Annotated in this window: 74 protein-coding genes and 4 pseudogenes (2 of these 78 only partly in view); 38 read left to right on the top strand and 40 right to left on the bottom strand. The window is 69.2% G+C overall.

What is annotated here, in order from left to right; genetic code table 11:
* From NRF20_RS04160 to NRF20_RS04105, 12 genes and pseudogenes are all read right to left on the bottom strand, one after another.
* A protein-coding gene (locus NRF20_RS04160; protein WP_413752028.1) for an amino acid adenylation domain-containing protein crosses the window boundary here: on the bottom strand, positions 1-2,315 show its 5' portion. The gene continues 1,036 nt to the left of window position 1, outside the view; the window shows 2,315 of its 3,351 coding nt (coding positions 1-2,315); its start codon is at positions 2,313-2,315; its stop codon lies beyond the left edge, outside the window.
* Positions 2,308-4,107, bottom strand: coding sequence for a carbamoyltransferase (locus NRF20_RS04155; protein ID WP_398631644.1), 1,800 nt, complete (start codon positions 4,105-4,107; stop codon positions 2,308-2,310). Before NRF20_RS04155 ends, NRF20_RS04160 begins: the two co-directional genes overlap by 8 nt.
* A gap of 50 nt (positions 4,108-4,157) precedes the next feature.
* Positions 4,158-21,311 (bottom strand): amino acid adenylation domain-containing protein, encoded by a 17,154-nt coding sequence (locus NRF20_RS04150; RefSeq protein WP_413752025.1) that lies wholly within the window; start codon positions 21,309-21,311, stop codon positions 4,158-4,160.
* Between the two features lie 503 nt (positions 21,312-21,814).
* Positions 21,815-24,007, bottom strand: coding sequence for a BTAD domain-containing putative transcriptional regulator (locus NRF20_RS04145; RefSeq protein ID WP_413752024.1), 2,193 nt, complete (start codon positions 24,005-24,007; stop codon positions 21,815-21,817).
* A gap of 605 nt (positions 24,008-24,612) precedes the next feature.
* Positions 24,613-25,305: a sensor histidine kinase gene (locus NRF20_RS04140; protein ID WP_413752023.1), complete on the bottom strand. Its 693-nt coding sequence runs from the start codon at positions 25,303-25,305 to the stop codon at positions 24,613-24,615.
* Positions 25,306-25,312: 7 nt separating this feature from the next.
* Positions 25,313-25,438, bottom strand: a complete 126-nt coding sequence (locus NRF20_RS04135; RefSeq protein WP_413754705.1) for a hypothetical protein — start codon at positions 25,436-25,438, stop codon at positions 25,313-25,315.
* Between the two features lie 422 nt (positions 25,439-25,860).
* Positions 25,861-26,547 carry an SDR family oxidoreductase gene (locus NRF20_RS04130; RefSeq protein ID WP_398632061.1) on the bottom strand — a complete coding sequence of 229 codons (687 nt, stop codon included), beginning with the start codon at positions 26,545-26,547 and terminating at the stop codon, positions 25,861-25,863.
* Between the two features lie 655 nt (positions 26,548-27,202).
* On the bottom strand, positions 27,203-27,502 hold the full coding sequence (locus tag NRF20_RS04125; RefSeq protein WP_398632060.1) for a molybdopterin-dependent oxidoreductase: 300 nt from the start codon (positions 27,500-27,502) through the stop codon (positions 27,203-27,205).
* A gap of 234 nt (positions 27,503-27,736) precedes the next feature.
* A complete protein-coding gene (locus tag NRF20_RS04120; protein WP_413754522.1) occupies positions 27,737-28,123 on the bottom strand; it encodes an NAD-binding protein in 387 nt (128 codons plus the stop codon).
* Positions 28,121-28,600, bottom strand: a pseudogene (locus tag NRF20_RS04115) (NAD(P)-binding domain-containing protein); the annotation flags it as partial. The pseudogene NRF20_RS04115 and the gene NRF20_RS04120, both read right to left, overlap by 3 nt.
* A gap of 181 nt (positions 28,601-28,781) precedes the next feature.
* Positions 28,782-29,828 carry a beta-propeller fold lactonase family protein gene (locus NRF20_RS04110; RefSeq protein ID WP_413752022.1) on the bottom strand — a complete coding sequence of 349 codons (1,047 nt, stop codon included), beginning with the start codon at positions 29,826-29,828 and terminating at the stop codon, positions 28,782-28,784.
* An 84-nt stretch (positions 29,829-29,912) separates the two neighbouring features.
* The gene (locus NRF20_RS04105; protein ID WP_398632058.1) at positions 29,913-31,214 is read right to left on the bottom strand and encodes a Dyp-type peroxidase; all 1,302 of its coding nucleotides are present in this window, start codon (positions 31,212-31,214) and stop codon (positions 29,913-29,915) included.
* 494 nt (positions 31,215-31,708) lie between these two features.
* Here NRF20_RS04105 and NRF20_RS04100 point away from each other — a divergent pair, with 494 nt between their 5' ends.
* From NRF20_RS04100 to NRF20_RS04090, 3 genes are all read left to right on the top strand, one after another.
* A complete protein-coding gene (locus tag NRF20_RS04100) occupies positions 31,709-32,143 on the top strand; it encodes an alpha-ketoglutarate-dependent dioxygenase AlkB (protein ID WP_413754521.1) in 435 nt (144 codons plus the stop codon).
* Positions 32,144-32,517: 374 nt separating this feature from the next.
* Entirely contained in the window at positions 32,518-33,285 is a 768-nt protein-coding gene (locus tag NRF20_RS04095) for an SDR family NAD(P)-dependent oxidoreductase (RefSeq protein ID WP_413752021.1), read from the top strand.
* Positions 33,286-33,562: 277 nt separating this feature from the next.
* Positions 33,563-34,510, top strand: a complete 948-nt coding sequence (locus NRF20_RS04090) for an NAD(P)-dependent oxidoreductase (protein ID WP_398632056.1) — start codon at positions 33,563-33,565, stop codon at positions 34,508-34,510.
* On the opposite strand, the gene NRF20_RS04085 is transcribed toward NRF20_RS04090, so the two are convergent.
* Together NRF20_RS04085 and NRF20_RS04080 are read right to left on the bottom strand one after the other, a co-directional pair.
* Positions 34,496-34,621: a hypothetical protein gene (locus NRF20_RS04085; RefSeq protein WP_413752020.1), complete on the bottom strand. Its 126-nt coding sequence runs from the start codon at positions 34,619-34,621 to the stop codon at positions 34,496-34,498. The two genes, NRF20_RS04090 and NRF20_RS04085, sit on opposite strands and share 15 nt — an antisense overlap.
* Positions 34,622-34,634: 13 nt before the next feature.
* Entirely contained in the window at positions 34,635-35,039 is a 405-nt protein-coding gene (locus tag NRF20_RS04080) for a hypothetical protein (protein WP_413752019.1), read from the bottom strand.
* Positions 35,040-35,511: 472 nt separating this feature from the next.
* Here NRF20_RS04080 and NRF20_RS04075 point away from each other — a divergent pair, with 472 nt between their 5' ends.
* From NRF20_RS04075 to NRF20_RS04065, 3 genes are all read left to right on the top strand, one after another.
* Entirely contained in the window at positions 35,512-36,075 is a 564-nt protein-coding gene (locus NRF20_RS04075) for a hypothetical protein (protein ID WP_398632053.1), read from the top strand.
* 95 nt (positions 36,076-36,170) lie between these two features.
* Complete coding sequence (locus NRF20_RS04070; RefSeq protein ID WP_413752018.1) at positions 36,171-40,763, top strand: HAD-IC family P-type ATPase; 4,593 nt, start codon at positions 36,171-36,173, stop codon at positions 40,761-40,763.
* A 262-nt stretch (positions 40,764-41,025) separates the two neighbouring features.
* Positions 41,026-42,807 carry an FUSC family protein gene (locus NRF20_RS04065; RefSeq protein WP_398632051.1) on the top strand — a complete coding sequence of 594 codons (1,782 nt, stop codon included), beginning with the start codon at positions 41,026-41,028 and terminating at the stop codon, positions 42,805-42,807.
* A 35-nt stretch (positions 42,808-42,842) separates the two neighbouring features.
* Here NRF20_RS04065 and NRF20_RS04060 read toward each other — a convergent pair whose 3' ends face one another.
* The gene (locus tag NRF20_RS04060; protein WP_413752017.1) at positions 42,843-44,444 is read right to left on the bottom strand and encodes a molybdopterin-dependent oxidoreductase; all 1,602 of its coding nucleotides are present in this window, start codon (positions 44,442-44,444) and stop codon (positions 42,843-42,845) included.
* A 507-nt stretch (positions 44,445-44,951) separates the two neighbouring features.
* On the opposite strand from NRF20_RS04060, the gene NRF20_RS04055 reads away from it, so the two are divergent.
* Positions 44,952-45,587, top strand: a complete 636-nt coding sequence (locus tag NRF20_RS04055) for a DUF1345 domain-containing protein (RefSeq protein WP_266355066.1) — start codon at positions 44,952-44,954, stop codon at positions 45,585-45,587.
* A gap of 531 nt (positions 45,588-46,118) precedes the next feature.
* Here NRF20_RS04055 and argG read toward each other — a convergent pair.
* Positions 46,119-47,564, bottom strand: coding sequence for an argininosuccinate synthase (argG, locus tag NRF20_RS04050; protein WP_398632049.1), 1,446 nt, complete (start codon positions 47,562-47,564; stop codon positions 46,119-46,121).
* Positions 47,565-47,833: 269 nt separating this feature from the next.
* On the opposite strand from argG, the gene NRF20_RS04045 reads away from it, so the two are divergent.
* The 4 genes from NRF20_RS04045 (at position 47,834) to NRF20_RS04030 (ending at position 50,551) form a co-directional block, all read left to right on the top strand.
* Entirely contained in the window at positions 47,834-49,072 is a 1,239-nt protein-coding gene (locus tag NRF20_RS04045) for a sensor histidine kinase (RefSeq protein WP_398632048.1), read from the top strand.
* Entirely contained in the window at positions 49,044-49,739 is a 696-nt protein-coding gene (locus NRF20_RS04040) for a response regulator (RefSeq protein ID WP_398632047.1), read from the top strand. The genes NRF20_RS04045 and NRF20_RS04040 overlap by 29 nt, the downstream gene beginning before the upstream one ends.
* Positions 49,740-50,069: 330 nt before the next feature.
* Positions 50,070-50,264: a hypothetical protein gene (locus tag NRF20_RS04035; protein WP_398632046.1), complete on the top strand. Its 195-nt coding sequence runs from the start codon at positions 50,070-50,072 to the stop codon at positions 50,262-50,264.
* A gap of 32 nt (positions 50,265-50,296) precedes the next feature.
* Positions 50,297-50,551: a hypothetical protein gene (locus NRF20_RS04030; protein ID WP_398632045.1), complete on the top strand. Its 255-nt coding sequence runs from the start codon at positions 50,297-50,299 to the stop codon at positions 50,549-50,551.
* Positions 50,552-50,694: 143 nt separating this feature from the next.
* Here the strand turns inward: NRF20_RS04030 and NRF20_RS04025 are convergent, their stop codons facing one another.
* The 4 genes from NRF20_RS04025 to NRF20_RS04010 form a co-directional block, all read right to left on the bottom strand.
* On the bottom strand, positions 50,695-50,844 hold the full coding sequence (locus tag NRF20_RS04025) for a hypothetical protein (RefSeq protein WP_398632044.1): 150 nt from the start codon (positions 50,842-50,844) through the stop codon (positions 50,695-50,697).
* Between the two features lie 4 nt (positions 50,845-50,848).
* Complete coding sequence (locus NRF20_RS04020) at positions 50,849-52,420, bottom strand: N,N-dimethylformamidase beta subunit family domain-containing protein (protein ID WP_398632043.1); 1,572 nt, start codon at positions 52,418-52,420, stop codon at positions 50,849-50,851.
* 239 nt (positions 52,421-52,659) lie between these two features.
* A complete protein-coding gene (locus NRF20_RS04015) occupies positions 52,660-53,091 on the bottom strand; it encodes a hypothetical protein (protein WP_398632042.1) in 432 nt (143 codons plus the stop codon).
* A gap of 634 nt (positions 53,092-53,725) precedes the next feature.
* A complete protein-coding gene (locus NRF20_RS04010) occupies positions 53,726-54,670 on the bottom strand; it encodes a helix-turn-helix domain-containing protein (protein ID WP_398632041.1) in 945 nt (314 codons plus the stop codon).
* Between the two features lie 145 nt (positions 54,671-54,815).
* On the opposite strand from NRF20_RS04010, the gene tkt reads away from it, so the two are divergent.
* The 9 genes and pseudogenes from tkt to NRF20_RS03965 all read left to right on the top strand — a co-directional run.
* Positions 54,816-56,903: a transketolase gene (gene tkt, locus NRF20_RS04005; RefSeq protein WP_398632040.1), complete on the top strand. Its 2,088-nt coding sequence runs from the start codon at positions 54,816-54,818 to the stop codon at positions 56,901-56,903.
* Between the two features lie 19 nt (positions 56,904-56,922).
* Complete coding sequence (gene tal, locus NRF20_RS04000; protein WP_413754520.1) at positions 56,923-58,059, top strand: transaldolase; 1,137 nt, start codon at positions 56,923-56,925, stop codon at positions 58,057-58,059.
* 89 nt (positions 58,060-58,148) lie between these two features.
* Entirely contained in the window at positions 58,149-59,726 is a 1,578-nt protein-coding gene (gene zwf / locus NRF20_RS03995) for a glucose-6-phosphate dehydrogenase (protein ID WP_413754519.1), read from the top strand.
* The gene (gene opcA, locus NRF20_RS03990) at positions 59,723-60,658 is read left to right on the top strand and encodes a glucose-6-phosphate dehydrogenase assembly protein OpcA (RefSeq protein ID WP_398632038.1); all 936 of its coding nucleotides are present in this window, start codon (positions 59,723-59,725) and stop codon (positions 60,656-60,658) included. The genes zwf and opcA overlap by 4 nt, the downstream gene beginning before the upstream one ends.
* Positions 60,651-62,336: a glucose-6-phosphate isomerase gene (pgi, locus tag NRF20_RS03985; RefSeq protein ID WP_398632037.1), complete on the top strand. Its 1,686-nt coding sequence runs from the start codon at positions 60,651-60,653 to the stop codon at positions 62,334-62,336. The genes opcA and pgi overlap by 8 nt, the downstream gene beginning before the upstream one ends.
* A 15-nt stretch (positions 62,337-62,351) precedes the next feature.
* Positions 62,352-63,230 carry a phosphogluconate dehydrogenase (NAD(+)-dependent, decarboxylating) gene (gene gnd, locus NRF20_RS03980; protein WP_266364991.1) on the top strand — a complete coding sequence of 293 codons (879 nt, stop codon included), beginning with the start codon at positions 62,352-62,354 and terminating at the stop codon, positions 63,228-63,230.
* Between the two features lie 5 nt (positions 63,231-63,235).
* Positions 63,236-63,841 (top strand): histidine phosphatase family protein, encoded by a 606-nt coding sequence (locus NRF20_RS03975; protein ID WP_413752016.1) that lies wholly within the window; start codon positions 63,236-63,238, stop codon positions 63,839-63,841.
* 560 nt (positions 63,842-64,401) lie between these two features.
* The gene (locus NRF20_RS03970) at positions 64,402-67,056 is read left to right on the top strand and encodes an amino acid permease (protein WP_398632035.1); all 2,655 of its coding nucleotides are present in this window, start codon (positions 64,402-64,404) and stop codon (positions 67,054-67,056) included.
* 122 nt (positions 67,057-67,178) lie between these two features.
* Positions 67,179-67,289 (top strand): annotated as a pseudogene (locus tag NRF20_RS03965) (IS5/IS1182 family transposase); the annotation flags it as partial.
* Positions 67,290-67,301: 12 nt separating this feature from the next.
* Here the strand turns inward: NRF20_RS03965 and NRF20_RS03960 are convergent.
* The 3 genes and pseudogenes from NRF20_RS03960 to NRF20_RS03950 all read right to left on the bottom strand — a co-directional run bounded on the left by NRF20_RS03960 (position 67,302) and on the right by NRF20_RS03950 (position 68,489).
* A complete protein-coding gene (locus NRF20_RS03960) occupies positions 67,302-67,688 on the bottom strand; it encodes a VOC family protein (RefSeq protein ID WP_398632071.1) in 387 nt (128 codons plus the stop codon).
* 8 nt (positions 67,689-67,696) lie between these two features.
* Positions 67,697-67,876 (bottom strand): annotated as a pseudogene (locus NRF20_RS03955) (ArsR/SmtB family transcription factor); the annotation flags it as partial.
* A gap of 109 nt (positions 67,877-67,985) precedes the next feature.
* The gene (locus NRF20_RS03950) at positions 67,986-68,489 is read right to left on the bottom strand and encodes an Lrp/AsnC family transcriptional regulator (protein WP_413752015.1); all 504 of its coding nucleotides are present in this window, start codon (positions 68,487-68,489) and stop codon (positions 67,986-67,988) included.
* Positions 68,490-68,565: 76 nt separating this feature from the next.
* Here NRF20_RS03950 and NRF20_RS03945 point away from each other — a divergent pair, with 76 nt between their 5' ends.
* Positions 68,566-69,474, top strand: a complete 909-nt coding sequence (locus tag NRF20_RS03945) for an SMP-30/gluconolactonase/LRE family protein (protein WP_398632034.1) — start codon at positions 68,566-68,568, stop codon at positions 69,472-69,474.
* A gap of 154 nt (positions 69,475-69,628) precedes the next feature.
* Entirely contained in the window at positions 69,629-71,029 is a 1,401-nt protein-coding gene (locus tag NRF20_RS03940) for an FG-GAP-like repeat-containing protein (protein WP_413752014.1), read from the top strand.
* A gap of 434 nt (positions 71,030-71,463) precedes the next feature.
* Here NRF20_RS03940 and NRF20_RS03935 read toward each other — a convergent pair whose 3' ends face one another.
* The 8 genes and pseudogenes from NRF20_RS03935 to NRF20_RS03900 form a co-directional block, all read right to left on the bottom strand.
* Complete coding sequence (locus NRF20_RS03935) at positions 71,464-75,210, bottom strand: S8 family serine peptidase (RefSeq protein ID WP_398632032.1); 3,747 nt, start codon at positions 75,208-75,210, stop codon at positions 71,464-71,466.
* Positions 75,211-75,690: 480 nt separating this feature from the next.
* Positions 75,691-78,639: a helix-turn-helix transcriptional regulator gene (locus NRF20_RS03930; protein WP_413752013.1), complete on the bottom strand. Its 2,949-nt coding sequence runs from the start codon at positions 78,637-78,639 to the stop codon at positions 75,691-75,693.
* Positions 78,640-78,787: 148 nt separating this feature from the next.
* Positions 78,788-79,148, bottom strand: a pseudogene (locus NRF20_RS03925) (transposase); the annotation flags it as partial.
* Between the two features lie 81 nt (positions 79,149-79,229).
* On the bottom strand, positions 79,230-80,033 hold the full coding sequence (locus NRF20_RS03920; RefSeq protein ID WP_413754518.1) for an ABC transporter ATP-binding protein: 804 nt from the start codon (positions 80,031-80,033) through the stop codon (positions 79,230-79,232).
* A 5-nt stretch (positions 80,034-80,038) separates the two neighbouring features.
* The gene (locus NRF20_RS03915; RefSeq protein ID WP_413752012.1) at positions 80,039-81,019 is read right to left on the bottom strand and encodes an ABC transporter ATP-binding protein; all 981 of its coding nucleotides are present in this window, start codon (positions 81,017-81,019) and stop codon (positions 80,039-80,041) included.
* A gap of 5 nt (positions 81,020-81,024) precedes the next feature.
* Positions 81,025-81,912, bottom strand: a complete 888-nt coding sequence (locus NRF20_RS03910) for an ABC transporter permease (protein ID WP_398632028.1) — start codon at positions 81,910-81,912, stop codon at positions 81,025-81,027.
* Positions 81,909-82,862 (bottom strand): ABC transporter permease, encoded by a 954-nt coding sequence (locus tag NRF20_RS03905; protein ID WP_398632027.1) that lies wholly within the window; start codon positions 82,860-82,862, stop codon positions 81,909-81,911. Before NRF20_RS03905 ends, NRF20_RS03910 begins: the two co-directional genes overlap by 4 nt.
* A complete protein-coding gene (locus NRF20_RS03900) occupies positions 82,862-84,490 on the bottom strand; it encodes an ABC transporter substrate-binding protein (protein ID WP_413754517.1) in 1,629 nt (542 codons plus the stop codon). Before NRF20_RS03900 ends, NRF20_RS03905 begins: the two co-directional genes overlap by 1 nt.
* Positions 84,491-84,626: 136 nt before the next feature.
* On the opposite strand from NRF20_RS03900, the gene NRF20_RS03895 reads away from it, so the two are divergent.
* The gene (locus NRF20_RS03895) at positions 84,627-85,676 is read left to right on the top strand and encodes a LacI family DNA-binding transcriptional regulator (protein WP_398632026.1); all 1,050 of its coding nucleotides are present in this window, start codon (positions 84,627-84,629) and stop codon (positions 85,674-85,676) included.
* A gap of 6 nt (positions 85,677-85,682) precedes the next feature.
* Here NRF20_RS03895 and NRF20_RS03890 read toward each other — a convergent pair whose 3' ends face one another.
* From NRF20_RS03890 to NRF20_RS03870, 5 genes are all read right to left on the bottom strand, one after another.
* Complete coding sequence (locus NRF20_RS03890; protein WP_398632025.1) at positions 85,683-87,317, bottom strand: amidohydrolase; 1,635 nt, start codon at positions 87,315-87,317, stop codon at positions 85,683-85,685.
* A gap of 358 nt (positions 87,318-87,675) precedes the next feature.
* Positions 87,676-88,131 (bottom strand): MaoC family dehydratase, encoded by a 456-nt coding sequence (locus NRF20_RS03885; RefSeq protein ID WP_398632024.1) that lies wholly within the window; start codon positions 88,129-88,131, stop codon positions 87,676-87,678.
* Positions 88,132-88,190: 59 nt separating this feature from the next.
* Positions 88,191-89,711: an acyl-CoA synthetase gene (locus NRF20_RS03880; RefSeq protein ID WP_413752011.1), complete on the bottom strand. Its 1,521-nt coding sequence runs from the start codon at positions 89,709-89,711 to the stop codon at positions 88,191-88,193.
* Positions 89,712-89,714: 3 nt separating this feature from the next.
* Positions 89,715-90,554: an amidohydrolase family protein gene (locus tag NRF20_RS03875; RefSeq protein WP_266364982.1), complete on the bottom strand. Its 840-nt coding sequence runs from the start codon at positions 90,552-90,554 to the stop codon at positions 89,715-89,717.
* Positions 90,555-90,616: 62 nt separating this feature from the next.
* Positions 90,617-91,519 (bottom strand): SDR family NAD(P)-dependent oxidoreductase, encoded by a 903-nt coding sequence (locus NRF20_RS03870; protein ID WP_413752010.1) that lies wholly within the window; start codon positions 91,517-91,519, stop codon positions 90,617-90,619.
* Positions 91,520-91,671: 152 nt separating this feature from the next.
* Between NRF20_RS03870 and NRF20_RS03865 the strand changes: the two genes are divergently transcribed.
* The 4 genes from NRF20_RS03865 to NRF20_RS03850 all read left to right on the top strand — a co-directional run bounded on the left by NRF20_RS03865 (position 91,672) and on the right by NRF20_RS03850 (position 99,563).
* Positions 91,672-92,574: a PaaX family transcriptional regulator C-terminal domain-containing protein gene (locus NRF20_RS03865; RefSeq protein WP_413752009.1), complete on the top strand. Its 903-nt coding sequence runs from the start codon at positions 91,672-91,674 to the stop codon at positions 92,572-92,574.
* A 95-nt stretch (positions 92,575-92,669) separates the two neighbouring features.
* The gene (locus NRF20_RS03860) at positions 92,670-94,064 is read left to right on the top strand and encodes an NAD(P)/FAD-dependent oxidoreductase (protein WP_413752008.1); all 1,395 of its coding nucleotides are present in this window, start codon (positions 92,670-92,672) and stop codon (positions 94,062-94,064) included.
* 388 nt (positions 94,065-94,452) lie between these two features.
* Positions 94,453-95,481, top strand: a complete 1,029-nt coding sequence (locus NRF20_RS03855) for a helix-turn-helix domain-containing protein (RefSeq protein WP_413752007.1) — start codon at positions 94,453-94,455, stop codon at positions 95,479-95,481.
* Positions 95,482-96,173: 692 nt separating this feature from the next.
* The gene (locus NRF20_RS03850) at positions 96,174-99,563 is read left to right on the top strand and encodes a S8 family serine peptidase (RefSeq protein ID WP_413752006.1); all 3,390 of its coding nucleotides are present in this window, start codon (positions 96,174-96,176) and stop codon (positions 99,561-99,563) included.
* A gap of 493 nt (positions 99,564-100,056) precedes the next feature.
* On the opposite strand, the gene NRF20_RS03845 is transcribed toward NRF20_RS03850, so the two are convergent.
* On the bottom strand, positions 100,057-101,217 hold the full coding sequence (locus tag NRF20_RS03845; protein ID WP_413752005.1) for an amino acid deaminase: 1,161 nt from the start codon (positions 101,215-101,217) through the stop codon (positions 100,057-100,059).
* A gap of 201 nt (positions 101,218-101,418) precedes the next feature.
* Between NRF20_RS03845 and NRF20_RS03840 the strand changes: the two genes are divergently transcribed.
* A complete protein-coding gene (locus tag NRF20_RS03840; RefSeq protein WP_398632016.1) occupies positions 101,419-102,012 on the top strand; it encodes a cupin domain-containing protein in 594 nt (197 codons plus the stop codon).
* Between the two features lie 141 nt (positions 102,013-102,153).
* On the opposite strand, the gene NRF20_RS03835 is transcribed toward NRF20_RS03840, so the two are convergent.
* Complete coding sequence (locus NRF20_RS03835) at positions 102,154-102,912, bottom strand: GntR family transcriptional regulator (RefSeq protein ID WP_329832747.1); 759 nt, start codon at positions 102,910-102,912, stop codon at positions 102,154-102,156.
* A 214-nt stretch (positions 102,913-103,126) separates the two neighbouring features.
* Between NRF20_RS03835 and NRF20_RS03830 the strand changes: the two genes are divergently transcribed.
* From NRF20_RS03830 to NRF20_RS03785, 10 genes are all read left to right on the top strand, one after another.
* Positions 103,127-104,287 carry an ABC transporter substrate-binding protein gene (locus tag NRF20_RS03830; protein ID WP_398632068.1) on the top strand — a complete coding sequence of 387 codons (1,161 nt, stop codon included), beginning with the start codon at positions 103,127-103,129 and terminating at the stop codon, positions 104,285-104,287.
* Positions 104,284-105,216, top strand: coding sequence for an ABC transporter permease (locus NRF20_RS03825; protein ID WP_398632015.1), 933 nt, complete (start codon positions 104,284-104,286; stop codon positions 105,214-105,216). The genes NRF20_RS03830 and NRF20_RS03825 overlap by 4 nt, the downstream gene beginning before the upstream one ends.
* Positions 105,204-106,031 (top strand): ABC transporter permease, encoded by an 828-nt coding sequence (locus NRF20_RS03820; protein ID WP_398632014.1) that lies wholly within the window; start codon positions 105,204-105,206, stop codon positions 106,029-106,031. Before NRF20_RS03825 ends, NRF20_RS03820 begins: the two co-directional genes overlap by 13 nt.
* On the top strand, positions 106,028-107,164 hold the full coding sequence (locus NRF20_RS03815; RefSeq protein ID WP_398632013.1) for an ABC transporter ATP-binding protein: 1,137 nt from the start codon (positions 106,028-106,030) through the stop codon (positions 107,162-107,164). Before NRF20_RS03820 ends, NRF20_RS03815 begins: the two co-directional genes overlap by 4 nt.
* A 133-nt stretch (positions 107,165-107,297) precedes the next feature.
* Entirely contained in the window at positions 107,298-107,987 is a 690-nt protein-coding gene (locus tag NRF20_RS03810; RefSeq protein WP_398632012.1) for an HAD family hydrolase, read from the top strand.
* 4 nt (positions 107,988-107,991) lie between these two features.
* On the top strand, positions 107,992-109,881 hold the full coding sequence (locus NRF20_RS03805; RefSeq protein ID WP_398632011.1) for a phosphocholine-specific phospholipase C: 1,890 nt from the start codon (positions 107,992-107,994) through the stop codon (positions 109,879-109,881).
* Between the two features lie 15 nt (positions 109,882-109,896).
* On the top strand, positions 109,897-110,043 hold the full coding sequence (locus NRF20_RS03800) for an integrase core domain-containing protein (protein WP_413752004.1): 147 nt from the start codon (positions 109,897-109,899) through the stop codon (positions 110,041-110,043).
* 243 nt (positions 110,044-110,286) lie between these two features.
* Positions 110,287-110,817: a hypothetical protein gene (locus NRF20_RS03795; RefSeq protein WP_413752003.1), complete on the top strand. Its 531-nt coding sequence runs from the start codon at positions 110,287-110,289 to the stop codon at positions 110,815-110,817.
* A 45-nt stretch (positions 110,818-110,862) separates the two neighbouring features.
* Complete coding sequence (locus tag NRF20_RS03790) at positions 110,863-111,876, top strand: hypothetical protein (RefSeq protein ID WP_413752002.1); 1,014 nt, start codon at positions 110,863-110,865, stop codon at positions 111,874-111,876.
* A gap of 19 nt (positions 111,877-111,895) precedes the next feature.
* Positions 111,896-113,230: a Dyp-type peroxidase gene (locus NRF20_RS03785; RefSeq protein WP_413752001.1), complete on the top strand. Its 1,335-nt coding sequence runs from the start codon at positions 111,896-111,898 to the stop codon at positions 113,228-113,230.
* A 212-nt stretch (positions 113,231-113,442) separates the two neighbouring features.
* Here the strand turns inward: NRF20_RS03785 and NRF20_RS03780 are convergent, their stop codons facing one another.
* Positions 113,443-114,948 carry a long-chain-fatty-acid--CoA ligase gene (locus tag NRF20_RS03780; protein ID WP_413752000.1) on the bottom strand — a complete coding sequence of 502 codons (1,506 nt, stop codon included), beginning with the start codon at positions 114,946-114,948 and terminating at the stop codon, positions 113,443-113,445.
* Between the two features lie 32 nt (positions 114,949-114,980).
* On the bottom strand, positions 114,981-115,343 hold the final stretch of the coding sequence (locus NRF20_RS03775; protein ID WP_413751999.1) for a TauD/TfdA family dioxygenase. Its footprint extends 723 nt past the window's final position; only the last 363 of its 1,086 coding nucleotides appear in the window; its start codon lies off the right edge, out of view; its stop codon occupies positions 114,981-114,983.

The raw sequence follows: 115,343 nt of genomic DNA, 5'->3' as shown, positions 1-115,343 counted from the left end.
AAGGCGTCGGGCGCGAAGTCCACCATCTGGTTGAGGAGCGTCACGGTGAGGAACATGACGGAGATGCGCTCGTCGGTGAGGAAGGAACGCATCCGCCGCGGCGACAGCAGGACGTCCCGGTCCGCGACGACGAGGGTGCCGCCGCCGGCCAGCGCTCCCCAGATCTCCAGCGTCGCCGCGTCGAAGGCGGGATTGGACACATGCGCGACCCGGTCGGCGGGGCCGAACGTCACGAAGTCCGCATCTGGCACCAGCCGTACGACGGCACGGTGCGGCACCACCACCGCCTTGGGACGGCCCGTCGAGCCCGAGGTGCAGATCACGTAGGCCACATCGGCGCCGGTCACCGCCGCCGGGGCCACCGGGGCCTCGTCGGTGACGAGCAGCTTCTCCAGCAGGTGGGCGGGCACCACCTCTGCGAGCAGTTCGGCCGCGGCGTCGTCCGTGACGACGGCCGCCGTCGCCGCGGTCCGCACGATGTGCCGGGTGCGCTCGGCCGGCTGAGCGATGTCCACCGGCAGATAGGCGGCGCCCGCGTAGAGGATGCCGAGGCACGTGGTGACCGACGCGATGCCACGCTCCATGGGCACGGCCACCACCGCGCCGCGGGCGATCCCGGCCGTCCGGAGCCCGGCGGCCACAACGCTCGCCCGCCGGTCCAGCTCCCCGTACGTCAGCGTCGTGCGCCCGTGTCGCACCGCCACCGCGCCGGGGTGCTCCACGGCCCGGCGGTGCACCCTTTCGTGGATCGGTACGAACACGTCGAGCGCGTCCGTACGGTACTCCGGCAGAGGGGCGTCCGGCCGTGCGAAGGCCTCGCCGACGGCCGCCACCATGCGTCGGTGCAGGGCGGCCGCCGCCTCGTCGGTGAACAGGTCCGTGGAGTACTCCAGTTCGCAGACCGTTCCGCGACCGGTCCGCGTGACCAGCCACAGCACCTCGTACTTCGCGGTGCCCGTGCCGATCTGCTCACGCTCGGCGCTGTGACCGTCCCACCGCAGCCCGCACCGTGTGGTGTCCATGTAGGTGAGGGCGGTCTGAGTCAGCGGGGCCCGCGAACGGTCGGAGCCGGACCGCACCTCCTCGACGAGCCTCTGGAACGGCACCTGCTGATGGGCCAGGGCACCGGTCACGACACGACGCACCAACCGGACCACGTCACGGGCCGTGGCCCCGGGCCGGACGGTGAACCGCAGCGGCAGCGTATCGACGAACATGCCGACCTCGCCCGCCTGGGCGGGACCCCGCGACGAGGCCGGCACGGCGAGCATCAGATCCCGGTCGCCCGTCACCGCGATCAGGCCGGTCACATAGGCGGCCACCCACGCCATGAACGGACTGAGCCGTTCCTCCTCGGCCGACGACAGGATCGTCGACACCTGCTCGTCCGTGAGCAGGATGCGATGGGCGGCGCCTGCGACCCCGGGCCGCGCCGGACGGGCCAGATCGTGCGGCAGGGACAGCGCCCCCGGGCAGCCGGCGAGCATCGTCCGCCAGTGGTCCAGCGCCGCCCCGGCATCCCGCGGCCGTACGGACACGGCCTGCCCGCCGGTGGACGCCCGCTCCCACTCCGTGCCCTCTGCGCCAGAGCCGTCCTCGTAGAGCTGCTGGAGCTGTGTTTCGAGGAGGTCCAGCGAGACCCCGTCACACACCAAGTGGTGCACGGTCAGGACCAGTTCACTGCCCGCGTCACCCCGGTCCACGACAAGGGCCCGCAACAGCGGAGGCCGGCCCAGGTCGAACGGTGTGCGCACCTCGGTGTCGACGAGTTCGCGCACACTCTCGTCCGACACGCCCCGCGCGTCCACCCACCGGCAGGCCACGGAGGCCTTCCGCGCGGTCAGTGAGAGCGAGGGCTTCACGAAGCCGCGCCGCAGCGCCTCGTGCCGGGCCGCCAGCGTGTCGAGCGCGGCGCGCAGCCTGATGACGTCGAGACCGCCGGGAAAGCGGTAACGGACGGCGAGATGGTAGACGGCGCTCCCCGGGTGGAGCTGTTCGGCGGTCCACAGCCGTTCCTCGGCGGCGGTCAGCTCCCTCGTTTCCGGCCCTCCCCCATCGGGGCCTGCGGTCAACGCCGCCGACAGTGCGCCGAACTCCGGGTACTCGTAGAGGATGTCCAGTTCGAGCTCCTGGCCGGTGAGTTCGCGCAGCGAGATCGCCACTTCCACGGAGAGGACGGAGTCGCCGCCCTCGTCGAAGAAGTTGCAGTCGTCGCGGACGTCGTCCAGGCCGAGGGCGTTGCGCCAGATCGCGGCGACGGCCTCACGGAGCTCCGCCACGGAACGTGCCCCGGCGGGGGCGGGCCGCTCACTCATCGGTCGCACCTGCGGTCCCGGCGGCCGACGGCTGGTCGCGGGTCACCAGCCAGTCGCCGATCGCCAGCGCGTCCAGCGTCGAGCGGGCGAACGTGGCGACCGCGACGTCCGGCGTCCGCACGATCGGCTGGCCGCGCAGATTGAACGAGGTGTTGACCACCATCGGGATGCCCCGGTCGTCACCGACCCGGCGGATCAGGCGCCAGAACCTCGGCGCGCTCTCCCGGTCGACGGTCTGCACCCGCGCCGAGCCGTCGACATGTGTGATCGACGGCAGCTTGTCGCGGTACTCGGGCCGCACCGGCGCCACGAACAGCATGTGACGGTACATCGACTCCTGCCCCGGCTCGATCTCGAAGTAGGTGGTCGCCTCCTCCGCCAGGACGGCCGGCGCGAACGGCCGGAACTCCTCACGCTGCTTCACCACGGTGTTCAGATGGGCACGCATGCCGGGCGACGCCGGGTCCGCGAGGATGCTCCGGTTGCCCAGCGCACGCGGGCCGAACTCCATCCGCCCCTGGAACCAGGCGACGACCTTCCCCGCGCCGATCAACGACGACACCTCGGCCAGCAGCTCGTCCTCGGCCGGCTTCCGTACGGTGAATCCGGCACCCAGTCCACGCAGCTGCGCCTCGATGTCCGCGTCGTCGAACTCCTCGCCCCAGTACGGCATCGTCATCGGGGCCGGCGGCGCCGGTACGTGCTGCTGGAGCTGCCACAGAGCCGCGCCGAGGGCCGTACCGTCGTCCCCCGACGCCGGTTGCACGAACACCCGGTCGAACAGACCGCTGCGGGCGATCACTCCGTTGGCCGTGCAGTTCAGCGCGACACCACCCGCCATGCACAGATTGCGGGAGCCGCCCGCACTATCGGCCGTCTCACGCAGGACGTACAGGAGGCTCTCCTCCAGCTTGCGCTGGACGGTCGCCGCGACATCCATGTGCCGCTGGTCGAGCGACGCCTCCGGATGCCGGGCCGGACCGAACAGCTCCTCCAGCCGCCGGATGGCCCCCCGGTGCGTCTCGCGCTCCGTCGGCGACTTGTCGTGCGCCAGGACGGGGGCCAGCAGCCGTCCGCCCGGAGCCCTGCGCACCAGCTCGTCCGCCACATTCGCGTACCGGCTCGCGTCCCCGTAGGGCGCCAGGCCCATCACCTTGTACTCGTCCATCCCCGGCAGGAAACCCAGGTACTGGGTGACGACGCTGTAGAGGATGCCCAGCGACGCGGATATGGAGTAGCTGCGCACACCGTGCAACGCGTCACCGCTGCCCCGCAGGACCGACGTGGACTCGGCCTCGCCCATACCGTCGGCCACCAGTACCGTCGCGTCGGGGAACCCGCTCAGGTAGTAGCTGCTGGCGGCATGGGCGACATGGTGGCCCACCCGGACGAGCTTGCGCTCCCAGTCCTGGTCCGGATAGTGCGTGCGCAACACCTCGTACTGCACGTCCTCGCTGTACACCTCGCGGTACCAGCGCCGGGCGAACTCGTCGCGCTCGAACGCGACGGACGGCTCGTACCGGAAGCCGTGCGCGACGAAGTCGACGTCGTCCAGGGTCACTCCTGCCATCCGCAGGCACGCCTCGACCGCGTCGACGGGGAACGCGCCCGTGCCCTTCACCCCGTCGTGCCGCTCCTGCGCCGAGGCGGCGATCACACCCTGCTCCCCGACCAGGGCCGCGGCCGAGTCGAGGCCCTGCACCACACGCTGTTCCCGCCAGTCCAGACCGGGCAGCATGTTCTTCTTGACGGACAACGATCGGTCGAGTCCGCTGACACCGAGCACCAGCACGTCGAATTCCTTTCGAAAGGGTCCAGCCGGATTCGGATGTGTACGGCGCATCAGGACCGGCCGGACACGCCCCCGTCGGTCTGATCTGTCGGATCGTCCGGGCCGGCGAATACCGCGGCCACGTCCCCGATCCAGGGCTCCCGCATGAGCTGGTAGTGGTCGCCGTCGGCGTACGAGACACGCAGCGTCCCGGCGAACCGCTCCCACCCGCTGATCGCGGCACGGACGGCCGCCTCCTCACCCCGGCGGGACACCACGAGGTGCACGGGGCCCGGGTAGGGGGAGGGCCGGTGCCCGGCCAGGCCGGACAGCATCCCCTGCCAGAACTCCATGAGTGACGCGGTGACGGGCCCGTTCAGCTCGGCCAGCGCCTCCGCGTCCACGCCGAGCAGCCGCAGCACGTCGTCGACGGCGTGCTCCGCCAGGAGCCGGCGCGGTCCCAGCCGTGCCACATCGCTACGCAGCCGCTCCAGCGCCGCCGCGTCCGCCGCCGTGTCCGGCCCCTGTCGGGGAGCGGCGTCGATGATGACGACACGATCGGCCACGATGCCCCGGTCCGCCAGCCGTGAGGCGACCTCGTGTGCCAGCACACCGCCCGCCGACCAGCCCGCGATCACGGGCCGCCGCCCCCGGAGCAGGGGCGCCAGTTCGCGGGCGTAACCCGATGCCAGCGAGGCGAAGTCCGCCGTGTCCCCGCCGCCCATCAGGTCCCCTTGGACCCCCAGGACCTCGAAGGACCCCGAGACCCGGGCCGTCAGATCCCGGTAACAGAAGAGCGTGCCGCCGAGCGGATGCACCAGCACCAGCGGCTGGAGCCCGGGAGAGCCGCCGAGGCCGATGACGCTGCGCGGGCCGCTGCTTCGGCCCCTGCCCTCCCGCTCGTGCCGGGCGTCGTCGAGGTACGCCGCCTGGCCCGCCAGTGTGGGAGTGCTGTACAGCTGCGGCAGGGGAACCGTGGTGCCGAACGCGGCGCCCAGCTCACCCGCGAGCCGTACGGCCAGCAGACTGTGCCCGCCGATCGCGAAGAAGTCGTCCTGCCGGTCGGCACGAAGGCCGAGGAGCTTGTGCCACACCTCGGCGACGCGCCGCTCCGTCCGGGAGAACGCCGACTCCGCCGCGCCACGGCCCGGTTCGCCCGGACCCCCGATTCCTTCAGAAGTTTCGGTTCCGTCGGGACCCGAGCCGGGGCCGCCGGTCAGCAGGGCGCCACGGTCCAGCTTTCCGGCCGGGGTGAGCGGCAACGCGTCGACCACGACGAAGTGCGCCGGAACCGCTGCCGACGAAAGCCGGGAGGCGGCATGCCGTCGCAGTTCCCGCTGGTCCGGGGCACCGCCCTGGGCCGCTACGACGTTCGCCAGCAGCCCCTCGTGGTCCGGATGGCGGCCGACGATCGCGCCGGCCACGCCCGGATGGGCGCGCAGCACCGCCTCGACCTCCTCCGGCTCGACACGCTCGCCGAGCACCTTCAGCTGGTGATCCACCCGCCCTAGGAACTCCAGATCGCCGGAGCCCGTGAGACGGCCGACGTCACCCGTACGGTAGAGACGGCTCCCCGCCGGGCCCCAGGGGTCCGGCACGAAACGCTCGGCCGTGACCCCGGGCCGGCCGAGGTAGCCCCGGCCCACCCCGGCGCCGCCGACGCAGATCTCACCCGCGGTGCCGGGCGGCACTTCACGCCCTGCGGCGTCCAGGAGATGGATCCGGGTGTTGGCGCAGGGCCGGCCGATGACTGGCCCGCCGTCACCCGTCACCCGTGCGATGGTCGCCTCGACCGTCGCCTCCGCCGGCCCGTAACTGTTGAACGCCCGCACGCCGGACCTCCTGCCCAGCGCCGCCCACAGATCGGGCGGGCACGCCTCGCCGCCGAAGACGAGCAGCTCGGGCGGCCACGGTGCGTCCAACAGCCCTTGCTCAACCAGGAGTTGAAGCTGGGCAGTGGTCGTGTCGATGACATCCACGGCCCGCTCGCGATCGTGTGCGCGGGCGACGAGGTGCCCGGGGTCCCGCCGCTGCTCCTCGCTCAGCACACACAGCGTGTGACCGTCGAGCACCAGGAGAACCTGCGCCAGCAGGAAGTCGGAGATGTACGCCGACGTGCCGGTCACCACCCGCAGCGGCCTCTCAGCACCCAGCGAGCGAGTGCGCCCCAGCGGCGTCCCCACCGCATAGGCGGCGAGGCTGCCGTGCTCGATCATGACGCCCTTGGGGCCACCGGTGGTGCCGGACGTGAACATCACGTAGGCCAGGTCGCGGGAGCTCACGGACGGCAGCGCGGCACTGTCCGGGCCGTCCCCGGACCGCTTACCGGTCTCCTCCTGCCCTGCCTCGTGCGTGACGGCCGAAAGATCGAACAGCCGGTGACCGTTCGGGGCGGCCTGCGGGTCGTCGGTGATCAGCACGACGGGCCGGGCCTGATCCAGCATCGAGCGCAGGCGGTGTTGCGGCAGCCCGGGATCGAGCGGGACGAACGCGGCCCCTGCCTTCCACACTGCCCAGAAGGTGGTCAGCGCGGCCGATCCGGGCCGCAGGAAGATGCCGACGAGATCGCCGTGACGTACCCCGTCCCGACGCAGCCGCCGGGCGAGGCGATCGCTGTCCGCATCCAGCCGGGCGAAGCTGATCCGTGTCTCGCCGTCCTCGATCGCGAGCGAGTCCGGGGTACGGGCGGCCTGCCGCCGCAGCAGCTCGTGCACCGGAACCCTGCCGGCCGCCCGGGCGTCCGTCGTGTAGTTCAGCATGTCGAGCAGCGCCTGCTCGGCCTCGCTCAGCAACGGCGCCCCGTGCGCGTCCGCTCCGATGTCCGCCGCCACCGCTTCCAGTGCCCGCAGATGGTAGTCGCGCAGCCGGGCGACCTGGCCGTCCGACAGCTCCGCCGTGTCGTACTCCAGCTCCAGCCACATCCCGCCGAGCACCGATTCCCGGCTGAGCGTGACGCTGAACGGGAAGCTCGTCGGGGCAGCGCCCGGGACGTCACTGCCCGGTCCCTCCTTGGCCAGCGCACCCGCCTCGGCGAGCGCACCGAACTGCGGAAAGTTGTTGTAGGTGAAGTTGACCTCGAAGAGCGGTGCACCACCCAGTTCGCGCCGGAGCGCGGCCATCGGATACCTGCGGTGCGGCAGCATCTCGCGCTCGGCGTCGAACACGGCGCGCGCCAGATCGGCCCAACTGCCCTCCGGCAGAAGGAGCCTGAACGGCACGGTGTTGAGGAAGAGCCCCCGCACCTCGGCCCCGTCGGTCTCCTCCAGCCGCCCGTTGGCCGTCAGCCCGGTGATGACATCCGGGCTCCCCGTCGCCAGGCTCAACGCACGCAGATGGGCGGCCAGCAGCACTGCCTTGAGTGGAACACCGGTTTGCGCGGCACCGTGCTCCAGCGCGGTGAGGAGCTGCGGGGGCAGATGCGTGGTGACGCTGCGGTAGCCCGGCTCGTCGGACAGCTCGGCCGAATCGCGCGGGAGGCGGGTGTCGGGGCGGTCGGTGAGGAGGTTGTGCCAGTAGGTGGTGTGTTCGGGGGTGGTGAGTGCGTTTTGTTCGGCTGCGATGTAGTCGCGGTAGGTGGAGCGGAGGGGCGGGAGCGATGCAGTGCTGCCGTCGAGGAGGGTGTGGTAGGTGTCGATGATTTCGGCGAGGGTGGAGGCGAGGCTCCAGCCGTCGAGGATGGCGTGGTGGTCGGTGACGGTCCACTGGAAGGCGTCGTCGGACAGCACATGGACCGTCATCCGGAACAACGGCGCCGCGCCGATGTCGAACACCTTCGCGCGCTCGGTACGGACGCACTCCCGCAGAGCCGTGCGCTGCGCGTCGTCCCCGAGACCCCGCAGATCCAGCACCGTCAGCTGCACATCGACGTCCGTGTGCACCAGTTGGAGCGGCTTGCTGTACCCGGTCAGCGCCAATGACGTACGCAGAATGGGATGCCGCTTCACCACCAGCGCGAGAGCCCGCCGGAAGACCGGAGCGTCGAACGGACCGGCGACCGGAAGGTTCTCGACGTTCAGATAGGGGTTGCGGTCGGGGTCGCGTTGCATTTCGTAGACCATGCCGATTTGGAGTTCGGCCATGGGGTAGGCGTCGTCGAGGTGGTGGGGGAGGTGGTTGCGGTCGTGGGGTGTGATGAGGGAGAAGGGCTGGGTGGTGGGTGGTGTGGTGGTGGGTTGTGTGGTGGTTGTGGTGGTGGCGAGGTCGGCGAGTGTGGGGTGGTGGAAGAGGTCTTGGAGGTGGAAGGTGAGTCCGTTGTCGCGGGCTCGGCCGAGTATCTGGATGCTGCGGATGGAGTCGCCGCCGAGTTCGAAGAAGTTGTCGTGGCGGCCGATGCGGTCGACGCCGAGAACGTTGCTCCAGATCGCTGCGAGCAGTTCCTCCGTCCCGGGCAGCGGAGCGATGAACTCGGCTGCCAGTTCGGGGCGTTCGTTCGTCGGAGCGGGCAATGCCCGGTGGTTTAGCTTGCCCTGCGGAGTGAGCGGGAGGGTATCGAGGAGGACGAAGTTCCTCGGGATCATGTAGTCGGGGAGGTGGCCGGCGAGGGTATCGCGGAGTTCGCTGGTGGTGGGCCGGTCGGTGCCCGGTTCCGGTACGAGATAGGCGACCAGATCCGCACGGCCCTCGAGATCGTCCCGGACGACGACAACGGCCTGCAGGACCGCATCGAGCCGGGCCAACTGGTCCTCGATCTCTCCCAGTTCGATGCGGTATCCGCGGATCTTGACCTGGGCGTCGGCCCGGCCCAGGTACTCCAGTTCGCCGTCGGCCGTCCAGCGGGCGAGGTCGCCACTGCGGTAGAGGCGGGCACCGGGGGCCGGCGTCAGGTGATCCGGTACGAATCGTTGTGCGGTGAGAGCGGGTTGACCGGTGTAGCCACGCGCCAGGCCCGCGCCGCCGATGTGGAGTTCCCCGACCACTCCGATCGGGGTGGGGTTCCCGTACAGGTCGAGGACATGGAGTCGGAGGTCCGGGAGGGCGCGTCCGATTCTGGTGGCGTTGTTGTTCAGTTGGTTTTCGTCGATTTCGTTGGTGGTGACGTGGACGGTGGTTTCGGTGATGCCGTACATGTTGATGAGGCGGGGTGTGGTGCAGCCGTGGCGGTTTGTCCAGCGGCGTACGGAGGGTGTGTCGAGTGTTTCGCCGCCGAAGACGATGGCGCGTAGGGCGAGGTCGTGGTTGTGGGTGCGGTCGGTTGCTTCGAATTGGCGGAAGGCTGATGGTGTTTGGCTGAGGAGGGTGATGGCGTGGTCGTGGACAAGGGTGTAGAAGGCGTCTGCGTCGCGGCTGGTGAGGTAGGGGACGACGACGAGGCGTCCGCCGGTGGTGAGGGCGCCCCACATTTCCCAGACGGAGAAGTCGAAGGCGTAGCTGTGGAAGAGGGTCCAGGTGTCGTCGGGGCCGAACGGGAGGCGTTGTCGGACGGCGTTGAAGAGGCGGGTGACGTTGGCGTGGGTGACGGTGGTGCCTTTGGGGCGTCCGGTGGATCCCGAGGTGAAGATGATGTAGCAGGCGTGGTCGGGGTCGAGGTGCTGGGGGAGGTGGGCGAGGGTGTCGAGGTCCGGCGTGGTGGTGGCGGTCTGGAGGGTGTGGATGTTCAGGGTGTGCCAGGGGCCGTGGGGGATGGTGTCGTGGGTGGGTTGGTGGGTCAGGACGAGGGTGGCGCCGACTTCGGTGAGCATGTGGTGCATGCGGTCGGTGGGGAAGGCGGTGTCGAGGGGGACGTAGATGCCGTGGGCCATGAGGATGGCGAGTGTGGTGATCACGGTGTCGAGGGATCGTTCGACGCAGACGCCGACGCAGACCTCGGGTCCCACGCCGTGTTTGATCAGCAGTGTGGCGATCCGGGCGGCGCGGGTGACGAGTTCGGCGTAGGTGAGGGTGTTGTCGTCGCAGACGACGGCCACGGCGTCGGGGGTCTCCAGCGCCCGGCGTGTCACCAGTTCGTGGATCGCGCCGACCGGGAGTTCTTCGCCGTCACCCGCCCACGACTCCAGCAGCTCCCGCTCGGTGTCTCCCAGCAGGACGACGTCCCCGGACGCGGTGTCCGGTTCGGAGACCATCGAATCCAGCACCCGCACATACGAGTCGCGCATCAACGACACCTGGACGGGAGTAAGTTCGCCGCTGTCGTACTCCATCTCCAGGCTCAGCCCCGGGTGCCCGGGCTCTTGGCTGACGGCCACCAGCAACGGGAAGTGGGTCCGCCCGCCTCCGGTCGCACGGGCTCGATCGTCGTTCGTGTCCGCCCCACCGGCGAGTGCGTCGATCTGGCGGAAATGGTTGTACACGAAGCCGGTCTCGAAGAGCGGTTCCCCGCCCAGTTCGCGCTGGATCGCGGACATCGGGTACCTGCGATGGCGCAGCATGTCCTGCTCGGCCTCGAACACCGCGCGCGCGAGGTCCCGCCAACTGCCGTCCGGCAGCTCCAGCCGGAACGGCAGCGTGTTGAGGAAGAGCCCTCGCACCTCGGTGCCGTCGGTCTCCTCCAGCCGTCCGTTGGACGACAGCCCCGTGACGACGTCCCGGCTGCCGGTGGCGAGGCTCATCACCCGCAGATGCGCTGCCAGCAGCACGGACTTCAGCGGCACCCCACAACGCCGGGCGAACCGGTCGAGACCATCGCCCAGACCGACCGGCAAGGGCGTGATCAGTTCCCCGTGCCGGCGCTCCGCGTCGTTGCGGTGCACCTCGCCCGCGCTGCACAGCCCCGCGAGCCCGTCGGGAAGAGCAGTGGTGTGGCGGGGGAGGCGGGTGTCGGGGCGGTCGGTGAGGAGGTTGTGCCAGTAGGTGGTGTGTTCGGGGGTGGTGAGTGCGTTTTGTTCGGCTGCGATGTAGTCGCGGTAGGTGGAGCGGAGGGGCGGGAGTGATGGAGTGCTGCCGTCGAGGAGGGTGTGGTAGGTGTCGGTGATTTCGGCGAGGGTGGAGGCGAGGCTCCAGCCGTCGAGGATGGCGTGGTGGTCGGTGACGGTCCACTGGAAGGCGTCGTCGGACAGCACATGGACCGTCATCCGGAACAACGGCGCCGCCGCCACCGAGAAGCCCTCGTCCTGTTCGCTACGGACGCACTCCGCCACCGCCGCCCGTTGCGCACCATCGTCCTGACCCCGCAGATCGACGACGGTCAGCGGCGACTCGACCCGCTCGTGCACGAGTTGCACCGGCTCGCTGTATCCGCTCAGGTCGAACGAGGTACGCAGGACATCGTGGCGGCCCACCGTCAGCTCGACGGCCCGCCGGAAGGCGTCCTCCTCGAACCGCTCGCCGAGCCGCACCGTGCTGACGTTGTGGTACGGGTTGCGGTTTGGGTCGATCTCCATCTCGTAGACCATGCCGACCTGGAGTGCCGCCATCGGATAGGCGTCCACCAGCCCCTCCGGCAGCGCCTGCCGGTCCTTCGCCGACAGCAGGGCGAACGGCTCCGCCGTCGGCGGGGGGAGCAGGTCCGCCGTCACCGAAGTCACCTCGGTGCCCAGCGCGGAGAGTGTCGGGGACCGGAACAGTACGGGCAGCGTGAGCAGCAGACCCTCCTCCCGGGCCCGTCCGATCACCTGAATGCTGCGGATCGAGTCGCCGCCCAGGTCGAAGAAGTTGTCGTGCCGGCCGATCCTGTCCACCCCGAGGACCTGACGCCAGATCACCGCCAGCCGTTCCTCCACCCCGGGCAGCGGCGCCACGTACTGGGACGACAGCTCCGGGCGGTCCCCGGACGGTGCGGGGAGTCTGCCCCGGTCCACCTTGCCCTGGGCCGTCAGCGGGAACGCGTCGAGGAACACGAAGGCCTTCGGCAGCATGTACTCGGGCAGCGTATCCCGCAGCGCCGAACGCAGTTCGGACACAAGGGGCGCCGGGGCGTCGCACACCACGTACGCCACCAGATCGGCCCGGCCCGACGCGTCCCGCGGCGCTGTCACGACACACTGGCGAACGCGCGGATGAGCGCCGATCGCCGCGCTCACCTCGCCGGGCTCCACCCGGTAGCCGCGAATCTTGACCATGTGGTCGACCCGGCCGAGGAACTCCACCCGGCCCTCGGCCGACCAGCGCCCCCGGTCACCCGTGCGGTACAGCCGAGCACCCGGCACGGAGGGATGCGGCAGGAAGCGCTCGGCGGTCAGCGCGGGTCTGCCGAGATAGCCGCGTGCGAGGCACGGCCCGGCCACGTACAGCTCCCCCGGGCTGCCCACGGGCACGGGATGGCCGGCCTCGTCCAGCACCCGGACCTCGGTGTTGGCCAGCGGTGTGCCGAGCGGCAGAGGGCCGGCCGGGAGCGAGTCCGCAGTGAAGATGCCGCAGACGGAGAACGTGGTGGTCTCCGTCGGCCCCCAGCAGTTGATCAGCTCAAGTTCAGGGCAACGGGCGAGGATCCGGCCTGCGTGCGGTGCGGAAACCGTCTCACTGCCGGTGAGCAGTCGGCGCAGTCCGTCGAACGTCTGTGGCTGCTCGTCCGCGAGCAGGGTGAACAGCGAGGCGGTGGCGTGGAGGACCGTCACGTCGTGATCCGTCACCCAGCCCGCCACATCGGCCGGGGCGTACCGTCCCGGTGGAGCGAGCACGAGCCGGGCCCCCGCCGCCAGCGGCGCCCATATCTCGAAGGTGGAGACATCGAAGGCGACCGTCGCGATCTGGAGAACGGTGTCGTCCTCCCTCAGCTCCATCGCGGGGCCGCCGTGCAGCAGCTCGGTCACGTTGCGGTGCCGGGTCACCACGCCCTTCGGCCGCCCTGTGGAACCGGAGGTGAAGATGGCGTAGCAGGCGTTGTCCGGCCCGGCGCCGGCCTCCGGGACCCGGCCGCACCGCGCCTCCTCGGGCAGAACGACGGTGTCCACGTCGACCGTCTCCCACGGCCCCTGCGGAACCAGCTCCGTAGTACTCGCCCCGGCCAGAACCACCCGCACGTCCGCCTCCCGGAGCATGTGCGCGAGCCGGGCCGCAGGGAAGGAGACATCCAGCGGTACGTAGGCACCTCCGGCCTTGAGCACGGCCAGGAGCCCGACGACCAGTTCGGGCGAACGGTCCAGGCCGACCCCGACGAAGACCTCGGGGCCGACGCCCAGCCGGCGCAGATGATGGGCCAGCCGGTCGGCACGCGCATCGAGCTCGCCGTACGTCAGGGACCGCTCCCCGGTGACCACGGCGACGCGGTGGGGATGCGCCGCCGCCCGCGCCTCGACCAGCTCGTGGACGGGTGTGGACGGGACAGCGGCGGCATTGTCGTTCCAGCGCTCCAGCAGGGCCCGCTCGGCCTCGCCGAGCAGGACGGCCGCTCGGTGGGCGGCGTCCGGATTCTCGGCGATCGCCCGCAGCGCCCGCAGGTGGTAGTCGCGGATCAGACGCATCTGCTCCGCGGGGAACTCCCTGGCGTCGTACTCCAGCTCCATCCGCATTCCGGCCAGGCCGGGTTCGCGGCTCATGGCCACATGCAGGGGGAAGCTGGTCCGGGCGACACCGGCGGCCGTCTCGTCGTGCGGTCCGGAGACCGAGGCCCGGCCCCCCTCGGCCAGCTCGTCCACATGGCGGAAGTGGTTGTAGACGAAGCCGGTCTCGAACAGGGGGTCGCCGCCCAGTGCACGTTGCAGCGCCGGCATGGGGTACCTGCGGTGCGGCAGCATCTCCCGTTCGGCATCGAACACGGCGCGCGCCAGATCCGCCCAGCTGCCGTCCGGCAGCCGCAGCCGGAAAGGCAGCGAATTGAGGAAGAGCCCCCGCACCTCGGTGCCGTCGGTCTCCTCCAGCCGCCCGTTGGACGACAGCCCTGTGACGACATCCGCGCTGCCCGTGACCAGGCTCAGAACCCGCACGTGGGCGGCCAGGACGACGGCCTTGAACGGCACGCCGATCCGGGCGGCACTGTCCTCCAGCGCCGACAGGAGATCCGGCGGCACGACGGTGACCAGCGCTCCGTACCCGCCGGTGCCGTCGTGCTCATGCACCTCGTCGTCGAGCCGTTCCCCGATGAGCAGGGAGTCGCCGTTGCCGCCGTGGCGGGGGAGGCGGGTGTCGGGGCGGTCGGTGAGGAGGTTGTGCCAGTAGGTGGTGTGTTCGGGGGTGGTGAGTGCGTTTTGTTCGGCTGCGATGTAGTCGCGGTAGGTGGAGCGGAGGGGCGGGAGTGATGGAGTGCTGCCGTCGAGGAGGGTGTGGTAGGTGTCGATGATTTCGGCGAGGGTGGAGGCGAGGCTCCAGCCGTCGAGGATGGCGTGGTGGTCGGTGACGGTCCACTGGAAGGCGTCGTCGGACAGCACATGGACCGTCATCCGGAACAACGGCGCCGCCGCCGGATCGAACCCCGTCGTCCGCTCCCCCCGGACATAATCGGCCAGCTCGCACCGCTGCCGGGCGTCGCTCAGCCCGCGCAGATCCACCAGGCCGAGAGGCATCTCGACTTCCGCGTGTACCAATTGCATCGGTACGGACAGACCACTGAGGTCGAAAGAGGTACGCAGCACAGGATGCCGCTCCACCACCCTGGACACTGCCGCACGGAAGGCTTCCTGCTCGAACCGGCCCGGAAGATGCAGCGACGTCACATTCAGATAGGGGTTGCGGTCGGGGTCGCGTTGCATTTCGTAGACCATGCCGATTTGGAGTTCGGCCATGGGGTAGGCGTCGTCGAGGTGGTGGGGGAGGTGGTTGCGGTCGTGGGGTGTGATGAGGGAGAAGGGCTGGGTGGTGGGTGGTGTGGTGGTGGGTTGTGTTGTGGTGGTGGCGAGGTCGGCGAGTGTGGGGTGGTGGAAGAGGTCTTGGAGGTGGAAGGTGAGTCCGTTGTCGCGGGCTCGGCCGAGTATCTGGATGCTGCGGATGGAGTCGCCGCCGAGTTCGAAGAAGTTGTCGTGGCGCCCGATGCGGTCGACGCCGAGGATGTCGGCCCAGATGGTGGCGAGGGCTTCTTCGGTTCCGGGGAGGGGCGGGGTGAACTCTGTTTCGAGGGCGGGGCGTTCGGTGGTGGGGGCGGGCAGGGAGCGTCGGTCGAGCTTTCCCTGCGGGGTGAGGGGGAGGGCGTCGAGGAGGACGAAGTTCCGCGGGATCATGTAGTCGGGGAGGTGGCCGGCGAGGGTGTCGCGGAGTTCGCTGGTGGTGGGCCGGTCGGTGCCCGGTTCCGGCACGAGATAGGCGACCAGATCCGTACGGCCGTTCGCCTCCTGATACGGAAGGACAACGGCCTCACGCAGATGGGCCACCCGGGCCAACTGGGCCTCGATCTCACCGAGTTCGATGCGGTATCCGCGGATCTTGACCTGGGCGTCGGCCCGGCCCAGGTATTCCAGGTCGCCGGAGGGTGTCCAGCGGGCGAGGTCCCCACTGCGGTAGAGCCGGGCTCCCGGCGTCCGTCCCAGGTGATCGGGGACAAAACGCTCAGCCGTGAGGGCCGGCCGTGCGTCGTACCCGCGCGCCAGCCCCGCCCCTGATACGTACAGTTCGCCGATGACACCGATCGGCGCGGGATGGCCGTGCTGATCCATGATCCGGAGTCGGAGGTCCGGGAGGGCGCGTCCGATTCTGGTGGCGTTGTTGTTCAGTTGGTTTTCGTCGATTTCGTTGGTGGTGACGTGGACGGTGGTTTCGGTGATGCCGTACATGTTGATGAGGCGGGGTGTGGTGCAGCCGTGGCGGTTTGTCCAGCGGCGTACGGAGGGTGTGTCGAGTGTTTCGCCGCCGAAGACGATGGCGCGTAGGGCGAGGTCGTGGTTGTGGGTGTGGTCGGTTGCTTCGAATTGGCGGAAGGCTGATGGTGTTTGGCTGAGGAGGGTGATGGCGTGGTCGTGGACGAGGGTGTAGAAGGCGTCTGCGTCGCGGCTGGTGAGGTAGGGGACGACGACGAGGCGTCCGCCGGTGGTGAGGGCGCCCCACATTTCCCAGACGGAGAAGTCGAAGGCGTAGCTGTGGAAGAGGGTCCAGGTGTCGTCGGGGCCGAACGGGAGGCGTTGTTGGACGGCGTTGAAGAGGCGGGTGACGTTGGCGTGGGTGACGGTGGTGCCTTTGGGGTGTCCGGTGGATCCCGAGGTGAAGATGATGTAGCAGGCGTGGTCGGGGTCGAGGTGTTGGGGGAGGTGGGCGAGGGTGTCGAGGTCCGGCGTGGTGGTGGCGGTCTGGAGGGTGTGGATGTTCAGGGTGTGCCAGGGGCCGTGGGGGATGGTGTCGTGGGTGGGTTGGTGGGTCAGGACGAGGGTGGCGCCGACTTCGGTGAGCATGTGGTGCATGCGGTCGGTGGGGAAGGCGGTGTCGAGGGGGACGTAGATGCCGTGGGCCATGAGGATGGCGAGTGTGGTGATCACGGTGTCGAGGGATCGTTCGACGCAGACTCCGACGCAGACCTCGGGTCCCACGCCGTGTTTGATCAGCAGTGTGGCGATCCGGGCGGCGCGGGTGACGAGTTCGGCGTAGGTGAGGGTGTTGTCGTCGCAGACGACGGCCACGGCGTCGGGGGTCTCCAGCGCCCGGCGTGTCACCAGTTCGTGGATCGCGCCGACCGGGAGTTCTTCGCCGTCACCCGCCCACGACTCCAGCAGCTCCCGCTCGGTGTCTCCCAGCAGGACGACGTCCCCGGACGCGGTGTCCGGTTCGGAGACCATCGACTCCAGCACCCGCACGTAGTAGTCCCGCATCAACGCCACCTGGTCCTCGACCAGAACACCGAGGTGGTAGTCGAGACTCAGGAGCAGCCGTGTGGAGTACGGATTGCGGATCACGCCGACACTCAGCGGGAAGTTGGTCGGCTCGGCACGCAGCGTGCTGAAGCTGTCGATCTTCCCGTCCACGATCGTCAGACGACCCTCACCGAACTCGTCGGTGAGCACGTGGAAGTGGTTGTAGACGAAGCTGGTCTCGAACAGGGCCTCGCCACCCGTACGACGCTGCAACGCCCCCAGCGGGTATCTGCGGTGGGGCAGCATGTCCTGCTCGGCCTCGAACACCGCGCGTACGAGGTCCAGCCAACTGCCGTCGGGCAGGTCCAGCCGGAACGGGACGGTGTTCAGGAAGAGTCCCCGCACCTCGGTCGCCCCGGCCTCCTCCAGCCGTCCGTTGGACGACAGCCCGGCCAGCACGTCCGTGCTTCCGGTGACCAGACTCATGACCCGCAAATGTGCTGCCAGCAGCACGGACTTCAGCGGCACCCCACAACGCTTGGCCAGCGCCAGCAGTTCGTCGCACAGCTCCGCCGGTAACAGCGTCTCGATCGAGCCGTGCTTCTCGGCCGTGTGCAGCACCCGCCACTCGTTCTCGCGCTCGGGCGTGGCCAGCCGGGCGTCGTGCCGGTCCGGCCAGCGTGGGAGCCGGCCCGTGGGCCGGTCGGTGAGCCGCTCCAGCCAGAACGCCTCGCTCTCCTTCGAGCGCAGCACCTCCCGTTCCGCCGCGATGAAGTCGCGGTACGCGGACTCGGGCGGGTCCAGGGCGACGACCGTGCCCGCACCGGCCGCGAGCCGGTGGTAGAGGCCAGTGATCTCGGCGAGCGTGGAGTGAAGGCTCCAGCCGTCGAAAATGGCGTGGTGCTCGGTCACCGTCCACTGGAACGCATCGTCGGAGAGCCGGTGGATGCCGAACCGCAGCAACGGTGGCCGGGAGTGGTCGAACACATGGGAGCGTTCGAAGGTCACGTATGCGGCGATCTCCGATTGTTGCGCCTCGTCGTCGAGTGCGCGCAGATCGGACACCACGCACGGCATCTCCGCCGTGGCATGCACCAGCTGGAGCGGCTCGCTGTAGCCGCTCAGCTCCAGGGACGTGCGGAGAATCGGGTGGCGTTCCACGACCAGGCGGAGCGCCTCCTTGAAGCTGCGCTCGTCGAACCGGCCGTTGATGCGCATGCTGTCCACGTTGTGGTACGGCAGCCGTTCACGGTCCAGCTCCATCTCGTAGATCATGCCGACCTGGAGTTCCGCCATCGGATAGGCGTCCACGAGGCCCTGCGGCAGCCGCGCCCTGTCCTCGGCGCTCACCATGGAGAACGGCTCACGGTCGCGCTGCGGAGCTTCGGATGGCGAATGGGCGCAGGCGGCCTCGGCCAGCCCCGCCGGGGTGGGCGTGCGGAAGAGGTCCTGCAGCTCGAAACCGACCCCTTGGGTACGAGCCAGTCCCAGCACCTGGATGCTGCGGATGGAGTCGCCGCCGAGGTCGAAGAAGTTGTCGTGGCGGCCGATGCGGTCGACGCCGAGAACGTTGCTCCAGATCCCCGCGAGCAGCTCCTCCATCCCCGGCAGCGGAGCGATGAACTCGGCTGCCAGTTCCGGGCGTTCGGTCGTCGGAGCGGGCAAAGCCCGGTGGTTGAGCTTGCCCTGCGGAGTGAGCGGGAGGGCATCGAGGAAGACGAAGTTCCTCGGGATCATGTAGTCGGGGAGGTGGCCGGCGAGGGCGCCGCGGAGTTCACTGGTGGTGGGCCGGTCGGCGTCCGGCTCCGGCACGAGGTAGGCGACGAGGTCGGTGTGGCCGCCGAGATCGTCCCGGACGACCACGACGGCCTGCCGGATCTCGGGCTGCCGGCCCAGTCGGGCCTCGATCTCCGGCAGCTCGATGCGGTATCCGCGCACCTTCACCTGGGCGTCGGCCCGGCCCAGGTACTCCAGGTCGCCGGAGGGTTTCCAGCGCGCCAGGTCCCCGCTGCGGTAGAGCCGGGCTCCCGGCGTACGACCGAGATGGTCCGGCACGAAACGCTGTGCGGTGAGGGCCGGTTGACCTGTGTAGCAACGTGTCACGCCGGGCCCACCGACGTAGAGCTCCCCGACGACACCGATCGGACTCGGATCGCCCGACGGATCCAGGACGTAGAGACGGAGATCGGGCAGCGCCCTGCCGATCCGGCTGAACGTACCGTCGAGCTGCCCCTCGTCCACCTCGGTGTACGTCACGTGCACGGTGGTCTCGGTGATGCCGTACAGGTTGACGAGGAGCGGCGAGGCGTAACCGTGACGGGCGCCCCAGCGTCGCACCGACGCCCGGTTCAGCGCCTCGCCTGCGAACAGCACAGCCCGCAGAGCCAGTTCCCCACCCTCCACCGCATCGACCGTCTCGAACTGGCGGAAGGCGGAAGGGGTTTGGCTGAGCATTGTGACCGACCGGTCGCGTACGAGTGCGTAGAACGCCTCCGAGTCCCGGCTGGTGAGGTAGGGGACGACGACGAGGCGTCCGCCGGTGGTGAGGGCGCCCCACATCTCCATGACCGACACATCGAAGGCGTAGCTGTGGAAGAGGCTCCAGGTGTCGTCGGGGCCGAACGGGAGGCGTTGTCGGACGGCGTTGAAGAGGCGGGTGACGTTGGCGTGGGTGACGGTGGTGCCTTTGGGGCGTCCGGTGGATCCCGAGGTGAAGATGATGTAGCAGGCGTGGTCGGGGTCGAGGTGCTGGGGGAGGTGGGCGAGGGTGTGGTCGAGGTCCGGCGTGGTGGTGGCGGCCTGGAGGGTGTCGATGTTCAGGGTGTGCCAGGGGCCGTGGGGGATGGTGTCGTGGGTGGGTTGGTGGGTCAGGACGAGGGTGGCGCCGACTTCGGTGAGCATGTGGTGCATGCGGTCGGTGGGGAAGGCGGTGTCCAGGGGGACGTAGATGCCGTGGGCCATGAGGACGGCGAGTGTGGTGATCACGGTGTCGAGGGATCGTTCGACGCAGACGCCGACGCAGACCTCGGGTCCCACGCCGTGTTTGATCAGCAGTGTGGCGATCCGGGCGGCGCGGGTGACGAGTTCGGCGTAGGTGAGGGTGTTGTCGTCGCAGACGACGGCCACGGCGTCGGGGGTCTCCAGCGCCCGGCGTGTCACCAGTTCGTGGATCGCGCCGACCGGGAGTTCTCCGCCGTCACCCGCCCACGACTCCACCGACTGCCGCTCGGCAGGCGCCATGAGCGGCAGCCGGCTCACCGGAAGATCGGGCGTGGCGAGGATCTGACCGAGCAGGATCTGCCAGTGGTCCACCAGAGTGCGGATGGTGTCGGCGTCGAACAGGTCCGTCGCGTACTCGACCTGGAGACGGAGCCCGCCCGGGCGCCGGTACACCGACCAGGTGAGGTCGAACTTCGCGGTCCCCGTGGCCACCATGGAACGTTCGACGCTCAGCCCCTCACCGAAGGGCTCCAGCGGCTCCTCCTCATGGAAGGCGAAAAGCGTCTGCACAATCGGGTTGTGACTCAGTGACCGTTCGGGGTGCAGTTGCTTCACGGCGAGATCGAACGGGGCCCTGCTGCGGGAGAGCGCGCTCAGCAGCGACGCGCGGGAGCGGGCCACGAGCTCCCGGAAGCCGGGGTCGTCCCCCAGGTCCACTCGGAGGACGAGCGTGTCGACGAAGAAGCCGACCAGATCGTTGAGCTTGGCGTTGTCCCGGCCCGCCACCGGCGAACCGACAACGACATCGCTGCTCCCCGAGTGGCGCGCGGCGAGCACCTGGAAGGCGGCGAGCATCACCGTGTACAGACTGACGTTCTCCTCGGCGGCGAACGCCTCCAGCGCCGCCGAGGACACTCCGGTGAGCGGGAAGTCCGTCGTCTCGCCCCGATAACTCATCTCAGCCGGACGGGGGCGGTCCGTGCCGAGGTCCAGCACGGCCGGAGCATCGGCCAGCGCGTCCGTCCAGGCCGCCAGGGCCTTCTCCGTTCGAGGACCACGCAGCGTCTCGCGCTGCCACAACGCGTAGTCGGCGTACTGGACCGGCAGGGGCTCGACCGACCCGCCGCCGGCACGATACGCCTCGTTCAGCCGGCGCTGGAACACATCGAGGGACCAGCCGTCGCAGGCGATGTGGTGGAAGGTCAGCTGCAACCAGTGTTCGTCTTCGGACAGCCGGTACAGCGACGCACGCAGCATTGGATCCCGGGCCAGGTCGAACGGCCTGCGGGCATCCGCCTCGACGGCCTCCCGTGCGCTGTGGACGCGGTCGGCGGGGGCGAGGCCGGTGAGGTCGACGAGCGGGCAGTCCGTCTCACGGGTGTCCAGCAGCCGCTGGCGCGGCTCCCCGTTCCCGTCCGCCTCGAAGACGGTGTACAGGGCGTCATGACCGGCCGCGGCCGTAGTGAGGGCGACCGTCAGGCGGGCGGCGTCCAAGGGGCCGGTGAAGCGAAGAACGACCGGAATGTTGTAGACGGCGTTGTCCCCGAGCCAGCGGTCGAGGAACCAGAGCCGCTGCTGGCCGAAAGAGAGCGGACCGCGCTCATCCGGCCTGGCGCGGAGCCGGCCGGCCGAGGACGGTCTTGTTCCGCCTTCCGCACGCCCGTCTTCTCCCGCGTTCTCGTCGGTCGTGGGGATGCCGTCCATGATGACGCCCTTCTCACCGGTCCACTAAAGGTCCAATAAAAACGAAACGCGGCCGCGGTTTCTTGAAGAGCACACAGAGCAGTGCGTACGTGCATCGCCGAAGAGAACCTGTGAACGCTGCGAAGAACTGCGGGATTATTTGCATGGGACATGGAGGAGCGCTGTCACATTAGAGAAGCGCATCAGGGCCGGTCAACCCTCGTGTTTAGCATCTGACCTGCGCCTTTTAGTGATCGGGAGGGTTTTGAATCACATCCTTAGCGCAAATTTAGGGAAGCCATAGAGCCAAATAAGCGCACGTCCGCCTTGTATTTGAACGGTAGATTGAATCGCGTCCGGGCGCGGCGTTCCTGCGGAGCCCGTCGAGGTTCGCGGGGGAGTTTTACGGGACCGCCCCAGAGGCTGTCAGCAGGACAGGCGTGACGTGATGCGCGCCGATATCGGGCGGGCAAAAGGGAATCGGTGCCCACGGCCGAACCGCCGCGCTGCCACCCGAGGAGGAATCACTTCCGGGCCAGCACCGTCGAACTGCTCGCCAGGCGACAGGAAATGGTCCGCAGGCCGATTTCGGCCGCCTGCCGGCCCGCCGCCTCCACCTGGGCGCGCTCCTGCTGATACCAGGCGAACGGGTCCGCCAGCAGACGGTCGATCAGGCTTCGCGGCATCGCATGGCATCGGATGGGCTCATCCGATACGGGCGGGTCCCCGTTGCCGCTGCGGCGCTGCGCTTCTCCAATGAGATACGCCAAGGTGTCGAGAACGCGCCGTAACGCCGCCCGCTGCTCCTCCGGCGGCTCCTCCGCCGCCAGGCGCTCCAGAGCGAAGGCCCGTACGAAGGCGGGGAAGCGGTACCGGACGGCTCTGGACGCCTGGTCCACCACTGCGTCGAGCAGGTAGGACTCGGTGAGCTCGTCCAGCAGGTCCTGGGCGCGGTGCGGTTCGCATTCGAGGAGGGGGGCGCCGACCCAGGGGGCGAAGTCGGGTATCTCCAACTGGGCGAGGCGGCGCAGAGCCCGCCGGGCCTCCGGACTGAGCGCCCCGTAAGCCGGGGTCATGCACGTGCGGACCGTCTGTTCCACGTGGCGCAGTTCGTCCGGGCGGCGGGCCACGTCGGCGCATCCGTCCACCGCCTCGGCCTGGGCGACGGCGTCCGCCACGGCCCGGTGCGGCCGGGCGGCCAGGCGTGCGGCGGCCGCGCGCAGCACGAGCGGCAGATCGTCGCAGGCACGGCAGAGCTCCTCGACGGCCAGCGGTTCGGCGGCGACCCGCCGCCGTCCGATGATCTTCATCAGCATTTCCACGGAGCTTTCCCGCCGGAATCTGGAGAGCTCGATACGGGTGTCCGCGGACAGCCCGGTGAAGCGCCGCCACGAGGTGATCAGCACCCGCGATCCGGACGACCCGGGGAGCAGCGGGGTGACCTGGCACTCGGACGCCGCGCCGTCCAGCACGACGAGGACCCGGCGCTCCGCCAGCAGGTCACGGTACATCTCGGCGCGTTCCTCGACGCTGCTCGGGACGGCTTCGTCGCTCACCCCGAGCGCGCGCAGGAAGCGCCGGAGCACCTCGGCGGCGCTCGTCGGGTGGTTCGGGGCGCCGGACAGTTTCGCGAAGAGCTGCCCGTCGGGGTAGTCCGGAGCGAGCCGATGGGCGACATGTACGGCCAGGGTCGTCTTGCCGGAGCCACCGCGTCCGGTGATCACGGTGACGGGGACGACGGTTCGGGGTGCGTCGGTGTGGGTGGGGGTGGCCAGAATGCGCTGGATCGCTCGCGTGCGGCCGGTGAAGTCGGCGATATCGGCGGGCAGCAGCCGCGGAATCTTGTGCGCCGGAAACGCAGCAGGCGCCGGCACCGCCGGAAGGGCCGGGACCGCAGGGCCGCTGCAGGGTCCGCCCGGCGCGGCGGCGGGCGCCGTCACCTTGATGAAGGGCTGGACCCGGGGCGGCGTGCCCCACTCCTCTTCCCCCGCCAGGATCATGCGGTGAAGTCGCTGCAGTTCTGCGCCGGGCTCGATGCCGAGCCTCTCGACGAGGGCCGCACGCGCCTGGCGGTAGGCGTCCAGGGCCTCGGCCTGGCGTCCCGCGCGGTGGAGCGCGGTCATCAGGAGCACCCTCAGGCGTTCCCGGAGGGGGTGGGCGGCGACCAGAGCGCCGAGTTCACTTACGGCGCGGTGGTGATTGCCCAGCCGTAGTTCGAGTTCAAGACATTGTTCCTGTACGGCGAGGCGCCGCTCGTCGAGTTGGACGGCGTTCGCCCGCACCGGCTTGCTGCTGATATCGGTCAGGGCGTGACCCTGCCACAGCCCTAACGCCGCCCGTAACTCCTTTACTGCTTGTTGGGGTTGATGGGCGGTAGCGGCCCTTCGGCCTGCGGCAACCCGTTCCTCGAAGGCGTGGAGGTCGAGTTGCCCCTCGGTCATCCGTAAGAGGTAGCCGGGCGAGCGGGTCACGATGGGGCCGGGGTGGGGCCCCGCGGGGAGCATGCGCCGCAGCGCGCAGATGCCGATCTGCACCTGGGTGCGGCTCGTCGCCGGTGGCTTCCGTTCCCATATGGCCTCCACCAGGCGGTCATTGGAGACGACACGTCCCGATTCGAGGAGCAGCATCGCCAGAACCGTGCGCTGACGCTGCCCGCTGACATCTATGTGCCTGCCGTCGTCCACGACTTCGAGCGGCCCAAGAATCCTGAACTGCATGGGCCCCCTTCGAGGCAGTGACGGCTCGTAGAGGGCGATGGTGACCGGCCTGAGGCACAGGCCCGCCGACCTCCACCGCGCCTGGCGTGTTCGAATACTGGTGCAGGGTGTACGAAAAGCGGATACAGGATGTGCATTCGAATGATTGCATGATCGAAAGGGGCCAGTCAACGACTCACTGCCCTGGCCGCGTCCGTCAACTTCTTTTCTACTCAGGTGCGTTGTGAGGCACCCGCTATCCATGAGTTCTGGAAAAAGAACGTCTGAAATTCCATGTTTGAAGTGCGGGTGCCCCAGTTTTCTCCGGGCGTGATTCCCCGGGAGTGCTCTCGCTGTCAGCAGGCGATATGTTCCGTATGTCTGCTGAGTCGCCACTCCGGGGCGCCGCCCCGGTGAGTCGTTCGGTAATCTGCCTGGCTCCCTTGACATACGGCTGGTGCGTCGGCGGGCCACGGCGGTCGTCGTCGTAGTGGATGGTCAGTGGCATCGGCCTCCGCCGTGGAGGAGGTAGTTGTGCCCGGTCGTGAGGAGGTAACGGATCGCACCCGCGGACAGGGCAGGGCCGAGCCCAGCGCTGCCCCCGCTGTTGGGTGCCGCGAAAGACCTCAGGAGTCCTCGGGCTCCGGGGCGATCGGCAGACACACCTGGAAGCGGGTGTCGCCGGGGCGCGAAGAGACGCGGATGTCCCCATGATGCTTGTTGACGACGATGCGGTAGGAGATGTCAAGCCCCAGCCCAGTGCCCTCACCGACCGGCTTGGTGGTGAAGAACGGCTCGAAGATCCGGGGCCTGATCTCAGCCGGAATGCCTGTGCCCGTGTCGGCCACCTCCACGAGCAGCCGCGCGTCCTCCCGCCACGTCCGAATCGTCAGCGTGCCACCGTCAGGCATGGCATCGACGGCGTTGACGATCAGGTTGGTCCACACCTGGTTGAGTTCGGCTCCGAAAGCCGGAATCGGCGGCAGCCCAGGGGCGTACTCCTTGACCACCCGGACACCGGAGGGGATCTTCGCCTGCAGCATCGTCAGCGTGGCGTCGAGCAATGTGTGCACATCCACGGTCTGCTGCGGCGCCCGGTCCAGCTGCGCGTACTGCTTGGCGGCACCGACCAGCCCGGAGATGCGGGTCACGGCATCTTCGATCTCGCCCATCAGAAGTTCCGCATCGATGGTGTACGCCAGCCAGCGCACCGTGGGGCCGAGGTTGTCCACACCGATGGTGTCGGCGGCCGAGGTCAGCCACGGTACGTCGATATCCGCGGCGACCAGTGTCGGCGCCAGTTCCCATGCTTCTGTCACCCCGTGTTCATCGAGCCAGTCGCCGACGGCATCCTCGGCGTCCGCGGTCGCCGTACTGGCGCCGGATGTCGCGGGCGACCGCCCGGGAGACCGCCGGGTCGTCGTCGACAGCCAGGATCGTCGGGTTCGCCATGGCTCCATCATTCCCGCAAAGATGCGGAAACGACGGGTGAAGATACGGTCGGGGGCTCCGGCAGCGCGGAGAGCAGCTCCACGGCCGCTGCCCCGGCCGAGGCCTTCCTCCGGGGTTGATCACCGTGGTTGCCGGGCGGACAGGGGCTACCAAGGTGCCGACGGCACGGCGTGAGTCGTCCACCGTGGCCGTCGCCAGCACCTCTCGGTCCGCCGGCGGGCGGTGAACGTCGCGCAAGCGCGGCTTCGCGCGCTCGGAGAACAGGCCTCAACCCGAGGTTGGAAAGGGCTCGGTGTTCTCACCCCCGGTCGGCCTGACAGCCCACGACCGGTCGAGGCCGGATGCGCCGGGGCGCGGTGGGTGCTGTCGTCGAGCGGTCGGACTTGTGGTGCCCGTACGGCCGGTGCGGGTACCCCGATGCGTCAGGTCACGCGCAGTCCGCCGTCGACGAACAGGTCGATGGCGTTGACGCCGGTGTTGCGGAGGACGAATTCGGTGGCATCGACGACCTCCGCAGTTGTCACGAGGCGTCCGATAGGGGTACGCGCCAGGTGGGGGTGCTCGGGTGCGTCGCGCCACTTCGGGCTGTCTCCCACCACGCCCGGGTGGATCGCATTGATGCGGTGGGGTGCGATTTCCACGGCCAGGGTTTTCACCAGACCGGTGATGCCACCGTTGAAGGCGGTCACCATGGTGGAACCGGGGTACGGGCGTTCCTTGGCCAGGCCACCGAAGAGCACGACCGACGCTCCGGGGGTGAACCGGTCACGCAGGGCTCGTACGGTCTCGGTGTAGCCCACCAGTTTGGTGGTCACGCTCTCGATGGCTGCGGCGATATCGAAGTCAGCGAGAGAGTTGACGCCCTGTTTGATGGCGGTGATCACCAGGTTGTCGACCTCGCGCACTTCGCCGAGCGCGGCGGCGATCGTCTCCGGCCGCGACAGGTCGACGGCCAGGCCTCGGGTGACGCCGCCGATTTCGCCGGCCACGGTGTCGGCGTGAGCCTTGGTGCGGCTGGTGATGATGACAGTGTCGCCGCGGTCGGCGAATCGCTGGGCTACAGCGCGGCCCAGTCCGCTGCTTCCTCCGACGGTGATCGAAGTGGTCACGATCCAGTGGTCCTTTCTGGCTGACAGGTAGCTGACAAGGAAATCCGTAGAAGCGGGACTCAGCGGTGGCGCACTTGGACCGGTGCACTCCGGTGGCATACGGACTCAGAACCCCCAGCCGCGTCGCCCACCGATTCGTAGCCGGTCGAGTCATTCTGCCGCGCTGCGGCGGACGGGCGGATCACGCTCGCCGTAGCCGTCCGCGAATGGCCGCAGCCGGAGGCTGCCAACAGCGCAGACAGCACCCTGACGGAGGCTTACCCAGGTCCCGGTTGTGCCCGCCCGCCCAGGTCCACCTGCCGCTCCTCCATGCCGAGTTGCACCTCAGTCCCCCGTCGTGGCACACCATCTGCGCCGGTTTCTGCAGAGGGGAACCCTTTCGCAGGCGACGGCGACGGTGAGGGGGGAGGACGACTGCCGGGGCGGGACCGTTCGTGCGACGAGACCCACCTTGCCGCCCACCGGCAGGCGGCCGGAGCGGCGGCCTGTCACGGGATCTTCAGGCACGTCCCCCATGGTGGGCCATCGGCGTCCGTGCTGATCGGACGCGTGGCTGCGCCGATCGGTCTCGGCCCGGGCCGTGTACAGGCCGGGCTCGGCATGTGGCCTTGTGCTGCTCGACGGTCTTCAGCTTCTCGGACACCGGAGCGTCCAGTCAGGGGTGGCATGTGCCGAGATGGAGGCACCGAAGGGCTGAAGTAAGTCGGCGTCCTGTGACACGTCGGAGCCGGTAAAGGCGATGTGGGCTGCTTCCGCCTGCAGTCCGGCCTCGGCCCACATCTGCCAGACGCACCCCGTCCCAGGACGCGGTGGAGGTGGCTCGGGGGCCCTTGGGGACCTGGCCCGGTATGTCGCGGAACTCCATGAGGCCGGCGCGGCGGTTGCCTGCACACTGCAGCGTCGCCACCAAATGGCGCTCGGGCCGGCCGTGGCCAAGCTCATCGAGTACGGCCATACCCGGTCATTGGCCGCAGGAGCCCTGCTGATGGCTGCAGGAGCGGCCAGGCCGGCCTGTCCGTAGTGCGCTGCAGGAACGCTGCAGCCGACATCCGACAGGAACGGCTGTGCGTCGCTGGCCGGACCGGTGGACCACTGGCAGCAGGCGTCGTACTGACCGTCGCGCTCACTGCCGCCCTGCTGCTCTGGTGACCCTGGGCGGCCGGGACCGGAATGACGGCCCGCATACGGACTACGACGGCGGCTTCCTCAAGTAGTCGACGGCGGCGAGGTCGTCGTTGTCGTGGCCGGCTGCGACGGTCGCTTCCAGGCGGTCTCGGACGGCCTGCAGCAGAGGGCTGGGGGTGGCGGCTGCCGCGGCCAGTTCGATGTCCTTCAGGGCGAGTTGCACCGCGAATCCGGGCGCGTACGAGGCGTCGTCCATGGCGCCTACCTTCTGCAACTCGTACGGCATGGCGAGCGGGCCCGCCTCAAGCACCCGGACGAACGTCGTGTGGTCGACGCCGAGTGCGTCGCACAGCGCAAGGACGTCGCTCATGGCGACCGTCGAGGCAGCCATCCACGCGTTGACCACAAGCTTGACAGCGCTGCCCTCGCCCCCCGTTCCGACGTGGAGCACGGTCGAGCCGAGATCGTCGAGCAGGGGACGCGCCCGCGCAAGGACGCCCTCGGGGCCGGCTGCCAACCAGACAATTTTGCCCTGCCGAGCGGGAGCGGTGCTTCCCGAGACCGGTGCGTCGAGGTACGCAACACCGTGATCACGGGCCAGACCGGCCAGCACGCCGGCGTACCGTGGCCCTACCGTGCTCGCCTGCACCCAGACGGCATCGTTGTCGAGCCGACCGATGGCATCCGACATGACCTCCGCGACCGCATCGCCGTCACGGAGCACAGTGATGACGACGGACGCGCCGGAGACCGCATCGCCCACCGCCCTCACTGCCGTGACCCCGCCTGCGTGCTCCGCCACCGCACGGGCCCTCTACTTTGTACGGTTCCAGAGCCGTACCTCGTGGCCGGTATCTCCGAGACGCATCGCCATCGCGGCGCCGAGTGCGCCTGCTCCCAGAACAGCGACGGTGGAAGTGTGAGACATGGAAGACCCCTCTTCTGTTCCCCTTGTCCATGTTCCGCCGGCAACCCGATTCCTTCCTGGCAAGGAAACCTCCGGCGGTGTGCAGCGCAGCGCGCCCATCGCCTGCTCCAGCCAGGCATTCCGGTCCCAGGCGCCGGCATCCTGGACACCGACGCGCATGGTCCGGTGGCGTGTCGCGGGCTCAGCTCACCGCCACGCCGTAGGGGCCGGCGCCGAGGGTGACAGTCGCGACGACCTTGTGGGAATTCGGGTCGATGACCTCGAGGGTGCCCGCTCCCTGGTTCGTGACGTAGATCGCCTCGCTGGTGACCTCCAGGTTGAACGGGTCGGTGCCGGGAGGGCCCAGGGCAATGGTCGCCGAGACACGGTGGCTGCCGGTGTCGATCACGGATACGTTGCCCGGGCCGAGATCGGCGGAGTAGGCGAAGCGGCCGTCGGGCCCGACGGCCACGTCAAAGGGGCCCTCGCCGACGGACACGGTGCTCACCTTGCCGGTACGGGTTCCGACGGCAAGGACGTGCGCTGCCACCTCGTCGGCGACGTAGGCCGACTTGCCGTCCGGGGTGATGGCGACGCCCACCGGGGAGCGCCCTGCGGGGAGGTTCCGGTCGACCCGGCGTGTGCGGGTGTTGATGACCGACAGACTGCCGGACCCGGAATTCGCCACGTAGGCCGAAGCGCCGTCAGGACTGAACGCCACGTTCACCGGAGACTTGCCGACCGGGATGGTCGCGGCCACCCGGTTGGTTCGGGTGTCGATCAACGAGACGGTGTTCGAACTGCCGTTGGTGACGTAGAGGGAGTTGCCATCGGGGCTGAGGCCGACACCGGTGGGGCTCTTTCCGACCGGCACGGCTGCGACGATTTTGTTGTTCCGGGTGTCGAGGACCGAGACCCGGGCCGAGCCGCTGTTGGCGATGTACACGTGCTTGCCGTCCTTGGCGACCGCGACGCCTTCGGGCGCCACGCCGGCCGGCACGGTCGCGATGACCTTGTAGGTGCCGGCGTCGATCACCGAGAGCGTGTCGTCCTGCTGGTTCGTGACATACACGCGGCCACTGGTACCGGCGTGGACGGGCGCGACCGGCACGGCGGAGTCCTTGCGGACCGAGGTGGCGGGCGTGCAGGAGATCAACAGGATCCCGATGCCGGCCGCGAGTGCCGGCCGGAGCGTCCTGCCGGGTCGCCGGCGGCCGTTGCCGACTCGGGGCCGCAGGGCAGAGAACATCTCGCCTCCTGTGCGCATTGCGATGATTCGGTCCGGGGCCGAGCGGGGCGGCGTCTGGCCGACGCCGTCCGGGGCGGAGAAGGATCAGGTCAGGAGCCCGCGGGCGTAGTAGTCCTTCTCGTCCCGAACTCCGGGAAGTGCGAAGAAGTAACCCCCGCCCCGTGGGCTGATGAACGGCACCAGTGCTTCGTCTTCCAGCCGGGTCTGCATGGCGACATAGGTGTTCAGCTCTTGCTGGAAGCAGACGAATGCGTGCCCCATGTCGAGTTCCGGTGGGTTGGGGCTGCGGTCGTAGTCGTAACTGCGACGCAGGATGGTGCTGGTCGCCGCCGTCTGCGGAGTCTGGGGATTGGCGAGGCGGATGTGAGAATTCAGCGGGGTGATCAGACCTTGAGGGTCGTTGGTATAGATGGGGTCGAGGAGATCCGTGGCGTTCTCATCCACGGCGTACATGGGGGCGCCACTCGCCTTGCGGCGGCCGAAGATCCGCTCCTGTTGCGCAACGGGCACCTTCTGCCAGGCCTCGATAAAGAAGTGCACGATACGCACCACGTGGTACGTGCCACCCGCGGCCCAGGCCGGTTCGGCGCTCTTCGGCTGGACCCAGACCACCTGATTCATCTGGGCGTCGTCGGTGACGGTCGGGTTGGAGATGCCGTCCTTGAAGCCGAACCAGTCACGCCGGACACCGACGGGACGCTCCGGATTACGCTGGCCGTCGATGCGCCAGCGCAGCTTCATCGCGGACTTGGTGTGGGTCAGGATGTCGAGCAGCGCGTGCACGGTTGTGTCGCGGTGATCAGCGCAGATCTGGATCAGCAGGTCGCCCTGGCTCAGCGCGGGGTCCAGGTCGTCGTGGCGGAAGGCCGTCATCGTGACGAGCTGGACCGGCTTGCGCGTGCTCAATCCATAGCGGTCGTCGAAGAGGGACGCGCCCACTCCGACCGTGAGGGTGAGACCATCCGCCACGAACGCGGGTCCCATGATGCCGTTGTCCGATGGCGTTGCGGTCGGGGGGACCTCCGGTGGCCTGCCGCCCGCCGTGAGGAAGCGGGCCCGCGCGGTCAGCGTGCGGAACAGATCGGTGAGCTCCGCGCGGTTGGAAGCGGTCACGTCGAACGAGACGAAAATCCCGTCCTGTTGAGGCGCAGTGGCAATGCCTGCCTGGTAATGGCCGTGAAAGGGAACCGTGCGGGATTTCGGTTGCGCCTTGCTGTCGACCATCGTGTCGGCGAGCGCCTCACCGCTGCCCAAGGCTGTGCCGCCCGCCGCTCCGGCCACGCCCGCGGCGGCGCCGTACAGAAACGACCGCCGGGCAAACGCACTCGCCGGGCACCCTTCGCCGCTCCACCCGTCCTTCAGGTTCGCGGATGTCTCGTCAGTCATGGTTCCTCTCAGGCAAGGAGCCAGGTGGAAAACCGTACGGCGCTGCCGCCATCGGATTCCGTGAACCGGCCCCGGCTCAAACGGCGCGCGACCGCATGCGGCAGCCCGACCGGCGTCTGGAATGCCGCCAGTTACACGACTGTTTCGCAAAACGTAATATATTGGATGCTCGGACTCGCGCCACTTGGGTGCGCAGTGCTGACCGGACTTCGGCGATGGCTGTCTTTCGGGGTGGGTGCACCGGGCGGCTGCGGCGCCGCAGGCCCGGCCTCCGGCGAAGGCGGTGCCTATGACTCGTAGCGACGCGTCGGTGTATTGGTCGCCGTCGGCAGTGCGGTCGCGGCGAACAGGTTGCGGATGCCGGCACTGGCGAACATCCACCATCGCCACGCCACCGTGCGGGTGGACGGCGACCGGGCGACGTCCGCAGATCGGGGGTGGCTCTGTCGCGCGAACGGGCCAAGGACGTTCCCTGGAAGGCCGAGCGACGGCAGATGTACGAGCGGGTCGTGGACGTCCCGCGCCTGCTTGCCTTCTATCGCACCGGCGAACCGCTGCCGCACCCCGTCCTGGACGAGGCGCGGCAGGCGCTCTCCGCGCACTACGCCGCCGAGCTCGGCGAACCCTTCACGACGGCGGGACTGTGCCACTACCGCGACGGGCGCGACAGCGTGGCCTGGCACGGCGACCGCATCGGCCGGGGGGCCCGTGAGGACACGAGGGTCGCCATCCTCTCCGTGGGAACGCCCCGCGACCTGCTGCTGTGCCCGCGCCGCGGCGGCGATGTCGTCCGGCGGCCACTCGGGCACGGCGACCTGATCGTGATGGGCGGTTCCTGCCGGCGGACCTGGGAGCACGCCATCCCCAAGACCGCTCGGGCTGCGGGAGGACGCATCAGTATCCAGTTCCGGCCCCACGGGGTGCAGTGACTCCTCACCTCGCAGGATGGACGCCTCTGCGCGCTTGGACACAGCCAGCAAAACCCAGCGCTCTGCCTGGCGAGGCCCACACCTGGCTGCGGCAGTAGGACCTGTCCGTCGTCGCCGACCTGGTAGCCGCGGCGGGCGCGCCACGCGGGCCGGACTTTGCTCCGAGTGGCGCCGGTGCCCAGGCCGGGGCGATTCTGGTGCTGACGGCCCGGTGGTCAACGAGCACGCCCTCACCGTGACGAGGACGGTCATGGCAGTCCTCCACTGCGTATGCACGGTGAAGAAGTCATCTGCCGCCGTGAGTTCCGGGACTCATACGCCGTGTTACCCGCATTCGGTATGACTGCGGGATTCCCGTGGAGGGGAGAAGATCGATGAGCGGAAAGCTGACAGGCAGGAAGGCACTGGTCACCGGCGGCGCACGAGGGATCGGTGCGGCTGTGGCCCGCAGGCTGGCCGCTGACGGAGCCGACGTGGCGATCAACTACCGGAGCAGCGGCGACGCGGCCGAGGCGCTCGCCGCCGAAATCACCGCCGACGGCCGCCGCGTGGTGGCGATCAAGGCGGACATCAGCGATCCGGACGAGATCCGTCGGCTGGTCGATCAGACCGCCGAAGCTCTGGGTGGAATCGACATTCTCGTCAGCAACGCCGGAATTGAGTACTTCGGCAAGCTGGACGATGTCACCCCCGCCGACTTCGACTGTGTCTTTGCCATCAACACACGAGCCCAGTTCTTCGCCGTACAGAACGCGGTACGGCATATGGGCGAAGGAGGGCGGATCGTACTGACGTCATCGCAGAGTGCCCACAAGGCGGTTTTCTACCACGCCCTTTATGCGTCGAGTAAGGCCGCCGTCGAATGCATCGCGCTCAACCTCAGCCCCGAACTCGGCCGGCGTGGCATCACGATCAATGCCATCGCGCCGGGTGGAACCGTCACCGACATGTCCGCTCACGCGGCTTCCTACTACGTCCATCCCGATGTCGACACCGATTTCGACACCCTCATTCGCACTGCCAGTTCGCTCGGGCGGATGGCCCAGCCCTCCGAAATCGCTGCGGTGGTCTCGTTCCTGGTGTCGGACGACGCCTCGTTCATCACCGGCCGGACCATCCAGGCCGACGGCGGCTGGCTCTGACCCAAGAAGGGCAGGGGCGCGCGATGGAGCATCAGGTGGTTGGGGGCCGTCACGGCGTCCTGCCGGGCCTTCTCGCACCACCCCGGCCGTCACCCGCACATGAACGAGGCGCTGAGCGCAGTAGTTGGCCGGAGAAGCATTGGATCGTCACCGTGTCCGGCAGGGCGGGGGCGCTCGTGCAAGCGCATGCTGAGGCCGTCGCCTGTCGGTTGTAGCCGCCGTCCGGCCGGGGCCCGCAGGGCCCACTTGAGCCGACTTCCAGGATTGAGACAGAGAAATGACGTATGTCGCCCGGGACCACCCGCGTATCGGCTGGATCGGTGCAGGCCGTATGGGCTTCCAACTCGCCGCCCGGCTGCTGGACGCGGGGCACGACGTAGCCGTCTGCAACAGGACCCGATCCAAGGCCGAACCGCTGGCGGAACAGGGAGCGACGATCGTGGACCGGCCGGTCGATCTGGCCGACCGGGATGTCGTCTTCACCATGGTCTCCGCCTCGTCTGACCTGGAGGCGGTCACCACGGGCCCCGGCGGCGTGCTGACCTCGCCGGACACCGCGCCCGGAGTGCTGATCGACAGCTCGACGGTCTCGACCCGGACGTCCGCGCTGATCCGGGGCGAATCCGCCAACCGTGGGACCGAATTCCTGGCCGCCCCGGTGAGTGGGAGCCCGAAGGCGGTCGCCGCAGGGAAGCTGACGGTCGCGGTCTCCGGATCGCGCGAGGTGTTCGGCCGGGTCGAGCCGTTGCTGGCACTCCTCGGGCGCGGGGTGACCTACGTCGGCAAGGACGAAGTCGCCCGTCTCGTCAAGATCGCGCACAACGTCTTTCTGGGTGTCGTCACCCAGTCGCTCGCCGAGATCACCGTCCTCGCAGAGAAGGGCGGTGTCAGTCGTGCCGCCTTCCTGGAATTCCTCAACGACTCCGTGATGGGTTCGGACTACACCCGCTACAAGTCGCCCGCGCTGGTCAACCTGGACTTCACGCCGACGTTCACCATGCCGCTGCTGCGAAAGGACCTCGACCTGGGATTGTCCGAGGCCCGCGAGCTGGAGGTCCCGATGCCGCTCGCCGCCGCCACCGCTCAGCTTGTCGCGGCTGCCATAGGCGCGGGGCACGTCGAGGAGGATTTCGCCACCTTGATTCTCGAACAGGCCAGGAACTCCGGCATTACGCTGTACCCCCAGAACGTGGCCGTGGACGACGGTCTGTCACCGCAGGCATGACCTGCCGACCGACACCACCGGTGCGGCCCGTCGGCCCCGGCCGACGGGCCGCTGCGCGACGGCGATGACGACGAGAAGTGCGGTGTTCGGCTGATTCTCGAGTCTGGTCATGGTCTCCCCATACTCACGCTGGGTTCCTGTGTCCGAGCACGGTGGACCCGCCCGCTGACAGTGGGCCGGGACGAGCCTCACACCGCCCCGGGCCGGCCTCCGTGTCACCACACAGCGGCTCTCGCGCAGCCTGGCTCGGGATGGCGGCGGGTGTGCCGCTGAGGAGTGCTTGCCGGGTGAACCGGACGGCGTACGGCAGGGCGGCCCGGGTGAGTGCGTTCGCGCCGGAGGCGTGGGCCGCGGCTCCGATGACGGGCTCCACGCATGCTGCGGCGCGCCGGAGGGCAGCAGGAGTCCACAACCGGCTCGTGTACCGCAGGGCTGGGCGGAGCAGGCCGGTGGCGGGCAGGTCCGGGAGGGCCAGGGTCAGGGTCCGGTCTTCGGTGCCGGAGCGCGGCCAGGTCAGTTCGATGCGCATGAAGCGGCCTCCACTGGAGGTAGGGCGCCTGATGTCGGCCGGCCGGTCAGGCAGAGTGCAGTGTTTTGGCGGGTCATTCAACGAGCGCAGGGGCCGCGGTCAGGCGGCGACGTAGTCGGTGGGCGAACGTTCGGGAAGCAGGCTCTGGCCTGGGACGGGCGCTCATGCCCTCATCGCCTCGCGGCCCAGGGCACACGCGGGTGTCGGTCGGCGATCCGCTGTCCGGACCGGGCAGTTGGTTCTTCTCGGAATTGCCGCAGCCGGGAAAGCCCTTGGCGCTGAGGCGTCCACCGCCTGTTACCTCATATGGCGGTAAGCGGATATGTCCAGGCTTGCCGGAGTTGCGCGATCTTGTCAAGGTTACTGAAACGTGAGTGGCGTCACGGTCACGTGCCGTCCGTCACCCCTGCCCCATGGAGAGAGAGCGACCATGACTGACAGTTCCCATGCGTCTGACTCAGGGGACACAAAGGTGCAGCATCGCGTCCAGGAGACACTGGCGCACCCCGTGCAGAGGGTGACGACAGCAGTGGAGAGGGTCCCCGGGGCGGATCGGGTCAAAGGGATCGTCAACGGTGTTCTGGACTCCGTCGGGATCGTCTCGCCGCATGCACGGCGTGTCGCGGCGTACACCGGTGCCGGACTGCTCGGCGTAGCCGGTGTGGTCGAGTGGCCCGTGGCCATGGCGGGCGCCGCGGTGGTGTGGCTCACACAGCCGCGTCCGACGGACGTCGCGGCGGCCCCCGCCGCCGGCGAGGCCCGCACCGAAGGGTTGCCGGCGAAGCAGGGCGCCAGGTCGGCCAAGGCGCGGACCACCGCGAGGCCGGCGAAGACCCGCTCGGCCAAAGCATCGACCACCTCGAAAACGGCAAAGAAACGTCCGGCCAAGTCATCGACCGCCTCCGGTGCGGCGAAGACCCGCCCGGCAAAGGCGTCGACCGCCTCCGGGGCGGCGAAGGCCCGCGCGTCCAAGCGCGCAGCCAAGAGCGCCACGGGCACCTCGCGTGCCAAGGCACGTGGGCGGAAGAAGCCCTGAGGTCGCCTCCCATCCGCCGTTACGACCGTTCCGTGCCCGGCACCTGCTACGACCGTTCCGCCCGGCCGCGTGCGGCAAGCCCGCGAAGGTGAGACATGCTGCTCCGCTTCCTGACCGGGCTGCCCGCCGTGGCCCTCCAGAACGCCTTGGCCGTGCCGGTCGAGGCCACCCGCCGGATCGCCCCGCCGACCGTAGATGCGGCGCGGTTGGCCGCTGAGCTTGTGAACGCCGGCGCACGCGGCGCGGTGGACGGGGCGGCGGCGGTGTCGGCGACCGCGCTGCGGGTCGGCAGGGTCGCCCGCAACGCCATGACTCCTCAGGTCGGTTACTGGCGCGCCGGAACCCGGATGCACCTCGCACTGGAGCACCACCCGGACGCACCCGTTCGAACCGTTGAACGACTCGAGGCCGCCGCCCGAAAGGTGGCCGTCGAGCTGGCCGAGCACCCTGACGTGCTGATCGCCTACTGGGACGGCGGCCTGGGGCGGCTGGTCGTGCAGACCACCGACGACGCGGTCAGCGAGCGGGTGGTGGACCAGGTGTCCGAACTGGCCGCCGAACACGGGCTGGTGCACGTCGGCGATCAGACGCTGGAACACGTGCACCCGGGCGCCGCCGGGGGCGTACGCGCCAACGCTGTCGCCCTGGCGTGCGACGCAGCGGGCATCGGCGTCGCATTCGCCGCACGGGCAGCCTTTGTGAAGCGCGCACCGGAGGCCATGGTGGCCGCGGTCGTCATGATGCGTGAGGACTCGCGGGTACGCGTGGTGCTGAGCCGTGCACTGGGCCCGGACGCAGCCGATCTGGTGCTGGCCGCGGCCCACGCGGCCATCTGCGGGATCGGGCAGTCGCCGAGTCCGCTGCTGCTCGACGCGGCACTGCGGGCCGCCCAGTTGGTGGAGTCGCTGGCTCAGCTCGCGACGTTCGACGCCGTACACGACACGCTGTGCGCCCCGGACCGGCTGACGGTAGCCAACACCGACGTCCTACGTCCGCCGCTGCGTCCGTGCCCGGGCGAGGAATATGCCGCCGCCGCGGTCAACGGGATGCTGGGCGGCGCCGCCACCACGCTCCTGTTCACCCGCAGCCTGGACGAGGCGGCCGAGACCGTACTGGCCGGTTCGCCCAAGGCCGCACGCTACGGCCCGGCGGCCTTCACCGCGGCTCTCGGCAGTGCCCTGGCGCGCGAGGACGTGCTGGTCCGCGACCCCGAGCGGTTGCGTCAACTGGAGCTCGTGGACACCGTGGTCCTGCATCCCGAAGCACTGCGCAGCACTCGGCGCACGGTGCTCGAGGTCCACCCCAGCGCGACCGACTGGGATCACCACCGGTTGTGGCAGGAAGCCACCGCGGCCCTGAGCGCGCCCGAGGACGAGGCAACGCCGTCCGAGGAGTCGTGCATCGGCCTTCGCTCAGTGCCCGATGAGACGGCGCCGGACGCGGGACTGTTGATCGCGTCGGATCGCGGAATGGACGTCGGCACCGTCCTGGTCGGCTGGGAGGTCGACCCCATGGCCGAAGCCGCGCTGAACGCAGCGCGCCGAGCCGGTCTGCACGTCGTGGTGGTGGACGACTACTCGCTCGGCGAGTTCGGGACCCTGGCCGACCAACTCGTCCCTGCCGAGATCCCGTTGGCCGAGGTGGTGGCTGCCCTGCAGAACGAGGGCCGAACGGTCCTCACGGTGGCGCGCGTCCCGCACGACCGGGCGGCTACCGAACGGGAGTTGACTGCCGCCGCCCACGACGTACTCGACGGACTGCTCCGCAGCGACATCGCCGTCGCAGTCACCGACGAGCGCAGCGCCATTGTCTGGGGCGCCGATCTGCTGCCCCTGCGCGGATTGGAGGGCGTGTGGCGGCTGCTGTCCGCCGTACCCGCAGCGCGGGCGGTCAGCAGGAGTGCCAAGTTCTGCGCCGAGGCGGGCGCCACGCTCTCCGAGCTCCTGGTACTCACCCAGGGGGCTCGGTCGCAGCGGGTACCCTTCCCCCTCGAAGTGCGGCTCAGCCCCGTCACTGTCGCCACTGCCGCGGCCCTGGTGATGGGCTGGTGCGCCGCACTCGGTGTAGCCGCAGGTACGACCCCCCATCCCAGGCCGCGGGTGCCCTGGCACGCCCTGCAGCCCGAGCAGGTCATGGTCCGGCTGGCGAAGGCGTCACGCGCCGCGCCCACCGCCCTGACGGTGGTACGGACCCGGGTCGGCCACATCGCGGGCACCGCTGCCACGCACCCGGCCTTCGCGCCTGCACGGGTGAGCGCACGTCTGGCCGGCGCCGTGTGGGCCGAACTGGACGACCCGTTCACCCCGGTCCTGGTGGTCGGTGCCACGGCGCAGGCACTGCTGGGGTCCGCGGTGGACGCATTCCTGGTCATCGCCGCCGTGGCGGTGAACGCCCTGGTCGGCGGGGTACAGCGATTGCGCGCGGAGCAGGCGCTGTCCGCACTGGTGACCGGGCAGCGGCGAACCGCCCGGCGACTCGCTCACCCGTCAGCAGAGGAGGCATCCGTCGTCGAGGCCGTGCGCCTGAAGCCCGGCGAGGTGATCGAGCTGCGCACCAACGATGTGGTGCCGGCCGACGCGCGGCTGCTGGAGGTCAGTGGCTTCGAGGTGGACGAGTCCTCGCTGACGGGCGAGTCACTGCCCACCCGCAAACAAGTGGCCGCCGTACCGCAGGCGTCCGTCGCCGACCGCAGTTGCATGGTGTTCGAAGGCACCACGGTGGTGGCCGGCCACGCCCGGGCAGTGGTGGTGGGCACGGGTGACCAGACCGAAGCCGGCCGCGCGGCGTCCCTCGCCGCCCGGGTCCCCACCTCGGCGGGGGTTCAGGCACGACTGCACCGGCTGACCCGCCGGGTGCTGCCCCTCACCCTCGTCGGGGGCGCCGCGGTGGCCGGCCTGTCCATGCTGCGCGGCCGCCCGGTGCGCACAGCCCTCCGGGGCGGACTGGCAGTCGCAGTGGCCGCCGTGCCCGAGGGCATGCCTCTCGTGGCGACCGTCGCGCAGATGGCCGCGGCACGGCGGCTGAGCAAGCTCGGCGTCCTGGTACGCACGCCACGCAGCCTGGAAGCGCTCGGACGCGTGGACACCATCTGCTTCGACAAGACCGGGACCCTCACCGAGAACCGGTTGCGGGTCGTCCGCCTGATCGCCGGCACAGGCGTCGAGCACCCGGCCGACGCCGTCGAGGCGGAACACATCCTGCGCATTGCCGCCAGGGCCTGCCCCCGCGTTGCCGAGCAGCCGGGCGTCCACGCCCATGCCACCGACGAGGCGGTCCTGGCAGTAGCCCCGCCCGAGGCAGGGTGGACCACCGTGCGGGCCCAGCCCTTCGAGGCGAGCCGGGGCTACGCCGCCGCCGCCGGAAGGGACGCCGACGGCGCGAACATGCTGGTCGTCAAGGGCGCGCCGGAAGTCGTGCTGCCCTGCTGCCCGGAAACGGATCCGGCAGCCGTCGAAGAGGCACACTCCCTCGCCGGCCAGGGCCTGCGGCTCCTGGCCGTCGCCCAGCGCCGTCTCGCGACGGACGACCAGGCGACGGAGGCACTGGACAAGCCCCTCGAACTGCTGGAGCTCATCGGGTTCGTGGCACTCGCCGACACCCCCCGCGCCAGCTCCGCACCGCTCGTGGCCGGTCTCGGAGAGGTCGGCGTACGACCCGTCATGCTCACCGGCGACCACCCACAGACCGCCCGCTCCGTGGCAGTCGCCCTGGGCTGGCCCCCTGATGTCACGGTCGTCACCGGTAACGAGTTGGCTTCACTGGACAGGGCGGGACGGGCCCGCCTGCTCCGGGACTGCGGCGTCGTGGCCCGCGTCGCACCCGAGCAGAAGCTCCAGGTCGTCGAGGCACTCCGGGAGGCGGGTTGCGTCGTCGGCATGGTCGGCGACGGCGCCAACGACGCCGCCGCCATCCGCGCTGCCGATGTCGGGGTCGGTATCGCCGCGCGCGGATCGGCAGCCGCACGCAATGCCGCGGACCTCGTGATCACCAACGACGAACTGTCGGTTCTCATCGACGCCATCGGCGAAGGCCGAGCCCTTTGGCGCAGCGTGGCCGACGCGATCAGCATCCTGCTCGGTGGGAACGCCGGCGAGGTCGGCTTCTCCGTACTGGGCACACTGCTGTCCGGCACGTCGCCGCTGTCGACACGTCAGCTGCTGCTGGTCAACCTGCTCACCGACATGTTCCCGGCGATGGCGGTCGCGGTTACCCCTCAAGACCCGGAACCCGCCGGTGAGCCCACCGCAACCGATACCGTACCCGTGGGCCTCGCCGTCCTCGGGCTACCGCTGACACGCCAGATCCGCCATCGTGGCCTGATCACCGGTATCGGTGCGGCCATCGCATGGCTCATCGGCACCCTCACTCCTGGCTCGGCACGACGCACCAGCACCATGGCCCTGTGCGGTGTGGTCGGAGCCCAGCTCACGCAGACCGTCGTCGGACGCCGCCACAGCACGCTGGTCCTGACCACAGTCCTCGGCACCGCCGCCGTTCTCATCGCCCTGGTCCAGACACCCGTCGTCAGCCACTTCTTCGGGTGCACACCGCTGGGCCCACTGGCCTGGACCGGAGTGGCAGTCGCCGTCGGCACCGCCTCCCTCGGACCCCACGTACTGCCACAGGCCGAACAGCTGCTGGCCGACCTCACGTCACGACTGCGTCCCATGGTCCGGCTCGTCCGTTGACACCCTGTACGACCGGTAGCTGTTGCCGTTGATCGAGACGAGTTCGCAGTGGTGCCGGAGTTGGTTGAGGACCTCGTCGCCGAAGACCTGGCTGCCGGCCGTCGGGGGACTGCGGTCGGCACCGGTCTCAACGCCCCCGAGGGCTCCAGGGTCTGTTGCCGGTGTGCCCTGGCTCGGCCACCAGCGTGCCACCGGTGCAGAACCTTCGGCACACCAGTGGATTCAGTCATCGATGACTCGCCGGACAGCAGAAGCAGGTGATATGTACCGTTTGCATATTTCGCTCCCTGCGGTGATCGGGAGCGGTCGGCGGCGTACGGCAGCCCATGTGCGGCGGGCGCTCTCCCCGCGTGGCGCGCTCGCCCTGCAGAGCGTGGACGGTGCCCTGTCCTTCGCTCTGCGTGCCGCGCTTGCCATGGCGCTGCCTGCGCTGCCAATGGCATTGGCCGGGCGGGCCGATCAGGCTGTCTACGCCATGCTGGGCTCCTTCACCACCACGTTCGGTCGCAACCTGCCCTACGCGCGTCGTGCCCGCGTCCTCGCGTTGGTCGCGGCGGCCATGACAGCGTGTGTGGGCTGTGGTTCGGCTCTCGCCGCGTGGGCCCATCCACGGGACGGGGGAGCAGGCGCCGCCGTGGTGGTCGCGGCCATGGCCATGGTGGCCGGTGTTGCGAAGCTCGCCTGTGACGCGGCACGTCTGAGCGGGCTGGGCGCGGTGCTGCTGCTCTTCTCCTTCGCCGTGGCGGCCAACGGTTCGCCGGCCCCCGCCGACATGCTCCCCCAGACCGCCCTGGCCGCATCGGGTGCGGCCGTTGCCTGGGTCCTGGCCGTGTCGGGCTGGTTCGTGCACCCGGATCGCCCGCAGCGTCTCGCCGTGGCCGCAGCGCTGCGCGAGCTCGCAGAGCTGTTGGAGGCAACCGGCGCAGGGGACGGAAGCGGTCTCGTTCGCCACCGGGCGACCGCTGCTGTTCTACAGGCGTATCGGACTCTCGGCGTCATGCCTCCGACAGCCGCGGAGTGGGGCGGCCGGGGCGGCACGTGCGTGCGCCTGACCGACCTCTCCTGGTCGCTGTTGATCGGTTCCGCCCGCCGGCCACCGGATGAACCCACCGGCCTGGCACGGCACCTGCGCCGCCAGGCTCGCCTGCTCCTGAGCCGGCGCCAGCGGGTTCCGCAGTTGCTGCCCGAGCTGTCGCTCCTGTCCGTGGTCGCCCAGGCCGGCACGGTCTCCGTGGCCGGCCCCGAACCGTTTCCGGCCGATCCCGCCACCCGGCGCGCTGCCGAACTGCGCGCCTCGGAACTGGTGACGGGGCAGGGCCACGGCGGCCCCGGTCACGCGTCGGTCCTGCTCGTTCCCGCCCTGCGGATGGTCCTCGGCACCGGGCTGGCGGGAGGGACGGCCCTCCTGCTGGGCCTCGGACACAACTACTGGGCAGCGATCTCCGCCGCCGCGGTGCTGCACTCGATCAACGTCCGTACGGCGGCACAGCGGGCCGTGCAGCGCACCTTGGGCACGGTCGCCGGACTGATGCTCGCTCTCGGCGTGCTGGCCGCGCGCCCCGAACCCGTGGTGCTCGTCCTCGTGATCGTTCTTCTGGAGTTCCTGCTGGAGTACGTCGTGGCCCGCAACTACGGTCTCGGCGTCGTCTTCCTCACGCCGCTGGCGCTGCTGCTGACAGACCTGGCCGCTCCCTCACCCGCCGGAGCCCTCGTTCAGGACCGGGCGCTGAGCAGCGTTCTCGGGATCGCCATCGCGTTGGGCCGTGCGGTTGTGGTGGTCCATGACCATGCCGCGGTCCGAGCGGAGCGCGCACTTGCCGCGTGCACGGAGGCGTCCGACCGTGCGGAGCATGCGCTGGACGACTGCTCGGTGCCGTCGTTCCCGATCGTCCAGACGAACCTGGCGGCAGCCGTGGTGGAGTTGCGTGAGGCCGACGACGCCGCGGCGGGCGAGCTCTGGCCGGCGGAGATCGACCCCACCGAACTTGCCGCCGCGGAGCAGCGTGCCTACCTTCTCCTGGAACGGCTCGTCCGGTGGCGGTGATGCTGCGCGGAACTCCGCCTGTGAGCGCTCCTTGCTCAGGCGGCGGGCCCGATGGTGACCTTGACGTGCTTCATGATCGGCTGGTCGCTCTGGGCGCTGTAGTCGCTGAGCGCACACAGCACGTTCATCTCGGGCATGTAGCCGGCTGCGCAGCCGCGGGGGATGTCGTAGGGGATGGCGAGGTAGCCGTTGAGGGACCGCTGACTGCCGTCCTTCGCGGTGCTCGTGATGTCGACGGGGCCGAGGTCTGCGATAGCGCGTTCGCGCATGTCGGCCCGGTTGGCGAGGCGGTCCAGGAACTCGTCCGTGGGGCGGTGATCGATGCCGCAGGTGCGATTGCCCTGGACGTTGCTGTGCCCTCGCACGGGGGAGGGGCCTGCCCCTTCCCGCCCCAGATTGCCGCGGAGCAGAAGCAGGTTGACGATCTCCCGGACGGTGTCGACGCCGTGTTCGTGCTGGGTGAGGCCCAGGCACCAGCTGACGATGCTGCGGTCGGCCTCGCCGTACACGCGCGCCGCTTTGAGAATCTCGGCGCGGCTCAATCCGGACTGGTTCTCGATCTCCTCCCACGGCGTGGCCTCGCACAGTGCGCGGTATTCCTCGAAGCCGGCGGTATGGCGGTCGATGAACTCCCGGTCCAGAGCCTTGGGGTCGGTTGCGGACTGCTCCAGGATCGCCTTGGCCATGCCCCGCAGAAGAGCCATGTCGCCGCCGATGCGCGGCTGCAGGTTCAGGGTGCTGGTCCGGGTCGTCTTGAAGAGGGCCATGTCCATGAAGTCGTGGGGGACGATGGTGCGTGTGGCGGCCGCTTCGACCAGCGGATTGATGTGCACGATCTGGGCGCCGCGGTGGTAAGCCTCGGCGAGGGCGGTGAGCATCCGGGGCGCGTTGGAGGCGGCATTGACTCCCAGGATGAACAGCGCGTCGGCGGTCTCCCAGTCCTTGAGGTCGACGGTCCCCTTGCTGGTGCCCAGGGACGCCTGGAGAGCGCGACCGCTGGCCTCGTGACACATGTTGGAGCAGTCCGGCAGGTTGTTCGTGCCCAGTTCACGGGCCATCAACTGGTAGAGGAAGGTGGCCTCGTTGCCGAGACGGCCGGAGGTGTAGAACGATGCCTGATTTGGGTTGTCCAGTCCGCGCAGGGCACGGCCGGTCACCTCGAACGCGTCCTTCCAGCTGATCGGCACGTAGTGGTCCGAATCGGCGTCGTAGACCATCGGTTCGGTCAACCGGCCCTGGTTCTCGAGGTCGTAGTCGCTCCACCCGGACAGCTCGGTCACCGAGTGGGCGGCGAAGAACTCGCGTCCGACCCGCTTGCGGGTCATCTCCCAGGTGACGTGCTTGATTCCGTTCTCGCAGATGTCCAGGTGCAGCCCCTTGGTGTCGTCCGGCCACGCGCATCCGGGGCAGTCGAACCCGGTGTTCTCATGGTTCATCCGCATGATTGCCCGAGGGCCGTTCACCAGCGCGCCCTCGCGCACCAGGAAACGGCTCACGCTCTTGGCTGCGCCCCAGCCTGCAGCAGGGTGGTGGTAGGGGTGAAACTCCGGATCCCCCTCGGGGGCGGACCCCACTCCGGGCTCCAGGGGTTCCTGCTCGTCATTATGGGCGATCAAGACTCTCAACCCTTCCACCATTCGGGCTGCAACGTGACAAAGTGGCACTTCCGGGCAGACTATGCCTGTTGATCAATGCACGCCATCCGGCTCTCGCGGCCGCTGCCGCACCTGTGGCGGAGCGCGTTGTTCCGCACGCCTGAATCCCGGTCCGGTGAGGCGTGGTGCGGCCTGGGGGGATCCTCCGCAGAGATGCGTCGCCGTGCTGTCGGGCTGCACCCTGGTTCACACGCGGATACTCTGACGCTGTCCTATTTATTTGCTTTGCGCCTCATTGTTCGACGGGAGTCGCATGGTTGTGGCCCAGCCCGTCGTCACAGCCGCCCTCGACGACGGCTGTGTTCCTGGTGGCCATGGTCGCCCCCGGCGGTGAGGCCACCGTGTGGGAGGGGCTCCAGGGACTGGCTCCGACCTCGCTCGGTGGCGTTCCGTTCCCCCGACGACTGCCGGTGCTGAGTCTGCCCGCCGAGTCGCGCGACCGGCCTGAGACCCTTCACCGAGCTATCGAGGCGGTCGCACTTGAGGCCCATGAACCACTGGTTGGCGCTTTCCGCCGTTCCTCGACTGGCCGGCTCGGCGGTCGTCGGAGCGGTGACCGGCGCGGTCGTCGGTGTACTGACCAACACACCGCTTGGAATTCTCGCCGGAATCGCCGCGGCGGAGACGATCTTCGTCGTGGCAGGGTGGATGGTCCTGTGGCCCATGGACGCCGCCACCACCCATCGCAACGTCCGACGCGAGGAGTTCCGGCCCGTCACCGAGGAACTCGTCGTCGTTGCGGCCGCCCTGTGCGGACTGGTTGGCATCGTGGCGCTGCTTCTGGTCGGCGACTCGGAGCTGAGCCACGCCGCGGCCGCGACGGCACTCTGTGGCGTGTTCATGGCCTGGGCGGCACTCCACCTGATGTACGCCGCCCGCTACGCGTTCCTTTACTACCTGACACCCGAAGGCGGGATCGACTTCAATTCCAACGACCCGCCGCGGTACAGCGACTTCCTCTACTTCAGTTACAACCTCGGAATGACCTATCAGGTATCCGACACCGACGTCTCCAGTTCCACGATTCGCGCGGTCGCCCTCCGGCACTGCCTGCTGTCCTATGTCTTCGGCGCCAGCATCCTGGCCACCACCATCAACCTTGTCGCCGGAATCGTCACGCACTGATGTGAGGGCGGTCCCGTACGGTCATGCCGGGACCTCGTCCCCGATCCGATGCGCGGCGAGAGACACAGCACGGACATCGAAGTCGGCGTCGAGGCTGTGAGCGCCGTGTCGCAGCAGGGCGATTGCTTGTTGTGCCCGGTACCGGATGGAATTGTGATGCAGATTCGCCGCCCGCGCCGCATGTAGTGACAGCGGCGCGGGCAGTGCGTCGATACGGTCCGTGGCACGTTTTCCCCTGACGCAGAGGAGGGCGGCGCGCATGGACCTCGACCCCGGGCGCCTGCTGGTCCTGAGCGCGATCGCGCAGAGCGGCGGCCTCGCTCCCGGGGCATGCTCGGCCATACGCGTTGGGCGGTTTCACGGCAACTGGCAAGTCCGGAACGAGAAATGGTGCGACGGCACCTCCGACTCCTCCTGACCACCGGCCCCGGGTGACGGAAAAGGCCGGCTCGGCGCCGTTGGCGCCGAGCCGGCCTTTTCCGGTGGTGCATCCCCCTCGGGGGTGCCGAGCCCTCCGCTCGACGGGGCTGGTCAGTCCGTGCCGAACTCCATCGCGGCGCGGTCCAGCATCTCGTCGTCACCGGAGACCTCGCCGCGGGAGGCGATGGCCTCGGCGCCGCCCTCCGGCATGGTGCCGATCAGGCCGGTCGCGGCCGCCTGGGCGGCACCGATGGCGGGATTGGCGGTGCCGATCAGGCCAAGCCCGGCGTACTGCTCCAGCTTGGCGCGCGAGTCGGCGATGTCGAGGTTGCGCATGGTCAGCTGGCCGATCCGGTCCACCGGGCCGAACGCCGAGTCCTCGGTGCGCTCCATGGACAGCTTGTCCGGGTGGTAGCTGAACGCCGGGCCTGTGGTGTCGAGGACCGAGTAGTCCTCGCCGCGCCGCAGCCGCAACGTCACCTCGCCGGTGACGGCCGCGCCGACCCAGCGCTGCAGCGACTCGCGCACCATCAGCGCCTGCGGGTCCAGCCAGCGGCCCTCGTACATCAGCCGGCCGAGGCGCCGTCCCTCGTTGTGGTACTGGGCGAGGGTGTCCTCGTTGTGGATCGCGTTGACCAGACGCTCGTACGCCGCGTGCAGCAGGGCCATGCCGGGCGCCTCGTAGATGCCGCGGCTCTTGGCCTCGATGATCCGGTTCTCGATCTGGTCGGACATGCCCATGCCGTGGCGGCCGCCGATGGCATTCGCCTCCATCACCAGGTCGACGGGGGAGCCGAACTCCTTGCCGTCGATCGTCACCGGGCGGCCCTGGTCGAAGCCGATCGTCACGTCCTCGGTGGCGATCTCGACCGAGGGGTCCCAGAACCGCACACCCATGATCGGCTCCACGGTCTCGACGCCGGTGTCGAGGTGCTCCAGGGTCTTGGCCTCGTGCGTGGCGCCCCAGATGTTGGCGTCGGTGGAGTAGGCCTTCTCGGTGCTGTCGCGGTACGGGAGGTCGTGGGCGAGCAGCCACTCCGACATTTCCTTGCGGCCGCCGAGCTCGGTCACGAAGTCCGCGTCGAGCCACGGCTTGTAGATGCGCAGGTGCGGGTTGGCGAGCAGGCCGTACCGGTAGAACCGCTCGATGTCGTTGCCCTTGAAGGTCGAGCCGTCGCCCCAGATCTGTACGTTGTCCTCGAGCATCGCCCGGACCAGGAGGGTGCCCGTGACGGCGCGGCCGAGCGGCGTGGTGTTGAAGTAGGCACGCCCGCCCGAGCGGATGTGGAACGCCCCGCAGGTGAGCGCGGCCAGACCCTCTTCGACCAGCGCCGCGCGGCAGTCGACCAGGCGCGCGATCTCGGCACCGTAGGTCTTCGCGCGGCCGGGCACCGAGGCGATGTCGGGCTCGTCGTACTGGCCGATGTCGGCGGTGTAGGTGCATGGGATGGCGCCCTTGTCGCGCATCCACGCGACCGCGACCGAGGTGTCGAGGCCGCCCGAGAAGGCGATGCCGACGCGCTCGCCGGCGGGAAGGGAGGTGAGGACCTTAGACATAGGAAGAGTATGCATAATCTCGCATGATCATGCAAAGTCGCACTGGAAGGGCGGGGCACGGCACCGCTGGAGCGAAGCGCCCCGCCGCTCTGGCGGCGGAACCGACGCGGGCCGGTTCATTCTTGACGCAATGGAGCCACAGGTCGTACAGCACACCGTGGATTTGCGGTTCGCCGCCCAAAGCTCCGCGAACGGGCGGACGCGACGGTCGAGGCACCCCTGTCACGCCAGACGATGCCCGATCAAGCCGTCGACCCTACCGTGGTGACATGGCGGTGATCAGCGGTTTGAAACGGGGGGCGCGGCCCCGCATCGGTGTGGTGGAGGCACTGGGCGTGGCGCTGCTGTTCGTGCTGTCGGTCGCGGCTGCCTCGGTCGTACGGCACGGGCACCAGTTCTCCCTGCGGTGGCCTGTCGTGGTGCTGGCGGGTGTCAGTTGCGCTGCGTTGGTGTGGCGGCGTCGTTACCCTTTCGGCGTACTGGCCGTCGCAGTTGCCTGCGGGGTGGCCTTTCAGGTAATCGGGATTCGGGAGAGCCCGGTGGTGATCAGCCCGGTCCTGGTGTCGGTCTACAACGTGGCCGCGCTGACCGACCGGCGTGCGACCTGGGCCGCAGCATCATTTTCGGCCGTCGTACTGGTGGGCGCCGCCGTGCTGTGCGACCCGCACTCATGGTTGGCCCCCGACAACGCGGCGATGCTGGCGTGGACGGCGCTGCCGGCTGCTGTCGGGGACGGGGTGCGCTCACGTCGCGCCTATGTGGCGGCCGTGGAGGAGCGCGCGGAACACGCGGAGCGCACGCGTGAGCAGGAGGCGCAGCAGCGGGTGGCGGCCGAGCGGGTGCGGATCGCGCGCGAGCTGCACGACATCGTCGCGCACCACATCGCCTTGATCAACGCTCAGGCAGGCGTGGCCGTCCATCTGGTGGAACGGCGGCCGGAACAGATCCTGGCCGCTTTGGAGGACATCCGGGACACCAGCCGGTCCGCGCTGGACGAACTACGGGTGACCGTAGGGCTGCTGCGGCAGTCCGGCGATCCGGTGGCGCCGCGTGATCCCATGCCGGGCCTTGCGCGCGTACCGGCGCTTCTGGCGTCGTTCGAACGCGCCGGCCTGACCGTGAGCCACACCCGGCGGGGCATCGCCGAACCGCTGGCGCCGACGGTCGACCTGGCCGCGTACCGCATCGTGCAGGAGGCTCTGACCAACGTGCACAAGCATGCCGGCGCCGACCATGCCCGGTTGTTCCTGCACTACCGCCCTGAGCGGCTGACGATCACCGTTGAGGACGACGGACGGGCCGGAGGGAACCATGCCCCTCCGGGGACGGGCCACGGGCTGATCGGAATGCGTGAGCGCGCTTCCACGGTCGGGGGTTGGCTGTACGCGGGAGAGCGTCCGGAGGGCGGCTTCACCGTGACGGCTGAACTGCCGCTGCGTCCCGGCCTGGCAATGGGCAAACCACCGAGGAGAGACGGGCATGACGATTCGCGTACTGCTTGCGGATGACCAGGCCCTGCTGCGGGGTACCTTCAGGATGCTGTTCGACTCCACGGACGACATGGAGACGGTGGGGGAGGCGTCCAATGGGCAGGAAGCACTGGAACTGGCGCGTGCAGAGCGTCCGCATGTGGTCCTGATGGATATCCGCATGCCGGAGATGGACGGCCTCGACGCCACACGGCTCATCAGTGAGTCCGAGGACCTCTCGGCGGTGAAGGTGCTCATCCTGACCACCTTCGAGGACGACGAGCACGTCGCCGAGGCTCTGCGCGCCGGTGCGAGCGGCTTTCTCGGCAAGGGGGCCCGGCCCGAGGAGCTTCTCGACGCCGTCCGCACGATCGCCGCCGGCGAGGCACTGCTGTCCCCGTCAGCGACGCGTGCACTGATCAAGCGCTTTCTTGCGCAGCCGGACCCGTGCCCGGCGGGCGTGCACGAGCGGCTGGAGTGCCTGACACGGCGGGAACGCGATGTCGTGGGGCTGGCGGCACTGGGGCTGTCGAACGACGAGATTGCAGAACATTTGTTCGTCAGTCCACTGACTGCCAAGACCCACGTCAACCGGGCCATGACCAAGCTGGCGGCTCGTGACCGGGCCCAGCTCGTCGTCATCGCCTATCAGTGCGGCCTGGTCAGTCCAGCAACGGAATCTGGGCCTTCACAGGCGTCCGAGTAATCGTCGGCGCGGTATGTGCATGTCGTCCCAGTCGTAGGCAGGTGTGGCGGATACCGCAGCCGTGGTAGCCGGGAATCGCTGCGGGGGGACGACGCGCGAGGGGCCGTTCCTGGGCGAAGGTGAGAAGGCGAACGGAGGTTTCGCCATGATCGAAGCCCACTGCCCGACCAAGCGATACAACGCCGAACCGATCAAGCCGCACACCGCGCGCCGATCACACTGCGTGCTCGCATCCTTGACCGCGGCCTGCGTCGCCGCTCTCTTCGGTGGCCGGGCGGTCCCGTCCTCACATCACCTGATCACACACTCTCCAGTCCCAGCATCACCCGTGTGATCTTCGGTACCGTCCTCCACCTCACCACCGCCGGACTGCTCAGCGTCGCACTCGACGCCATCATCCGCAGTTCCGCCGGAACCATTGCAGCCCCGGTGGGCATCCATCTCGTCCCGCCCGGTCCGGCAGCTCTGCTGCCGACCGACTGGGCCCGGCTCACCACGCCCTACGCGGCCGCGACGACCGTGTAGGGCGACACCCCAGCACAGGAAGGACCCCTCCCATGCTCACGGCATCCGAGAAGCACCGCACGATCAGTGAACGACCGGCAACCTGCCCTCCGTGCCGGGACGGGGACGACTTCCGTGCAGCCCTGCCCGTGCACCTGTCCCTGCTCCGCGACGCCCTGGCTGACAGGACCGGCCGATACCAGGGGACGTCCCGAGAGGGCAAGGCCGAACGCCGCCATGTGGCACCCACACAGCTCACCCTGTCCCAGTGGGTCAGCAGGACCGCGAGGATCGGAGACCAGAGCTGACGCGACAGCAACGACGAGCCCGGGGCGGCCTGGCACAACGGCCGCCGGGGCTGAGCGGTCCCACCGCATGTCGGGGCAGCGCGCAGAGCCCAGTAGTGGCTTGGAACGATTGGCCGCCCGGCATCCCGCGACGACTCGACCACTCACGGGATGCGCGCGACAGGATCGCTCGGTGAGGACATGCCGGCGAAGCTGTCGTAGCGGGTGGCCAACGACGAGGCCGCACTGTTCAATCCGATGGTGACGTCCTCGCACTGAGCCAGGGCGAGCCGGTGACCTGGGAGATCGATCATGACGTCAGCGTGGTGCGGACGCGTATACGTCCCTCACATTGTCCCTGGGCTTCGGCCTGCTCCGGCCGCACGGGCCCGCCGCGAACGCGTGGAGCAGATTCTCCGTCGCGCGGGTGACGAAAGCTCCCGTACGGGCGTCCATGCCGTGGTTGCGTCCGTTCTCACGGGTCCCCGCCATCAGAGCCTCGACCCACCGCATCGTCCCGGAGGCGAAGACGCCCGCTCCGCTCGGCACGGTGTAGTAGGCGGAGTCGGAGTGACTGTGTCTGCCCTCGCAAACGAGAGGGGAATGGGCGATGATCTCGAGCGGCGCCGGGGTGGGCATGTCCGGAGTGACCCGGTCGTACTCCACCCCGACCAAGTGGTCGAAGGAGTCTCCTGGCTTCACGCCCGTCCCCTCGAAGAGCCAGTGGTCGCTCCGGTGGACGACATACGGGGCGTCCACCGGGTAGCCCTCGTAGAGGACGCCGGTCAGGGACGACTCGGGGGAGGCGCCGGGCGGCAGGCGGAAGTCGTTGGTCGGCATGTCCGGGTGGTCGGCGAGGTACGGGTCGTTCCGGTAGTCGGTCTTGTAACAGACGACAGCGCGGTCGGCGCCGGTGGCGTCCGGCTCCAGCCTGACCCTGCGGAAGCAGGCGTTGGCGCCGAGGAAGGCCACGTTGGTGCCCGCGTCGCGCGCCCGGGTCACGTGAGCCCGTTGCTGCGGTGTCCAGTACTCGTCATGTCCCAGTGAGAGAGCTCCGGCGGCGTTTTCGAGAATGCCGGGGTCGCGATGGATGTCCGCGCCCGTGGTGTAGGCGAGCGGGATGCCCAGCCTCTCCGCCAGGACCACCGCCGCCCGTTCGTAAATCATGAACTTCTCGGCGCCATTGCCGTCGTAGGGACGGTCGAAACTGACAGCGAGCGACCGCGTGCTGTATGCACCGTTCTCGCCCTGGTAGAGGCTGTAGCCGCCCCACGTGTTGTACGCCTGCCATGTTGCTACGGCGTGCATCAGCACGATTCTGCCCGCCGCGCTCGCCGAGCGGACGATCAGTGGCACATAGCGCTGGTGGCCGTTGTCCGAGTCCAGCCGGAGCAGATACGCGCCCTCCGGCCAGCCGCTGGTACGGACACGGAGAGTGCGTCGCCAGTCTGCCCGTACGGTCCGGGTGACCCGGAGCAGCCGGGGGCGGGCCTGGACCGACCCGGAAACACGGTGCGAACGCCAGACCAGTCGCGCCTGCGCCCCGTCGTACCAGCCGACGCGGTAGGCCGAGACTCGGAACGCGGGGGCGGTGGTGGAGACGTACATGCCGAACTCCTCACCCGGCACCACGCTCACCTTGTCGGCATAGCCTTCGACGGCCCCGGGCGGTCCCACCGAACGGATACGCCAGTCGGAGTCTGCGGCCCGAGCCCTGTCCCGTTCCTCGGTGGGGCGGGTGGAGCCGGTGCCGGTCCCCCCGGCGGCGGACGAGTGGCAACCGGTCACTGCCACGCCGCCGGCCACCGCCCCGCCCGCTGCGGCAGCGAGGAAGAGCCTGCGGTCCAGCCGGCCGGCGATCCCGGCGTCCTGCCCCTCACCATGCTTCATGTCGCCCGCCGAACCCGTCCCGCAGCGCTGTCACCGGCCATCGTCACCCGCCACCTGCTCGGGCACGACCCGGGAAGGGCCGAATCGGGGACGGGTCGCGTCGTGCGCGACCAGCCGGGTCTGATCTCCTCTCGCCACCCCGCCCTGCCGTCGGGCGAAGAGGTGCCAGCTCCGCTGTGACGAGACGGCGGCCAGTCGCGTCGCAGGCGGGCGCGTCGGGCGATGCGCCGGGTGCTTGGTCAGCGCCGGGGACCGTCCTTGTCGCCTCGCCGGATCCAGTGTGCCCGGCGCTGGTAGCGGGCGACCGGCGGGGTGGCCGCAGGACCGGGCGACGGTGCAGTTTCGCCGGTCGGGGGCGCGGTCGGTGCGGGCGTGTCGCTGGGCGGGCGGAGCCCTTCCGCCGAGTACTGCGTCGTCGCGATGCTCTCCACGAGCTGCTCTTCGGTGAAGCTCTCTGAACCGGACACATGAGGTACGAAGCCGATGAGTACTCCGTCGCTGACGATCTCCGCGTCGAGCCCCGAGGCCCCGTCGACGTCCCACAGCGCCTCGATCCCCTCGTCGAGGACGACCCGGATCCCGAACTCGTAGACGCCCGCCTCTACGAGATGGGCCATCACGCCACGGGCACGAAGCGCCGACACCAAACGGTCGGCACGTTCTGAATCCATACCGGACGCACCTCCTTCGAGTACGGACGCGTGAAGTGGACAACCGGGGCTCGTCCCGAGTGCCTCGGAAGCGTCCTGGCGAACGGCGGCCCTGCCGGTCGTGGCCGCCAGTCCGGCCGGCCCCCGGTGTGCAGCACGTGGGCGGCATGGTGCCGATGACGGTCGCGCAGTGCAGCGCCCCTTTCTGGGGCCGCTGGTTTCACGGGGTTCGGCCGCGGCGGAGCCGGGAGACGGGGCGGCGCATGGAGCCCCTTGCAGAGCGGACCGGCAAGGAGCCCCACCGTACGGTCGCCGCCTCTGTCAGCTCCCGGTTATGTTCCGCCAGGCGCTCACCTTCCGCCTGGGACGGCTGGGTGCGTTACGTGGCGGGGTACTTGGCCTCAGCCGGATCCATGTTCCCTCGCAGCCTCTCGCCCTTGGCCCGCGACGGCGTCGGGTACTCGACGTTCTGGCTCCTGGCCGCCTCCGTAGGCCGCAACGCGTGTCTACAAAATGAGCCTAACGCCTCGCCCGGTTGGCGGCTTGGGCTGCGCGCATCGCCGCGCAGGTCGGGCCCGGACAGCAGCTGCTGGGCGAGTTCGAGCCCGTCGCCGGCCCGGCCGGGGTCGGTGGAGGCGGCCGGCGTACAGGGTTATCAGGCCGGTGAATCGGCCGCCGACGCCCTGGCTTTCCGCGACGGCGTGACGCCTGCACAGCGAAGTTCTGCCCGGAACGCCACTGGAGTCGTCCCGGTGTGCTGATGGAAGAACTTCGAGAAGTTGGCTGCGTCGGGGAAGCCCACCGAGGCGCCGATGCGGCCGATCGGCATGTCCGTGTGGGCCAGTAGGCGTCTGGCCTCGAGGACGACGCGTTTGTCGATGAAGCCCTTGGGGGTCTTGCCGGTGGCCGCGCGCACCGCGCGGACCAGGGTGCGGCGGGAGTAGCCGAGGGCGTCCGCGTACGCGCTGACGCTGTGGTTGGTGGCGAAGCCCTTCTCGACCGCGTCCCGGAAGCGGGTGAAGGTGGTGTCGGTCTGCTCGCGTGCCGTCTCGGCGGAGCTCACCGCGAGGTGGGCCAGGCGGAGCAGGAACGCGGTCAGGGAGTGCCGGAGCACCGCGGTGTGGAGGCTCAGCGGCAGTGTGGTCGTGTCGATGTACTCGCGCTCCAGCTGGGCGAGGGAGTGTTCGAGGGCGGCCAGCTGATCCGCGTCGGGGCGCAGCAGCGGGGGCTGGTCATAGCGGTAGAGGCCCGTCGCCTCGACGGTCGCTCGGGGCAGGAAGCCGGGCTGCATGGTCAGGACGGTCCCGCGGTACCCGGCCGTGGGGGAGAAGCGGTGCACCTGGCCCGGGCGGATCCACAGGAGATCGCCGGCGGAGGCCTCGTACTCGGCGAAGTCGATCATGTGTCTGACGGGGCCGCCGTGGAACAGCATCACCACGTGGAAGTCGACGCGGTGCACGCGCTCCAGAGGCGCGTCCGCGTGCCAGGTCCGGCCGGGTTCCATGGGTCCGACCTGCATACCTACGCCGCAGACGCTCAGGTTCGTGGGGAAGGGAAAGGTCTTGATCCCTCCGCCCTCTTGGTCTGTTCTGTCTGCCATGTCCCTCTCGCGTCGGCTCGGTGCGGCACTCGCTGTCCCACTTTCACCGAAGGCTGACACAGGGACACCTTCCCCGGCAAAAGTCATACTTTTAAGTTTGAACGCATCAGAGCAGTTTCCCGGCCCTATCGAGGACTTCTTGAAGATGAGCACGCAGATACCCGACAGCTTCCCTGACGGATTCGAGTGGACCGAACTCGACCGGCGTGCCGTCGACACCGCCCGCCTTCTGGCGGCCGATGCCGTACAGCAGGTCGGAAACGGCCATCCGGGCACCGCGATGAGCCTGGCGCCGGCCGCGTACACCCTCTTTCAGAAGGTGATGCGGCACGACCCGGCAGACCCGGAGTGGACCGGCCGCGACCGCTTCGTCCTCTCCCCGGGCCACACCTCGCTGACCCTGTACACCCAGCTGTTCCTCTCCGGGTACGAGCTGGAGCTGGACGATCTGAAGGCGTTCCGTACGCACGGTTCGAAGACGCCCGGTCACCCTGAGTACGGGCACACCGCGGGCGTCGAGACGACCACCGGTCCGCTCGGCCAGGGTGTCGCGAACGCCGTGGGCATGGCGATGGCCGCCCGCTACGAGCGCGGCCTGTTCGACCCCGAGGCGCAGGAGGGCGAGTCCCCCTTCGACCACACCATCTGGGCGATCGTTTCGGACGGCGACCTGGAGGAGGGCATCTCCGCCGAGGCCTCGTCCCTTGCGGGTCACCAGAAGCTCGGCAACCTCGTCTTCGTCTACGACGACAACCACATCTCCATCGAGGGCGACACGGCAACCGCCTTCTCCGAGGACGTCCTGAAGCGGTACGAGGCGTACGGCTGGCACGTCCAGCGGATCGAGCCCTCGGCCGACGGCGACATCGACGTCCGAGCGCTGTACGGGGCGCTGACCGCCGCCCGCGCCGAGACCGGGCGCCCCTCGATCATCGCGATGCGCACGATCATTGCCTGGCCCGCCCCCAACGCGCAGAACACCGAGGCTTCGCACGGTTCGGCGCTCGGCGCCGAGGAGATCGCGGCCACCAAGCGGGTCCTGGGCTTCGACCCGGAGCAGACCTTCCAGGTGGAGCCCGAGGTACTGGCCCATGCTCGCGAGGCCCTCGACCGCGGCGCCGAGGCGCATGCTGCCTGGGACAAGCAGATCGCCGAGTGGCGCACCGCCGGCCCCGAGTACGCCAAGCTGTTGGACCGCGTCGTCGCCGGTCAGCTGCCCGAGGGCTGGGAGGCCGCTCTGCCGCAGTTCGAGGCGGGCACATCCGTCGCGACCCGTGCCGCGTCCGGCAAGGTGCTGCAGGCGCTCGGCGGTGTGATCCCCGAGCTGTGGGGCGGCTCCGCCGACCTCGCCGGTTCGAACAACACGACGATCGACAAGACCAGCTCCTTCCTGCCGAAGGGCAACCCGTTGCCGGAGGCCGACCCGTACGGCCGCACGGTCCACTTCGGTATCCGCGAGCACTCGATGGCCGCCGAGATGAACGGCATCGCGCTGCACGGCAACACCCGCATCTACGGCGGCACCTTCCTGGTCTTCTCCGACTACATGCGCAACGCCGTGCGCCTGTCCGCGCTGATGCAGCTCCCGGTCACGTACGTCTGGACCCACGACTCCATCGGCCTCGGCGAGGACGGCCCGACCCACCAGCCGGTCGAGCACCTGGCCTCGCTGCGCGCCATCCCCGGCCTGAACATCGTCCGCCCGGCCGACGCCAACGAGACCGCGCTCGCCTGGGCCGAGATCCTCAAGCGGCACGCCACGAACCCGGCTCCGCACGGCCTCGCGCTCACGCGCCAGGGTGTACCGACGTACGAGGCGAACCCCGAGGCGGTGAAGGGCGGTTACGTCCTGCGTGACTCCTCCGCCGAGACCCCTGACGTCATCCTCATCGCCACCGGCTCCGAGGTGCAGCTCGCCGTCGCGGCGCGTGAACTGCTCGAGGCCGAGGGGGTCGGTACGCGTGTCGTGTCGATGCCGTCCGTCGAGTGGTTCGAGGAGCAGTCCGCGGAGTACCGCGCGAGCGTGCTTCCGGCGTCCGTGAAGGCCCGCGTGGCCGTCGAGGCGGGGATCGGCCTGACCTGGTACCGGTACGTCGGTGACGCCGGACGCATCGTCTCCATCGAGCACTTCGGCGCCTCCGCCGACGCCAGGACCCTGTTCGCCGAGTACGGCTTCACCGCCGAGAACGTCGCCTCCGCCGCGCGGGAATCTCTCGCCGCAGCGCGTGGTTGATCAGACCGCCAGAAAGAAGATGATCACTATGAGCAATACTGCCGAACCCCTCAAGGCCCTTTCCGAGGAAGGCGTTTCCATCTGGCTGGACGATCTGTCCCGCGAGCGGATCGCATCCGGCAACCTCGCCGAACTCATCGAGCGGAAGCACGTGGTGGGCGTCACCACCAACCCCTCGATCTTCCAGGCAGCCATCGGCTCCGGAGAGGGTTACGAGGAGCAGCTGGCCGACCTCGCCGTGCGCGGCGTCACGGTCGACGAGGCCGTCCGCATGATGACCACCGCCGACGTCCGCGCCGCAGCCGACATCCTGCGGCCCGTGTACGACGCGACCGGCGGCCGCGACGGCCGGGTCTCCATCGAGGTCGACCCGCGCCTCGCCCACGACACCGCGGCGACAGTTGCCGAGGCCAAGCAGCTCGGATGGCTGGTCGACCGCCCGAACGTGATGATCAAGATCCCGGCGACGCAGGCCGGACTCCCGGCGATCACCGAGGTCATCGGCCTCGGCATCAGCGTCAACGTCACGCTGATCTTCTCGCTGGAGCGCTACCGCGAGGTCATGGACGCGTACCTGGCGGGCCTGGAGAAGGCGCAGGCAGCGGGCATCGACCTGTCCACCATCCACTCGGTCGCCTCGTTCTTCGTCTCCCGCGTCGACAGCGAGATCGACAAGCGCCTCGCGAAGGTCGGCACGGACGAGGCGCTCGCGCTCAAGGGCAAGGCCGCACTCGCCAACGCCCGTCTCGCGTACGAGGCGTACGAGGACGTCTTCGCCGCCGGCCGCTGGACGGCCCTCGCCACCGCGAGTGCCAACAAGCAGCGCCCCCTGTGGGCGTCGACGGGCGTCAAGGACCCCGCGTACAAGGACACCCTGTACGTCGACGAGCTGGTCGCGCCCGGCACGGTCAACACCATGCCGCAGGCGACCCTCGACGCCACAGCCGACCACGGCGACGTCCACGGCGACGCGGTGACCGGCGGCTACGCCCAGGACCGCGCCGATCTTGCAGCCGTCGAGCGGCTCGGGATCTCGTACGACGAGGTCGTGAAGCAGTTGGAGGAGGAGGGCGTGTCGAAGTTCGAGGCAGCCTGGGAAGACCTGTTGGGCGTGGTTGCAATCTCGCTGAGCAGCAAGGGAGTTGAGGGGGAGTGAACGAGCGCGAGACGCTTCCCGACGGTGCCGCGCAGGATGCGCACACCGCGGCGGAGGGATCTGGTGACGCGGCCGTGGAAGCGGGCGGCATGACCGCCGGATCCGGCGACGCGACGGCCGACAGGAGCGCCACCGTCCCGGCCCTCGACTGGAGTAACCCGCTCCGCGACCCCCGCGACCGCCGCCTCCCTCGAATCGCGGGCCCCTCCGGCCTCGTCATCTTCGGCGTCACCGGCGACCTCTCCCGCAAGAAGCTGATGCCCGCCGTCTACGACCTCGCCAACCGGGGCCTGCTCCCGCCGGGTTTCTCGCTCCTCGGATTCGCCCGGCGCGAGTGGGAGGACCAGGACTTCGCGCAGGTGGTGCACGACTCGGTGCGCGAGCACTCCCGCACGGAGTTCCGCGAGGAGGTCTGGCAGCAGTTGGCCGAGGGCATGCGGTTCATCCCGGGTGACTTCGACGACGACACGGCGTTCAAGCAACTTCGCGCCGAAGTCGATGAGTTGGACGCGTCTCGGGGCACCAGTGGCAACTACGCCTTCTACCTCTCCGTACCGCCGAAGTTCTTCCCGAAGGTCGTCCAGCAGCTCAAGAAGCACGGTCTCGCGGACGCGCCGGAGGGTTCCTGGCGGCGTGCGGTCATCGAGAAGCCGTTCGGCCACGACCTGGCCAGCGCGCGCGAGCTGAACGCGATCGTGCACGAGGTGTTCGACCCGGACCAGGTGTTCCGTATCGACCACTACCTCGGCAAGGAGACGGTCCAGAACATCCTGGCGCTTCGCTTCGCCAACCAGATGTACGAGCCCGTCTGGAACCGCAGTTACGTCGACCACGTGCAGATCACGATGGCCGAGGACATCGGCATCGGCGGCCGCGCCGGATATTACGACGGCATCGGCTCGGCCCGTGACGTCATCCAGAACCACCTCCTCCAGCTCATGGCGCTGACCGCCATGGAGGAGCCGGCTGCCTTCGACGCGGAGTCGCTGCTCACCGAGAAGCTGAAGGTCCTCAAGGCCGTGAAGCTGCCGGAGAACCTGGGCGAGCACACCGTGCGCGGGCAGTACGCGGCGAGCTGGCAGGGCGGCGAGAAGGTGCGCGGCTATCTGCAGGAGGACGGCATCGACCCCAGGTCGACGACCGATACCTACGCGGCCGTCAAGCTGGAGGTCGACAACCGCCGCTGGGCGGGCGTCCCCTTCTATCTGCGTACCGGAAAGCGCCTCGGCCGCCGCGTCACCGAGATCGCGGTCGTCTTCCAGCGCGCGCCCCATTCCCCCTTCGACTCGACCGCCACCGAGGAGCTCGGCGCGAACGCGATCGTCATCCGTGTCCAGCCCGACGAGGGCATGACGGTGCGCTTCGGATCGAAGGTGCCGGGTACGTCGATGGAGATCCGGGACGTCACGATGGACTTCGCGTACGGCGAATCCTTCACCGAGTCCAGCCCGGAGGCGTACGAACGCCTCATCCTGGACGTCCTGCTCGGCGACGCCAATCTCTTTCCCCGTCACCAGGAGGTGGAAGAGTCCTGGAAGATCCTCGACCCGATCGAGGGGTACTGGGACGCGCACGGCAAGCCCGCGCCGTATGCCTCGGGCAGCTGGGGTCCCGAAGAAGCCCACGAGATGCTCGCACGAGACGGACGGAGCTGGCGCAGGCCATGAAGATCGATCTGACCGACACCACGGCAAGCAAGATCAACAAGGCGCTCGTGCAGGGGCGTCGTGCCATCGGCACTCCCGCCGTGGGCATGGTCCTCACGATGGTCATCGTGACCGACGAGGAGAACGCGTACGACTCGATCAAGGCAGCCGAGGAGGCCTCGCGTGAGCACCCCTCGCGCACCCTGGTCGTCATCAAACGCGTCGCACGCAGCCCGCGCGACCGCACGAACTCCCGCCTGGACGCGGAGGTGCGGGTCGGCTCGGACGCGGGCACCGGCGAGACGGTCGTCCTGCGGACCTACGGTGAGGTCTCCGACCACGCCGACTCGGTGGTCCTGCCGCTGCTGCTGCCGGACGCGCCGGTCGTCGTCTGGTGGCCGGTGGACGCGCCCGACGTCCCGGCCAAGGACTCGTTGGGTGCCCTGGCACAGCGGCGGATCACCGACATGTACGCCGTCGAGGCTCCACTCGTCGCCCTGCAGGCCCGCGTCTCCTCGTACGCGCCCGGCGACACCGACCTGGCGTGGACCCGGCTGACGCCGTGGCGCTCGATGCTGGCCGCGGCGCTGGACCAGGCCCGCAAGAAGGTCGTGTCGGCCGCCGTGGAGAGCGAGGCCGAGAACCCGAGTGCCGAGTTGCTGGCCCGCTGGCTGGAGGCCCGGCTCGAGGTCCCGGTCGAGCGCATCGTGACCGCCGGGCCGGTCGTGACAGCCGTACGGCTCGGCACCGAGAGCGGCGACATCGTGATCGACCGCCCCGACGGTCCACTGGCCACCCTGTCCCTGCCGGGCCAGCCCTCGCGCACCCTGGCCCTGAAGGTGCGCAGCACCTCCGAGTTGATCGCAGAGGAGCTGCGCCGCCTCGACGCGGACGAGATGTACGCCGTCGCCCTGCGCGGGGACGGCACCAAGGAGAACCCCCGTCATGTCTGACTCGCCCAAGCTCACGCACCGCCCGGAGTGGACGGCCCTTGAGCACCACCGTGCAGGGGAGCTGCAGTACTCGCAGCTGCGTGACCTGTTCGCCGCCGACCCCGGTCGCGCGGAGCGTTACACCGTGCGGGCCGGCGATCTGCGCATCGACTACTCCAAGCACCTGATCACGGACGAGACCCTCGCCCTGCTCCAGGAACTCGCCACCGTGACCGACGTGTTCGGGCTGCGGGACGCCATGTTCCGCGGCGAGAAGATCAACGTCACCGAGCAGCGTGCCGTACTGCACACCGCGCTGCGCGCCCCGCGCGACGCCGTCATCGAGGTCGACGGCGAGAACGTCGTCCCGGCCGTGCATGCCGTGCTCGACAAGATGGCCGACTTCTCCGAGCGCGTCCGCTCGGGCGAGTGGACCGGGCACACCGGAAAGAGGATCCGCAATGTCGTCAACATCGGCATCGGCGGGTCGGACCTCGGCCCCGCGATGGCGTACGAGGCGCTGCGGGCCTTCACCGACCGCTCGCTGACCGTACGCTTCGTCTCGAACGTGGACGGCGCCGATCTGCACGAGGCCGTACGGGACCTGGACCCGGCGGAGACACTGTTCATCGTCGCGTCCAAGACCTTCACGACCATCGAGACGATCACCAACGCCACGTCGGCGCGGTCCTGGCTCCTTGCCGGGCTCCACGACGGGGGCACCTCCCGCTCGAGCGAAGCCGGGAGTGAGGGAGAGAAGGCGGTTGCGAAGCACTTCGTGGCGCTGTCGACGAACGCCGAGAAGGTAGCGGACTTCGGCATCGACACGACCAACATGTTCGAGTTCTGGGACTGGGTCGGCGGGCGCTACTCGTACGACTCGGCGATCGGTCTGTCGCTGATGATCGCCATCGGCCCGGACCGGTTCCGCGAGATGCTCGACGGCTTCCACCTCGTCGACGAGCACTTCCGAACCGCACCCGCCGCGTCCAACGCGCCTTTGCTGCTCGGCCTGTTGGGCGTCTGGTACGGCTCGTTCCTCGGCGCCCAGTCGCACGCGGTGCTGCCGTACTCGCACTACCTGTCGAAGTTCACCGCGTACTTGCAGCAGCTGGACATGGAGTCCAACGGCAAGTCGGTGGACCGCGACGGCAATCCGGTGGCGTGGCAGACCGGTCCGGTGGTGTGGGGTACACCCGGCACCAACGGGCAGCACGCGTACTACCAGTTGCTCCACCAGGGCACCCAGGTCATCCCGGCCGACCTGATCGGCTTCGTCAACCCGGTCGACGAGCTGAGCCCCGAACTCAAGTCCCAGCACGACCTGTTGATGGCCAACCTGTTCGCACAGGGCCAGGCGCTCGCCTTCGGCAGGACGAGCGACGAGGTGCGCGCCGAGGGCGTTCCCGAGGAGCAGGTGCCGCACCGTACGTTCCGCGGCAACCACCCCACCACGACCATCCTGGCAAGCGAGTTGACCCCCTCGGTCCTTGGCCAGCTGATCGCGCTGTACGAGCACAAGGTGTTCGTACAGGGCGCGATCTGGAACATCGACTCCTTCGACCAGTGGGGCGTCGAGCTGGGCAAGGTCCTCGCCGGGCGCGTGGAACCCGCGCTCACCGAAGGAGCGGACGTCCCCGGCCTCGATCCCTCCACCGCCGCCCTCGTGGCCGTGTACCGCACTCTCCGGAAGAAGTGAAATAGCATGACAACGATGCAATTGGGCCTCATCGGCCTCGGCAAGATGGGCGGCAACATGCGCGAGCGGATCCGCCGCGCCGGCCACACCGTCATCGGCTACGACCGCAACCCGGACCTCGCCGACGTGAGCAGTCTGGCCGAACTGGTCGAGAAGGTCGAAGGCCCGCGTGTGGTGTGGGTGATGGTGCCCGCGGGTGGCCCGACCCAGTCCGTCATCGACGAGCTCGGCGATCTCCTGGAAGCCGGCGACACCGTCGTCGACGGCGGCAACTCCCGCTGGACGGACGATGAGAAGCACGCCGAGGAGCTGGCGGCCAAGGGCATAGGCTTCGTCGACGCGGGCGTCTCGGGTGGTGTCTGGGGCCTGGAGAACGGCTACGCGCTGATGGTGGGCGGCGACGCCGAGAACGTCGCGAAGGTCCAGCCGGTCTTCGACGCGCTCAAGCCCGAGGGCGACGGCGGCTTCGTCCATGCGGGCAGGGTCGGCGCCGGCCACTTCGCGAAGATGGTCCACAACGGCATCGAGTACGCCATGATGCAGGCCTACGCCGAGGGCTGGGAGCTGCTGGAGAAGGTCGATTCCGTCACCGATGTGCGCGAGGTCTTCCGCTCCTGGCAGGAGGGCACGGTCATCCGTTCCTGGCTGCTCGACCTGGCGGTCAACGCGCTGGACGACGACGAGCACCTCGACAAGCTCCGTGGCTTCGCCGCCGACTCCGGCGAGGGCCGCTGGACGGTGGAGGCCGCGATCGACAACGCGGTGCCGCTGCCCGCGATCACCGCGTCGCTCTTCGCACGTTTCGCCTCGCGGCAGGACGACTCCCCGCAGATGAAGATGATCGCCGCGCTGCGCAACCAGTTCGGCGGCCACGCCGTCGAGTCGGCGAAGTAACCGCCATGGGCGACCTCCTGCTGGTCCGCCACGGCGAAACCGAGTGGAGCGTGTCGGGCCGGCACACCAGCTGGACCGACCTGCCCCTCACCCAGCGCGGCGAGGAGCAGGCCAAGTCCCTCGCCCCGCTGCTCGCCGGGCGGACCTTCGCCCTCGCGCTCACCAGCCCGCTGGGCCGCGCAGTGCGGACAGCGGAACTCGCGGGCCTGTACGACGTCGTGCCCGAGCCCGATCTGCACGAGTGGGACTACGGTGCGTACGAAGGCGTGACGACCCTCGAGATACATCGCACCCGGCCCGACTGGTACCTGTGGAACGACGGGGTGCCGCCCGGTGCGGCCGGTCATCCGGGCGAGTCCCCGATCGAGGTGGGACAGCGCGCCGACCGCGTGCTGAACCGCATCGGGACGGCACTCGACAGCGGTGACGTGGTGCTGGTGGCCCACGCCCACTTCCTGCGGGTGCTCACGGCGCGTCGCCTCGGACTGCCCGCCGCGGACGGGCGGCTGTTCCAGCTGGCGACGGGGACGGTCAGCCGCCTCTCCACCGAGCACGGACGACCTGTGATCGCCGCGTGGAACGCCACAGGAACTTCTGCGGCCGTCCACTGATTTCTACGGTGCCGTAGAAACCGAAGAGGTTCCGGTCAGCCCTCCGCGGGCCGGCCGGGCGGCGTTCTCGCCGAATGGGTTCTGCGGGCCGGTCCGGGTCCCGTCATCACGTCCGTGTCTGCCCTGACCGTTCTCGGCGGGCTGATTCTCCGGCTGCCGCGATGCTCGTACCGTCCTCGGTCGCTGGGAAGATCGCCGAAGCCGTCAAGAGCCGCTGAAGACGTCCTGAAGGTTTCCTGTGACCTGGGAGCCGACCAGACCCGACTTTGCCATCTGCGCCAACCGCGCGGCGATCACCATGCCCGGTCGCACTCCGGTCGCGGCGATCAAGTGCTCAGGTGCTTCGGAAGTGGCGGATGAACAGGTACGTCTCGCAACCGAGGCAGTAGCCGAAGGCCGTGGTGAGGTGCCGAAAAGCCGCTCGGGCACCCCCATTTTCCCCCGCCCCGCCGGCCCCTGCTGACAGCGGCGTAGATCATCCAGCCTGTCTCCCGTGGCAGGCCTCCTCGCCTGCGGTGAAAATGGTGATCGGAAGGCAAATGAGGAGGTTGGCATCCGGTGTGAAGCTCTCCCGTAGCCGTGCTGCGTCCGACTCGCGGCTCGCGCTCGGCTCAGGCGCGGGTAGGAAAGGGCTCAAATCCGGTGCCCTGGGACTGTGGTCCTCCGTTGCCATCGGCCTGGCGTCCACGGCCCCGGCGTACAGCCTCGCGGCCACGCTCGGCCTCATCGTGGCGGCCGTCGGCCCGCAGGCCCCGATCATCACGATGATGGCCTTCGTCCCGATGCTGCTGATCGCGTACGCCTACAAGGAACTCAACGCGAGCAACGCCGACTGCGGGACCACCTTCACCTGGGCGACCCGTGCCTTCGGCCCGCGCACCGGCTGGATGGGCGGCTGGGGCATCATCGTCGCCGACATCATCGTCATGGCGAACCTCGCCGAGATCGCCGGCATCTACAGTTTCCGGCTCCTGGGCTACGACTCACTCACCCAAAGCAGGGTGTGGACCACCATCGCGGGCGTCGTCTGGATCATCGTGATGACCGCGATCTGCTACGTCGGCATCAAGATCTCGGCTGCCGTTCAGTGCTGGCTTCTGTTCATCGAGGTGGCCGTACTGGTGCTGTTTGCCGTCACCGCCCTGTTCAAGGTCTACACCAGTTCCCCCGAGACGGCGATCCATGTCTCCGCCTCCTGGTTCAACCCCTTCCGCGTGCCATCGGCCGAAGCGCTGACCTCGGGTATCCTCGCGGCCGTCTTCATCTACTGGGGCTGGGACACCGCCGTCACGGTCAACGAGGAGACCGCGGACAGCACGCGCATCCCCGGGCGCGCCGCCGTCATCTCCGTTGTGCTCCTGCTGGTCCTCTACGCCCTGGTCGCCACCTCGGCGCAGGCCTTCGCCGGAATCGGCTCCGCAGGAATCGGGCTGGGCAACAAGGCAAACGAGGGCGACGTGCTCTCGGGCCTGGGCAACGCCGTCTTCGGCAGCCAGGGCCTCGGGCCCGCCCTCTCCAAGCTGCTGGTTCTCATGGTGCTGACCTCTGCAGCGGCCTCCACCCAGACCACCATCCTCCCGATGGCCCGGACCGTCTTCTCCATGGCCGCGCACAAGACCATCCCCTCCCGATTCGCCCGCGTGCACCGCAGATATCTCACCCCGACATGGTCGACCGTCAGCTTGGGCCTGGCCTCCGTCGGCTTCTTCGTCCTCCTGACGGCAATCAGCCGCAACGTCCTGGCCGACTCCATCGGGTCGGTCGGCCTCGCGATCGCGTTCTACTACGGCCTCACCGGCTTCGCCTGTGTCTGGTACTTCCGCAAGGTGCTCGCCCGCAGCCGCCGGGACTTCCTGTTCAAGGGCCTGCTGCCGGGTCTGGGCGGACTGACGATGCTCTTCCTCTTCTGCTACGCCGCCTTCGGCGTCTACGCCGACCCCGACTACGGTGCGACCTCCATCGATCTGCCGTTCATCGGGCAGACGGGCGGGGTGACCGTCGTGGGCCTCGGCGCCCTGCTGCTCGGCGTCGTGCTGATGCTGGTCGTCACGCGCGAACACACCGCGGCCCTCAGGCTTCAACGCATCCTGCTGCCTCACCGGCTGCCGCAGCGGACCGCTGTCGAGATGGCGAGCCGCTATGTGCCCGCCGACAGCCGGTCCGGGGTGGGCGGTGACTGGTTCGACGTCATCCCGCTGTCGAGCACGCGTGTCGGCCTGGTCGTCGGGGAGGTGATCGGCCACGGACTGCTCGCCGCCGCCACCATGGGGCGCCTGCGTACCGGCGTACGCGTCCTTGCCCGCCTGGACCTCGCCCCGGACGAGCTCCTCTCGCGCCTGGGCGACCTGGTCGGCCAGACCGCCAAGGAGCAGGCGGCCGCTCAGGGCGCAGGCGGCGCGCGGCCCGGGGATGACGAAGCCCTGGGGGTGACGTGCCTGTACGCGGTGTACGACCCGGTGTCGGGACAATGCAGCATGGCACGTGCCGGCCACGCGCTGGCTGCGGTCGTCCTGCCGGACAGTGGCGTCGCCACCTGCCCGGAGCTCCCGCCGGGCCCTCCGCTGGGACTGGGTGGCCTGCCCTACGAGACCACGGAATTCCAGCTGCCGCGGGGCAGCCTTGTCGCCCTCTTCACCGACGGCCTCGTCCAGGCGGCCGCCGACGACCTCGACGTCGGACTCGGCCTGCTTGCCGAAATCCTCGCCCAGTCCCGGCGTCCCTTGGAAGAACTCTGTGACCGCGCAGTTGCGACCCTGGTGCCGGGGCCGGCGAACGACGACGCGGTCCTGCTCCTCGTACGCACACGGATGCTCGACGATCACCGGGTGGCTGTGTGGGAACTGGCCGCGGAGCCGGCGATGGTCGGCAACGCCCGCACCATGGCCACGGGGCAACTCGGAGCATGGGGATTGGACGAGCTGACGTTCACCACCGAACTCATCGTCAGTGAGTTGGTCACCAACGCCATCCGCTACGCCGCCGGGCCGATCCACGTCCGGCTCATCCGCGACGAAACCCTCATCTGCGAGGTCGCCGACACAGGGCACACCTCACCCCATCTGCGCCACGCCGCGGCTGACGACGAGAGTGGCCGCGGCCTGTTCATCGTCGCCCAGATCGCGCAGCAGTGGGGTACGCGCTACACGCCCACCGGCAAGACCATTTGGGTGGAGCAGGCCCTGCCGGCAGCCCCTGCCGTCGGTGAAGCGCCCTGATGGAGCGTCTCTTCCCGGGACCCCCGGGCAGCGTCCGTGCAGGCCACGGCACCGCGAAGATCAGCTCACATGCGCGCGCACATTGCCCTGCGGCTCCTGTTGGAGGAAGCGGTGCGGCAGGCGAAGGACTCGGCCGCTCCCGCGGCGGGCCGACCTGCAAGATCCATGTAGTCGCGGAGGGACACTGCCGCCCCCTGCCGTTGCTGATCACTCCGGGGCAGCAGGCCGGCGCCTGCGCCGGGTCCCTACTTGCTGTGCACGATCTGGATCAGGTTGCCGCAGGTGTCGTCCAAAACCGCAGTGGTGACCGGGCCCATTTCCAGCGGCTCCTGGGTGAAGTGCACCCCGAGCTCGCGCAGCCGGTTGAACTCCGTATGTACGTCGTCCACGGCGAAGGAGGTGACCGGGATGCTGTCCTTGACCAGCGCCTCCCTGTACGGCTTCACCGCAGGGTGGCCGGCGGGCTCCAGCAGCAGTTCGGTCCCGTCGGGGTCATCCGGTGAGACCACGGTCAGCCACCGGTCCTCGCCCAGCGGGACCTCGGTCTTCTTCTCGAAGCCGAGCACGTCGGTGTAGAAGCGCAGGGCTTTGTCCTGGTCATCGACGAAGACGCTGGACAGGTGGATCTTCATGGGGGTGCTCACGGTGTATCGGGCCTGAGCCACCGGGTCACGATGCGCTCAAGGGGTTTGGTGTTCAGATCGTGGAACTTGTAGCGGCCCTGGCGCCGCGAAAGGACCAGACCCGCCGATTCCAGTACGGCCAGGTGCTGGCTGATCGCCTGGCGGGACAGCCCCAGGCCGTGCTTGGTCACCAGCCGGCAATTGCCACATGTGAACACCGGACGGAACGAAGCTTCTCGACGTCCCACCGCCAACCGCACGAGGTCGTTGGGCCGTGACCATCGGATCATTCCGGGACCGCGGGGCTCACCGGCGTCGCGCAGGTGCCGCCCCTCCGGGACGGTCTGACCCGGGAGGCAAGGCCTGACCGGCGTCCAACGGCCGTTCGAAGAAGGTTTCCAGAACCACCGTTGCCTGCGTCCCGCTGACCCCGTCGATCGCGTACAGGCGGCGCAACACGTCCTGGAGCCGCTCGGTGGTCGAGGTACGCACCTTCACCAGGACGGCCGCGCTGCCGGCGATGACGTGCGCCTCCTGGATCTCCGGCACGGCGGCGAAGTCCTCGGCCCGATCGCCTATCCACGCCGTCGAGTCGACCAGCACGAAGGCGAGGACCCCGCGGTCGAGCGCCGCGGGGTCGACGTCGACCGTCGTGGCCCGGATGACCCCCTGTTCGCGCAGCTTGCGCACGCGCTCGTGCGCGGCACCCGCCGACAGGCCGACCGCCTTGCCCAGTGCGGCGTACGACCGGGTGGCGTCCTGCTGGAGCAGCGCGATCAGTCGATGGTCGATGTCATCCACTGGTTTCATGCGATGACCATATCTGGTTCGGTTGCATGCGTGTTACGTTGAATCACATCCTGGTCAATTTCTCCGAGGGGACGCCATGCCTGCCGACGGCCTGTACGAGATCCTGGACGACCGCTTCCGCACCGGACGCTGTGCGAACGGCGACAGCAGGCTGGAGGTCCTGCACGACGGTTGCCGCTGGGCCGAGGGGCCGCTGTACCTCCCCGCCTGGCGCCAGCTGATCTGGAGCGACATCCCGAACGACCGCATCCTGCGCTGGGACGAGGCCACCGGCACGGTCGGCGTCTTCCGCACCCCGGCCGGCCACAGCAACGGCAACACCCTCGACCGGCAGGGCCGCCTGGTCACCTGCGAGCAGGGCAACCGTCGCGTCACCCGCACCGAACCCGACGGGACCGTGACCGTCCTTGCCGACCGGTACGCCGGCAAGCGGCTCAACAGCCCGAACGACTCCGTCGTACGCTCCGACGGCACGATCTGGTTCTCCGACCCGGACTTCGGCATCACCAGCGACTACGAGGGCCATCGCGCCGAGTCCGAGATCGGCGCGTGCAATGTGTACCGGATCGACCCCGCGACGGGGGACGTGCACCTCGCCGCCGACGGGTTCGCGGGACCCAACGGCGTCATCCTGTCCCCCGACGAGATGCGGCTGTACGTCTCCGACTCGCGGACTGCCCGGATCCACATGTTCGACATCCGCGAGGACGGCACGCTCTGCGACGGGAAGGTTTTCGCCGAGGGCCGCGGCGAAGTCCGCTTCGACAACATCCGCTTCGACGACGAAGGCCGCCTGTGGGCCGCCGCCCTGAACGACGGCGTCCACTGCTACGACCCCGACGGCACCCTCATCGGCCGGCTGCGCGTGCCCGAGTCCGTCTCCAACATCGCCTTCGGCGGCCCGAAGAACAACCGACTGTTCATCACGGCCACCACCTCCCTGTACTCGCTGGTGATGTCGGTGACCGGGGCGCCGCGCCTCTAGTGCTGCAGCAGTGTTTCGTCCTTTCTCCTGGTCGCAGGGGTGTTTTCGAGTTGTGAGGGGGACGGCGTACAACCCCTGGCGCCCTGTGCGGGTCTTGTTGGTTGCCGAGCGCGTGAGAAGCCGGCCAACTGCTCGCCATTCCAAGGGGTTTGCCTTGTCCTCTCAAAGATTCCATATGGCCGCCGCTGTCGCCGTGGTCATCGCCGTGACAGGGGCGGCCCCCGCGGTGTCCTACGCCGAAGACACCCCTGCGGGCGCCCTCGCCGTCGACGCCGCGGCGTCCGTGCGGGCCGACTTCGACGGTGACGGATACACCGACGTGGCGGTCGCCGCCCCAGGCGGCACGGTCAACGGCAAGCCCGGCGCCGGGTACTTCGCCGTCGTCTACGGCATGGCCGAGGGCCCCAACGGCGTCAAGCGCCAGGTGATCAGCCAGGACCGCTACGGGGTACCCGGCACGGCGGAGACGGGTGACCGCTTCGGCAGCCACCTGACGGCGGCCGACCTGGACGGTGACGGTTTCACCGACCTGGTTGTCGGAACCCCGGGCGAGGACATCGGCAGCGCGCGTGATGTCGGGCGGCAAACCGTCCTGTGGGGAGGTGTGGGCGGGCTCGCCACCGCCACCGACGTCGGCCAGGGCGGGGCGGAGACCCGGGCCGGTGACTTCGACGGGGACGGGCACCTGGACCTGGCGACGGCCTATCAGATGCGGTTCGGGCCCTTCAGCCGTACCAGTGGAGCGGCCCGCACCGGCCCCCTCGTCGACCTGGACGTCCGTGTCTACGCGATGGAAGCGGGCGATGTCGACGGCGACGGCACAACCGACCTGGTGGTCAGCAGCGGTTCATGGGACTCGGACGACGGAGGGGCGATCCCGCCGCCCCATCTGCAACTGTTGAAGGGCACCGAGGACGGCCTGGTGGCAGGGCCATTCATCGCTTACCCCGACACCGTGTCCGCGGACAGCATCGCCCTCGGCGACATCGACGGCGACGGCCGGCAGGATGTCGTCTTCGGCCGCAGCACGGCGGCGGGCGGCGGTCTCGTGGGCGTGGTGCGGGGCACGGCGGACGGGCTCGCGCCGCGGGCCACACTGATCGGCCAGAACACCCCCGGCGTCCCCGGGACAGGGGAGAGCGGCGACCGCTTCGGCACCGACGTCTCTGTCGGCGACGTCACCGGCGACGGTTACGCCGACGTCGTCACCGGTATCCCCGGCGAGGACCACGCCGGCCGGACCGACGCCGGCACCTTCGCCGTCCTCAGAGGGAGCGCGACGGGTCTCGTCGGCACCAAGGTCCAGGTCCTCAGCCAGAACACGGCCGGGGTGCCCGGCACGGCAGAGAACGGTGACCGGTTCGGCAGCCGCACCGCCGTCGTCGGCGGGCACGTGGCCGTCTCGGCACCGGAGGAGAACAGCGGTTCCGGGGCAGTGTGGGTCTTCCCCGGCACCGCCTCCGGTGTCACCGCGACCAGGTCGGTGAGCTTCGGACCGCGCACGCTCGCCGCGCCTGTGCCCGGAGCACGTTTTGGTTCCGCCTTCCATCGCTGACGCCCGCGTTGCGGCGCGCCACATCCGCGCATCAGGACGCGAGAGCGTCCAGACCAGCCGCTGAGCGGTGCACCTCATCAACCGTGACGTCTGTATGCACTACGCGGCCATGCGGCCGGCGGAGATCATTCATCTCCGGCGTCCGCATTGTTGCTCGCCCAAAACTGGATGAAACGACGTCCAGCAGCTGCTGCCGAAGAGGCACAGCGACTCCTCCCAGGGGTGTCCGACGCTTCAGACGCAGAAGTCCTCGGACAGGATGATGAAGTAGTTGTCGTTGGGATATGGCGCAGGAACCAATCTGCCCATGAATCGGGAGACCGTGCGCCAAGCCACGATGAGCCGCGCTCAGGTGGACCGAAGGGTACGCCCCTGGCACAAGGACATGCCTCGTGCCAGGGGCTCGGTCAGCAACTCAGGGTGTGCCGCGAGGGTCAGCGTACGGCGTAGGCCCTGATCAGGGTCTGCTCGATCCTGCTCCCGTTGGCGTCCCATGCCTTGACGCGCAGCGATACGTAGCCCGACTCCGGGTTGCGTAGGGTCACCGTATAGCTGTCTCCCTTCTTGCTCTTCACCTTCGCGGGGTGCCAGGTGTCGCCGTCGTCGGTGGACGCCGAGACCTCGACCCCGCGGATGTCCGGAGTGGTGCCGGTCTGGAGCGCGAACGCCAGATTGAAGCGGTCGGTCTTGCCGCCCCGGGCGGTGTTCTCCGCGTCCAGGTCCAGGCCGTACTTCGGCCAGAGCAGCGCGAGGTTCTCCTTGCCGCTCGCCGGCCGGGCGGACTTGAACGTCCATGCGGTGCTGGTTTCCGTGGACAGCGGGAACCACGCCGGGCGTGAAGTGTCCAGGGTGACGCGGTAGGTCGCCGGGTCGGCGCTGACCGGCAGCGTGGTCAGCGAGAGTCGCGGCGCCTCCTTGAGGAGCTTCCCGTCCTGGTATATCCGCGCCGCCGCCGTGTCGGCGTCGCCTGCGAACTGGCTGTAGTGTCCCGGCTGGCTGTCACCCATCTCCGGGATGGTGAGGTTGATGTTGTCACCCTCGCGGACCGCCTGGGTGGCCTGCGGTCCGGCCGGGCCGTTTGCCGCGCCCAGCCAGGTCTCCTTGCGCTGCTCGCCTGCCTGGTGACTGCGGATTGCGTCCTTCACGGTGTGGCTGGTATCGGCGCGGTCCGGGAGGACCATGTGGAGCCACCGAAGCCCCTCTGTCGCCGGCCAGTTGCTGCCGGTGGAGTACCACTCCTGCCGGTCCGCAGGAGCGTCGAAGAAGTCCGGGACCAGGGAGATGAGGGCGTCGCTCGGACGGACCGCCGAGGCGGCGTCGCCGATCACGGTGCCCTTGGTGCTGCGGTACTGGGACTTCACCACGGCCGAGTTCTCCGCGGTGACCGCGTCGACGGGGTTGGCCGGAATCTCACCGGGAACCATCATCGCGATGTTGTACACCTGGGGAACGCCTGTGATCCCCTTCAGATCGATCCGGGTGGGGCCGTCGGCCATCCGGCCGAGGAGCCCCGCGCCCTCGTCCTGGGTGAGGGACCAGGCCGGGATGGCAGTGCCGGTGACGCGCGGCACGATGGTGGCGAAGGGGCCGGGCCGGTCGTTGACGATGACCACTGCCTTCGCGCCGGCGTCGGCGACCGCGGTGATCAGGTCGATGGACTTCCGGGTGGCATCGCGGGTGACGACCGCCATCTTGCCACCGAGGTCCTTGCCCGTCAGGTCCTCCGGCCGTGCCATGCCGGCATCGACCGCCTGGAGCGTGCTGGTGCCGTACAGCCGGGCCGCGTACATCACTTGCTCAAGCGGGAGCGCGCCTCCCTTTTTGGCGTAGGACGCCTGGATCACCGGCGAGAACCTGCGCTGCTGGAAGTGGAACTCGAACATGCCGAGCTCCACCGGCTTGGTGGGCACCACGTAGGCGTGGTCCCAGAGCGGGCTCGACACGGCCTTCAAGAAGTCCACCCCGATCTTGTCGGGGAGCTGCTGGCGGTAACCGAGTTTGAAGCTGCTCTGCTCGGATTTCTTGGGCGTGGCGACCTTGACCTCCTTGCCCAGTCGGGCATCCAGCGTGATCGTCCGATCCGCCTTCAGCTCCACGACGGGCTCACCGGCGAGGGTGTAGTCCGTGGTCAGGGACGAGGCCTTGTCCTTCGTGTGTACGAGGCCCATGACGGAGTAGCGTCCCTGCGGCACCGCGACGGTCTTGGTTCCGTTGTCGGGGTAGACCTGCTTGAAAGCACCCGTGTCCAGGTTGAACACTGCGAGTTCGCCGCTCGCCGGCTCTCCGTGCCGGTCGATCGTGTTGACGGTGAGGTCGACGGTGGGCACGTCCTTCGTCGCGCCGACGGTGGTGTGGACAGCGGTGCCGTCGGTCGCGGTGGCGGTGACGACGCCGGTGTAGTCGCCCATGGCGCCGAGCTCGGGGTGGTAGGTCACCGTCACGCTCTTGGTGGAATTCGCCGGAACCGTCACATTGGTGGCGCTGAGCGTGAACGTGCCATCCATCGGCGGCGCGTTCTCCCCGACGGTGAACAGGCGAAGCGACAGTGTGGTGTCCGTCGCGGAGGTGTTCACGTAACTGATCGTCTTGGTGACCGGCGCGCTCTCGGCCGACGACTTGCCCATGCTGACGACGGCGGGGCTGGAGTAGACCTTGGCGTCGATGGCCTTGGGCACGTCGACCCGGCCGCCGCCCTGCTGGTAGGCGGTGTACGAGCCCTGCTCGGCGGTGCCGACCAGCACCTGCTTGAGCCGGTCGGCGGGCCAGTCCGGATGGCGCTGGGCGAGGATCGCCGCGGCGCCGGCCACATGCGGGGTGGCCATCGAGGTGCCGCTGGCCGCGGTGTAGTCGGCGTCGACGGGGGTACCCATCGAGGTGCCGGCGGCGCGCGCGGCGACGATGCCCACGCCCGGTGCGGTGATCTCCGGCTTGACCGCGAAGGTGTCCTTGAGCGGGCCGCGGCTGGAGAAGTTCGCGAGCTGATCCTGCTTGGACACCGCGCCGACGGTCAGCGCGGCATCCGCGGCACCCGGCGAGCCCACGGTCGACTTACCCGGGCCCGTGTTGCCGGCCGCGATGACGAACAGCGCGCCGGAGGAGGCAGTGAGCTGGTCGACGGCCTCGCTGAGCGGGTCGGTGCCGTCACTGGGGGCCTCCGAGCCGAGGCTCATGCTGACGACGTCCGCGCCCTGGGCCACCGCCCATTCCATGCCGGCGATGACCCCCGACTGGGGGCCTTCACCGGCGCTGTTGAGGACCTTGCCGATGTACAGGTCGGCGCCCGGCGCCACACCCTTGTACTTGCCGCCCGACGCGGCACCCGAGCCGGCGATGGTCGAGGCGACATGCGTGCCGTGACCGTGGTGGTCGACCGCGTCGGGGTCGTCGGTGAAGTTCTGCGTCTCCTTCACCCGCCCCGCCAGATCGGGGTGGTTCGGGTCGAGACCGGTGTCGAGGACGGCCACCTTGGTGCCGGTCCCGTCGTAGCCCTTCGCCCACGCCTCCGGCGCGCCGATCTGCGGAACACTCTGATCCAGCGTCACCTGCACCGGCCGGTCGAGCCAGAGCTTCTTGATGCCGTCGGCGAGCTTCGGTGCCTTCGTCGCGGCGGCGCTGTCGTCGTCGACCGCCTCCCAGAACGTCGTCGCCTTCTTCTTGCTCGCGCGCAGTGCCACCGCGTTGGCGCTGGGCAGCTCGTCGGCCTTCACCGAACCGGCCGGCGCCGCCTGCTTGAGCGCCTTGCCCGCCTTGCCTGGCGCGCCCGCGAAGGTCGCCATCAGCGGCACGGCGCGGCGGTGCGCGTCGTCGTAGCCGTACTCGACGAGCTTGGTGACGTTGAACAGCTCGCGGTCGAGCTTGTTCGCGGCAAGGTACGGCTGTGCCTTGTCCGGGATGACATAGACCTCGTCGCCCACCTTCATGGTGGAGAACGCCGCCGGGGTGCCGTCGGGCGCGGGAGCGACCGTCGCCGCCTGCAAGCCGTTGGCATGGCGCTCCAGCGTCACGACCTCGCCCGTGACGAGGGTGAGCGTGTGTGTGGCGACGACCGGGCCGTTCTGCTGCGGCTGACTCGCCCGGGTGGCCGGCTTTTCGGCGGCAGCGACGGCGGGGATGCCGAGCGTCCCGGCAACGCAGGCCGTGGCCAGCAGCGCCGTGAGTGCCCGATTCGAGCGGTGCGGCAAGCGCCGGAATATGGGGATGGTCAGGTGGACCGGGAACCTGGATGCCCCAGCCGGTGGTGACTGTCTCATACGGCAATGACCTTTTCTGAGGGGAGAATGCGCGCGGATACCGCGCGGTTGCGGGGAGTCGGCATCGCGCCGAGTGGCTGCGATGAATGTGGTGGGTGCCAACCAGTACTGCTCCAGGCCGATCGGTGGCGCACCGCCGGCGGCGAACGACGCGTCCTGCTGCTGCGGAAGTGACCTGGCACCGGTCGGTGAGCCTGCGGGGGTCAGCCCCGGAACCTAGCTGTGCCGGAGAGCCAGGACGGATGGCCCGATCGAGGCAATCCGTCGGATTCGACCGTGCGCCAGAAGCCTTGCGGACTCGGGGGGATGAGTGGCGACAGGCGGAGGTGTTGGTTCCATGCCGTTGAGTGTTGTTCGCGCACCGGCTACCAGACGATTGGGCAGATGACCCAATTTTGCTGCCGCGCCCGCCTAACGGTGGGCGCCGGCCGGGCTGTCGACGACGACGCCGGCTTCGACGACCTTCACGGCCAGCGCCGTTCGGGACGACACGTCAAGTTTGCGCATCGCTCCTTCCACGTGCCGCGCGACCGTCTTCGGCGACAGGATGAGGACACCGGCGATCTCCCGATTGGTCCGGCCTCCGACGAGCAGCCGGACCACGTCGAGCTCACGGGGCGACAGTTGATCGCCGTAGCTTCGTCGTCCACCGTGCCATGACGGACGCTTCACCCCGACACCGGATGCACGCAGTGTGTGCATGACGCGCTCGGCGTCGCCACGAGCGCCGAGGGCGGACAACCCCTGGAAGGTTTCCGTAAGGACGGAGAGAGCCGCATCGGACTGGTCCGCTCGTAGCAGACAGCGGGCCTGTCGCTCACGGCTGAGCAGGGCGTCGTACGGCCGGGGAAGGCCCTGCCACGCGTTGGCCGCACGCGCGAACAGTTCGGCGGCACCGAGGGGTTCGCCTTGATGCTGGGCCAGGATCGCCCTGCAGGTCGACAAGGCGGCGTGCGGGCCAGGTGCGCGGCGATCGCGTACTCCCGCTGCGAAAGCGTCGACCAGGTCGCAGGCTTCGTCGATCCGCCCGGCCATGAGCAGTGCCTCGGCCCGGACCGGGGCGAGTTCGGTGGCCCAGATCCAGGTGCCCTTGCGTTCCAGGAACCGGATCGGCTCGTCGGTCAGCTGCAGCACGTCGTCTATCCGCCCGGCGCCGAGCCGGAGCCTGGCCAGGGCGCCGGCAGGTTCGACGGAGTACTCTGCACCTCCATGTCGGTCCGCCTGTTCAAGGACGAGCCGCAGGCACTCGTCCGCTCTGTCCTGATCACCGCGGGCCGCATACAGCAAGCCGGTGACCATGGCCGGCGCCAGACGACTCACCGGCTGCAGGAGTTCCTCGTCACCGGCCAGCGATCCGGCCCGGTCGGCCAGCCCGTCCCAGGCTCCGGTGAGCCAGTCCAGGTGAGCCAGCGTCACGTGCCCGAGCCTATGAAGCTTCCGGTACTGATACGTGTCGGCCAGCCCTACGGCCAGCGTGAGCAGCCGCCTCGCCTCCGGGTACTTCCCCCAGATCAGTGCCATGTGCCCGACGTTGAGTTGGCCGACCGTGATCTGCTGCCTCTCCGCGGCGGTGGACGCGTCATCGGCGATCAACGCTGCCTCCGCCCACCCCTCCTCCTCACCGAGCAGCAAAAGCCCGCTCGCTCGCCCGACCCGGATGCTCAGCCGGTCCCCCGGCGCCATCGAGACCGGCACCTGCGCAACACGCCGCAGCCACCTGAGGTGTTCGGCCGCCGGTGTCGTCGTCCCGTACGGCAGGCCGAGAAACACCATTGCGCGGGCTGCCTTCGCCGGGTCGTGCCCGAGGTCGGGCAGCGCTCGTTCCATCTCGATACGAGACTGCTCGAACGCCTCCATCTGTTGCAGCAGACGGGCGACATGGAAGCGGATCTCCGCCGCCTCGCTCGGCGACGGCTTCCCGGTGTCCAGCACGAGGCGGAGAGCGTCCATCAGTTCGCGGTAGCGTTCGTGCCCGCTGAGCAGACAGAACGGAACCTTGCTGGTCAGCCGCAACACGTCGGCGGGCGGCAGGTCGGCGTTGGTGAGCAGATCGTGCACCAGGATGACCGCCGTCGCATCGTCACCCGAGGCGAGGGCGAGGTCGGCAGACTGTTCCGCGTACCGGCACCACGCCGTCGTGTCGCCGGCCTCCCGGAAGTGGCGCGCGAGCTGGGCGACCGGGGACGGGGTGGCGTCTTCGAGGACGTACGCGGCACGCAGGTGCATCGCCCGCCGCTGCGGCACGGGAATCGCCTCGTACACCGCGCGGCACGCCAGCATGTGCCGGAACGAGACCAGCCCGCGCTGGTCCTCCCTCAGCAGCCCCGAACCCACCGCCTCCGCCAGGCCTGCCAGCCTGCTCGCCGGATCGCCTTCCGGAGCCATCACCTCGACGACGGCGTCCTCAGGTGCGGCGTCGGTGAGTACGGCGGCCGCGCGCAACGCTGCCTGCGCCGCCGGGCCGAGCCGTGCGCTGCGTTCCAGTACGACGTCCCGCACCGTCGGCGGTACGTCGATGTCACTCAGTCGCTGCCGCACCCAGGAATCACCCCGCTGGGTCGGGTCAGCGCGGTTCCACATCAGCCGGACGGACTCCTCGACCGCGAGCGGAAGCCCGTCGGTCCGGTCATGCAGGATGGTCGCGAACTCGTCGGAAACCCGTTCCCCACCCAGCATCGAGGACACCAGCGCGGCAGTCCCGGGGACATCCAACGGCTCCAACGACAGCCGCAGCCGCGCCGCACCCGCCGGTTGCCGCGACGACAACCGCAGCAGCAGAGAGTCCGGCGCGACTTCCTCCGGGCGGTAGCTCACCAGCAGACTGACCTGTTGTCGCGGACGTGATGCCAGGAACAGCAGGAACTCCAGGGTGGCCTCATCTGCCCAGTGCACGTCCTCAACGGCGAGCAACCCGATTTCGAGCCGTTCGAGGATCTCCTCGATGGCCCGGAACAGTCGGTGTCGTGCCGCTGCCGCGTCTTCGGCCGGGTCGGGCGCGGGCGGCAACGACGGTGCCCACTCGGGGAACAACGGCCGGAGCGCCCCCGCCAGTCCGCTCAGGCCGAGCCGGGCGACATCCTCGGTCGCGGGTCGGATCGCGTCCACCACCGGACCGAGCGTGAAGGGCTGTCGAACAGCCGGGCAGGCCGCCAGCAGCACCCGCTGCCGGGCCGGGGCATGCGCCGCAAGTAGCTCCTGGACCAGCCGGCTCTTACCGATCCCGGCCTCGCCCTCGATCAGCACGACCACCGGCGGGTCGGACAACGCCGCTCTCAAAGCGGCTAGTTCGCGCTCGCGTCCGACCAAGCCGGGTGATGCGATCGCCGGTAGGTCGCGTGTGTCGGAATCGCTGGTAGACATTCGCCCCACCGTGGAAGACAGACAACGGCGTGCCCGAACCGTCGTCTTCCCTGAACAATACGATCAGAGGGTACAAGGCGGGGTGGCAGGGGGATAGGCCACGTTCACAGGCGTGGTGTGGAAGGCGATCACTGTGGAGTTCCGGGGCTGATGTCTGTGTGCCTGGGACTCGCGGGCAACGCTTGCGGGCACCAACCGCATGCTGGTGAGCACGGCAGACGGTCGAATCCCGCACCGACCATGGACCAGTTGATCGGTCCCTCCGCATCGGCATTGGCCACCAAGGCCCGCAGGACTCTCCCAGGTGCCGTCCGCGGACCACATGCGATGGCAGTCATACACCGTCTGCCACTTCCCGGACCGGGGCGGCAGATCCCGCCACGGAACACCCGTCCGCAGCCGGCACGGGATCCCCTTGATCACCTTTCCGTGACACTTCCACTGCCCACCTCGCCCGACGTTTCGCGACAAGTGCCACTCTCCGTCCGAGCCCACTCCGTAACGGACAGCTCACCCCACCCCCATTACATACAGGCCGGGAACCGTAAGTTGAGGCGAGGCCGCGGCGTCCGGGGCCCGGAACGGCTTGGTCAACCGAGGGAGCGGCGGGCGGCCGCGGCGTCGGCGGGGTTCCAGCCGCGTCGGGGGACGGAGCTGAGCAGCAGACGTGTGTAGGGGTGTTGAGGCGCGTCCAGGATCTCGGCCGTAGGGCCCGCCTCCACCACCTGTCCCTCCTTGAGGACCATCACCTCGTCGGTGATGTGCCGGACGACGGCGAGGTCATGGGTGACGAAGAGGAAGCCGATGCCGACCTCGCGCCGGATGGTGCCCAGGAGTTCGAGAACCTGCGCCTGAATGGACACGTCCAAGGCAGCCACAGCCTCGTCGAGGACGAGGACGCGCGGTTCGGCGGCCAGAGCGCGGGCGATTGCCACGCGCTGGCGCTGGCCGCCGGACAGCTTGCCGGGCAGGGCGGCCGCCTCCCGTTCGCCGAGCCCGACCTGGTCGAGGAGTTCGGCGACGCGCTCCCGCCGGACTGTCGTCTCCATCGGGAAGTGGAGGCGCAGGACCTCCTCGATGCACCGGCCCACGGTCACCCGCGGATCGAGGGACAGGTACGGATCCTGGAAGACCATCTGGATCTCGCGTGCGCGGGCGAGTCGCTCGGCTCTGCCCCGGGCGGGCGCCGAGCGGTCACGTCCACCGATGCGGATGGTGCCGCCGTCGGGGCGCTCCAGGCCGACGAGCATCCGCACCGTCGTGGTCTTGCCGCTGCCGGATTCGCCGACGATACCGAGAGAGGAGCCCGGCGGCAGGGTGAAGGACACGTCCTCCACGGCCGTGTGGTCTCCGTACCGCTTGCGCAGCCTCTGAACGACGAGTTCCTCGGTCACCCCGGTCACAGTTCGATCCCTTCGTCGGCGCGATGGCACGCGGCGAGTCCGTCGCCGTGGTGCGCAAGTTCGGGCGTCTCCTCAAAACAACGCGGCTGCGCATGGGCGCAGCGCGTTGCGAAGGCGCACCCTGGTGGGGCCTCGGCGAGGGAGACGGGTCGGCCCGGGATGGGGCGTGGGGCGGCGGCTGCCGCCTCGATACGGGGCGTGCAGGCGAGGAGTCCCGCCGTGTACGGGTGGCGTGGACGGTCGAACAGCGCGTCGGTGCCACTGGTTTCGACGATCCGGCCCGCGTACATGACGTACACGCGGTCGCAGATCGCCGAGGCCAGTTCGAGGTCGTGGGTGACGAAGAGCATTCCGGTGCCGCGTGCGGCCTGGAGGCGTGTGAGGATCGCGATGATCTCCGCCTGGGTGGTGACATCGAGGGCCGTGGTCGGTTCGTCGGCGACCAGCAGAGCGGGCTCGCCCGCGAGGGCAGCCGCAATGACCACGCGCTGGAGCATCCCGCCGGAGAACTGGTGCGGGTAGCGGCGCAGCGCGCCCCGCGGATCGCGGATGCCCACCGCGTCGAGGAGTTCCGCGGCCCGGTCCTCGGCCGCGGCGGCGGGGGTTCCCGCACCGCGCAGTCCTTCGGTGAGGAAGTCGCCTACGCGGCGCAGCGGGTTCACGGACGCGCGCGGATCCTGGTAGATCATCGCGACCTGTCTGGCACGCAGCCCGGCCAGTTCGGCGCGGTTCATGGCCAGGACGTCGCGGCCCGCGACCCGCACCTCACCACTCGTTCGCGCCCGAGGCGGCAGCAGCCCGAGCACGCTGCGGCACGCGACCGACTTGCCCGAGCCGGACTCGCCGACCAGGCCGACGGTCTCGCCGGCCTCGACCCGCAGTGTGACGCCGTCGAGGATGGGCCGGGCCGCCTGCTCGCCGGGCAGGCGGACGCCGAGCCCGTCGATCTCCAGCGCGGGGGTTTCATACTCGGTCATGGCACTCACCGCTCCCGCTTCGCGATTCGGTCGGCGAGCCCCTCGCCGACGATGCCGAAGGCGACCACGGCGAGGACGATGCACGCGGACGGCGCGAGCGCGGGCAGCATTGCCCCCTGCTGGATCGCCGACTGGCCTTCGTTGATCATGGCTCCCCAGTCGGCCGTGGGCGGCTGCACCCCGAACCCGAGGAAGGACAGCGCGGCGAGATCCATCAGTACGTAGCCGAAGTTCATCGCGGACTGTGCGAACACTGTCGGTGCGATGTTCGGCAGCAGATGACGCAGGCAGATCGTCCAGCCCGACCAGCCCTGCACGCGGTAGGACTCGATGTAGGCGCGGGCCTTCTCCTGACGGGCGATACCTCGGACCAGGCGTCCGACGTACGGGGTGTAGGCCACGGCCATGGCGATCACGGGCGCGGCCATGCCCGAGCCGAGGACAGCCACCAGGAGGATGGCCAGCAGCAGTCCGGGGATCGCGAAGGCCAGGTCCATCGACCGGGACAGCAGGGCATCGGCCCAGCCACCGCGCCAGGCGGCGACCATGCCGACGAGCGTCCCCAGGAGGGTCGAGACGCCGACCACGAGGAGCGGTCCGAGCAGGCCCGTCCGCGCGCCGTGAATCAGCCTCGACAGGATGTCGCGGCCCGACTGGTCGGTGCCGAGGAGGTGGTCGGCGCTGGTGCCCGTCAGGCTCGCCGACAGGTCGAGCACTTCGGGGTCGTACGGTGCGAGCACGGGGGCGAGGACGGCGATCAGGACGAGCACCGCGAGGATGACGACACCTGCGGTGAACAGTGGGCCCTGGCTGAGTACCCGCAGTCCGCGCAGGCCCCGGCGGCGGCGCAGCGCATCCGGGGAGGAGGACGCGGGCGAGACGGCGGTGGTCATCGGGAAGCCTCCCCGTAGAGGGACAGCCGGGGATCGATGACCGGCACAAGCAGGTCGACGATCAGGTTGACAAGGACGAACGCCGCCACGCTGAGCAGGGTGATCGCCTGAACGACGGCGAAGTCCTTGGCTGTCACCGACTGCACCAGCAGGGAGCCGATACCGGACACGTTGAAGGCGGTTTCGACGATTGAGGTGCTGATCAGCAGGCCGGCGAGCATGGTGCCGCCGACGGTGACGATGGGGCCCAGCGCGTTGCGCAGCACATGCCGACGGACCACGGCGCCTCTCGCGACACCGCGGGCGCGCGCCACCTCGACGTGTTCGCGCCCGAGTTCGTCGAGCATGGCCGACCGGGTGACCCGGGCCAACAGTCCGGCGAATGTGATCGCCAGGGCGAAGGCGGGCAGTGTCAGATGGTAGAGGCGGTCGCCGAGGCCCTCGGGAGTGCCTCCGGGCCCGGGAAACCAGCCCAGTTGGACGGAGAAGAGCGAGACGAGCGCGATGGCGCTGACGAACGAGGGAGTGGCCGTGGCCACGCCGGTGCCGAGGAGCACCGCGCGGTCCACCGCCCCGGGGCGCAGGGCGGCCAGGATGCCGCCCGTCACCCCGAGGACTGCGACCAGCAGTGCCGCGTAGCCGACGAGCAGCGCGGTGCCCGGCAGGCGGGAGGCGATGAGGGAGCCGACGTCCTGGTGAAACTGGGTGGAGCGGCCGAAGTCGCCCTGAAGGAAGCTGCCGAGCCACTTCGCGTACTGGACCGGCAGCGGGTCGTCCAAGTGGTACTGCGTGCGCAGTGCCGCGACCGCGTCCGGGGTCGCGGGGCGGCCGTGGAGCAGGAAGGTCACCGGGTCGCCCGGCGCGAGATGCACGGTGCCGAAGACGATGAACGAGGTGATGAGCAGCACCGCCGTCAGGCCGAGGAGGCGGCTCATCAGATAGCGCGTCATTACTGCGCGGCCCCGATCGTCGCGGCCCAGGGGTAGTACAGCTGGGCGATGCCGGTCGGGGCGCCCGTCACCCGGCTGCCGAGGAAGACCGAGTAAGGGGCTTCGTACAGCGGGATGATCGGGAGCTCGCGTACGGCGATGCGCTGGAGTTCGGCGGTCAGTTCCGCGCGGCGCGCCGCATCGGGCTCCGCGTTCGCCTTGTCGAAGGCGGCGTCGAACTCGGCGTCGGACCAGTTGCCGTAGTTGCCGAAGTCGCCCGTGCGCAGGTACTGGTAGAACTCCAGCGGGTCGGGCGTGTTGTCGTACCCGTTGGTGATGACGAGGTCAAGTCCCTTACGGGCGCTGGGGTCGACGAAGATGCTGGTGTAGGCCTCCGGGGCGACGGCCTTCAGCTCGACGTCGAGGCCGATCTGCTTGCCGGCGGCCTGGACGGCGTTGGCCACGACGCTGATCTCCGGGGCGAGCGAGCTGGTGACGAGGGTGACCTTGCGCCCCGTGGCACCGGCCTCGGTGATCAGCTTCTTCGCGGCGGCCACGTCGTACACGGGCTCGGGCAGCGCCTTGAAGTAGTCGTCGGCCTTCTCGGGCGCCAGAGCCCACGCGCCGCGCGCGGCGGGCGCCTTCGCGGGAATGCCGACGCCGCCGGCGGCAGCCTTGACGATGCTCTTGCGGTCGAGGGCCATGGAGAGGGCCTGGCGGACCTTGAGGTCTCCGAGCGGGCCCTTGAAGTCGAGCACGGCGAGATCGGCGGCCGCCGTGTTGGGGCCGAAGTACACCGTGCCCTTGGAGCTGTTGCGCAGCTGGGTGAGGGAGGAGGAGGGCACCAGGTAGCCGCCGTCGGCCGTGCCGGACAGGAAGGCGTTGGTGCGGGCGGACGGATCCTCGATGAAGGTGAATTTCACGGTGTCGGTCTTGGGAGTCAGCGACCGGTCCCAGTAAGCGGGGTCCTTCTTCAGGGTGAGGCTGTCGCCCTGGGCCCAGCTGTCGAGCGAGTAGGGGCCGGTGCAGTTGACCTTGCCCTTGGGGCCGCCGTAGTCCTTGCCGGCCTTGGCCAGGAAGGCGGCGCTCTCGACGGTGCCGGGGGAGGCCGCCATGAGTTCGTTGAGGAGCACGTCGGGCTTGCTGAGCCGGATCGTCACCTCCAGCGGCCCGCTCTTCTTGATGGAGGCGACGTTCTTGAAGGCCGAGCCCCACGGGGAGCCGGTGGCCGGATCCATGTGGCGTTTGAGGGAGGCGACCACGTCGTCCGCCGTCATGGTCGATCCGTCGTGGAATTTCACACCCGGTCGAAGGGTGTACACCCAGGTCTTCGGGTCGGGGTTCGCGTACTTAACGGCCAGCCCGGGTTCGATCTTCATGTCGGGGGTGACCCGCAGCAGCTGCTCGCACACGTTGGCGAGCACGGTGTTCGGCGGGTAGTCGTAGGCGAGGGCGTAGTCGAGCGTGTAGGGCTCGGCGTACAGCGACCAGGTGAGGGAGTCGAGGGAGCCTTTCGCCGCCGGGGAGTTCGGGGTGACGGTGTAGGCGGGGGCACCGCCGCCGCCGGACTGGGATTTGGTTGCGCCGGAACAGCCGGCGGCGGCCGTGACGACGGCGGAACAGACAAGCAGCGCGGTGGCTCTGGGCATGCGCAAGGAGACCCACCCCTTTACGGGTGTAGTGACGGGCGCTGGGGGATGGAGCGAGTATTGATGCGGGAACGTTCCCGCGCAAGACTTTGCGGGAACGGTTTTGCTGAGGTCGCGAGGGTGGCAGCATCGGTGCATGACTCCAGCTCCCCAACGCGGCGGCCACACTGTGCGGACCGCCTCGCCCCGCGTCCGTCTCGTCGATGTCGCCCGCGAGGCGGGCCTCTCCAAGACCACCGTCTCGGCGGCCCTCAACGGCACGGGACGGCTCTCGCCGGCCGTGCGGGAGAAGGCCAGGGAGACTGCGCGCAGGATGGGATACCGGCCCAACGCCACCGCCCGGCAGCTGCGTGCGGGGCGGGCCCCGCTGATCGGTTACGTCGTGGGGGAGTTCGCAGGGACCCCGTGGACGTATCTGGAGTCGCCGTACTTCGCCCAGCTGACCGGCGCCACAGCGGCTGCGGCGCTCAAACGTGGATACGCCCTGGTGATGCTGCCCGCGGGATCGCTGCACAGCGAGTGGGCCGACCTGCCGCTCGAAGCGGTGATAGTTGCCGATCCGGTTGCCGACGACCGGGTGGTGGAGGATCTGCTTGCCGCCCGTATCCCCGTCTTCAGCGACGGATCGGTGGACGGCCGACCTGGAGCGCACTGGGTGGACGTCGATGCCGAGGAGGCGGTCCGCGGAACCCTGGAGCATCTGGGATCGCAGGGCGCACGGCGGACGGCGCTCGTGCTGCCCGACAGCACCACCCGCTTCCACCGCGGGGTTCTGGCCGCCTACCGGGGCTGGTGTGCCGCACGCGGCTGCACGGCCCGGGTGACCTACGCCGCCGACGCCGGCAACGGCCCGGTGGTCCGGGCGGTGGACAGCGCGCTGACGGCTGTTGAGCGGCCCGACGCCCTCTTCGTGGTGGCGGAGCTGAGCCCGCCGCTCGTCCTGGAGGCGGCTCGCCGCCACGGCTACGACGTACCCGGCGACCTTCTCGTGGTGTGCGTGAGCGAGGACAGTACGGCCGAGCACACCGAACCTCCGATCTCGACGCTGAGCCTTCAGCCCCGGGAGGTTGCCGAGGCCGGGATCGAACTCCTCGTCGCCGCCCTGGAGAGCGGCGACGAAGTGCCCTCGGGCGTGCTCGTGCCGACGCGCCTGCTGGTCCGGGAGTCCTCGCGGCGGCCGTCTTAGGCCCTCTCAGGCGGAGTGCACCAGCGTGCCGCCGACATAGGTGCGCAGGACCTGGGCCTCGGCGATCTCCTCCGGGGGCAGCGTGAAGATGTCCCGGTCCAGCACCACCAGGTCGGCCAAGTGGCCGGGGAGCAGACTGCCGGTGTCGTCGAGCCCGTTCACATGTGCCGAGCCGGCGGTGTAGGCGGCGACCGCTGTGGTGAGGTCGAGGCGCTGCTCCGGCAGGAAGACCCGCCCGTCGGTGGCCTCTGGCTCCATCCGGTTCACCGCGACATGGATTCCGGCGATCGGATCGGGGCTGCTGACGGGCCAGTCGCTGCCCGCGGCCAGAGTGGCTCCGGCGCGCAGCAGGGAGCCGAACGGGTACTGCCAGGCGGCCCGTTCGGGTCCGAGGAAGGGGATCGTCAGCTCATCCATCTGGGGTTCGTGTGCGGCCCAGAGCGGCTGGATGTTGGCGATGGCGCCGAGCCGTGCGAAGCGATCCAGATCGTCGGGGTGGACCACCTGGAGGTGGGCGAGATGGTGGCGGTTGCCACGCCGCCCATGGGCCTCGACGGCTGCCTCGACCGCGTCCAGGGCCTCGCGCACCCCCCGGTCGCCGAGCGCGTGGAAGTGGACCTGGAAGTCGTGGGCGTCGAGCTCGGTGACGTACGAGCGCAGGGCGACGGGGTCGACGAAGCTCAGACCCGAGTTGGCGGTGGCGCAGCCGCAGCCGTCGAGGTACGGGGTGGTCATGGCCGCCGTGAAGTTCTCGGCGATGCCGTCCTGCATGATCTTCACCGCACGGGCCCGGAACCGTCCGTGGCTCAACTGCTCCCGCTGGGAAAGCAGTTCGGCGATCTGCTCGGCCCCCCGCTCGCGGTCCCACCACAGGGCCCCGGTCACCCGGGCGGTGAGCGTGCCTTCACGGGCGGCCGCCAGATAGGCGTCGGACGGGTCCGGCCTGCCGCCGAACACGCCCAGAAGGGCGTCCTGCCAGCCGGTGATACCGAGGGAATGCAGCAGCTTCTGGGCCCGCAGCAGACCGGCGAGGCGGTCCGCCGGTGTGCTCGGCGGCACGATCCGGGAGACCAGGGCGGTGGCGCCCTCCTGCAGCATGCCGCTCGGGGTGCCGTCCGGCTCGCGCTCGATCCGGCCGTCGAAGGGATCGGCGGATTCCCGGGTGAGACCGGCCAGTTCGAGCGCCCGGGTGTTGGCCCAGGCGCCGTGGTGGTCGCGGTTGGCCAGAAGGACCGGGCGGTCCGGGATCACGGAGTCGAGGAGCTGCCGGGTGGGCAGTCCGCCGTCGAAGCTCTCCATGGACCAGCCGCCGCCCGTGATCCACGAGCGGTCCGGGTGCGCGTCGGCGTAGGAGCGTATGAGGGTGAGGTAGTCCTCGACGCCCACCGTGCCGGTCAGATCGCACTCGGCCAGTTCCATTCCGCCGAACACGGCGTGAATGTGGGAGTCCTGGAATCCGGGGAGCAGCAACTTGCCCTGGAGATCGATGACTTCGGTGTTCGGGCCGATCAGTTCGCGCACCTCGTCATGGCCGACGGCGGTGATGCGCTCCCCGGTGACGGCCAGGCTGCTTGCCCGGGTGCGGGCGGGATCGCCGGTGTGGACGGGACCACGGGTGAAGATCAGATCGGGCTTGGCCATGAGGTGCTCCAAGGCGAGAGGGAGGGATGTGTGAACGGTCATGCAACCGAGGTGCCCATTTACATGTCAACGCTGTTGTCGTAAGGCGACCTGTGGGAGATCGGGCTCCGGCTCCATGCCTTGCGCCGGCCGACCCGCAGGCGGCCCTGTTTGCGGCGCACCGGACGGCCGGGCGGTCCCATGAGCGTGCCCGGGCGTGGAAGCGATTGTTGGGGCGTTCATGTGGGACAGCGGCTGCACTTCCGCCCCTGAGCTCATGCTGTACGCGGCGGCACGGCTGCCGGGGAGCGACAGTGAGGGGGAGCGAGCCCGAGGGGCGGCGGCTTCGGTGGGCGCCACCTCGGGCTCGTCGTACGACTCAGGCGTAGAACCTGTACACCGCCTGGGCGACGCAGGCGGGCTTCGCCGAGCCGTCGATCTCCACGGTCAGGTCGACGACGACCTCGACCCCGCCCCGGACCTCCTCCGCGGACACGACCCGGCCGTGGGCGCGGACCTTCGCGCCGACCCGTACGGGAGAGGGGAAACGGACCTTGTTCAGACCGTAGTTGACGGCCATCGAGACGCCCTCGACCCGCAGCAGTTCGCTCCACAGGGGGATCAGGAGGGAGAGCGTGAGATAACCGTGGGCGATGGTCCCGCCGAAGGGGCCGTCCTTGGCGCGCTCGACATCGGTGTGGATCCACTGGTGGTCGCCGGTGGCGTCGGCGAAGGTGTCCACGCGCGGCTGGAGGATCTCCAGCCAGCCGCTGTGGCCGAGATCGGCTCCGGCCTGGGCCTTGATCTCGTCGATTCCGTTGACGGTGAGGGGCATGGGGTACTCCGGGGTGTTGAGAAGGATTCTGCCGATGAGGGGCGGTCAGTGAGGGGCGGTCAGTCGCCGAATTCGGACCGGATGACGCCCTTGAGCAGCTTTCCGGTGGCGTTGCGCGGCAGCATCGTGCCGCGCAGGAGGCGATAGGTCCTGGGAATCTTGTAGCGGGCCAGTCGGCCGTTCAGATGGGCGAGGAGTTCGGCCTCCGTCGCGGTGGAGCCCGGAGAGAGGACGACCACGGCCCGGCCGACCTCGCCCCACTTGGGGTCGGGCACGCCGAAGACCGCGCATTCGATGACGTCCGGATGTTCGAGGAGCGCGTCCTCGGTCTCGGCGGGGTAGATGTTCTCTCCACCCGAGATGATCATGTCCTTGAGGCGGTCGACCAGATGCACATAGCCGTATGCGTCGACCAGTGCCACGTCGCCGGAACGGAACCAGCCGTCCTCGGTGAAGGCCGCGCGGCTCTCCTCCGGAAGATTCCAGTAGCCGGGCGTGACGTTCGGGCCCGAGACGACGACCTCGCCCTTCTCGCCCGGTGCCATGTCCTCGCCCGCCGCGTTCCGGACGCGGACATCCGTGAAGAAGTGCGGTACCCCGGCCGAGCCGACGCGGTCGAGGGAGTCGGCGCGGTCCAGGACGAGCGCCCCGGGCGAGGTCTCTGTCATCCCGTACCCCTGGACGAACGCCAGTCCGCGCTCCAGATAGGCGCGCGCGGTGCGGGCGGGGACGGGTGCCCCGCCGCAGAGCAGGGTCCGCAGGCTCGACAGGTCGGCGGTGTCCCAGCCCGGCGCCGAGGCCATCGCGTCGTACATGGTCGGAACCCCGAACAGACAGCTGACGCGGTGCTGTTCCACCAGCTCAAGCGTGCGGTCCGGATCGAAGGAGGACTCCAGCAGTACCGTGCCGCCCTTGAGCAGGGTGGGCAGGGCGGTCATGTTGAGGGCCGCCGTGTGGAAGAGGGGCGCGCTGACGAGCGCGACTTCCTCGCCGGACAGGTCGGCGTCGACGAGGACGTTGACGCTGTTCCAGATGATGTTGCCATGGGTCAGGACAGCGCCCTTCGCCCTGCCCGTGGTGCCCGAGGTGTACATGATCAGGCAGGGCTCCTCGTGCCCCACCTCCTCATCGATCTCCTCCGCCGAGGCGGAGGAGATCGTCTCCTCGTAGGCGAGTCCCGGACCGGCCGTCACAGCGATCAGCGTCGCGAGGCCGGCCCGGTCCGCGAGCTCCACCATGTCGGCGGCCGGCCGGTGGGCATGGACCAGGACGCGGCTGCCGGAGTCGGTGATCTGGTGCACCAGTTCGGGCACGGTGAGACGGGAGTTCAGCGGTACGAAGACCGCCCCGAGCTGCCCCGCCGCGAAGAGGGCCTCCAGGAAGGCCGGATGGTTCGGGCCGAGGAAGGCCACCCGGTCCCCGCGCTCGACCCCTGCGTCACGCAGGGCATGGGCCAGCCGTGTGCAGCGGTCGTGCAACTCCCCGTAGGTGAGGCCGCGACCCTCGTGGACGAGGGCGGGGCGGCGCGGCGTCTTGCGATCGCGCCGGGCGGTCCAGGAACCGATCCCCTGGTTGCGCATGGCTCACTCCTCCGTCAGGCCGAGCAGCCGGGCCGCGTTCTCCTTGAGGATCTTCGGACGCACCTCGTCCTTGACCGGCAGCTTCGCGAAGTCGGCGAGCCAGCGGTCGGGGGCGAGCAGCGGGTAGTCGGACCCGAACAGCACCTTGTCCCGCAGCAGGCTGTTGGCGTACCGCACGAGCTGTGGCGGGAAGTACTTCGGCGACCAGCCCGACAGGTCGATGTACACCTCCGGCTTGTGCGTGGCCACGGCGAGAGCCTCGTCCTGCCAGGGGAAGGACGGATGGGCGAGAATGATCCGCATCCCTGGGAAGTCGGTGGCGACGTCGTCGACGTCCAGCGGATTCGAGTACTTCAGCCGGATGCCGCCGCCTCCGGGCGCCCCCGCGCCGATGCCGGTCTGCCCGGTGTGGAAGACGGCGATTGCGCCGGCCTCCTCCATGGCCTCGTACAGCGGGTACGCCATGCGGTCATTGGGGTGGAACGCCTGGATGTTGGGGTGGAACTTGAATCCCCGTACTCCGTACTCGGCGACCAGCCGGCGGATCTGGCGCACGGCGGCCCTGCCCTTGTACGGATCGACGCCCGCGAACGGGATGATCACGTCCGGGTGCTCCCGGGCCGATTCGGCGATTTCCTCATTCGGTACGGGTGCGGTGCCGGTGGCCGACTCCGCGTCGACCGTGAAGACCACACAGGCCATCCTCCGCTCGCGGTAGTACGCGGCGATCTCCGGCAGGGTGGGGTGGCGGTGCTCCGCCTTGAAGTACGTGCCGGCGGCGCTGTCCAGTTCGGCGGAGAGCGAGGTCGTGCCCCGCGCGGACACCTCGGCGTGGACGTGCATGTCGATGGCGATGAGCTCGGCCGGGTCCGGCCCACTGGTGCCGCTCGCGGCCGTGGTGCCCGTCACAGCTGCGGCGCCGGGATGCCATAGGTCTGCTCGGACCGGGCGAAGACGCTCGGCCAGGCCGCCGCGACAGCGTCCGCGCTCCAGCCACCGTCGGTGTAGGCCACGGCGACCTCCTGCGGGTGCGACCAGAGGGCGAGCTTGTCGCCGCCGACGCCGATGCACTGACCGGTGATGCCGGCCGAGGCGTCCGAGGCGAGGAAGGCGACGAGGCCGGCCACGTCCTCGGGGGTGCCGAATCCCTCGCCCTTGCGCAGGCTGTCGGGAAACGCGGTGCCCTCCAGCTCCAGCGCCTCGACGTGCGGGGCGAAGGCCGGAATGGTCTTCGTCATCGCGGTGGCGGCGACCGGTATGACCGCGTTGGCGGTGATACCGGCGCGAGCCAGCTCCAGCGCCCAGGTGCGCACCATGGCGGCGATTCCGGCTTTGGCAGCCGCGTAGTTGGTCTGCCCGAAGTTGCCGCGCTGACCCGCGGGGGAGCCGGCGACGATCACACGCCCGCCTTCGCCCTGTTCCCGCATCCGTTCGACAGCGGCCCGGACGCAGGTGAACGTGCCCCGCAGGTGTACCTGGACCACCGTGTCGAAGTCGTCGTCCGACATCTTCCACAGCACCTTGTCGCGCAGGACGCCGGCGTTGGTGACGATCGCGTCCAGGCGGCCCCAGCTTTCGACAGCCCGGGAGACCAGAGCATCGGCGGCCTCGGTGGAACCGACGGGCACCACCTCCGCGACCGCGCGCCCGCCGTCGGCGGTGATCTGTTCCACAGCCGCGGTGGCGGCGTTCGCATCCACGTCGTTGACGACGACTGCCGCGCCCGAGGCGGCGAGTGAGCGGGCGTAGGCCAGACCCAGACCGCGGCCGCTGCCGGTCACGACGGCGACCTTGCCGGAGAGATCCATGCTGCTTCCTTTCGTGAAGGCCGGTGCGCGGGTGCGGGAAGGGCGACCACGGCGGAGACCGGCGGGAGCCAAAGCTAGGCAGAATTTAAACCGCCGTCAATAAAATGCCTAATATTCATCTCGGAGGGCAGTGTGGCGCCTACGCTGTCCCCGTGACCCGACCCCACTCGCCCCAGGAACCGATCGACGCCGCCGAGGGCGGCGCATCTGCCAGGCCGCAGTCGCTGATGATGAGCTTCTTCGGCATTCACGTGCTCGGCCGTGACATCGCGCTCTCTTCGGCGTGCGTCATCGACGCCTTCGCCCGTGTGCGGGTGGGCGAGGATGCCGTCCGCTCGACGCTGACGCGCATGGTAGGCCGCGGTCTGCTGGAGCGGCATCGGCGAGGACGCCGCATGTACTTCTCGCTCACAGAGCGCGCGGCCGCTGTCCTCTCCGACGGGCAGGAGCGGATCTGGCGCGACGGAGCCGTCAATCGGGAGTGGGACGGAACCTGGACCCTGGTCGGTTTCTCGCTGCCGGAGTCCAGGCGCCGTGAGCGGCACGACCTGCGCTCACGCCTGGTGTGGGCCGGATTCGGGCCTGTGCAGAGCGGCCTGTGGGTCGCCCCGCGCCGAGTCGACGTCGCCCTGCTGGCGGCGGAGCTCGGGCTGGAGGATCACATCAGGGCCTTCCACGGCGAGGCTGCGCCACCGACGGAGGCGGGGTCTCTGCTGCACGCCGCCTTCGATGTGGACGCGATCGCCACCGGCTACCGGTCCTTCGTCGATCGGTGGGGCGGCCCCGTTCCGCCGGGCGGCGCGGCGGACGACATGGCGCTGCAGCTTCTGCTGCACACCGACTGGCTGGAACTCGTGCGCGACGCCCCCTATCTGCCCGCCGAGCACGTGCCCGAGGACTGGCCGGCCGCGCGCGCCGAGGGGCTCTTCCGTGAGCTGGCGCGGCAGTACGAGCCCGGTGCGTCGCGGATCGCGGACGAGATGCTGGACCGGATCGACCTGGCCGAGGGGGCCGCGAGCGAGGGGGCCGGGGTCGATGAGCCCGGGGCCGGCTGAACTCTTATGACAACACCGTTGACGTTATAATCCTCAAACGGTCTGATGGCGGCACTTCGGAGGCACGTTCCTCCGTAATCCGAAGGAGCCGCCTCATGGACCCCCTCATCTCGCTCCGGGACGCCGCACCGATCCCCTTCTGGCTGGACGACCCCGACCGGCCCCACGCAGCCCGCGCTCTCGTCGGGGCCACCCGCTGCGACCTGCTCGTGGTCGGCGGCGGATACAGCGGACTGTGGACCGCACTGATCGCCAAGGAACGTGACCCGTCCGCAGACGTGGTGCTGATCGAGGCGCAGGAGGTGGGTGGAGCGGCTTCGGGCCGCAACGGCGGATTCTGCGAAGCCAGCCTCACCCACGGCCTCAACAACGGACTGCAGCGCTGGCCGAACGAGATCGGTCTGCTGGAGCAGTTGGGCCGCGAGAACCTCCAGGCCATCGAGGACACGATCGAACGCCACGGGATCGACTGCGCCTGGGAACGCACCGGCTCTCTCGTCGTGGCCACCGAGCCCTATCAGGTCGCGGGCCTGACGGAGGAGGCCGAGAGCGCCGCCCGGTACGGCAGCCGCCCGGTCCTCCTGGACGCCGACGCCGTACGGGCCGAGATCGACTCACCCACTTTCCTCGGCGGCCTCTGGAACAAGGACGACGTCGCCATGGTCAACCCGGCCAGGCTGGCCTGGGGCCTGAAGCAGGCGTGTCTGAACCTCGGAGTGCGCATCCACGAGCACACTCCCGCGATGGAGCTCACCGAGGCCGGCGCCGGAATCGCCGTCCGCACCCCCTACGGCCGCATCGACACCGCGCGCGTGGCGCTCGCCACCAACGCCTACCCCTCCCTGGTCCGTCGCCACCGCCCGTACACCGTGCCCGTGTACGACTACGCCCTGATGACGGAACCGCTGACCGATGCTCAGCTGGCTTCCGTCGGCTGGCGCAACCGACAGGGATTCGCGGACAGTGCCAACCAGTTCCACTACGTACGTCTGTCCGCGGACAACCGCATCCTGTGGGGCGGATACGACGCCGTCTACCGCTACCGAGGCCGCGTCAGCGCCGAGCACGACCAGCGGCCGGCGACCTTCGCCACCCTCGCCCGGCACTTCTTCCGGACCTTCCCGCAACTGGAAGGGGTCCGCTTCACGCACGCGTGGGGCGGTGCCATCGACACCAGCACCCGCTTCTGCGTGTTCTTCGACACGAGTCACCGAGGGAAGGTCGCTTACGCCGCCGGCTACACCGGACTCGGCGTCGGTGCCACGCGCTTCGGCGCGGAGGTCATGCTCGACCTGCTCGCAGGCGACCGCACCCGGCGCACCGCGCTGGAGATGGTCCGGAGCAAGCCCCTGCCCTTCCCGCCGGAGCCGGTCCGCTCCCTGGGAATCGGCATCACCAAGTGGTCCCTCGCCCGAGCGGACGAGAACGCCGGCCGGCGCAACCTCTGGCTCAAGACCCTGGACCGCTTCGGTCTCGGCTTCGACAGCTGACGCCGGACTCGGCTGCTGCCAGGAGTGACCCGACGATTCCTGCGATGAGTCGGGGCGTCCTCGGCGTCGAGCAGCGCTTGGAGGAAGGCTGTGTCGGACGTCGCGGCCTCGGCGGGGGAGCCGGCCGGCCTTGTCGGTGATGAGCAGGAGCCTGGGGCGGTCGGTGCCAGGTGGGGTTCGCGGGCGAGGAGCGCCATCAGGACCTCGCGCGCGTCGACCTTCGAGCAGTCTGGAGCCCGGGTGATCGGCATCCTGGCCGGGGTATCGACCAGGCAAACAGTCAGTGGCGACAACCTGACGGAGGGATAGGGTTCGGCTGAGAAGAATCCGCTCGGTGCAGACGAGCTGCGCCAGGGCCGGACACGGTGGCCGCCCGAGGAGGAGCCGGATGCTGCAGGCGCTGGGATTGGGCCCGGCCGAAGAGGCCATCTATACGGCACTGCTGGCCCGCCCGACAGCCTCCGCGCAGGACCTCGCCCGGCAGACCGGACTCGAGAAGGCCGAGAGCGTGCGCATCCTGCTCGACCTGGCGGCGCGTGGCCTGGTGGCCGTCGCCACCGAGGCCGAGAGTGGGGCACCCGACTCGGCCGATTGCGAGGCCGGCCGCCAGCCTGCCCATTACCGGCTCACACCGCCCTCGGTGGCCCTGGCTCCGCTCCTCGTCGAGCAGCGCAACGCGCTGCACCAGGCCGAGACCGCGTTCTCGATGTTGACCGAGCAGTACCGCACTACCGCCGCACACACTGCGGGCGGTGTCGTGGAGGTGGTCGTCGGCGTGGAGCAGGTCGCACGCCGGTTCCACCAACTGCAGCGCGGCGCCCAGCGGGAGTTGCTTGTCTTCCTCGTCGGCGAGACCATCGCGGTGCCCCGCGAGGATGCCGACACGTCGGAGAGTTCCGCGCTGGACCGCGGGGTCGACTTCCGGGTCGTGGCCGCCAAGGACTATCTCGACGGTCACGACGTTGTGCGGGACGTGCGGGCGGCAGTCACGGCAGGCCTCGAGCTTCGCCTGGTCGATTCGCTGCCGCTGAAGATGGTTGTGTCGGACCGGGAGCGCGCCATGGTGCCACTGGACATGGCGGACTCCGGCGGTGAGCCGAGCGCAATCGTGGTGCACCGCAGCGGCCTGCTGACGGCCCTGGTCCATCTCTTCGAGAAGGAATGGGCCCAGGCCCGGCCGATGTACACCACTGCCACGGGCGTGCGCGAGGAGCCGGCAGCCGATCAGCAGCCGACCGAGGAGGAACTGGAGGTCCTCGCCCTGCTGCTGGCAGGGATCTCCGACCGGCGGGCGGCATCGCAACTCGGTCTCTCCATACGCACCGTGGAGCGACGCATACGCCGCCTGATGGACCTTGCCGGAGCGGAGTCGCGCCTGCAACTCGGATGGCACGCTGCACGTGCGGGCTGGCTTTGACCTCCTCTTCGGCCTGACAGCCGAGGACTTTCCGTCTGTTGGTGGCCCCCTGCGAGGGTGGCCGCCAACTCCTGGCGGGTCCCTGCTTCACCGCCGGCGGGCCTGTGAACCGGGCTGGAGATATCTACCGGAGCGGCGGCACGCGGCACCCACGCCGACAGGTACCTGACCGAGTCCCTATCGGCTCTCGGCGGCTTGGGGATGAGGAACGACATCGCGATGGCGGCGGCCATGACGACGACACCGGCGATGTATCCGGGGGAGGGCGTCGGGTTGGCGCACGGGGAGGCGGTCTCGACTGTGTACGGCACCGCGAAGCCGGGACCGGAGCCGAGGCTGAACGAACGCGCGTTCAGACCTGGGCCGGAAGCCCGAGTTGTCGCGGACGGAGAGGACGACGGCGAGCCGACCGGTGAATCCGCTGCCCGCGGTGGTCTGGTGGCTGTCAATGCCGGCGACCGGTCAGCGGCGAACTCGACGGCGTGCAGGGCGCGGGCGAGCGTCGGCCCGGCGAAGCGTACCCCCACCTGCCGGGCCCGAAGATTCACTGAGCTGACGAACCACTTGATGTGACCGCGTGACGGAATACCGCCACGTGGGAAACCCGTCACGCACGGCAACCCTAAGTGATCCGGATGTCTGCCAGGATGCAGCCGCAGCATGGCATGTTCACGGTTCAAGTAGGGAGACTCATGCATCCCATAGCGCGTATAGCCTTGGGCACGGCGACCGCCGCCGTCCTGGCCGTCACTGCGGTCGCACCATCAGGGGCGGCGGATACGCCGCCTGACGGTGCCTCGGGAAAGAGGCCCGTCATCGGCAGCGGGGCCGCAGTAAAGGGTGGCAAGCAGGTCGCGGTCACGCTCGTCACCGGCGACAAGGTGCTGGTGACCACGGACACGTCGGGCCGCAGCTCGGCGGCCGTGCTGCCCCGCGAGGACGGCACACAGCCGATTGTGCAGACCTTTCAGATGGGCAAGGACCTCTACGTCTACCCGGAGGACGCCTCCCGGGCGATCGCCGAGGGCAAGGTCGACGAGCAGCTGTTCAACGTCACTGGGCTCATCCGCCAGGGATACGACGACGCACACACCGACACGCTGCCGCTCATTGCCACCTACCGGAACAGTGTGAACGTTGCCGACAGCGCGCCGGTGGCCCCTCGTGGGGCCGAGCGGGGCTTGAGCCTCCCGGCTGTGGACGGCGTCGCGCTCAAGGCCGGCAAGGACACGGCCGCCGCCTTCTGGCAGGACGTCACCAACACCCGCTCACGTTCTGCCTCCACGTTGAAGAAGCTGTGGCTGGACAGCAAGGTCAAGGCCACGCTGGACCGGTCCACCAAGCAGGTGCACGCGCCGGAGGCCTGGGCCGAGGGCTACGACGGCAAGGGCACCAAGGTCGCCGTGCTGGACACGGGCGTGGACGCCGAGCACCCGGACCTGGTGAGCCGGGTCGCCGCGTCCAAGAACTTCACGGACTCCAACAGCACCGCCGACCGGCAGGGGCACGGCACCCACACCGCCTCCACGGTCGGCGGTTCCGGAGCAGCCAGTGACGGCCGCAAGAAGGGCGTCGCCCCCGGGACCGACCTGCTCATCGGCAAGGTCCTCAACGACGGCGGCTCCGGCGCAAGCTCCTGGATCATCGCGGGTATGCAGTGGGCCGTCGACCAGCAGGCCGATGTCGTCTCCATGAGCCTGGGCAACCCCGCGATCGGCGACTGCACCGACCCGCTGGCCGAGGCCGCGAAGCAGCTCTCGCAGAACACGCACACCCTGTTCGTCGTCGCCGCCGGCAACGCCGGCTCGGGCATCGAGACCGTCTCCTCGCCCGGCTGTGCGCCCGGCGTGCTGACCGTCGGCGCTGTCGACCGTGACGACACCACCGCGTGGTTCTCCAGCCGCGGTCCGGTGGCCGTCACCCACACCCTCAAGCCCGAGATCGCCGCCCCCGGCGTCGACATCTCGGCGGCCAACGCAGGCGGACGCGGCGTCTACGCCTACCAGACGATGTCGGGCACCTCCATGGCGACCCCGCACGTCGCAGGCGCAGCGGCCATCGTCCGCCAGGCCCACCCGGACTGGACCGCGCAGCAGATCAAGGCTGCCCTCGTCTCCTCCGCCCGCTCCGGCGGCAAGGTCGCCGGCGCCGACCAGACCGGGGCCGGCGTCCTCGACGTGGTCGCGGCGGTGCACCAGAAGGTGCTCTCCGCGCCCGCCGTCCAGGGCGGCAGTTACAACTGGCCGCAGGACACCTCGGACCGCACCACCGTGCAGGTGCCCTTCACCAACACCAGCGCCGACGACCTCGCCCTGAGTCTCAAGGTCAGCGGTGTGCACGGCAACGACGGCAGCGACGTCAACTCCGGCGTCATCAAGCTGGAGCAGGGCAAGGTGACCGTTCCCGCGGGGGCCACCGTCCAGGTGCCGCTGCGGATCGACCCCACTGCCCGTCTCAAGGCCGCCCAGTACGGTGCCGTCACCGGCCGTATCTCGGCCACTGGCAGCAATGCGCACGTCTCCGTGCCGGTCACGCTCTACGTCCAGCCGGAAACGGTCACCCTCCGGGTCAAGGTCATCGACCGCAACGGCAAGCCCGCGACCGGCCCCTCCTCCCTGGACCTGGTCAGCCTCGACACCGACAAGGGCGAGCGCCGCAGCAACGCGGGTGCGACCGCCCAGACGTACAGCGTGCGCCCGGGCGACTATGCCCTCAGCAGCTTCGTGGCGAGCTACGACGCGAACAACAAGCCCGAATCGATCAGCTACCTCGGGAACCCGCAGCTGCGGATCACCCATGACACCACCGTCGTCCTCGACGCCCGCAAGGCCCACCAGCTGAGCCTGCACACCGACCGCCCCTCGACGGTGAACAACACCACGTTCAGCTACGCCCGCACGTGGGACGACACCTGGCAGATATCCGGATCGCTCATGTCCGGCAACACCGTCCAGAAGTTCTACGCAGACGTCGACGGACGTGCCGAGAACGGCACCTTCGAGTTCCGGCCCACCTGGCGCGCGACCGGCTCCGAGGACGGCTCGCCCTACGTCTACAACCTGTCGTTCCCGACCCAGGGTCCGCTGCAGTCCGACCAGGTCTACAAGCCCGAGGACTCCAAGCTGGCCCAGGTCACCGAAACCTGGAACGCCATGGGCAAGGAGGCCGACTACATCGACGCGATGTTCATCCGCCCCACCGGTAGCAGCGGCGCCTACGTCCCCGTGAGCCCGTTCGGCATGGTCCACGTGCCCGGTACCCGCACTGCCTACTACACGACCGGCGACGACGCCTGGTACCACGGCGCGATGACCAGCTTCCCGTTTGCCGCGTTCATGAGCGACCAAGAGCGCACCTACCGGGCCGGAGAGCGGCGTGCCGAGGAGTGGTACGGCGGCCCTCTGCGGCCGGCCGCGCCGCGCGACGCCGACGGCAAGCTGATGCTGACCGCCGAGCGGCAGGGCGACCTGATCGGATTCCAGAACGCGCTCTGGCTCGACGCCTCCGGCGACCACTGGTCCTACGGCGGATCGTTCGGCGACCTCGGCAACCTGGTGCTGAAGCGCAACGGTGAGCAGATCGCCACCAGCGCCTACCCGTACGACGTGTTCAAGGTTCCGGCTGAGGACTCCGCGTACGAGCTCACCCAGAATCTGGAGAAGATCGACACCTCGGACCGGAACTGGCTGCGCTCCACCGCTGTCAAAACCACCTGGAGCTTCCGCTCCCACCTGGAGCCGGACGTCTACTCGCGCGGCCTGCCGATCCTCGCCCCGGCGTACGACGTGCCGGTGGACGGCCTGAACACCCTGCCCGCGCAGAGCGGCATCAAGGTCGGCCTGTCGGTCGAGGGCCACGCCGGGTACACCCCGGGCACGATCACGGCGGCCTCGCTGTCCTACTCCTACGACGGCGGCACCACCTGGACAAAGGCGCCGACCGAGCAGCAGGACGGCAAGTGGACGGCCGTCCTCGACCACGCCGGCGCCGCCGGCAAGCAGGTCACGCTGAAGGCCACCCTCACCGACGCCAACGGCAACGCGGTCACCCAGACCATCACCCGCGCCTACGACGTCCGGTAGCCACACAGTCCGGCCGGGCGGTCTCCCACAACAGGGGGCCTGCCCGGCCACCCACCTGCCGTGTCAGCGGTGCGGTCGGAGACGAGGCCGGCGATGGCACGGTAGGTGGCGGACTCGCCGCGGACGTACCGACTCGTCGCACATCACGGCACGGGTGGAGTCATCTCTGACTGGTTGGCCAACCCGGGCTCCCGCGCCCACGAGTTCACCCCACCGAGGGCGGTCCTGGCGTGGCGCTGGTGAGGTTCCGGTCGTGGGTGATGGTCTGCCCGTGACGTAGCAGATGCCCCAGACCATCAGCATGGCCACTCCCCGATCCGTGGTCGAGGGAGACTTCCTGCTCTCCCTCATCGTGTGGGCCTCCCCGCGGCTCGGCCTGCGCTCTCCCCGCCGTGCGCACCTTCGGAGAAGGGCCTTGCCCCCGGGGATCCTGGACACCGGAGAGACTTGGATCTCCGCCACGCCATACACCGATCGCATGGGGAGACGCCGGTCAGCGGAATTGAGGGTGCCACACGTCTTGGCTGTCACCTTTGTCGTTCACCACGGTGATGTCGGGCCACCGGTCGAATGCGGAGCACGGGTGGGAGATCCCGAGATCGACCTCGTCGCCCACGTTCAGACCATGGGCGTCCGTGAGGACCAGGTGGTGGTCGTAGATGTGGGCCGCGATGGCGCGCGCGGCCGGCCGCGGCGCTCCTTGTGCGTCGCGGGAGCCGATGAGGACCGGCAGTCCGGCATCGTAGGGAAGCTCGCGTTTTCCGGCGCCGACGATGATCCGTCCTGGCTCCGGCGTGGAGAGCACGACCGCCCGGACGGTCAGCGCGGGGCTCAGTCCCGGCAGCGGCGAGACGTCGGCGTACGTGCCGTGGTCATGTGTGACGTAGCAGCCCGACCGCAGGACGGGCACCATCGGTGGGCGACCGGGTGACTCCGTGAGTTCCGAAAGGGCGCGGACGACCCGGTCGGGGAAGGCGGAACCACCCATGCTGAAGACGGGCCGCGCCGTCTGGAACAGCGGTGTCAGGGCGTGGAAGAGTGAGGCTGCCTTCCGGCAGTGCGCGTCGACGTCCGCGATCGTGACCGCGTCCCGGCGATTCGGCCGGATGCCTTCATAGCCCGCGACCCCGGCCAGGAGAAGCCCTGGCGATGCCTGGCATGCCCTGGCGAGGTCATGCGCCTCGGCGGACTCCCGCACCCCGGTTCGTCCTCCTTGCGCACCGACGTCCACGAGGACGTGCAGGGGATTGTGTGCTCCTTCCATGACCGCCCGTGCCAAGCCCACCCCTGCCGTCGAGTCCATGAAGCAGTACAGCTCGAGCCCGGGTGTTGCGTCGAGCCATCGGCGCAGGAGGGCGAGGTCGGGGCGGTGGATCACTTGGTTGGCGATGACGATGCGTCGCACCCCCCAGCCCAGCGCTATCCCGCACTGCCTCACCGTGGCGACCGTCACCCCCCACGCCCCGGCGGCCATCTGCCGCTCGACGATGGGACGTGTCATCGTGGTCTTGATGTGCGGGCACAGTTCCACGCCCTGATCACGGCACCAGTCCGCCATGAGGTGCACATTGTGTTCCAGCGCCCGTACGTCGAGCCGAAGCTGGGGCATATCCGGCACTGGGTATGCGGTGAGTGCCGTGTCGTCGCGGTCCATCAGTCCTCCAAATTCCGTTCGGCGCAGGCGGGTTCCTGCGCAGAGTCCGCCGAACTCCTGACCGCCTGGGCCTCCCGGCCGTCACCGAAGGCTGAAGCAAGCGGGTGGGACGCGTCCCCGAGGGCAGAGCCGCCGACGACGATCGAATGGACACTATAATGGACGTTCGTACTGTTTACTGGATGACGGGATTGTGCTGCCGTGCCCACTGACGATCTTCCGCCGGCTCCGCCGCAGCCCTCGCCCAACGGCGGCATCGGCCAGCACCTTCGCCAGGAACGCCTGCGGCGAGGCCTCACGCTGGAGCAGCTCGCAGAGAAGACGGGCTTGTCCCGCAGCTACCTCAGCAACGTGGAGCGGGAGGTGAACAGCCCCACGATCAACACGCTGCGCACGATTGTCGACGCTCTCGGCACGACCCTCAGCCAGCTCTTTCACGCGGTCGACCGTGAACGCCGCGTGCTCACGCGCCCTCACGAGCGCGTTGAACTCACCCGGGCGGGAGTGCAGGGCATCACCTACACACTCCTGAACCCCAACCGCATGGGGAGCCTCGAGATGATGATGCTGGAGGTGGCCCCGGGAGCATCCTCCGGCGACAACCCGCACACCCATGCCGGAGAAGAAGTCGGTCTCCTGCTGAAGGGAGAGCTGGACTACTGGATCGACGACGTGTGCTACCGCCTGCAGCCCGGCGACTGCGTCAGTTTTGACTCCTCCGCCCCGCACCGGTACCACAACCCGGGCACGGTCCCGGCAGTCTGCGTCTGGTCGGAGACCCGGCCGCGATTCTGAGGAGCGGTGAACCGGCCGCGTGGGCATGGTGGCACCGCGGCCGGGAATGCCGGAACCCGACTGGGCCCAGCTCGCCGGTCGGCACCGGACATGAGCCGGCCACCCTCGCGCGGCGGACGACTGCGATGACGGCCGGTCAGCTCAGCCGCGTCGGCGCGACAGTGCCGTCGTCGCCACTGAGTTGTGCACCGTGAAAGCAATCGTGCCCGGCAGAAAGCGGTCGTCCGACCACATCAACGGTCTGCCCGCCTGGTCCGTGGCCCGTCGCCGCTCCCGCATCAGCGGCGCGTCCGGGGCACAGCCGAGGAGGCGCGCGTCGTCGGCATCGGCGTAGACGAGGTCAATGGTGTGTTCCGTGTCCGCGAACACCACTCCCTCCTCCGTCAGTGGATCGGTGTGCGAGATCGCGTGGGGATCCAGGTGCTTGATCAGGGCGCCGATCCGCTCGGGGTAGAGAGTCCTCTCGATCATGATCGGAACACGCGACAGTGTCCGCAGTCGGAGCACCCGGTATATCTGCGACCCCGGAGCGAGGCTGAGCTGCTCGCATTCCAACGGTTCTGCGGGACGGCGTTCGATGTCGATCGTGCGGCTGCCTGGTTCCTCTCCGAGCGAGCGTGCCCATCGGGTGAAACTCAGCAACTCGAAAAAACTCTGCGTACGTGCGGTGCCGAGCACGACGCGGCGCGTGCCACGTCGGGAAGTGACCAGGCCGTTTGCGCGCAGCACGGCCAGCGCCTGACGGACGGTCCCGCGTGAGACGCCGTACTGCTGCGCGAGCTTCTCCTCGCTGGGCAGCCGGCCGTCCGACCCGTAGGCGCCGGCAGCTATGGCCTCGCGCAGGTCAGCCGCCAGCCGCCGGTACCGGGCTCCGGTGGTGCCGCCCCCAGCGACCGCCATTCCGCTCTCCTTCCCCCTCAGCCGCCCGTCGCCGCTGCTGTGGAACGTGAGCCTATCCGCTCCCGAACGTGGCGCACCGATCAGGTCTCTCCCGCCGCACAGCCCGCGATCTCTTCCCGAGAGGCTTCTCCGCGCGTTCGCCGGCGTTCATCTTCCGTACACCACCTCCCGAGGTAATGAGTCAAGTTGTACAGCCAACTTATTCCACTGGGAGATTCCATTGAGACTGCACCGCGTTCCCCCGGCAGGCCTTGTCTGTGCCCTTGCCGCAGCCGCGCTGGGACTCAGCGCATGCAGCCTGACCAGCGCAGATGGGACAAGCAATAGCGGGAGCAAGGCCGCGACCGCCGTTTCGGCACAGGATGCCGGCGGCCTCGACGCTCTCGTCGCAGCCGCGAAGAAGGAGGGCAAGTTGAACGCCATCGCCCTTCCTCGGGACTGGGCCAACTACGGCGAGATCATCGACACCTTCGAGAAGAAGTACGGGGTCAAGGTCGAGGTCGAGAACCCCGACGCCTCCAGCCAGGACGAGATCGCCGCAGTCACCTCCCGCAAGGGACAGGACCGGTCTCCGGACGTCATCGACGTGGGCAGCGCCTTCGCCATCAGCGCGGCCCAGCAGAACCTGCTGGCGCAGTACCGCGTCTCCGCCTTCGACCAGATCCCGAAGGAGCAGAAGGACGCTCAGGCACGCTGGTACAACGACTTCGGCGGCTACGTCTCGATCGGTTGTGACGCGGCCCGCGTCAAGAAGTGCCCCAAGACCTTCGCCGACCTGCTCGATCCGCAGTACAGGGGCCAGATCGCGCTGACCGGCAATCCGACGAAGTCCGGCTCGGCCTTCGGCGCCGTATACGCGGCGGCACTCGCCAACAAGGGCTCCTTCGACGACATCAAGCCCGGCCTTGACTTCTTCGCCCGCCTGAAGAATTCCGGCAACTTCAACCCTGTCGAGTCGACCCCTGCGACCATCCAGAAGGGTGAGACGCCGATCAGCATCAACTGGGACTACCTCAACGCCGGATACGTCGACGAACTCCGCGCCAAGGGCGTCGACTGGAAGGTGAGCGTCCCGGCCGACGGTGTGTACGCCCAGTACTACTCGCAGGCCATCGTGAAGTGGGCACCGCACCCGGCCGCTGCCCGCTTGTGGCAGGAGTTCCTCTACAGCCCCGAAGGCCAGAACCTGTGGCTCAAGGGCCACGCCCGCCCCGTGCTGATGCCCTCGATGCAGAAGGCCGGCACGCTCGACACCACCGTCGCCGCCAAGCTCCCGCAGGCACCCGACGGCAAGACCGCCTTCCCGACGGAGGATCAGGTCAGCAAGGCCAAGCAGGACGTCGTCCAGGGCTGGGGCCGGGGCGTCGGCGAATGAGTACCCATCAAGCAGTCGCCAGAGGCGACAACCCGACCCGCTCCTTCGGAAGCGGTACTCGTGCGGGTGCCGCCCGGCGGTGGCGCCTTCCTCGCTCGGCAGGCTGGCTGGGTGCCGTGCCGCTGCTCCTCTTCGCCGCCTTGGTGTTCGGCCTGCCCGCCGGGACGATGGTGTTCGGCGCGCTCACGACGCCCGAAACCGTGCCCGGCGGGGCCCGCTTCACCGGCGCGAACATGAGCGCCTCACTGCACGGCCCCTACCTGACCGCGCTCATCGGAAGCGTCAAGCTCTCCGCCGTCTCCGCGCTGATCGCCGCGGTCGTCGGTCTGCCGGTCGCCCACGCGGTCGTGACCTCGCGATTCCGCGCGCTGCGCGAAGCGGTCCTGGCCGGGGCGGGCGTACTGGCGAACTTCGGCGGTGTGCCGCTCGCGTTCGCCTTCGTGGCGACGCTCGGCAACGCCGGGGTGCTGACGACCCGCTTCAACCTGCTCGGCCACGGCTGGAATCTGTACGGCTTCTGGGGCCTGACCCTGGTCTACCTCTACTTCCTGATTCCGCTCATGGTCCTCACGCTCGCCCCCGCTCTGGAGGGGCTGCGGCGACAGTGGCGCGAGGCCGCCCACAACAACGGCGCGAGCACCTTCCGTTACTGGATGCACGTCGCCCTGCCGATTCTCATGCCCTCACTGCTCGGCGGCTATGTCCTGCTGTTCGGCACCGCGTTCAGTGCGTACGCGACGGCCGCCGCGATGGTTGGCAGCTCGGTACCGCTGGTCACCATGCAGATCGCGGACGCGCTGTCCGGCAACGTCCTGGTCGGCCAGGACAATGTTGCCCTGGCGCTCGGCGTCGACATGGTGCTGGTCGCGGGGCTTGTCATGGCCGTCCAGGTACCGTTGCAGCGCAGGAGCACACGATGGCTCGCTTGAACAGGACCGGATACGGGCGCAGCGCCGTACTGCTGCTCACCGGTGCGTACTTCCTCGTCCCGATCGCATGCGCCATCGCCTTCAGCATCGGAATCGGCGCCCCCCGCCAGGCCCTGGGCTTCGAGGCCTACACCGGCATCTTCGGCGCCGACGGCTTCACCGACAGCCTCACTCTGACCCTGAAACTGGCCGCAGCCACCATCGCGCTGGTTCTGGGGCTGCTCGTGCCCGCCCTGGTCACGGTGCGGCTGGCCGCGCCGCGTCTGCGCACACTCGTCGAGATCGTGTGCATGCTGCCGCTGGTCGTACCGGCTGTCGCCCTGGTCGCCGGGATCAGCGCGGTGCTGCGCTGGGGACCGGACCACTTTGCCGGCACCCCGCTCTTCCAAGTCATGGTCGCGCTCCAGGCCCCGCAGTTCCCCATGGTTCTGGTGCTCGCCTACACGCTGATGGCGCTGCCGCTGGCGTACCGCACACTCGACACCGGGTTCGCCGCCATCGACCTGCGCGTGCTCGTCGAGGCTGCACGGTCCTGCGGGGCGCCGTGGCCGCACACCCTCATCCATGTCGTGCTGCCCAACCTTCGCGGGGCGCTGCTCAACACGGCGTTCCTGACCCTCGCACTCGTCCTCGGCGAGTACACCGTCGCCGCGGTCCTCGGCTATCAGCCGTTCGCCGTGTGGATCGTCGCCACCAGCGGCTCGCAGGCGCAGATGTCGGTGGCCGTCTCGATGGTCGGCCTCCTCGTCACCTGGATGCTGCTGCTGATGATCAGCGCCGCCGGACGTGCTCGCCGCCCCAAGGAGAACTCATGACCGACCTTCTCACCGATCCCGAAACCGTCAGGCCGACGCGGGCCGGTTCAACCGTGGAGTTCCGTGGGCTGCGCCGCGCCTTCGGCACCACGACGGCGCTGGACGGACTGGACCTTGAAGTCCGCCCCGGCGAACTCCTGGCACTGCTCGGCCCGTCCGGCTGCGGAAAGACCACCGCATTGCGCACGGTCGCCGGCTTCGAGCGGCCCGACACGGGCGAAGTGCTCGTGGACGGCGAGGACATCACGCGTGTTCCCGCACACCGCCGCGAGGCGGGCATGGTGTTCCAGTCGTACAGCCTCTTTCCTCACATGACAGCCATCGACAACGTAGCCTTCGGGCTGCGGATGAGCGGGACGGGCAAAGCCGCGCGGCGGGCTCGCGCCGCGGAACTTCTGGAGCTGGTCGGGCTGCCGAACCACGCCGCCCGCTTCCCGCGCCAGCTCTCCGGAGGCCAGCAGCAGCGCATCGCGCTGGCCCGGGCTCTGGCACTGCGGCCACGCGTGCTGCTGCTCGACGAACCGCTGTCCGCGCTCGACGCTCAGGTGCGGCTGACACTGCGCGAGGAGATCCGTCGCCTCCAACAACAACTGGGCATCACGACGCTGTTCGTGACACACGATCAGGAGGAGGCCCTCTCCATGGCCGACCGGGTCGCCGTGATGCGCGCCGGGAGACTCGAGCAGTGCGCGCCTCCCGCAGAGCTGTACGAACGCCCTGCGACCGCGTTCGTCGCCAATTTCGTGGGGGTGATGAGCCGGATACCGGCCCGGCCGGGGGCGGACGGCACGACCGTGGGCGCGTTCGGCCGCACGCTACCGGTCCACGGAACGCTACCGGGCCCCGTCGGGACCGACGGCAGAAGTGGCGAGGTGGACGTACTGGTACGCCCGGAAGCGATCGGGGTCACTGCGGACAGCGATGGCACGTCCCAGATCGTGGGCGCGACATTCCTGGGCGCGACGACGAGGCTGACCGTACGGCTGGCCGGAGGCGCGGAGGTGATGGCGGACGTGGCGACTCACTCGACGGCCGGACTCCCCGTCGGTGCGAAGGTGACGCTGACCCTTCCGGACCGCCCGGTGCTGGTGGATCGCCACAGCCGGGGAAACGGCGGTCGCAGTGGAAGCTGACGGCTCCGGCCGATTCTCGATGCGACCACGCCGTACGAATCCGTCGTTTCAGACCGAACCAACCGACCTGTCCGGCCTTCGACGCAGGGAGCCTCCGCTTCCGCCCGTTCGCCACGCACCGGAGGAACTCCTCATGACCCATCGCAGGGCCACCCCCGGCCTTCCCGCTGCCGTGCTGTTCGACATGGACGGCACACTCGTCGACACCGAGAGGCTGTGGTGGGCGGCCGTGGAACAGGTGGCAGAGGGGATCGGGCGGCAGCTGACCGACGCCGACACGCATCATGTGCTGGGCAGGCCGGCCGCACACACCGCAGCTCACCTGCACCGTACCGGCGGCCCGGCGGTCCCCGCTCCTGACGTGCTCGCCATCGAACTGGACGCGGCGTTCGCCACCCGAGTCGCCTGCGAGGTCGTCCCGCGACCGGGCGCGCTGCGCCTGCTGGACGAACTGGCCGCGGCCGGAGTCCCCACGGCGATCGTCTCCGCGTCGCCGCGCCATGTCGTCGACCTCGTGCGCAAGGCCCTGGGCGAGGAGCGGTTCGCGTTGACACTCGCCGTCGAGGACACGGTCCGTACCAAGCCGGCGCCTGATCCGTACCTCGCCGCGGCCGCCGCCCTCGGCGTCGATCCGCGCGCCTGCGTAGTCGTCGAGGACACGCCCACGGGTGTCGCCGCGGCCGAGGCCGCCGGGTGCGTGGTGCTGGCCGTGCCCTCCACCGTACCGATCCCGTCCGCAGCACGGCGGACGGTCCTCGACTCCCTGGAGCGGGCCGATGTGACCCTGCTCGTGTCCCTGTTCACGTCCGCGGAAAGGAACTGACACCATGGACGACATCCGCCACGTCGTGATCCTCATGCAGGAGAACCGCAGCTTCGACCACTATTTCGGCACGCTGAACGGTGTGCGCGGGTTCGATGACCGTCAGGCTCTGACATTCCCGAACGGCGACAGCGTCTTCCGTCAGCCCGCCCTCTCCCGGACCGACGGCGGCTTCCTGCTGCCCTACCGGATGGACTCCACGAAGTTCAACGCGCAGAACGCCGACGGTCTGCCACACGACTGGGAATCCGGTCACGATGCCATCAACAACGGCGCGATGAACCGCTGGACATCGGCCAAGGGTGAGCAGAGCATGGGCTACCTCACCCGTGAGGACATTCCCTACCAGTACGCGCTGGCCGACGCGTTCACACTCTGCGACGCCTACTTCTGCTCACTGGCCGGACCCACCAGCCCCAACCGCCTCTACCTGTGGACCGGTACCGTCGGCCCGGGCCGGGACGGCACGACCGGCCCGTGGATCGACAACACCCCGCTTCCCGACAATCCGGTCTGCGACTGGACCACCTACGCAGAACGCTTGTCGGCCGCCAACGTCAGCTGGCGCGTTTACCACACTCCCGGACTCGACGAGCGCCACGGCAACTACGAGGACAACGCCCTGGAGTACTTCGCCCGGTTCCACACCTTCGACAAGGACGACCCGCGCTACATCAATGCGATGACGAAGTGGGACCTGTCGGCGTTCGACGCCCACTGCGAGGACGGCACGCTGCCGACAGTGTCCTGGCTGGTCTCTCCGTACCTGTTCTGCGAACACCCGACCGCCAGCCCCGCCTACGGCGCCCACTGGGTCAACACCGCCCTTCAGTCGGTCTTCGCCAACCCGGACGTGTGGCGGCACACCGCCTTCCTCGTCATGTACGACGAGAACGACGGCTACTTCGACCACATGGTGCCGCCGTTCCCGCCCGCCGCGACCCCCGAGGAGTTCGTGGACGGGCAGCCGATCGGGCTGGGCAACCGCGTCCCCCTATGGGTGATATCACCGTGGTCGCGCGGCGGCTGGGTCAATTCCCAGGTCTTCGACCACACTTCCGTCCTGCGTTTCCTGGAACTCGTCACCGGCGTGCGGGAACCCAACATCTCGGAGTGGCGTCGCGCCGTATGCGGCGACCTCACCAGTTGCTTCGACTTCACCCTGCCCGACTTCTCGATCCCCGCACTGCCGGACACCCGCGCGCTGGTGGAGCAGGCCGACGCTGCGATGGAACTGCCACCGATGGAGAGCCCGGCACCGGGCACACAGTTCATGCCGACACAGGAACCGGGCGGTGCGCGTCCGCACCGGGCGCTGCCGTACCGCCCATGGGCCGACGTCGCTGTGGACCGCGCCACCGGCAAGGTCACCTGCACACTCGCCAACGAAGGAACGGTCTCCTTCCACTTCACGGTGTTCCCGAACATCGCGCGGCCGTTCGCCGGTACGCCGTTCACTGTCGCGCCGCGCAGCACTGCCACTTACGTGTGGGATGCCGTACGCACGGGCGGGCGCTACGACTTCACCGTTCACGGCGCCGACGGCTTCGTCTGCCGATTCGCCGGAACGGTGACCGCAGTCGATCAGAACGACGCTGCCGCTCCTCGGGTGACAGGCGTCCTGCAGGGCGGCAAGCCGGAGAACGCCTCGGTCGAGTTGCTGCTGGCCAACGACGGCGGTTCGGAGGTGTGCTTCACCGTCGCCCCGAACGACTTCGGCGGCACGGAACACACGCAGCTGCTCGGCCCGCGCGAGAAGGTGGTCCTGAACTGGCCCACGGACAGCGGGCGGTACGACATGACCATCACGGCGGACGGAGGCACGGGCTTCGCCCGGCGGTACGCGGGGACAGTGCACGCGGCCCCGAACACGATTACGGCTGATGTCTCGTGAGCCGTTGATTCCAGCGTGCTCTGCTCGTCCGCCGAACGCGCCGTCGCCCAGTGGGTCGGCTGGTACAACACCGAGCGCCTGCACTCCGCCCTCGACTGCCTCCCGCCCGAGGAGTTCGAGGCCCGGCACCACCGATCCCGGACAACCACATACGCCGCCTGAAACCACACAGACCGGCCGCTACGAGAATCGGAACAGCTCAATCAGGCTCCCGGCGTGAGGATGGCGGACACCGAGACGGTCGGGGAGACGTCCGACTCCGAACTCTGGCCCCCAGCTGCGAACCAACCGCCCGCGGTGGCCGGTCAAGCTGATTCAGCTCCTTTTCCCACGAGGCGGATGGACGTGCCGCGTGGGACAATCAGAGGGATTGTCCCCGGCCGGCAGGTAGCGGGAGGAGCGGACATGGAGATCAAGCCGCAGGCGGCGGTCATTCCCGAGATCGGCCGGCTCGAGCAGGGGAAATACGGTCCTGTGTTTCCGAAGACGCCGGCGTGTTACGGGTTCACGATCGTCGCGAAGGTCAAGCCGGGCCGGGCCGACGCGATGCGAGCCTACGGCAGCACTCTGGCCAAGGCTTTGGAGGAAGACCCCCAACTCCTCGCGCCACTGAAGTTGCACTACCTGCGCTGGGTGCTCTTCGATGACGACACGCGCTTCATGTATCAGGGGATCTTCGATACCGACTTCGACAGGTACACCGAGGACGCCGTCGCGCTCTTCGGTAAGGCGGGGGTGAACACGGCCTTCGAGAACCTCGAAGGATTTCCCGAGGACTGGCGGACCAACCCTGAGGCGTTCGTCAGGTTTGTGCGCGAACACCACTGTCCGAGCTTCATCGAGTACGGGGAGTACCCGTACGTGTCCGCTGATGAGATCAAGAAGGCTCTGCGGATCAAGGGTGCCCTGTCGGAGATGCTCGACCAGCTGCAGTGACAGTGGGCTGTCGTGTGCTTGTCCCAATTACGGATTGGAGACGAGATGAGCGAGGTCAGGACCGCGCGCACCTACAACCAGAACCACAACCCGCGCGAATACACCCCTGGTCGGCGACGGGTGAGCATCTACGTCTCGTGGAGCTATCCGGCCGAGGCGGGCAGAAGCCCGGCTGAGCTGGACAACCGGTTCTCCACGATGACGGAGGTCAGGCGGGTGGCGTGGCCTGCCTACGAGGATCCGAAGTGGTCGGACCCGTTGTATTTCCAGCAGGGTATCGCCGGATCGCTGGAATTGTTCTTCTGGGCCTGGGTGCCGTTTCAGCAGTTCGTCGAGGAGGTCACCGGGCACCCCGTTCCGGTGTATCAGCGCATCGACCAGGCCGGCTTCCGGACCCCGCTCGACGAGCGCGTACTGGCCGACACCGACACTCTCTTCGTGTTCGGACTGGACCACTTGGTCACCGGGCAGGAGGCCCAGCCCGAGGAGGTCGAGGCACTGCGGGCCTTCCTCGGCCGGGAGGACGCCTGTCTGGTCCTGGGGCCGCACCATGACGTCGGGGCCTCGGACGATCTGGCCGTGCGGGACGTGGAGTACCACCATCACGGAGATCTCTTGGTCCCCCGCCAGCAGCGATTCGCCACCTACGTACGGGATTTGATGCAGGGCCTTGCGGTGCCGGTCGAGAACCGTTACGGGCTGCGCCCCGCGGTGCGGGAGAAGAACAAGATCGCCCCGCTCTCCACGGTGAGGGACCTGGACGCGAAAGGGCGGCTGGAAGGGGTGACGAACTTCAACTTCCATATGCACCTGCCGCATTACGCCGTGACGACCGACGAGCCGGATGTCATCCACGTGCTGGCCAGGCAGCCGATCGACACCTCCAGGCCGCATCCGTTCACCGAGGCCGGCAACACCGAGTTCAACATGTTCCTGTGGATGCCTCCGAGCGGTGAGCGGGCCGGCGATGTGCTGTTGGCGGACTCCACGATCTTCAGTTCGCTGTTCGGAGGCGACGAGAGTCTCAGGAACTTCTGGCGGAACCTCGTCTCGAAGTAGTGCTGCAGGGAGGTGGACCGTGAGCGGACCTACGCAAGTCGCGTTGGAACTCGACGACATTCAGCGCGGGGCTCTCAGCCCGCGGCCGACTCCCTACGCGGCGACATATCTTGTGTTCCGCGTCGATGACAGGGCCGACGGTCGGGAGCTGATGCGACGCGCGAGCGCGGTGGTGACCTCTGCCGCCGACCCGGTCAGCCCCCTGGGGGAGACATGGGTCAGTGTCGCGGTCTCCTGCCACGGTCTGGAGTCGCTGGGCGTGCCGCGCGCATCACTGGACACGTTCGCCTGGGAGTTCCGACAGGGGATGGCCGCCCGGGCCGAAACGCTCGGCGATGTCGGCGAGAGCAGCCCCGAGAACTGGGAAGCGTCGCTGGGCACGCCGGATGTCCATGTGGTGCTCACGGCGGTCGCGCCTGACCCCCAACGGCTGGAGGCGGCGCTCGACCGGGCCCGCCCCGCGTACGACCACCTTTCCGGTGTGACGGCGATCTGGCGGCAGGACTGTTACGCGCTGCCCACCGAGACCGAGCATTTCGGCTATCGCGACGGCGTCAGCCATCCGGCCGTCGAAGGAAGCGGCATCGCCGGGTCGAACCGGCTGGAGTCGCCGCTGAGGGCCGGGGAGTTCGTGCTCGGCTACCGGGACGAGATCGGCGGTCTCCAGAGCCCGCAGCCGGAGGTGCTGGGGCGCAACGGCAGCTACGCGGTCTTCCGTAAGCTCCACCAGGACGTCGCCGCGTTCCGGCGCTATCTGCGGGACAATGCCACGTCTCCCGAAGACGAGGAACTGCTCGCGGCCAAGATCATGGGACGCTGGCGCAGCGGAGCCCCCCTCGCGCTCAGTCCGCAGCGCGACGACCCCGCTCTCGGTACCGACCGGGACCGTCGCAACACCTTCTTGTACGAGCGAGACGATCCGGCGGGCTTCGTCACGCCCGGCGGCTGCCACATCCGCCGGGCCAACCCCCGCGACGCCTCGGTGGCGGGAGAAGTGCGACTTCACCGGATGATCAGACGCGGCGCCGTCTACGGTCCGCCACTTCCCGAGGGAGTCCTGGAGGACGACGGGGCCGACCGCGGCCTGATGTTCGCGTTCATCGGAGCCCACCTCGGGCGGCAGTTCGAGTTCGTCCAGTCGGAATGGATGAACGACGGCGTCTTCTTCGGCGCGGGCAACACCAAAGACCCCATCACCGGATCCCACGACGGAGCCAGTGGCTTCACCATTCCCCGGCGGCCGCTTCGACGGCGCCTCACCCCGCTGCCGCGCTTCGTCGTCACCCGCGGCGGCGAGTACTGCTTCCTGCCGAGCCGGAGCGCCCTGCGCTGGCTCGGGGAACTCCAGGACTGACAGGACTGACAGGGCGGGGCCACGCGCGCGGTGGCACCACGCCGAGGTTCAACACCATCAGCGGCCCTGAACCCGACGGTCGCCCGGCCCGGGACAGCGAGGGCATCCGCCACGATCCGCACAGCCCGGCTTCCGCGGACCGTCGACCAGAAGCCCCACGGCGCTGCGCACGCAGCGTCTTCCTGCGGTTGCCGCCGTCGAACCCGATCGGTTCAGTCCGTGGATGCCTTCTGCTCGACGACGATCTCCCGCTTGACGATCTTGCCCGTTGCTCCCTTGGGGAGTGCGTCGGTGAATGTGACGATCCGCGGATACTTGTAGGCCGCCACCCGCTGTTTGACATGGTCGCGTATCTCATCGGCCGTGATCTGTGCACCGTCGCGGAGGGTCACGACGGCGGCTATCTCCTCTCCGTAGGTCGCGTGCGGCACGCCGACCACTGCGGCTTCGGCGACGGCCGGGTGTTCGTAGAGCACCTCCTCGATCTCGCGTGGGTAGACGTTGTATCCGCCGCGGATGATGAGGTCCTTCTTCCGGTCGACGATGAAGTAGTAGCCGTCCTCGTCGACACGGGCCAGGTCGCCGCTGTGGAACCACCCGTCCCGGATGGCATCCGCGGTCGCATCCGGACGATTCCAGTAGCCCTTCATCACGTTGTCGCCGCGGATCGCGATCTCACCCACCTCGCCCGGGCCCACCGAGGTGCCGTCGTCCGCCACGACCTTGAGCTCGACCCCGCGGATCGGGAGGCCGATCGAGCCGGCCTTGCGTGGCCTGTCCGGGGGGTTGAACGACGCGACGGGCGAAGTCTCCGACAGCCCATAGCCCTCCAGCACAGTGACGCCGAATGTCCGTTCGAAGTCGTGCAGTACTTCGACCGGCAAGGAAGCACCGCCGGAGACGGCCAGGCGCAGTCGTGAGAGGTCGTAGCCGTCGGGGATCTCGGTGTGGAGCAGGGCTGTGTACATCGTCGGGACGCCCAGGAAGATGGTGGCCCTGTCGTGATGCATGATCTCCAGCGCCTTGGCCGGCTCGAACCGCGGCAGCAAGGTCAAAGTGGCGCCCGCGGCGACGGCAGTGTTGAGAGCGCAGGTCTGTCCGAAGGCGTGAAACAGCGGCAGGCCCCCGAACAGTACGTCGCCCGGCCTGACGTGGAGCAGCGTCTCGGTCGCGGTGGCCGCGTTGGTCATCAGGTTGCGGTGGGTCAACTCGGAGCCCTTCGGGGTCCCTGTCGTGCCCGATGTGTAGAGGATCACGGCAGTGTCGTCCTCCGCCCGGTCGACGACGTGGGGCATCGGTTCGGTGGCCCGCACTTGGGTGTCGAACGCCGTCGAGTCGGTGACCAGGCAGTCGGCCCCGACTTCCGCCGCGGCCGTTGCGACCTCGTCCGCGCACCGCTGGAGTGTCACCACGATCCGCGATCCGGAATCCCGGAGAGCAAAGGCTATTTCACGGGCCTTCAACAGCGGATTCATCGGCACCACCACGCCACCGCAGCGGAGGATGCCGTAGTACGCGACCGGGAAACAGGTGACGTTGGGCATGACCAACGCGACGCGATCGCCCGGACGGACACCCTTGGTCTGCAACAGTGAGGCGAACCGGGCGCTCGCGTCGTTCAGTTGGCCATAGGTGAGGGCGATCTCATCCTGGCGAACGGCGACGCGGTTGCCGTCGGCCCGGGCGGATCGGGCCAGGAGCGTGGCGAGGTTGTTCATTCGGTTTCCTCTTCGATCTGGGTTGGTGGCGGTCATCGTTGGTGCCGGCAGCCGCCGAGGCCCGCGGAGTTCTGTTTCGCGATCACGTCGCGGGGGGCAACCCCGCCGCGACCGGGACCGCCGCCGGTGCTGTGCGGATCTCCCCAGAAGCCGGGCGGCAGGCCGCGTCCCTGCCGCACGGTTAGCCACAGCCGCAGGACGTGGCGCCTCAGTTCGGGCTCGTCGAAGTCCTCATATTCCGTGCGGGAATGAAGAACCGCATGGTTGTTGAGGAACAGCAGGTCGCCGACCTCGAAGTCGACCTCGAGCCGGAACTCCGGTGACTTTGCCAGTGCGTCGACGAGGTCGAACAGTTCCACGTCCGTCGGCTCCAAGCGGGGAATGTCGGGAAAGCG

This window comes from Streptomyces sp. R-74717, from assembly GCF_047305335.1.
GTDB lineage: Bacteria > Actinomycetota > Actinomycetes > Streptomycetales > Streptomycetaceae > Streptomyces > Streptomyces atratus.
This window is presented reverse-complemented; position numbering and strand designations above follow the sequence as displayed.

What these genes read in the sequence shown, in the direction of transcription:
- NRF20_RS04150 (WP_413752025.1), bottom strand. Translation starts at nt 21,311, where the DNA reads ATGGACGGCATCCCCACGACCGACGAGAACGCGGGAGAAGACGGGCGT.
- NRF20_RS04145 (WP_413752024.1), bottom strand. Translation starts at nt 24,007, where the DNA reads ATGCAGTTCAGGATTCTTGGGCCGCTCGAAGTCGTGGACGACGGCAGG.
- NRF20_RS04135 (WP_413754705.1), bottom strand. Translation starts at nt 25,438, where the DNA reads ATGGCGAACCCGACGATCCTGGCTGTCGACGACGACCCGGCGGTCTCC.
- NRF20_RS04125 (WP_398632060.1), bottom strand. Translation starts at nt 27,502, where the DNA reads ATGGCCGTACTCGATGAGCTTGGCCACGGCCGGCCCGAGCGCCATTTG.
- NRF20_RS04110 (WP_413752022.1), bottom strand. Translation starts at nt 29,828, where the DNA reads ATGTTCTCTGCCCTGCGGCCCCGAGTCGGCAACGGCCGCCGGCGACCC.
- NRF20_RS04105 (WP_398632058.1), bottom strand. Translation starts at nt 31,214, where the DNA reads ATGACTGACGAGACATCCGCGAACCTGAAGGACGGGTGGAGCGGCGAA.
- NRF20_RS04100 (WP_413754521.1), top strand. Translation starts at nt 31,709, where the DNA reads ATGTACGAGCGGGTCGTGGACGTCCCGCGCCTGCTTGCCTTCTATCGC.
- NRF20_RS04095 (WP_413752021.1), top strand. Translation starts at nt 32,518, where the DNA reads ATGAGCGGAAAGCTGACAGGCAGGAAGGCACTGGTCACCGGCGGCGCA.
- NRF20_RS04090 (WP_398632056.1), top strand. Translation starts at nt 33,563, where the DNA reads ATGACGTATGTCGCCCGGGACCACCCGCGTATCGGCTGGATCGGTGCA.
- NRF20_RS04085 (WP_413752020.1), bottom strand. Translation starts at nt 34,621, where the DNA reads ATGACCAGACTCGAGAATCAGCCGAACACCGCACTTCTCGTCGTCATC.
- NRF20_RS04080 (WP_413752019.1), bottom strand. Translation starts at nt 35,039, where the DNA reads ATGCGCATCGAACTGACCTGGCCGCGCTCCGGCACCGAAGACCGGACC.
- NRF20_RS04070 (WP_413752018.1), top strand. Translation starts at nt 36,171, where the DNA reads ATGCTGCTCCGCTTCCTGACCGGGCTGCCCGCCGTGGCCCTCCAGAAC.
- NRF20_RS04065 (WP_398632051.1), top strand. Translation starts at nt 41,026, where the DNA reads ATGTACCGTTTGCATATTTCGCTCCCTGCGGTGATCGGGAGCGGTCGG.
- NRF20_RS04060 (WP_413752017.1), bottom strand. Translation starts at nt 44,444, where the DNA reads ATGGTGGAAGGGTTGAGAGTCTTGATCGCCCATAATGACGAGCAGGAA.
- NRF20_RS04055 (WP_266355066.1), top strand. Translation starts at nt 44,952, where the DNA reads ATGAACCACTGGTTGGCGCTTTCCGCCGTTCCTCGACTGGCCGGCTCG.
- argG (WP_398632049.1), bottom strand. Translation starts at nt 47,564, where the DNA reads ATGTCTAAGGTCCTCACCTCCCTTCCCGCCGGCGAGCGCGTCGGCATC.
- NRF20_RS04045 (WP_398632048.1), top strand. Translation starts at nt 47,834, where the DNA reads ATGGCGGTGATCAGCGGTTTGAAACGGGGGGCGCGGCCCCGCATCGGT.
- NRF20_RS04040 (WP_398632047.1), top strand. Translation starts at nt 49,044, where the DNA reads ATGACGATTCGCGTACTGCTTGCGGATGACCAGGCCCTGCTGCGGGGT.
- NRF20_RS04030 (WP_398632045.1), top strand. Translation starts at nt 50,297, where the DNA reads ATGCTCACGGCATCCGAGAAGCACCGCACGATCAGTGAACGACCGGCA.
- NRF20_RS04025 (WP_398632044.1), bottom strand. Translation starts at nt 50,844, where the DNA reads ATGATCGATCTCCCAGGTCACCGGCTCGCCCTGGCTCAGTGCGAGGAC.
- NRF20_RS04020 (WP_398632043.1), bottom strand. Translation starts at nt 52,420, where the DNA reads ATGAAGCATGGTGAGGGGCAGGACGCCGGGATCGCCGGCCGGCTGGAC.
- NRF20_RS04015 (WP_398632042.1), bottom strand. Translation starts at nt 53,091, where the DNA reads ATGGATTCAGAACGTGCCGACCGTTTGGTGTCGGCGCTTCGTGCCCGT.
- NRF20_RS04010 (WP_398632041.1), bottom strand. Translation starts at nt 54,670, where the DNA reads ATGGCAGACAGAACAGACCAAGAGGGCGGAGGGATCAAGACCTTTCCC.
- tkt (WP_398632040.1), top strand. Translation starts at nt 54,816, where the DNA reads ATGAGCACGCAGATACCCGACAGCTTCCCTGACGGATTCGAGTGGACC.
- tal (WP_413754520.1), top strand. Translation starts at nt 56,923, where the DNA reads ATGATCACTATGAGCAATACTGCCGAACCCCTCAAGGCCCTTTCCGAG.
- zwf (WP_413754519.1), top strand. Translation starts at nt 58,149, where the DNA reads ATGACCGCCGGATCCGGCGACGCGACGGCCGACAGGAGCGCCACCGTC.
- opcA (WP_398632038.1), top strand. Translation starts at nt 59,723, where the DNA reads ATGAAGATCGATCTGACCGACACCACGGCAAGCAAGATCAACAAGGCG.
- pgi (WP_398632037.1), top strand. Translation starts at nt 60,651, where the DNA reads ATGTCTGACTCGCCCAAGCTCACGCACCGCCCGGAGTGGACGGCCCTT.
- gnd (WP_266364991.1), top strand. Translation starts at nt 62,352, where the DNA reads ATGCAATTGGGCCTCATCGGCCTCGGCAAGATGGGCGGCAACATGCGC.
- NRF20_RS03975 (WP_413752016.1), top strand. Translation starts at nt 63,236, where the DNA reads ATGGGCGACCTCCTGCTGGTCCGCCACGGCGAAACCGAGTGGAGCGTG.
- NRF20_RS03960 (WP_398632071.1), bottom strand. Translation starts at nt 67,688, where the DNA reads ATGAAGATCCACCTGTCCAGCGTCTTCGTCGATGACCAGGACAAAGCC.
- NRF20_RS03950 (WP_413752015.1), bottom strand. Translation starts at nt 68,489, where the DNA reads ATGAAACCAGTGGATGACATCGACCATCGACTGATCGCGCTGCTCCAG.
- NRF20_RS03945 (WP_398632034.1), top strand. Translation starts at nt 68,566, where the DNA reads ATGCCTGCCGACGGCCTGTACGAGATCCTGGACGACCGCTTCCGCACC.
- NRF20_RS03930 (WP_413752013.1), bottom strand. Translation starts at nt 78,639, where the DNA reads ATGTCTACCAGCGATTCCGACACACGCGACCTACCGGCGATCGCATCA.
- NRF20_RS03915 (WP_413752012.1), bottom strand. Translation starts at nt 81,019, where the DNA reads ATGACCGAGTATGAAACCCCCGCGCTGGAGATCGACGGGCTCGGCGTC.
- NRF20_RS03910 (WP_398632028.1), bottom strand. Translation starts at nt 81,912, where the DNA reads ATGACCACCGCCGTCTCGCCCGCGTCCTCCTCCCCGGATGCGCTGCGC.
- NRF20_RS03905 (WP_398632027.1), bottom strand. Translation starts at nt 82,862, where the DNA reads ATGACGCGCTATCTGATGAGCCGCCTCCTCGGCCTGACGGCGGTGCTG.
- NRF20_RS03900 (WP_413754517.1), bottom strand. Translation starts at nt 84,490, where the DNA reads ATGCCCAGAGCCACCGCGCTGCTTGTCTGTTCCGCCGTCGTCACGGCC.
- NRF20_RS03895 (WP_398632026.1), top strand. Translation starts at nt 84,627, where the DNA reads ATGACTCCAGCTCCCCAACGCGGCGGCCACACTGTGCGGACCGCCTCG.
- NRF20_RS03890 (WP_398632025.1), bottom strand. Translation starts at nt 87,317, where the DNA reads ATGGCCAAGCCCGATCTGATCTTCACCCGTGGTCCCGTCCACACCGGC.
- NRF20_RS03885 (WP_398632024.1), bottom strand. Translation starts at nt 88,131, where the DNA reads ATGCCCCTCACCGTCAACGGAATCGACGAGATCAAGGCCCAGGCCGGA.
- NRF20_RS03880 (WP_413752011.1), bottom strand. Translation starts at nt 89,711, where the DNA reads ATGCGCAACCAGGGGATCGGTTCCTGGACCGCCCGGCGCGATCGCAAG.
- NRF20_RS03875 (WP_266364982.1), bottom strand. Translation starts at nt 90,554, where the DNA reads ATGCACGTCCACGCCGAGGTGTCCGCGCGGGGCACGACCTCGCTCTCC.
- NRF20_RS03870 (WP_413752010.1), bottom strand. Translation starts at nt 91,519, where the DNA reads ATGGATCTCTCCGGCAAGGTCGCCGTCGTGACCGGCAGCGGCCGCGGT.
- NRF20_RS03860 (WP_413752008.1), top strand. Translation starts at nt 92,670, where the DNA reads ATGGACCCCCTCATCTCGCTCCGGGACGCCGCACCGATCCCCTTCTGG.
- NRF20_RS03855 (WP_413752007.1), top strand. Translation starts at nt 94,453, where the DNA reads ATGCTGCAGGCGCTGGGATTGGGCCCGGCCGAAGAGGCCATCTATACG.
- NRF20_RS03850 (WP_413752006.1), top strand. Translation starts at nt 96,174, where the DNA reads ATGCATCCCATAGCGCGTATAGCCTTGGGCACGGCGACCGCCGCCGTC.
- NRF20_RS03845 (WP_413752005.1), bottom strand. Translation starts at nt 101,217, where the DNA reads ATGGACCGCGACGACACGGCACTCACCGCATACCCAGTGCCGGATATG.
- NRF20_RS03835 (WP_329832747.1), bottom strand. Translation starts at nt 102,912, where the DNA reads ATGGCGGTCGCTGGGGGCGGCACCACCGGAGCCCGGTACCGGCGGCTG.
- NRF20_RS03825 (WP_398632015.1), top strand. Translation starts at nt 104,284, where the DNA reads ATGAGTACCCATCAAGCAGTCGCCAGAGGCGACAACCCGACCCGCTCC.
- NRF20_RS03820 (WP_398632014.1), top strand. Translation starts at nt 105,204, where the DNA reads ATGGCTCGCTTGAACAGGACCGGATACGGGCGCAGCGCCGTACTGCTG.
- NRF20_RS03815 (WP_398632013.1), top strand. Translation starts at nt 106,028, where the DNA reads ATGACCGACCTTCTCACCGATCCCGAAACCGTCAGGCCGACGCGGGCC.
- NRF20_RS03810 (WP_398632012.1), top strand. Translation starts at nt 107,298, where the DNA reads ATGACCCATCGCAGGGCCACCCCCGGCCTTCCCGCTGCCGTGCTGTTC.
- NRF20_RS03805 (WP_398632011.1), top strand. Translation starts at nt 107,992, where the DNA reads ATGGACGACATCCGCCACGTCGTGATCCTCATGCAGGAGAACCGCAGC.
- NRF20_RS03795 (WP_413752003.1), top strand. Translation starts at nt 110,287, where the DNA reads ATGGAGATCAAGCCGCAGGCGGCGGTCATTCCCGAGATCGGCCGGCTC.
- NRF20_RS03790 (WP_413752002.1), top strand. Translation starts at nt 110,863, where the DNA reads ATGAGCGAGGTCAGGACCGCGCGCACCTACAACCAGAACCACAACCCG.
- NRF20_RS03780 (WP_413752000.1), bottom strand. Translation starts at nt 114,948, where the DNA reads ATGAACAACCTCGCCACGCTCCTGGCCCGATCCGCCCGGGCCGACGGC.